Below are 111,798 nucleotides of genomic sequence, written 5' to 3'. Positions count from 1 at the left end.
GCCACTATGGGTCAATCGCAAAATGCCAACGTCGACCGTCTTTCCCCCGGCTTATATGAGCTCCTGGAAGACTCCGTGTTGGCGATGGAACTTACGGAGTTGCCGGAAGGCACTGCCGCTCTCGATACTGTGGACCCAGCTGACACCCCTCACGTTCTCGCGCGGTATCTCAACGACCACATCCTGTTCCACTTAGAGGCCGTACCCGCTGCTAACCGTGTGGACGAAGCCAATCGCATCTTGGCAGCCGTTAACGATGGAATGCGGAATCCGGCGTGCATCAGCGAAGGTCCGCGACAGCTCGTGGCGATTGCGCCGAGGGTTGGCGCCGCAGCACGAAAGCCAGCAACGCCACTATCTGACGCTGCTCTGCTCACCAATACACCGCATGAGCCGCAGGTCGGACGCGAGATCGCCAAGGAGCTCGAAAGCGCCGATCGTGTGGATCTTCTCATTGCTTTCGTCAAGTGGTCCGGTCTGCATGTCATGGACAAAGAGCTCCAGTCGTTGAAGGACCGCGGCATTCCGTTCCGCGTCCTGACCACCGTCTACATGGGTGCCAGCGATGCCAAGGCAATCAACGCGCTGGCGCGTAAGTACGGCGCGGAAGTTCGAGTCAGCTACGAAACCCGCAATACGCGCCTGCACGCCAAGGCGTGGATGTTCCACCGCAAGACCGGCTTTAGCACGGCCTATGTCGGCAGTTCGAATCTGTCGCACGCCGCCATGCTGGACGGGCTCGAGTGGAACGTGCGCCTGTCCTCCGTCGCGACGCCGGCACTCCTCCATAAGTTCGAGGCGACCTTCGAGAGCTACTGGGCGTCGGAGAGCTTTGAGTCCTACAACCCGGATGATGACGGCGAGCGCCTGGCGAGGGCGCTCGCCGAAGGAGGCGGACGGGTGTCTTCGGAGGTCTCCATTGCGCACCTAGATGTCCAGCCCTATCCCTACCAAGCTCAAATGCTCCAGGAGCTGGAGGCGGAGCGTGTTATTCACGACCGCCACCGGAATCTCGTGGTCGCCGCGACGGGCACTGGAAAAACCATCCTCGCGGCTTTGGACTATCGCAGGCTGCAGGCCGGTACCCCTGGTGAGCTATCACTGCTTTTTGTGGCCCACCGCCGAGAAATTCTCGAGCAAGCACGCCAGACCTATGCCACAGTTCTGCGTGACGGCGCCTTCGGTGAGCTCATGGTCGACGGCTATCAGCCAGTCAGAGGCAAACACGTTTTTGCGTCGATTCAATCTCTTAACGCCAAGAGCCTGGACCGCTTCGCCCCTGAGTCGTTTGACGTGGTAGTCATCGACGAGTTCCACCATGCCGATGCTCCGACCTACCGCAAGATCATTGAGCACTTCCAGCCTCAGGAACTCCTCGGACTCACCGCCACTCCGGAGCGCGGCGACGGCGTCAACGTCGCAGAGAAGTTCTTTGGAGGCCGCATTGCGAGCGAACTGCGCCTGTGGGATGCCCTCGATCAGCAGTTGCTGACGCCGTTCCATTATTTCGGCGTCTCAGATGGCGTCGACCTGTCTTCACTTCAGTTCCGGCGGGGTCGGTACGAGGACAAAGAACTGGATGCCGTCTACACGGGCAATGACGCACGCACGGCCAAGGTGTTGCAGGCTCTCAACGACAAGGTGCTCGATCCGCATCGCATGAAAGCCATTGGCTTCTGCGTCTCCGTCAAACATGCGGAATATATGGCACGGAAGTTCACGGCGGCCGGGCTGCCGTCCGCGGCACTGTCCGGGGAGAGTTCCAGCGACGAGCGGCGGACTGCCCTCAAGTCGCTGCAGCTCGGAGAACTGCGTGCCGTCTTTGCCGTCGATCTGTTCAACGAAGGCCTTGATATTCCGCAGGTCGACACCATTCTCATGCTCCGGCCGACGCAGTCCTCCACGCTGTTTCTGCAACAACTGGGACGCGGCCTGCGGCTAGCTCCCGATAAACCCGTACTAACCGTTCTGGATTTCATCGGATTCCAGCACCGAGAGTTCCGGTTCGACCTGAAATACCGTGCCGTGACGGGATCGAGCCGGACGCGCCTGGCCAAGGACCTGGAGGAGGGTTTTTCCTTCCTCCCCTCCGGAACGCAGGTCGTCTTCGATACTGTCGCCCAATCCGTGGTGCTCGACAACGTGAAGCGTCAACTGCGCCTGACGACCCGGCAAGTGGTCGACGAGATTAGGGATTTGGCGGCGCAGCAGCCGTCGCCCGAGTCGTACACCCTGCGTCAGTACCTGACAGATTCCCTCTCAGAGGCATCAGACATCTACCGACGGAACAAGTTTGACGGTCGGCCGACGACCTGGAACACCTTGCGTCGTGCCGGTGGACTGGTCCCCGATGTTCTGTGGCCCGCCGAGGATCAGGAGACGGAGGTCCTCGTTTTGCTACAGCGCGCCAAGGCGTTTTTGAACGTGGATGACCCCGCCCGGCTACGGTGCTACGAGGATTTGCTTCGCCCTGATGCCCCGCCGGTGTTGTCTCTGCCGCTCAGAGAGCAGCGAATAGCGCGCATGCTCTACTACTCCTTCTGGCCACAGGGTCGGAAGAGCGGCGGTCCGGGCGAATTAGAGAGCGGCCTCCAGCTGCTCCGGTCGCACGCCATCCTGCGGAACGAGCTGACGCAGCTCATCGACGTCACCGCCGACGGCGCACGCAACCTGCCGCGTTCACTGGGACAGGACTACGCCGACATTCCCCTGCAGACACATGCGCACTACACCCGGGAGGAACTTCTGGCCGGTCTGGGCATGGGAGAAGAAGGGCAGCGCACTCCCGGCACAGTGCGCGAAGGCGTGTCCTGGATTCCGTCATCACGCTGCGAGGCGCTTCTCGTCACGCTCCATAAGTCGGAGAAGGACTTTTCGCCCAACACCATGTACAAGGACTACGCCGTCTCCGAGACGCTCTTCCACTGGGAGTCGCAGAACCAGACGACTCCGGAATCCGCAGCGGGACAGCGTTATCAACACCACACCGTACAGAACAGCCACATCATGCTGTTTGTCCGTGAGTCCCCGACTCAGGAGGCCGGCACCTCGCCGTACGTCTTTTTGGGACCTGTCGATTATGTGTCGCACGAAGGGTCCAAACCCATGTCGATTATTTGGAAATTGCGCCGTCCGATGCCGTCCCCCGTGTTCTCGGCCGCGAGCACGGTAGCGCCTCTCAGTTAGAGCCGCGGACGGCGGGGCTTAGAACTCGATCACCTGTCGCACCGCCCGGCCCGCATCCAGCTCGTCCATCGCCTCGTTGATCTGGTCCAGCGTGATGTGGGAGGTGATCAGCTTCTCCAGCGGCAGCGCGCCGTCGCGCCACATCTGCTCGTACTTGGGGATGTCCACCGCCGGCACGGCGGAGCCGAGGTAGCTGCCGATGATCTGGCGGGCCTCGGCGGTGATCTTCAGCGGCTCGATCTGGGACATGGCACCGGGCGCCGGCAGGCCCACGGTGACGGTCACCCCGCCCACGGCGGTGGCGTTGAACGCGGTCTCGAACGCGCGCGGGTGCCCGGCGGCCTCGATGACCACGCGCGGCTTGTCCTCGAGCGCCACGAGCTCGTCCGGGGTGAGCGCCTCGTCCGCGCCGAACTCCTTGGCGAGCTCCAGCTTCTCCGGCAGCGCATCCACGGCGATCACCCGGCGGCAGCCCACGGCCTTGGCGACCAGCACCGCGGCGAGTCCCACGCCGCCGAGGCCGACCACGGCCACGGCGTCGTCGGGGGTGGCCTGCGCCGCGTTGATGATGGCCCCGCCCCCGGTGAGCACCGCGCAGCCCATCACGGCCGCGATTGCGGCCGGAACGTCCTCGCCCACGGGCACCACGGAGCGCCGGTCCACCACCGCGTGGGTGGCGAACCCGGAGACCCCCAGGTGGTGGTAGACGTTCCCGCGGGTCTCGGAGCGCAGGTGCATCGAGCCCTCGATGAGGGTGCCCGAGGCGTTGGCCTTCGAGCCGACCGTGCACGGCAGCAGCCCCTCGGTCTTGCACGCGGCGCACTCGCCGCAGCGCGGCAGGAACGCCATCACCACGTGCTGGCCCACGGCCAGGTCGGTGACCTCGGCGCCCACGTGCTCGACGACGCCGGCGGCCTCGTGTCCCAGCAGCATCGGCAGGGGCCGCGGCCGGTTGCCGTTGACCACGGAGAGGTCGGAGTGGCACACCCCGGCGGCGGTGATCCGCACCCGCAGCTCGGTGGGCCCGGGCTCGCCGAGTTCGAGCTCCTCGACGCGCAGCGGCTGCGACTCGGCGTACGGGGCGGAGGCCTCCATGGTCTCCAGGACGGCTCCACGAATCTTCACGACGACCTCCGGAATCGGTGCACGGGTGTGACGCCGTTCACCGTACCGCCCGACTCTCCGATGATCGAGGACGTGCGCCCGTTCGCCCCGCCGCGGACGCGGCTCTCGAGGGCCAGTTCGACAGTCGGCTGAGCATGCGTAGGATCGATGGGCGACATTGCCCCGAGAACCCTCCCCCCGTCCCGTCCTCATCGGGAACCACGACAGAGAAGAGACATCACCCATGATCGGATTCATCGTTGCCGGCCTCGTCATCGGCGCCCTCGCCCGCCTGATCAAGCCCGGCAAGCAGCACCTCAGCCTGATCGCCACGCTGCTGCTCGGCCTGGCCGGCTCGGTGATCGGCGGCGTCATCGCCAGTGCGCTGGGCACCGGGGACATCTTCGAGCTGAACATCCTGGGCTTCATCGTGGCCGTCGTCGCCGCGGTGCTGCTCATCGGTGTGGCCGAGGGCGTGGCCGGGCGCAACAAGGCCGTGCGCTGACCGCTCACCGGACAGCCCGGTAGCGTCCACGGACTTCTCCGAGACGGCCCGCGAGCCGGCCGTGCCCCTGCTGGGCACCGGTCGGATCGCGGGCCGTCTCGGAGAAGTCCGCGAAGCCTGCCTCCCCTGAACGGACGGCCGTGCGGCGCACGCTGAGGTGAACGACTCCTCGCTCCCAGGTGAATCACTGTTGAACAGGTTACGAATCGGTACTAGGGTTCTATGCACCCGAGAACCGTTTGATGTCAAGGGCGTTCGGCGACCACGCGCGCACCTGGAACGCGAGGTGGTGCCATGTCCGATCGAAATCTTCACGTGATCCGCCGGGTCGGCGCTGTCCTGGGACACGTCCTGGTCTACGTCCTCATCTGGGCGGGGCTCGCGCTGCTCATCGCCGCCGCCGGCATCCGGTACTACTGGGGCGAGATCTCCGTGGGCCAGATGCTCCTGAACCTCGTCTCCGTGGAGATGGACGGCGGGGGCGGAGCCATCGTCTGGATGGGCATTCTGGGGATCGGCGTGGTCCCCCTGCTCCTCACCGCCGGGATCGCCCTGTGGCAGCACGTCCGGCGCCGCAGGCGCCACCACCACGGCCACGACCCGCGCCCTCGCCGCACCCGGTGGATCATGCGCACCCTCACCACCGCTGTGGTGGGCACGCTGGTCATCGGCGGCACCACGGCCTTCGCCACCACGGTGGGCGTGCGGGACTACATCAGGGCGGGGAACTCCGAGTACGACCTCGGCGACTACTACACGGCGCCGGCCGTCACCGGGGATCAGGACCGGCGCAACCTGGTGCTGATCTACCTCGAGTCCGGCGAGCAGACCCTCGCCAACGACGAGCACTTCGAGAAGGACGCCTTCGCCCCGCTCAAGGAGGTCACCGAGGCCTCGGACGGCTGGCAGAGCGTGGCGGACCTCCAGCAGTACCGGGGCGGGGGCTGGACCATGGCCGGTCTCACCGCCACGCAGTGCGGCATCCCGCTGAAGGGCATGGGCTCCGCCGCGGACAGCGGCGCCCTCAACGAGCTCGGCGGGGACGTGGAGACCTACCTGGGCGGCACCACCTGCCTGGGCGACGTCCTGGACGAGCACGGATACCGCAGCGTCTTCCTGGGCGGCGCCAACGCCTCCTTCGCCGCGAAGGACACCTTCCTGAGCAGCCACGGCTACGACGAGGTCAAGGACCTCTCCGACTGGCGCGCCGCCGGTGACCCGGAGGAGAGCTTCCGCGGCGACTGGGGCCTGAGCGACGGACGCCTCATGGCCCACGCCGCGGACAAGATCGACGAGCTGCACGCCGAGGCGGAGCAGACCGGCCGGCCGTTCAACCTCTCCGTGCTGACGCTGGACACCCACGAGCCGGTGCACATCTACGACTACTGCACCGTGGACACGGAGAACGAGGTCACCTCCGCGTTCTTCTGCTCCATGACCCAGGTGGCCGGATTCGTCGAGCACATGGAGGAGCAGGGCTACCTCGAGGACACCGCCGTGGTGATCATGGGCGACCACCTCAAGCACATGAGCGCCGGCGACGCCTTCCACGAGCAGCTCGACCACCACGACAACCGCACCATCTTCAACCGGATCTGGGTCCCGGGTGTGGACGGGGGCAGCACGCCGCGCCCCGGAGTGGACCAGCTGAGCATGTACCCCACGCTCCTGGAGGCCGCCGGCCTGACCCTGCAGGACCGTGCGGCCGGGCTGGGCGTGTCCGCGTTCGCCCCGACGGTCCCGGAGGACTCGGCGCAGGCCATGGAGCCGGAGCTCTACGCCGAGCTGCTGGACTCCCGCTCCGCGCCGTTCTACGCGGAGGCCTGGGCCGGCGAGCCCGGCGCCGAGTAGCGCTGTCCCGCCCTCTGCCCGGCGGCGGAGTCCCGCTCCGTCATCTGTCCGCCGCCCTGGGTGGCCCGCCCGCCCCGGCCTAGACTGGTGGCCCCGGGGGGGGTCGCATTCCAAGGAGCGTGCATGATGGCCTTCATCCAGCTGATCGAATACACCACCTCGAAGCCGGAGGAGGTGGCCGGGGTCGTCGCGGAGTGGGAGCAGGCCTCGCAGGGGACGCGCACGGCCCGCCGCGTCCTGCTGACGCGAGACCGCAAGGACCCGAGCCGCTACTACGAGATCGTCTCCTTCGACTCCTACGAGTCCGCCATGGAGAACTCCGAGCTCCCGCAGACCCAGGAGTACGCCGGGAGGATGCGCGAGCTCATGGACGGGGAGCCCGTGTTCCACGACCTCGACGTCGTGGAGGACCGCGAGCTCTAGGGCATGTCTATTTAATCAGGTCAGCGGTTCTGAGACGCTGGAGGCATGTCGCGTACTGCTGTGCTGACCGATGACCAGTGGGAACTGATCGAGCCGCTGCTGCCGTCCTCGGCGGGAAAGCGCGGCCGGCCGTTCCGGGAGGGGCGCACGGTGATCGAGGGGATCATCTACCGCTACCGGTGCGGGATCCCCTGGCGTGATCTGCCCGAGCAGTTCGGGCCCTGGCAGACGGTGTGGAAACGCCACCGCCGCTACAGCGCGGACGGGACCTGGGACAAGGTCCTGGCCGCGCTGCTGGGCGAAGCCGAGAAGATGGCGCTGATCGACTGGGCGGTGTCGGCGGACTCCACCATCAACCGCGCCCACCAGCACGCCACCAACCTCTCCCGCCACACAGGGGGACCGGCCGAACTACACGAATCCGCTGCTCGAGCCCGCTGACCACGCCGTGGGCCGCTCCCGCGGAGGGCTCTCCACCAAGGTCCACGCCCTGGTCGACGGGGCCGGGCGGCCGATGGTGGTGCTGGTGGGACCGGGCCAGGGCGGGGACGCCCCGATGTTCGCCCCCCTCATGGCCCACCTGAAGGTGCACCGGGGTGGGCCCGGCCGGCCCCGGACCCGCCCGCAGAAGCTGCGCGGGGACAAGGCATACTCCTCCCGGGCCATCCGCGAGCACCTGCGGTCCCGGGGCATCACCGCGGTGATCCCGGAGAAGGACGACCAGGCCGCCCACCGCCGACGACGCGGGTGCGCCGGCGGACGACCCCCGAACTTCGACGCCGAGGACTACAAGGGCCGCAACGTCGTCGAACGCTCCTTCAACATCACCAAGCACTGGCGCGCACTGGCCACCCGCTACGACAAGCTGGCGATCACCTACCGGGGCGCAGTCGTGCTGCGCGCGGTCACCCTCTGGCTCCACGACCTATAAGGAGACATGTCCTAGTCCCCTCACCGGGACCGGTGGGCCTCACCCACCGGTCCTGCTCTGCCACGGCCGGTGGGAGGGTCTCAGGCGGTCGCGGGCGGCACTGCCCGGCGCTGCAGTCCCCGCCGCCGGCCGAGCAGGATCAGGACGGCCGCGACGGCGGCGATGACGAGCATCGGCGCCAGTATGAACGGCCCGCCCACGCCGGCGGAGCGGTCGACCGCCTCGCTCATCTGCCCCGTGAGCGTGGAGACGAGGAAAAGCACCACGTTGTTCGCGGCGTGCACGAGCGCGGCCGCCTCGAGCCCGCCCGTGAAGTGGGTCAGCAGCGACATCGCGACCCCGAAGACGAAGTAGTACGCGATGAGCCACCCGTCCGAGGCGAAGTGCGCGAGCGAGAAGGTGGCCGCGCTCACGAGGGTGCCGAGCACGAGGGACGGGACCGCCCCGGAGACCCACGAGCCCGCCGCGCGCTGGATCACCCCGCGGAACATGTACTCCTCGGCCGCCGCCTGCAGGGGCGTGGTGAGCAGGACGATCGCGAGGAAGGCCCACGCGGTCGCGTCCAGGGCCAGCGGCCCCGGGGCCTCGAGGAGCGCCACCACCGCCGCGTAGGCCACGAACAGGGGGAGGACGACGACGGCGGCCCGCCCCAGCCAGCCCCACCGGAAGCGACCCTCCACCGCGTGCAGGGTGCCGACCGGCTGCCGGTGCAGGTACCGGTGCAGGACCACCGCGACGGCGGCCGAGGCGATCAGCGCCAGGTTGGTGGCCAGCAGCAGCACCGGGGTCATCCCGATCTGTCCGCTCGCGAGCTCGTCCGTGCTCATGGTGCCCCGCAGGAGCTCGATCGCCACGGCCCCGAAGGACACCACGACCGAGATCAGCAGGATCGCCGCACTCACGGTCAGGATGCTGACGAGGCCCTTCCACCAGCGGTTGCGGGGCGTCCGGTAGAACTCCGAGTGGGTGAGCGGCGCCGTCGTCGTCGGACCGCCGGGGCGCGGGGGTCCGCCGTGCCGGTGGGCGTCCGCGGACGGGGCACCGGTCTGCCAGGGCGCCGGCCGGGGCGGAGGGTACGAGGTCATGTCCACAGGGTAGTTCTCGGGCCGTCCCAGGGAATCCACCCCGAGGTGGAGGCCGGTGGGTCCATCGCCGTGGACGGGGGGCGCCCCGGGATCAGGCCTGCTCCTCCCCGAAGACGTGGCCCCGCTGCTCGGCGTAGAACTCCGCCTCCGCGGGCTCGGGCCGGTCCTGGCCGTTGAGCAGCCGGTGCCAGAGCGGGTAGTAGGCGGGCAGCTGCGACGCCGTGGTGATGCGGTCCCGGGCCTCCTGCGGCAGCGTCAGCTCGGCGGCGTCGAGGTCCTCCGTGAGGTGCTCGAACCTCCGCGCGGCGATCACGGTGCCGTCGATGCCCGGGCGGCCCAGGATCCAGGAGATCACCACCTGGGGGATCGTCCAGCCGAGCTCCCCGGCGATCTCGCCGAAGAGCTCGATCAGGTCGTAGGCGCGGTCCCGGTCCACCACGTGGGGCTCCGGCCAGCCGGTGCCCTGGCGGGTGTCGGCCGGGGTCTCGGCGCCGCGGCGGACCCTGCCGTTGAGCAGCCCCTCGCCCAGCGGGCTCCAGCCGAAGGTCGCGATCCCGAGGTCCCGGGCGGCCGGGACGATCTCGTACTCGATCTCCCGGGCCTCCGGCGTGTAGTACGCCTGGTGCGCGATCGGGCCCTGCAGCCCCGCCGCCCGGGCCTCGTAGACCGTCTTGGCCAGCTGCCACCCGTTGTAGTTGGACACGCCCCAGTACCGGATCTTCCCGGCCCGGATCAGCTCGTCGGCGGTGGCAATGGTCTCGGTGATCGGGGTCTGCCCGTCCCACTGGTGGATGTAGAGCAGGTCCAGGTGGTCGGTCCGCAGCCGCTCGAGGCTGTCCTCGACCGCGCGGGTGAGGTGGAGGCGGCTCGCGCCGCCGTCGTTCGGGCCGTCCCCGGTGGGGGTCCGCGCCTTGGAGGTGAGGACGACGTCGTCCCGCCGGCTCCCCAGGATCTCGCCCAGGACGCGCTCCGAGTCCCCGGCGGAGTACAGGTTGGCGGTGTCGATGAAGTTCACGCCGCGGTCCAGGGCCTCGTCGACCTGGCGGCGGGCCTCGTCCGGGCCGAGGCCCGCGATCTTCTCGAACCCTCCGCCGGAGCCGAAGGGGATGGTGCCCAGGGCCAGCCGGGAGACGTAGAGGCCGGAACTGCCGAGTCGGGTGTACTCCATGGGGGGGAACTCCTCTGGTCGTGATCGGTGCTGGTGGTGCCTGCCGGTGCTCCGGAGACGGTCGGCGGGCCGGGCCCCGGGGCACGGTGTGGCACAACGACGGACTGGTGCTCAGGAATTCCTGGACCGGGCCTCGGCGGTGGTCAGCCCGTGGGCCAGCGCCGTGAACTCGCGCACCGTCCCGGTCCAGTCGCCCAGGAGCGCCCAGAGGTCCAGGCCCTGGTGCCGGCGCTCCTCGAGCCGGTCCGCCAGGGCGGCGAGGACCGCCGCGCGCAGCTCGGTGTTGATGTTGATCTTGCCGATGCCCGCCAGGGGCGCGCGGACCAGCATGGTCTCGGGGATCCCGGAGGCGCCGTGCAGCACGAGGGGGGTCCGGTCGGCGGCCTCGCAGATCTGCTCGAGGAGGCTCCAGTGCAGGCGCGGGGTGCCCTGGTAGTGCCCGTGCACGTTGCCCACGTTCACGGCCAGCAGGTCCGCCCCGGACGCGGCCAGGAAGCCGGGGACCGCACCGGGGTCGGTCATGGCGCCGGCCGCGGAGGTCCGGGCCGTGTCCTCGTCGCCGGGGAGGCTGCCGAGCTCCGCCTCGACCACCACGTCGGGGCCCGCCAGCTCGCGGGCGCGGGCGACGAACGCGGCGTTCTCGGCGTGGGGCAGGGCGGAGCCGTCGGCCAGGACGGCGTCGGCACCGGCCGCCACGGCCTGCTCGACGAGCCCCAGGTCGACGGCGTGGTCCAGCTGCACGCACACGGGGGTGGCGGCGTCGTCGGCCAGGTGGCGCAGGGCGGTGACGAGGCGCCGGCCCCCGCTCCCGGCGGCCGCCTTCGGCGGGACCAGGAGGATCACGGGGCGGTCCGCGCGCTCGCTGGCGGCCACCACGGCCTGGGCCGTGGTGAAGTCGTAGGTGCTCAGCGCCGGCACGGCGGTGCGGGCGTCGAGGGCGGAGGTGACGACGTCGAGCAGGTTGGCGCGCACGGGCACAGTCCTTCGTCAGGTGTCGTTCAGCGGTCGGCCGGGGAGAGGTCCCCGAGCACGTAGGTCTTCAGGTCGGCGAGCGTCTGCTGCATGTGCTCGTCCATGGCCTGGCGGGCCCGCACCGGGTCGGCGGAGCCCAGGGCGGCGACGATCCTGCGGTGCTCGGCGATGGCGTGGGCCTGGATCTCGGGCACCCGGGAGGTCTGGGCCCGCCGCTCCTCCAGCACCCGGTGCAGCGGTGCGAACAGGACGGCGATGAACACGTTGCCGGAGGCCTGCAGGATGCGCTCGTGGAAGCGCAGGTCGGCGCGCACGAAGGCCGCCACGTCCTGGGCGCGGTGGGCGTCCTCCATGGCGTCGGCGTCCCGGGCCAGCCCGGCCAGCTCGGCGGCGGACAGCCGTCCGGCCGCCAGCTCGCAGGCGCCGGCCTCCAGGAAGCGGCGCAGCTCGATCAGCTGCACGGCGGCCGCCGCGTCGTCCTGCCCCTCGGAGACCGCCCGGATGACCGCGTCCAGGGACGCCCACTGGGACACGGGGTTCACGAAGGTCCCGCGTCCGCGCTCCACGCGGAGGATGCGCTGGGCGCCCAGGGTCTTGACCGCCTCCCGCACCGTCATGCGGCTGACCTGGTGCTCCGCGCTGAGGTCGATCTCACCCGGCACCACCGAGCCCGGGGGGAGGTCCCCGGCGACGATCCGGTCGAGGAGGGCGTCGGCGACCTGGTCGACCAGGGACGGGCGGGCCATGGTGCTCCTCTGCGGTGAGGTGGACGGCGAAGGGCAGCTCCTGCGCGCTCCGCCCGTGACAGGGGATCCTATCAACCAGCGAATGTCAGATGTCCGAGCTGCCGAGGGACGACTCCCCCGCCGCGCGCGGCATCCCTGCCGTTGACCACGTGTCACACGACACATAGCATGTCTGACATCTTACAGGTGGAGTGTCGGTTTGGAACCGACCGGGACCTGAGGACCGTCCTGACCGCTCCCCGAGAGGAAGTCCCCGCATGACCGTTCCCCGGACCCTGCTCGTGCTCGACGACGACCCGACCGGCTCCCAGTGCGTCCACGACGTCGACGTCGTCCTCGAGCTCGACCCCGCCCCCGTGCTGGACGTCGTCCGGCACCCCGGGCGCACCTGCTTCGTGCTCACCAACAGCCGGGCCCGGCCCGAGGCCGAGGCCGTGGCGATCAACACCGAGCTCGTCTCCGCGGTGCTGGAGGCCCTCGCCGCCGAGCACCTGCCCCTGCCCCACCTCGTCTCCCGCAGCGACTCCACGCTGCGCGGGCACGTCATCGCCGAGCCGACGGCCCTCGCCGACGTCCTCGCCCGGCACGGGGTGGCCGTCGACGGGTTCCTCCTCGCCCCGGCCATGCTCGAGGCCGGCCGCTACACCGAGGACGACGTCCACTACGCGGTCCTGCAGGGCCGCCCCATGCCCGTGGGGGAGACCGACTTCGCCGCGGACGCCACCTTCGGCTACTCCTCCTCCGACCTCAAGGACTTCCTCGTGGAGCGCTCCGGCGGGACGCTGGACCGGGACGCGATCCTCTCCATCGGCCTGACGGACATCCGCTCCGGGGGCGTGGACGCGGTCGCCGGCATCCTGCGCCGGGCCCGGGACCGGGCCTGGGTGGTCGTCAACGCCACGGAGTACGCGGACCTCGACACCGTGGCGCAGGCCCTGGCCGTCCTCGAGGCCGAGGGCCGCACGTTCGTCACCCGGTGCGGCCCGTCCTTCGTGCGCCCCCTGGCCGGGCTGACCGGCTCGCGCGAGCTCGGCCCGGAGGACATCGTGGTGGGCCCCGGGCGGCTGCCGCACGGACTCGTGGCGGTCGGCTCCCACGTGGGGCTCACCAACCGCCAGCTCGCCGAGCTGCGGACCCGCCGCGACCTCTTCGAGGTGGAGCTCCACGTGCCCACCCTGCTCGACGACGACGCCCGCCCCGGCTACGTGGCCGACGCCGTCGAGCGGATCACCGAGGCGCTGCGGACCAGCGACGCGGTCGTGTGGACCAGCCGCGAGCTCGTGCGCACGGACGACCCCGACGAGTCGCTGGCCATCGCCCGCTCGGTCTCCGACGCGCTCGTGGAGGTCGTGCACGGGGTGGCGCAGGCCCGCCCGGCGTGGGTCGTGGCCAAGGGCGGGATCACCTCCCACGAGGTGGCCCACCGCGGTCTCGGCATCCGCCGGGCCACCGTGGCCGGCCAGTTCTTCCCCGGCCAGATCTCCATGTTCCAGCCCACCGACGCCCCGGACACCACCCGGGGCGGGCCCTACGTGGTCTTCCCCGGCAACGTGGGCACCGAGAGCGCCCTCGCCGACGTCGTGGAGGTCCTCGACCGGGCCGCCGCACACACCCGCACCTCTGACTCCCAGGAGAACCCGTCATGAGCACACCCCTGTCCGTCGGCTTCCTGGGACTGGGCGCCATGGGCGCCCCCATGGCCCTCACCCTGGCCCGCGCCGGCTTCCCCGTCCGCGGCTTCGACGTCTCCCCCCGCGCCGGGGAGGTGGTGGGCGACGCCCTGGAGCTGCTGGCCGACCCCCGGGAGGCGGCGGCCGGCGCGGACGTCGTCGTCGTCATGGTCGCGACCGGGGCGCAGCTGCACGACGTCCTGTTCGGCGAGCGCGGCATCGCCGACGCCCTGGACCCGGACACGGTCCTGCTCGTGATGGCGACCGTCGGCCCCCAGGCCGTGGAGTCCGCCGTGCAGGGCCTCGAGGGCCGCGGTGTCCGGCGGGTCGTCGACGCCCCGGTGTCCGGCGGCACGGCGCGCGCCGCCACCGGGGACCTGCTCGTGATGGTCGGCGGCGCGGACGAGGACGTCGCCGCGGTCCGGCCGCTGCTGGACGCGATGGCCGCCAACGCCCCGCTCGTCGGCCCCCGGGTGGGCGACGGGCAGCGGTTCAAGGTGGTCAACCAGCTGCTGTGCGGGGTGCACATCGCCGTGGCGGGCGAGGCGCTGGCCCTGGCGGACTCCATGGGCCTGGACCCGGCGCAGTGCCTGGAGGTCCTCTCGACCGGGGCCGCCACGTCCTTCATGTTCGAGGACCGCGGGCCGCGGATGCTGCAGGGCGAGCAGGCCGAGGTCCGCTCCGCCCTGGACATCTTCGTCAAGGACATGGGCCTGGTCACGGACGCCGCCCGGGCGGTCGCCCAGCCGGTGCCGCTGGCCTCGGCGGCCGAGCAGCTCTACGTGCGCGGCCGCCGCGAGGGCCACGGCCGGCACGACGACTCCTCGGTCTTCGACATCCTCCGCTCCCGGTAGGGCGCGCTCCGCGGGGACGGCGGGCGGCGCGGTTCAGTCCGCGCCCGCCGCCGGGGCGGCGATGAGCTCGTCCTTCATGTCGGTCACGGCCGCGCGGATCGCGGTCATGACCGCCCGCACGGCGGGCCGGCGCAGCAGGTCGGCGCGGGAGACCACCCAGTACTCCACGGGGAACCACAGCTCCTGGGGGAAGAGCCGGACCAGGTCCCCGGCCCGCTCGGCGAGATAGCAGGGCAGCAGCCCGACCCCGGCGCCCGCCCGGGTGAGCTCCACGTGCACCACGGAGGACGTCGCGCCCACGCCCTGGCGCATCCGCGGGAACCGCCGGCGCGGGATGTCCAGCTCCGCGACGTCCTGCATGGAGTCCACGAAGTAGATGAGCGGGTGCTCCTGCACCTGGTCGGGCGTACGGATGGCCGGGTGGGCGGCCAGGTAGTTCCGGGAGGCGTAGACGCCCAGCGAGTAGTCGGCCAGGTGGAAGGCCTCCTTGCGGGAGACCTCCGGACGCCCGACGACCACCTCCAGGTCGATGCCCACCGGATTCGTCTGCGCCCGCCGTGCCGCGTTGATCATCTCCAGCCGCACCCCGGGGTGCTCCTCGATGAGCCGCCGCATGGCCGCGCCCATCACCACGCCGCCGAAGCCGTCCGGGGCCAGCGCCCGCACCACGCCGTTGACGGTGCTGCCGCGCCCGCCCGCGCCGAGCGGGAGGGAGCCCAGCGCCGCCTCGATCTCCTCGCCGGCGGCCACGAACTTCCGGCCCAGCTCGCTGGGCTCCCACATCTCCCCGGTGCGCACGAGCAGCCGGGCGCCCACGGTCTTCTCGAGCGCCGCCATCCGCCGCGACACGGTCGTGTGACTGAGCCCGAGGTCCGCGGCGGCGCCGGCGTAGGAGCCGTGGCGGACCACCGCGAGCAGCAGCAGGAGGTCGTCGGCACCGTGCGACAAGGGGCTTCTCCTCCCGGGGGCTGGACCGGCCCGGGGGAACGCACACGTCCGGGCGGCATGTGCATTTTTGCACAGGCGCCGCGAGCGCATGGTCATTGTGAAGCGCACCACATATCCGCACACTGTAGGCAAACATTGTGACCACCGTCACCGTTTCCCCAGCAGGAGGAGAACCACATGAGCACCGAGGACAGGGTCGCCGCGTCGGCGGACCCGAACGACTCCCCCGAGAACCGGGGCGGGCTGAAGAAGGTCGTGGCGGCCTCGATGGCCGGCACGGTCGTGGAGTGGTACGAGTTCTTCCTCTTCGCCACCGCGTCCACCCTGGTCTTCGGCCAGCTCTTCTTCGTGGACACCGGCAACCCGCTGGACGGCATCCTCAAGGCGTTCCTGATCTACGCGGTCGGCTTCATCGCCCGCCCGCTGGGCGGCATCGTCTTCGGCCACTTCGGCGACAAGTACGGGCGCAAGCACCTGTTGCAGATCTCGATCGTGATGGTCGGCGCCGCCACCTTCCTGATGGGCTGCCTGCCCGGCTACGACCAGATCGGGTACTGGGCCGCGGCCATGCTCGTGGTCCTGCGCTTCGTGCAGGGCTTCGCCGTGGGCGGTGAGTGGGGCGGGGCCGTCCTGCTCGTCGCCGAGCACTCCCCGAACAAGGAGCGCGGCTTCTGGTCCAGCTGGCCGCAGGCCGCCGTGCCGCTGGGCAACCTGCTGGCCACCATCGTGCTGCTCTCCCTGTCCTTCACCCTCTCCGAGGAGGCCTTCCTCGCCTGGGGCTGGCGCGTGGGCTTCTGGCTCTCGGTCGTCATCGTGGCCATCGGCTACTACATCCGCACCCACGTGACGGACGCCGCGATCTTCAAGGAGGCCCAGCAGGAGGTCGTCGAGAAGAAGTCGGCCGCCTACGGCGTGGGCGAGGTCTTCCGCCGCTACCCCCGCGGCGTCTTCGGCGCCATGGGCCTGCGCTTCGCGGAGAACATCCTCTACTACGTGGTGGTCACCTTCTCGATCACCTACCTGTCGACCCAGCGGGACGTGGACACCAGCCGGATCCTGCTCCTGCTGCTGATCGCCCACGTGATCCACGCGATCTGCGTGCCGCTCGTCGGCCGGGCCACCGACAAGGTGGGCCGCCGCCCGATGTACGCGGCCGGCGCCGTCCTGGGGGCGTTCTGGGCGTTCATCGCGTTCCCGATGTTCAACACGGACAACAGCTTCATCATCCTGGCGGCCATCACCATCGGCCTGATGATCCACGCGCTCATGTACGCCGGGCAGCCGGCCATCATGGCCGAGATGTTCCCCACCCGGATGCGCTACTCGGGCGTCTCCCTGGGCTACCAGGTGACCTCGATCGTGGCCGGCTCGCTGGCCCCGATCATCGCCACCGCCCTGCTGCGCGAGTTCAACTCCTGGGTGCCGATCGCGATCTACATCGCCATCGCCTGCCTCATCACCCTCTTCGCGGTGTGGACGCTGCGCGAGACCAAGGGCATCTCCCTGCAGGACATCGACGCCGAGGACCGGCGCCGGCTCGCCGAGGAGAAGTCCGCCGAGGACCGGACCTCCTGATCCCCGACCTCCGCACCCACCCGCGCCCAGCGGCGGACCGGTCCCCCGGTCCGCCGCTGGGCGCGCTGTGCACGACCCCCAGCTCCCGACACCCTCGACACCTTGCAGAAGGGACTCCCCGATGACCACCATCACCTGGATCGGCCTCGGCCACATGGGCAACCCGATGTCCGCCAACCTCGCCAGGGCGGGCCACGACGTCCGCGGCCACGACGTCAGCGCCGACGCCATGGCGGCCGCCCGCGACCGCGGCGTGCAGACCTTCGACACGCTGGAGGAGGCCCTCCAGGGCGCCGACGTCGTGTTCACGATGCTGCCCAAGGGCGAGCACGCCCGCGCCGTCTACCTCGGCGACAGCGGCGTGATCGCGCTCGCCCCGAAGGACGCGCTGCTCATCGACAGCTCCACCATCGACGTGGAGACCGCGGAGGAGCTCCACCGGGCCGCCGAGGACGCCGGCTTCCGCTTCGTGGACGCGCCGGTCTCCGGCGGGATCAGCGGCGCGGCCGCGGCCACCCTGACCTTCATGGTCGGCGGGAAGCCCGACGTCGTGGAGCAGGCCCGGACGTTCATCGAGCCCATGGCCCGCAAGATCGTGGCCACGGGCCACGCCGGCACGGGCCAGGCCGCCAAGATCGTCAACAACATGATGCTGTTCATCTGCCTCGAGGCCTGCGCCGAGGGCTCCGTGCTCGCCGACCGGCTGGGCCTGGACCCGCAGGTGTTCTGGGACATCGCCTCGGTGTCCTCGGGCAACTCCTGGGCGCTGCAGACCTGGTACCCCGTGCCCGGCATCGTGGACTCCGCCGCGGCGAACAAGAACTTCGAGGCCACCTTCAGCGCCGCCCTCGCCGCCAAGGACGCCGGCCTGGCGCTCATGGCGGGCGAGCAGACCGGCGTGGAGCTGCCCGCCGCGGAGCTCGTGGCGGAGAGGCTGCAGCAGCTCATCGACGAGGGGCTCGGGGACAAGGACTGCTCCCTCATCACCAAGTACGCCGCGCCGGACGGGAAGATCCCGGGCTGGGACCCGGACAAGGCCTGAACGGCGCAGAGACCACCACGACCGAGGAGGACACCATGCAGAACACCAAGCAGGACGCCGAGGCCCGCGCGCAGCAGGACGCCGAGCGGGGCGCCCAGGACCCCGGGACCACCGGCGCGGTCATCGAGCACTTCATCGACGGGAAGCGCCACGGCGGGCCCGGGCGCACCGCGGACGTCTACAACCCCGCGACCGGGCAGGTGGCCAAGCAGGTGCTGCTGGCCTCCGCCGAGGACGTCGCCACCGCGGTGGAGGCCGCCGAGCTCGCCCTGCCCGGATGGCGGGCCACCGGACTGTCGAAGCGCTCGGCGATCATGTTCAAGGTCGAGAACATCATCCGGGAGCGCACCCCGGAGCTGGCCGCCATCATCACCGCCGAGCACGGCAAGGTCCTCTCGGACGCGGCCGGCGAGGTCGCCCGCGGGCTGGAGAACGTGCAGTTCTGCGCGGGACTGATGCACCACATGAAGGGGGAGTTCCTCGAGCAGGCCGCCACCGGGGTGGACGTGCACCAGACCCGCCAGCCGGTGGGCGTGGTCGCCTGCATCACCCCGTTCAACTTCCCCGCCATGGTCCCGCTGTGGATGATCACCACCGCGATCGCCGCCGGGAACACCGTGATCCTCAAGCCCTCCGAGCGGGACCCCTCGGCGGCGGTGTGGATCGCCGAGGCCTTCGCCGAGGCCGGGCTGCCCCCGGGGGTGCTCAACGTGGTGCACGGGGACAAGGAGGCCGTGGACGAGCTGCTGACGAACCCGCTGGTCAAGGCCGTGTCCTTCGTGGGCTCCACCCCCATCGCCCGGTACATCTACGAGACCTCGGCGCAGCACGGCAAGCGCGTCCAGGCCCTGGGCGGGGCGAAGAACCACATGGTGGTCATGCCGGACGCCGACCTGGACGGGGCAGCCGACGCCGCGATCTCGGCCGCCTACGGCTCCGCCGGGGAGCGCTGCATGGCGGTCTCGGTGCTCGTCACCGTGGGGGACGTGGCCGACCCGCTGATCGAGCGGCTGAAGGAGCGGATCGCGAAGCTGACCATCGGGGACGGCACCGACCCGGCCTCCGAGATGGGCCCGCTCATCACGAGGGCGGCCCTGGACCGGGTCAACGGCTACGTGACCGGGGCGGAGGCCGAGGGGGCGACCGTCGTCGTCGACGGCACGCAGCAGGAGTTCGACGGCGAGGGGTTCTTCACCGGCGTCTCGCTGCTGGACCACGTGAAGCCGGGGATGAAGGCCTACGACGAGGAGATCTTCGGACCCGTCCTGTCCGTGGTGCGGGTGGACACCTACGAGGAGGCCGTGCGGCTGATCAACACCAACCAGTTCGCCAACGGGGTGGCAGTATTCACCCGCGACGGCAAGACGGCCCGGCAGTTCGAGTTCGAGATCGAGGTCGGCATGGTCGGGGTCAACGTCCCCATCCCGGTGCCGATCGGCGCGTTCTCGTTCGGCGGCTGGAAGAACTCCCTGTTCGGCGACACCCACATGTACGGGCCGGAGGCGTTCAACTTCTACACCCGCCGCAAGCTCGTGACCACGCGCTGGCCCGAGCCCTCGGAGTCCCAGATCAACATGGGCTTCCCGACCCACTGACGGGCCCGCCGGGGGTCCCGGCCACGACGACGCCGGTCCCCGCCCTCGGTTCGGAGGGCGGGGACCGGCGTCGTCGTGGCCCGGTCAGTTCTTGAGGCCGTCGCCGATGTTGCGGGCGCCGGCTCAGGCGCCCCCGGGTCCGGGGTGCCGGCAGTCCTCGACGTGCTCGTGGAGCTGCCGCTCGTCGACGGCCTCGACCGCCTCGGCCATCGCGTGCAGGAAGGCGGTCACGGTGGCGGCCTCCTCGGCGGACAGATCCCGGGCGGCACGGAGCATCCGCTCGTGCATGGCACCGAGGGTGGAGCGGACCTCGCAGTCGGCCTCCTGGGTGGCCACGATCACCAGCGCCCGCCGGTCCGTGGGGTGGGGGCGGCGGGCCACGTGGCCGCTGCGGGAGAGCCGGTCCAGCAGCGTGGTGGTGGAGGCCGAGGAGATGCCCAGCTTGCTCGCCAGGTCCCGGGGGCTCATGGGGGTCCCGGCGCGGTCCGCCTCCAGCAGGTAGCGCAGGGCCAGCACGTCCTTCTCCCCCATGCCCATGGAGTCGCGGGTGCGCAGCCGCATGGCGGACTCGGCCGCCCGGTAGGCCCGCAGGGCCTCGAGCACCTGCACGGCCGGAGGACGGTCGCCCTCGGCGGCGTACCAGTAGCCGGACGAGGTGCGGGGATGTGCGGTCATGCGTCCAGTGTAGGTGATCTACAAATCAGATGAACTGATAACTAGACAATCTAGTAATACTGCTGTTCGATGGGATCGTGTGGTCCTGTGAGGGAGCGCACGCCGTCGCAGAGGAACACCGCAGGGTACGTGAGGAAGAGGTCGGAAGATGAGCCAGCAGCTGCACCCCGGATCCACCGTCGAGACGACAGAGCACTCCCCCCTCCGGGCGGTCCGGAACGACCCCGGGGCGGTTCCCGCCGCCCCCGTGCACTGCGGCGAGCCCATGCCGGTGCGCACCCTGGACTTCGCCGAGGTGCAGGACCACGTCAACCACGCCGTGGCGCAGGCGGCGATCGACGGCCGCCGGGTGCACGCCTGCGCCTGCGGCTTCCTGCAGGAGACGTCGGCCCCCGGAGGCACGGTGCCCTCGATCGTCCCCGACGGCGAAACGATGCTGTTCCGCCCGTTCTTCACCCGGAGGGTCCTCGCCGCGGCCGGACGGGTCGAGAACGCCGAGTGGTCCTTCGACCAGGCCCTGGCGGACGCCGGGCCCCTCGCCGCCCCGGACGCCCAGGAGCAGGCCCGGCGCCTGTGCGCCTTCGAGGCCGGTCTCGAGGCCGAGCGCTGGCGGCTGGACCAGGCCCTCGAGTCCCTGCGCGACGAGCTCCGCCTGGCCGTGCGCCACGGCGTGCCGATCACCCTCCTGGCCCGCGAGGCGGCCCTCGACGAGGCGGACGTGGTGGACCTGCTGCACCTGGGCGACATCCCCGCCGACGCCCGCGCGAACTCCTCCGCGAACTCTCCGGCGACCTCTCCCGCGGACGGGACCGGCCGCGCGCTCGCCGAGGCCTGCTGAGCCTCCTGGCCGCGCGTGCCGGGCCGCTACGCTGGAAGGGCCCCGCAACGCCGCCGCGCCCCGGAAGGACGCCCGTGAAGTCGATCGTCGCGACCCTGCTCGTCCTGGCCCTGGTGCTGACCTCGGCCGGGGCGCTGCTGACCACCGTGGACGCCCAGGAGTGGCTGCCCGTCGTGGTGCTCGCGGCCCTCGCCTACCTCGGGACGTTCACCCTGTACCGGCGCGTGCGGGACCGCTGGGCCGAGCGCTACGCCGACCGCCGGGACTGATCCCGGCGCGAGCGGCGCCACGACCGCCACGCCCCGGTGGACCACAGGGCCCACAGCACGAGGAGCGGCTGGAACAGCAGCCGCAAGGCCCGGGCGCGGTCGGTGTCCAGGCCGAAGGCGTCCGTGCGCGTGAGGTACTGCGAGACGTTGCCCGGGAACACGGCCACGAAGAACGCCGCGGCGAGCCACCCGAGCAGCACCCGCCGCCGGGGCAGGACCACCAGCGCGGCGCCGAGGACGATCTCCGCCACCCCGGAGCCGAGCACCACGGCGTCGTCGGGCACGGGCAGCCACTCGGGCACCTGGGCCGTGAACTCCTGGCGGGCCACCGTGAGGTGGCTGATCCCGGCGCCGAGCAGGACGAGCCCGAGGAGCACCCGGGCGATCGTGCGCGGCAGGGAGGCGGCCGGTGCTGCCGGCCGGGCGGAGGAGGTCATGCCCGCAGATTAACGCAGATCGGCAGGGCGGGCTCAGGCGCGGTCGAAGTCCGCCTTGCGGATCAGCCCGTGCACCCCCACGGTGCGGTCCACCACCTGGGAGATGGCGAAGTCCGCGGCGGCCGAGAGGTAGGCGTAGGCCACGGCGCGCTCCATGCCCTTGTCCTGCTCGAGGAAGTCGAGGGCGTTGAGCACGGCCCGGCGCATCGCCACGTCGAGATCGGAGTTCTGCTCCCCGCCGGCCGCGCCGTCCGGGTCGGAGAGCCCGATCGGGATCCAGTGCTCGTCCGTCTCCGCGAACGGGTAGGAGTGGGCCACGGAGGGCGCGTCCCCCTCCCCGGCCTTGCAGACCGTGAGCCGGAACGTGCCGCGCAGCGAGCCCTCCATCGCGGTGAGCGCCACCTCGCCGTCGCCCATGGCCATGTGCGGGTCCCCCACGTAGAACAGGGCGCCGTCCGTCTGCACGGGCAGGTAGAAGGTGGAGCCCACGCCGAGGTGGCGGATGTCGATGTTGCCGCCGCCCAGCGTCGGCGGGATCGAGTTGAGCAGGTCGTCGGTGGGCCCGGAGCCCTGCTGGTATGCGACGCCCATCATGCCCATGAACGGGCGCAGCGGGAACCGCACGGCCCCGCCGGCCATGACGCCCTGACCGTGCTCCACCGGGGTGAACGTGGAGACGTTGCCGTACTCCTGCGGGTTGCCCGTGGACCGGCCGTCCGTGCCCACCGCCGGCAGCACGTCCTCGACGAGGATGTCGGCCACCGGCCCGCCGCGGGCGGGGCCCGGCAGCGCGCCCTTGCCGTGGCGGCTCGAGACCACACCGTACGGCACGCGCAGGTCGGCGTGCAGGGTCTCGATCTTCAGGACGTCCCCGGGCCGCGCCTCCTCGACGAACACCGGGCCGGTCACCACGTGCGGGCCGTCCCGGTCGAAGTCCCGCTCGGTGCGGTCGTAGTCGCGGGCGATCTCCACCGCGTCGTCCAGGACCCGGGCGCGGGAGACCCCCTGCGCGCCGAAGAACTCCACCGGGTCCCGACCCTGGTCCTCGAGGATCCCCTCGTGGGAGACGGCGTCGATGGTGACCGTGCGCCCCGAGCGCATGCGCAGCGAGGGCTCGGCGTCCACGGACGGGACGTAGCCCCACAGCACGCTGTCCACGTCCGAGGGCAGGTAGTGGTCCCCGGGGATCCTGCCCTTCCCGGGCTGCAGGACGGAGCCCCGGAAGCCGGGGCGGCCGCCCTTCGGGTGCTGGGCGCCCATCGGGACGGCCGCGGAGACCGCGCCGACCCCGGTGCCGGTGACCGCACCGGCGGCGGCCACGGCGGTGGCCGCCCGGAAGAAGGTGCGCCGCCCCAGACCCCGCTGGAGTTCGTCGGCGGCGCGGCGGGCGAAGTGCTCACTCATGGGTGTCTCCTGCGGTCAGGGGCGGCTTTCTCGAACGCCTACGACCATAGGGAGAGCGTGTTTCCGGTTCGGGGTCCCCGTGTTTCCGGGCCGTGACGGCGAGCGCCGAGGGCGGGAGCGGGGGTTGGACAGGTCACCGGGCGCCCCGGCCGTGGTGCTACCGGCGGCGACAGCCCGACCTCGTTGTCGGGACCGCGCACGGACGCCCGCGTGACCTGCGTCACCCACAGTAGGGGTTACCGGGGGGTCCGGCATGTCCCATGCGAAATATGACGGTTACGAATGCACATCGATCGGGGCGGGTCGGCGGAACCCGTGGCGAGGTGCTGATTCAGCGGAAGTCGGCCTTGCGGATCCGGCCGTGGGCGCCCGCGGAGCTGTCCTCCAGCCGGGTGACGGCGAACTCCGCGGCGCTGGAGAGATAGGCGTGGGCGATGGGCCGGTCCATGCCGCGGTCCCGGGCCAGGAAGTCCACCCCGGCCCGCACGGCCTGCTGCATGGCCGCGGTCAGGCAGAACGTCTGCTCGTCGGCGTCCTCCGTCCCGGAGCGCCCGACGACGATCCAGTGCTCGTCGGTCTCGGCGAACGGCTGCCGGTGCGCCACGGCGGGCACGTCCTGGGCGCCGGTCCGGCACACGGTCACCCGGAAGGTGCCGCGCAGGGGCTGCCCGGCCGCGCCGAGGGCCCGGTGGAGCTCCCGGGGGCAGAAGGCGGCCCCGTCCGCACGGACCGGCAGGTAGGCGGTGCACCCGGTTCCGAGCGGAGCGCCGGACGCGCCGGGGTCCGCGACCCGGAGCACCTCGACCTTGAGCGCGTCTCCGGAGCGGGCCGCCGGCAGGAGCACCGGGCCCGTGACCACGTGCGGGCCGAGCCCGTCGAGGGCGGGGACGTCGTGGGCGGGGACGTCGTGCCCCTCCTCCGCCGGGGGTGCCGCGGGGGTCTCGGCCGCCGGGCGTCCGTCCTGCGCGGGACCCCCCGGCTGCGGGCGCTGGAGGCCTGGGACGCCCAGGCCGGACGAGGGGTGGGCGGCCCGCGCGGCCGCGGCGCGGGCCCGGGCGGCGTCCTCGGGGTCCGGCTCGGCGCGGAGGGGCTCGGGGCGGGCGGGGGCGGCAGCGGTGCCGCCGACCACCCGGAGGACCGGCCGCCGGGCGTGCGGCACCACGGGCGCGGGTCCTGGTCCGGCGTGCTCGGTCATGGGCTGCTCCTTGGGGGCGGGGCGAGCGGTTCAGCTCCGACGGTAGGAAGTGCGTGTTACTGCATCGGGCACGTCGTGTTTCCGGAGCATGACGATCCTCATAACGAGACGAAGCATGCCACGGACGGGCGGGCAAGCCCCACAAATGACAATTGCGACGCCGGCACTCCCGTGCTGCCCCTCGCGCACGACCTAGTCTGGCCGGATGGAAGTCCACAAGGCCCAGGCGTTCCTCGCCGTCGCGGAGGAGCTGCACTTCGGCCGCGCGGCAAAGCGCCTGCACATGGCGCAGCCGCCCCTCAGCCGCCTGATCCGGCAGCTGGAGTCCGAGCTGGGCGCCACCCTGTTCGAGCGCAACACCCGCCACGTGACCCTGACGCCGCAGGGCGAGGCCCTGCTCGAGCCGGCCCGGGAGCTGGTGATGCTCGCGCAGCGCATGAAGGACGTGGTCCGGAAGTCCCAGGCGGGCGAGACCGGGCGGGTGCGGCTCGGCTTCGCCGGGGCCTCGGTGAACCAGGCGGTGGGCGAGCTGGCGCGCCAGGTCCGGCGCCGTCGCCCCGGGATCAGCCTGGAGCTCTACAGCTCGCAGTTCTCCTACCTGGGCCTGGAGAAGGTCCTGGACGACTCCCTCGACATCGTGATCGGCCGGTGGGACTTCCTGCCCGCGGAGATCAGCTCCCGGCTGGTCGCGCTCGAGGAGCTGCTCATCGCCCTCCCGGAGAGCCACCCGCTGGCCGTCCGCGAGACGGTCGACGTCGAGGACCTCGCCGGGGAGGCGTGGATCGTGCTGCCCGGCGGGGCGGGGGCCACGCTGCCCAACCGGCTCAACACCCTGGCGATGAACGCGGGGTTCGTCCCGCGCATCGTCCAGGTGGCCCCGGACTCCTGGACGCTCGTGGTCCTCGTGGGCGCCGGGATGGGCATCTCCCTCATCCTCTCCAGCGTCCGGGACAACGTGCCGTCCCGGGGCGTGGTCTACAAGCCGCTGACGCAGGAGCAGAAGCCGGTCGAGGTCCGCCTCCTGTGGCGCCGCGGGGACGCCAACCCGGCGCTGCAGTCCGTCATCGAGATCTCCGAGACGGTGTTCCCCGCGCCCGGGGGCCCGCTGCCCGCCCCGGCGACCGGCACTCCGTGACCCCCGCCCCCTCGCCGAGGGGGGGTGCTCAGCTGAAGGCCGAGACGCCGGTGATGTCCCGGCCCACGAGCAGCGCCTGGATGGAGTCGGTGCCCTCGTAGGTGGAGACGACCTCCATGTCCGTCATGTGCCGGACGACGTGGTTCTCGAGCAGCAGCCCGTTGCCGGCCAGGAGGTCCCGGGCCTCGTTGCAGATCCACTTGCCCTTCTGCGCCGTGGCCATCTTCACCATCGAGGCCTGCGCATTGGACAGCTGACCGCGGTCGGCGAGCTCGGCCATGCGGTCGCAGAGCAGCTGCATGGTGGTGAGCTCGCTGAGCATGTTGGCCAGCCGCGACTGGACCAGCTGGTAGCCGCCGATGGCCCGGCCGAACTGCTGCCGTGTCGCGGCGTAGTCGGCGGCGATCTCGAAGGCCGCCATGCCGTGGCCGACCGCCTCCCACGCGGCGCCGCCGCGGGTGGCCTGCAGCACCCGGGAGACGTCCTTGAAGGACCGGCAGTTCTCGAGGCGATTGCCCGCCGGGACCCGCAGGCCCTCGAGCACGATGTCGGCCTGCTGGATCGCGCGCTTGCCGACCTTGCCCGTGATCACCTCGGGCCGGTACCCGGCCGGGTGGTTGCCCTCGGCGTCCTTCTCCACCACGAACGCGTTGACCTTCCCGTCCTCGGTGTTGCGCGCGAACAGGACGACGACGTCGGCCGCGTCCCCGTTGCCGATCCACCGCTTGTGCCCGTCGATCACCCACTCCTCGCCCTCGCGGCGGGCGGAGGTCTCCAGGGCCACGGAGTCCGAGCCGTGCTCCGGCTCGGTGAGCGCGAACGCCCCGGTCTTCTCCAGCCGCGCCATCGCCGGCAGCCAGCGCCGCTTCTGTTCCTCGGACCCCAGCATGTTCAGCGCCCCCATGCACAGGTTGCCGTGCACGCCCAGGAACGTGTTGATGCTGCCGTCGGCCCTCGCCATCTCCCGGGCCACCATGCCCGCGGCCTTGCGGGACATCCCAGGGCAGCCGTAGCCCTGGATCGTGGTGCCGATGATGCCCAGCTCCGCCAGCCCGGGCACCAGCTCCCAGGGGAACTCGGCGCGCTCCCAGTAGTCGTTGATCACGGGCAGCACGCGCTGCTGGGCGAACTCGCGGACCCGGTCCCGGATCGCGATCTCCTCGGGCGTCAGGTCGTCGTCGAGCCGGAAGTAGTCGGAGGTCGCGGCGCCCGCGCGGACGGCGGCCGGGGCCTCGGTCGAGGGGGCGCTGGAGATGGTGGTCATGGTCGGTCCTTTCGTCGGCGGGTCCCAGGACCCGCGGTGGTCGGAGTGGTCGGTGGTGCCGGGCGTTCCCGGCGGGTGGCCCGCAGGATCGCGAGCAGTCCCAGCGCGGTCAGGGCGACCGCGGGGAAGACGAGGAGCGAGGCGCCGGTGGCCCACGCCAGGGAGACCCCGGAGTAGCCCACGGCCATCGCGAGGAAGCGGACCATGTTGTGGATGCCGATCGCGGTCCCGGAGCCCCCGGCGGGCGAGAGCAGGAGCTCCGTGGCCGCCGCGCTCTGGGCGAAGGCGATGCCGGTCCCTGCGAGCACGAGCCCCAGGACCACCAGGGACACGATCACCCAGTGGGCCACTCCCAGACCGGACGAGACCATGGCCAGCGTGACCACCGGGGCGGCGACCACGAGGATCAGGACCCCACGGCCGAGCTGGACGCCGCTGCCGTGCCGGCGGCCCACCCGCGCCGCGACGGGTCCCGCCGCCGTCATGGCGAGCGCCAGGGTGAAGACCACGGCGCCGATCCGGGCCGGGCCCAGGTCCAGGTCCGAGGCGAGGAACAGGGGCACGGCCACGATGGCCACCGCCATGGACCCCATCGCCAGCCCCGCTCCGGCCGCTGCCGTGAGGTAGGCCGGGTCCCGCAGCAGGGCCGGGTCCAGCAGGGGCCGCGGGGACGTCGCCCCGGACGCGGCCCGCCGGGCCCGGCGCCGGCAGAGGTGGGCGAACAGCCACCAGCCGAGCACCGCGCAGACCGCGCTCGCCGCCGCCCAGGACCAGGGGCCGGACTGCCCGGCCAGCACCACGGCCGCGGCCGTCGAGCCGCCGCCGAGGACGAGCCAGACCATCGCGGCCACGTGCATCGGCGGGCGCCGCCGCCCGATCCGGGGCATGAACGCCACCAGGAGGACCATCAGCACGAGCACCAGCCCGGCGTGCACCACGAAGACCCAGCGCCAGCTCAGCGCCTCGGTGAGGACACCGCCGAAGGGCGGGCCCACAGCCTGGCCCACGCCGATGGCGGAGGCCCACGCGCCCATGGTCTGCGCGGTCCGCTCCGGCCAGGTGGTGACCAGGGCCGCCTGCACGCAGGGCGGGATCGCGCTGCACGCCGCGCCCTGCACCATCCGGGCGAGCACGAGCGACTCCATGCCCGCCGCCGCGGCCGCCGTGAGCTCCGCGAGGACCATGACGCCCAGCGCCGAGATCAGGAAGGTCTTGACCCCGAGCCGGTCGCCGAGCCAGCCGGCGAGCGGGACGGCGGTGGCCATGGCCACCGTGAAGGCGCTCACGGCCAGCACCGACTGCTGGGCCGTCATGCCGAGGTCCGTCTGGATGACGTACAGCGGCGCGTTGATCACGTTCGAGGACATCGTGCCCATCGCCGTGGTGGCCAGCAGCGCCGGATAGGCGATCCGCCGCGCCCGCAGGGCGGGCCGGCCCCTCCGGAACGCGGTCATGCACGCACGGTCACGGAGTCCGGCTCCGGCTCCGGGACGACGACGCCCTCCAGGGCGGCCCGCACCGACGCCGGCAGCGGGGTGGAGCGGCCCGTGGCCGGGTCCTTCTGCACGAGCACCGTCCGGGCGCGGACCGCGACCTGCCCGTGCTGGACCAGCTCGTAGGCCACCGTGTAGGACGACCGGCCGAGGCGGCAGACCCAGACGCGGGCCGTGAGCTCGGGGCCGTGGTCGATGGAGCGCAGGTAGTCGAGCGTCAGGGAGACCACCACGCGCGGCCGGGCGGGGTCCGGGACGCCGTCCTCCCCCAGCCAGGAGGCGACCGCCGAGAGCCGCGCCTCCTCGATCAGGGTGACCACGCGGGCGTTGTTGACGTGCCGGTTCAGGTCCTGGTCGGACCAGCGCACGGGCAGCACGGTGGTGTGCACGGCGCTCACGACGCCTGCCGGACCGCGGGCTCGCCGCGCTCGAGCCACGCCAGGACTCGGTCCCGGTCCGCGTCGAGCAGCGGCGGGGCCTGCGTGTAGTCGACCGGGGTGCGGCTGAAGTCGACCGGGTGGCGGACCGTGGGGACCTCCCGGCCCCCCGTCCCGGCCAGCACCACCGGGTCCAGGCCGAGGCCCTCCGCGAACCGGACGCCCTCGTCCACCCCCAGGATCGGGGCGCAGGGCACCTTGACCGCCTTGAGCAGCTCGAACCAGTCCTCGGCGTCCCGGGCGGCGAGCCGCTCGATCATCAGCCGGCGCAGCTCCACCCGGTTGGCGTTGCGGGCGGACACCGTGGCGAACCGCTCGTCCTCGGCGAGCTCGGGCGCGCTGAGGCACCGGCACAGCCGCGCGAACTGCCCGTTGTTGCCCACCGCGATGACCATGTCCTTGTCCCGGGTGGGGAAGGGCTCGTAGGGGTAGAGGCTCGGGTGCTCGTTGCCCATCCGGGTGGGGATGCTGCCGCCGGCCACGTAGGCGGCGGACTGGTTGACCAGCCCGGACAGCGCCGAGGTCAGCAGGTTCAGCTCCACGTGCTGGCCCGTCCCGGAGGACTGCCGCTCGTGGAACGCGCCCAGGATGCCGGTGGAGGCGTGCAGGCCCGTGATGACGTCGAAGAGGGCCACGCCGGCCCGGTACGGCTCGCCGTGCTGGCTGCCGGTGAGGCTCATCATCCCGGAGAGGGCCTGGGCCAGGAGGTCGTAGCCGGGCAGGTCGGCGCCGCCGGCGGTGCCGAAGCCGGTGATCGAGGCGTAGACGAGGTCCGGGCGCCAGGCGCTGACGCTCTCGTAGTCGAGGCCGTAGCGCACCAGGCCGCCGGGCTTGAAGTTCTCCACCAGGATGTCCGCCCGGGCGATGATCCGCTCCACGACCGCGAGCTGCTCGGGGTCCGCGAAGTCCAGGGCGATGGAGTGCTTGTTGCGGTTGACCGAGAGGAAGAACGTGCTCTCGCCGTCCCGGTGGGGCGGGACCCACGCGCGGGCGTCGTCCCCGGCGGTGCTCTCGATCTTGATGACGGTCGCGCCCATGTCCGCCAGCAGCATGGTGCAGTAGGGGCCGGCGAGCACGCGGCTGAGATCAGCCACCACCACCCCGGCGAGCGGGCCCGTGCCGGGGCGGCCGAAGATCTCCTGCAGGTCGTGGGCGTCCTCGAACTGGCTCATGTTCTCTCTTTTCGTCGTCGCGTCTCGTCCGGGCTCAGCCGGCGTACTCGTACCAGCCGCGGCCGGTCTTGCGGCCGTACCGGCCCTGCTCGTAGAGCTTCTCCACGGAGGGGTGCGGGAGGTCGTCGGGGTCCCCGCTCTGCTCGTGCTGGGCCAGCCGGATCAGGTAGGCCACGTCGATGCCGACCAGGTCCATGAGCTCGAACGGCCCCATGGGATGGCCCAGGGCCGTCCGCGCGGCCACGTCGATGTCCTCGAAGCTCGCCACGCCGTCGGCCTCGAGGCGCAGCGCCTCGTCCCGCAGGGCTCCGAGGAGGCGGTTGGCCACGAAGCCGGGGACCTCGTGGTGGAGCCGGACGGGCTGCTTGCCGAGCCGGCGGGCGAGCTCCGTGGTGGTCTCCGCGGTGGCGTCGGAGGTCTGCGGGTTGCGCACCACCTCGACGCAGGCCATGACCAGCGCCGGGTTGAAGAAGTGCATGTTGCACACCCGGTCCGGGCGGCCGGTCGCGTCCGTGAGCAGGGACGAGGGGATGGTCGAGGAGTTGGTCGCGAGGATCGCGTGCTCGGGGGCGGCCTCGTCCAGGTCCGCGAACAGCTGCCGCTTGATGTCGAGGCGCTCCACGGCGGCCTCGAGCACGAAGTCGGTGGTGCGGGCCGCCTCGAGGGAGTCGGTCGTGTACGCCATCCGGGCGAGGGCGGCGTCGACCTCCGCCCGGCTCCGGCTGCCCTTCTCGGCGAGCCGGCCGAGGCGGCGGCGCACCTCGTCCCGGGACCGCTCGAGGGCGGCGGGGTCGAGGTCGCTGGTGGTGACGGTGTAGCCGGCGAGGGCGAAGACCGCCCCGATCTGGGTGCCCATGGCACCGGATCCCACGACCAGGACGTCTCGGACGGCGTCGATGCTCGGCTGGGGGTTCATGTCTGCTCCTCGGAGGTTGTGGTGGGGCCCGTCGGCGGGGCCGCGGAGTTCGGGGCTGGGGCCGGTGGTCAGTCGTCGTCGCGGAAGCGGGCTGGGCGCTTCTCCAGGAAGGCGCTCGCGCCCTCGGCCTTCTCGTCGGAGGCGTAGAGCAGGGACTGGGCCAGCCGCTCGAGCAGCAGCCCGGTGCGCTGGTCCGTCTCGGCGCCGTTGCGCACCACGAGCTTGGCCAGCCGCACCGCCAGGGGGCCCTTGGCGAGGATCGAGTCCGCGGTGGCGAGCGCCGCGTCCATCAGCTCGTCCGCCGGGACCACGCTGGTCACCAGGCCGATGCGCAGGGCCTCCTCCGCGTCGATGATCCGGCCGGTGAGGATCATCTCCTGGGCCCGGCCGAGCCCGACGAGCCGGGACAGCCGCTGGGTGCCGCCGGCGCCGGGCAGGATGCCGAGGTTGGTCTCGGGCAGTCCGAACCGGGCGCCGGCGGCCGCCACGCGGATGTCGCAGGACATCGCCAGCTCGTTGCCCCCGCCCAGCGCGAAGCCGTTGACCGCGGCGATCGTGGGCAGCTCGAGGTCCTGGATCCGGTCCCAGAGGCGCTGCATCCGGGCCCGCAGGCCGTCCCGCAGCGTGTAGCCGACCAGCTGGGAGATGTCCGCCCCGGCCACGAAGGCCTTCTCCCCCGCGCCGGTGAAGACGACGGCGCCGGCGTCCTCGTGCCGCTCCAGCGCGTCGAGCGCCGCCTCGATCCCGTCCAGCACCCCGACGTTCAGGGCGTTGCGCACCTCGGGGCGGTTCACGGTGACGACGGCGACCCTGCCCCTGAGCTCGGCCGTGACGGTGCCGGTCCCGGTGTCGAGGGCGGTGCTCGTGCTGTTGCCGGGCGTGGTGGTGGTGTCCGTGGTGGTGTCGGTCATGGCGGGTCCTTCCGGTCAGACGGTGGCGGTGGCGGGCGCAGGGGCCGGGGCGGGAGCGGCGTCGTCGTCGTCCGTGGGTCCGGTCCGCACGGTGAGGAAGGTCAGCAGCACGCTCCCGGCCACGAGGACCAGGCCGGCGACGGCGCTGAGCGGCGTGGGCAGGAACAGCAGGAACCCGCCGACCGCGGCCGCGACCCGGAACAGGACGGGCATCCGGCGGTCGAAGCCGACCGTCCAGCCCTCGATGGCGGAGGCCAGGGCGTAGACGCCCACGATGCTCAGGGCGAAGGCCAGCAGGATCCGGCCGGGCGAGTCCTGGGCGACCAGCGCGGGGTTGAGGGCGAAGCCGAACGGGACGATGTACTTCACCGCGCCGAGCTTCATGGCCGCCACGCTGGTGGCCATGGCGGGAGCCTTGGCCAGGCCCGCCGCGGCGAAGGCGGCGAGACCCACCGGCGGGGTGATGTAGGAGACGGACGCCCAGTAGATGACGAACAGGTGCGCCGCGAGCGGGTTGACGCCCAGGTCGATGACCGCCGGGACCATGACGATCGCCAGGAACACGTAGGCCGCGGAGATCGTCATGCCCATGCCGAGGATGAAGCAGGTGACGGCGCCGGCGATGAGGATGAGGACCACGTTGTCGCCGACCAGCGAGACCAGCTCGCGGGCCAGGGACAGGCTCACGCCCGTGGCGGTGAGGCCGCCGACGATCAGGCCCACGCCGGCGATGATGCCGATGATGTTGCCCAGCGTCCGGCCGGACTCCACGAGGAAGTCGGCGAACTCCCGCAGCCCGAACTTCTGGCCCGGGCGCAGCACGGCCACGACCAGCAGCACCAGGATCACCCAGTACGGCACCTGGGTCTCGGAGTTCGTGAGGAACAGCAGCCCGGTCAGCAGGGCCAGGGCCAGGACGTAGGGCCAGCCCCGGACGAGCGTGGCGAGGGCCCGGGGCAGCTGGGCCACGGGCACGCCCTTGAGCCCCTTGCGGGCGGCGTAGCCGTCCACCTGCAGGTAGATGCCGAGGAAGTAGAGGACCGCGGGGATGGTCGCGGCCACCAGGATCTCCGTGTAGGGCACGCCCACGAAGGAGACCATGAGGAACGCCGCGGTGCCCATGATCGGCGGGGTGATGGACCCGCCGGAGGACGCCGTGGCCTCGATGCCGCCCGCGTAGGTGGGGCTGAACCCGGAGCGCTTCATGGCCGGGATGGTCATGGGCCCGGTGGTCAGGACGTTGGAGACGGCGCTGCCGCTCATCATGCCCATCGCGGCGCTGCTGGCCACGGACACCTTCGCCGCGCCGCCGCGGTACCGGCCGAAGATCGACATGGAGAGGTTGTGGAAGAAGTCCGCGCCGCCGGTGTGCTGCAGGGCCACCCCGAAGACCAGGAAGCCGATCAGGATGGTCGCCGCGGTCTGGATGGGCAGGCCCAGCACGCCCTCGGCGCCCATGATGTGCACCTGCGCCAGGGTCGGCAGGTCGTAGGTGACGCCCTGCAGGACGCCGATCGGCAGGTTCTCGGCGACCAGCGGGTACAGGGAGAAGAGCAGCGCGATGACCGTCACCGTCAGCCCGCCGGTGCGGCGCAGGGCCTCGAGCACCACGAGCCACAGCACGAACGCGGCGACCGTGGCGGTGGTGGGCGCCATGTACTCCCAGCCGAAGTCCTTGATCCGCGTTCCGTTGACCGCGAAGTAGCCGCACACGGCCGCCGCGACGACCATGAGCAGGACGTCGAACCACTGGACCCGGCGCTCGCGGACCGGGGCGGTGCTGCCGCCGGATCCGTGCTCCTGCTGGGCCTCCACCTGCTGGGCGAGCGGGATCTTGCGCAGGGGGTTGACGATGAACACGACCGGCAGGAACACCGCCAGGATGAGGTACAGGTAGGAGTTGGTCAGCAGGGACAGCCCGCCCACGTTCCAGAAGAAGACCTGGTTCATGGCCAGCAGCACGCCCAGGACGGTCAGCACGATCACCACCGTCCGCCAGAACGGTGTCACCCGGGTCTCAGTTCGCATCGTCGGTCTCCTCGCCGTCCAGCTCGTCGGTCTTCCAGTCCGTCCAGTTCTGCTCGAGCTCCTCCGCGGAGGAGGAGGACTCGACGACGCCGGGCCAGGCCTCGCGCATCCGCTCGCCGCGCTCGATCAGCTCGTCGTTCTTCCGCTCCAGCTCCTCGGTCCACACGCCGCGCTCCTCGAAGTAGCGGACGGTGCCCTCGTGGAAGGGGACCACCAGCGGCTCCTTGAGCACGGCGTCGAAGGCGAACTGCTTCGTGTCCGGGGTGGTGCCCTCGTAGTGCTCGTAGTTCTCGACCATCGACTTCACGAGGTGGTAGACCTCGTCCGCGTCGCGGGAGCCCATCGTGGTCAGCGGGATCGTGTACTCGAGGACGCGGGCGCTCTCGCCCTCGTCCATCCCGGCGGCGTTCGTGACCTCGCCGACCGACACCATGGGCATGAGCTCCTCCCAGGTCTCGTAGCGGGCCGGGTCCGGGTCGTCGAAGCCCAGCCACTTGACGTCCGTGGAGGACGCGAGCTCGTCGATGTTGGAGCCGACCACGTTCTGGTACAGGGCGTCGATCTGGCCCGCCTCGAGACCGGCGATCTGCTCGCCGTAGGAGATGGGGACCTTCTGGACGTCGTCCCCGGTCAGGCCGCCGTAGTTGAGGAAGCCCTCCATCTTGTTGTTGATGGACGTGTTGGCGGTCAGCTCGGGGAACCGCTTGCCCTCGAGGTCCGCGAAGGAGTCGATGCCGCTGTCCTCGCGCACCAGCAGGCCGTAATTGCCCAGCGGCGCCCACACCATGCGGATGTCCTGGGGGCCCCACTCCTCGCTGGCGTACTCGTAGTCGCCCTCGAAGGCGTAGTAGTACTCGTCCCCGGCCCGCGAGTAGTCCACGGTGCCGTTCACGAGGGGCGCCAGCCGGCCGATGCCGGTGTCGGCCGTCATCAGCCGCACCTGCACGCCCTCCTCGTTGGTGAGGGTGTTCGCGATGGCGGCGAGGTCGTTGTAGGTGCCGGTGCCCACGTTGTAGGTGGACCACACCAGTTGCTGCGGCAGGCCGTTGGGGCCCACCGGCTCGTCCCCCTCGGCGCTCGCGCAGCCGGTCAGACCCAGCACCGCGACGGCGCCCAGAGCGGCGAGCCGTGACTTCGTTGTCCTCATGATGACCTTTCGACGTGCGGTGGGGGCGCTCAGCGCCCGGAGAAGGAGGGGACCCGCTTCTCGAAGAACGACTGCTTGCCCTCCAGGAAGTCGGCGGTGCCGAAGAGCGCGGGCTGGTGGTCCCGCTCGAAGTCCAGGGCCTCGCCGAGAGAGCCGGAGGCCTCGCGGATCCCCCGCTTCACGGCGGCGACGGCGAGCGGGGCCCGGCCGGCGAGCTCCGCGGCGCGGGCGACCGCGGCGCCGAGCACGTCCGGGTCCGGCAGCACGTGGTCGGCCAGCCCCGCGTCCAGGGCGGTGGCGGCGTCCACCGGGGCGGCCTCCAGCAGGATCCGCCGGGCGCGGGCCGCACCCGTGCGCTGGACCAGGGAGTGCACCAGCCCGCCGTCCGGGGCCAGGCCCAGGCGGGTGAACGGGAACAGGAACCGGGCGCTCTCGCCGGCCACCACCACGTCGCAGCAGCACACCAGGCCGACGGCCACGCCGGCGGCGGGCCCGGTCACCGCGGCCACGACCGGCTTCTCCAGCTGCGCGAGCTCCTGCACGAGCCCGGCCACCTCGGCCATCCGGGCGGCGGACTCGACCGGACCGGCGGGCGGCATGGAGGCGAGGTCGCCGCCGCCGCTGAAGCAGCCTCCCGCGCCGGTGAGCACCAGGGCGCCGATCCCGGGGTCCGCGGCGAGCTCCGCCAGAGCGGCCCGCAGCCGGGTGCGCAGCTCGGGGCCGAGCACGTTGCGGCGTCGTTCGTCGTCGAGCGTCAGCACGGCCACGGCACCGGTGCGCTCGATGCGCACCCGGGGCGGGACGTCGACGGCACGGGGGGACGATCGGGTCACAGGAGTCCTCCGAGGGGTGGATGGATGTCGTGCAGATCACATTCCCACGACCCACTGTGAAACTTCAAATACCTAATGTGCAGTTCAGTGATACCTAAAGCTCAAATATGTGGCGAACGGTGTTGCCCAGGTCACGCATGCGTCATCCTCGTCAGAGGCATCCGCGCACCCCGATCCCCAGGAGGACCCATGAACGCCGCCGCGACCGACCTGCTCGACGTCGAAGCAGACCTCAGCGCCGAGGAGCTCGAGACCCGGGACACCGTCCGCGAGTTCGTGGACCGGCGGATCCGGCCGAACATCGCCGGGTGGTTCGCCGACGCCGTCTTCCCGCAGGAGATCGTCCCGGAGATGGCGCAGCTCGGACTGCTCGGCATGCACATCCAGGGCTACGGGTGCGCCGGGAAGTCCGCGGTGCAGTACGGCATCGCGATGCAGGAGCTCGAGGCCGGGGACTCCGGCCTGCGCACGTTCGTCTCCGTGCAGGGCTCGCTGGCGATGTCCGCGATCGCCAAGCACGGCTCCGAGGAGCAGAAGCAGCGCTGGCTGCCCGGCATGGCCGCCGGCGAGATCATCGGGTGCTTCGGCCTCACCGAGCCCACCGCCGGCTCGGACCCCTCGACCATGGCGACCACCGCGGTGCGCGAGGGCGGCGAGTGGGTCCTCAACGGCGCCAAGCGCTGGATCGGGCTCGCCTCGATCGCCCACGTGGCCGTGATCTGGGCCAAGGCCGTCGACGAGAGCGGGCAGGAGCGCGTCCGCGGCTTCCTCGTGCCCACGGACACCCCCGGGTTCACCGCCACGCCGATCGAGCCGAAGCTGTCCATGCGCGCCTCCATCCAGTGCGACATCGCCCTCGAGGACGTCCGGCTGCCCGCCGACGCGATCCTGCCCGACAACCCCGGTCTGCGAGGACCGTTCTCGTGCCTCAACGAGGCCCGCTACGGGATCGTCTGGGGCGCCCTGGGCGCGGCCCGCGACAGCTTCGACGCCGCACTGGCCTACTCGCAGCAGCGCATCCAGTTCGACAAGCCGCTCGCCGCCTACCAGCTCTCGCAGGCGAAGCTGGTGAACATGGCCCTGGAGATCCAGAAGGGGCAGCTGCTGGCGCTGCGCATCGGGCGGCTCAAGGACGAGGGCCGCCTGGAGAACCACATGATCTCGGTGGGCAAGCTCAACAACTGCCGGATCGCGATCGAGGTGTGCCGGGAGGCGCGCACGATGCTCGGCGGCAACGGGGTCACCCTCGAGCACTCGCCGCTGCGCCACGCCAACAATCTGGAGTCCGTGCGCACCTACGAGGGCACCGACGAGGTGCACACCCTCATCCTGGGCCAGCAGCTGACCGGGCACTCCGCCTTCCGCTGAGCACGCGCCTGCCGGGCGGGCTGATGAAGATCACACCGGGAGGCATGGGAGACCGGGGCGAACGCGCGTAGCATCGAAAGCTGTCCCTCCCCTTTCCTTCGGGCTCGACGACGTGCTCGTTCCCCGTCCCTGCGCCCTCCCCGGAAGGACCCGCCGTGTCCGCACCCCGCACCGCCCTGCTCCAGGTGGTCAACGCCCCCGGTCCCGCCGGCACCCGCCTCGCCATCTTCGCCCTGGCGATGGGCGGCTTCGGGGTCGGCACCACCGAGTTCGCCTCGATGGGCCTGCTGCCGTTCATCGCCGAGGACTTCGGCGCCTCGATCCCCGCCGTCGGCCAGTCCATCTCCCTCTACGCCCTGGGCGTGGTGGTCGGGGCGCCGCTCATCACGTCCCTCGCCGCCCGGGTGGAGCGCAAGACCCTGCTGCTGGCGCTGATGCTCACGTTCGTGGTGGGCAATGGGCTCTCCGCCGCCGCGCCCTCCCTCGAGTGGCTCTACGTGGCCCGGTTCCTCGCCGGCCTGCCCCACGGCGCCTACTTCGGGGTCGCCGCGGTGGTGGCCTCCTCCCTGGTGGCCCGCGAACGGCGCGGCACGGCCGTGGCCCGGGTGATGCTGGGGCTCACCATCGCGAACATCGTGGGCGTGCCCTTCGCCGCGGCCCTGGGCGGGGCCCTCGGCTGGCGCTCCGCCTATCTCCTGGTGGTGCTCCTGGGCGCCCTGACCATCGTCGCCCTGGCCCTGTGGGTGCCGCGCACCCGCAACGAGGGCATGGCCTCGGCCGCCCAGGAGATCCGCGCCCTGGCCCGGCCCCAGGTGGCCCTGACGCTGCTCGCCGGGGCGATCGGCTTCGGCGGCATGTTCGCGGTCTACACCTACATCTCCCCGACCCTGACCGAGCTCACCGGCCTCGACATCGGCACCGTGCCGTGGGTGCTGGCCGTGTTCGGCGTGGGCATGACCGTGGGCTCGCTGCTGGCCGGTCCGCTCATCGACCGCTCGATCGAGCGCACCGCCCTCGGCGCCGGCGCCGTGTCCGGCGTGGCCCTGGCGTTCTTCGCGCTGTTCGTCCACGTCCCCGTGGCTGCCGTCCTGGGCGCGCTGTGGATCGGCATCATGGGCTCGATCTTCACGACCTCGCTCCAGGTGCGCCTGCTGCGCGAGGCCAAGGACGCCCCGTCCCTGACCGCCGCGATGAACCACGCGGCGTTCAACCTGGCCAACGCCGTGGGCGCGTTCCTCGGCGGCGTGGTCATCTCCGCCGGCTGGGGCTACCGCTCCCCCGCCTGGGTGGGCGTCGGACTGGCCGCGGCCGGACTGCTCATCCTGGGCTACGCCGCACTGCGGCGCCGCCACGCCCCGGCCGAGACCCGGTAGCACCCGCCCTCCGGGCGGAGCGCTGGGCGCGGTCCGCACGGGCGCTGCTCGAGCCGCGTCGCCCAGCCCGGCGCTGCCCGGGCCGCACTGCCCTACCCGCGCGCTCCGCCCGGGTGCTGCTCGGGCCGCACTGCCCAGCCCGGCGCCGCCCGGCCGTGCGCCGCCCGGCCCGCGCGCTCAGCCCGGGCGCTGCTCGCGGGCGAGCACGCGCCGGCGGGTGGCGCGCACCAGGGCGGCCACCAGCCGCTCGAGGGGGCCCTGCCCCATGGCCTGGCGCCAGAGGAGGGCGAAGGCCATCGCCACGGCCACGTGGATCCAGAACCACAGCGGCTGGTCGTAGTGCACCTCGGCGGCCAGCGCGAGCAGGTGCGCCGAGTACACGGTGAGGGTCATCGCGCCCATCGCGCTCAGCGGCAGCAGCCAGGAGGCCCAGCGGCGGGCCAGCAGGAGGAACACGCCCAGGGCGGCCACCGCGGAGCCCAGGCCCAGCAGCAGGGCCGGCGGGGTGTTCGTGTACGGGCCGCCGACCGCCAGCCACCACCACGTGGTCGTCGGCAGCGTCGGGTCGGGGCCGAACACGATGACCTCGGTGACGAGCTCCTCGTCGACGCCGGGGGTGCGGGTCACGAGCTGGTCGAGGCCGCCGGCCCGGTCGACGAGCACCCAGGAGGCCAGCGAGGCCCCGGCGGCCAGCAGTGCCCCGCCCAGCACCAGTCCGGTCTGGACCCGGATCCCGGCGAGGTCGAGCCGGCCGATGGCCAGGCCGGTCAGCAGGTAGGCCAGGTACGGCAGGGCGGGGAAGGTCCCGGTCAGCAGCAGCCGGGCCGCGGTGGCCCCGGGGTCCCCGACGAGATCGAGGTAGTCCGGGTTGTAGCGCTCCACGACCGGCAGGACGTCCCGCAGCAGGTGCACCAGCGCGGGACCGGCCAGGGCGAAGACCCCCGCCCAGACGAACAGGGCGCGGGCGGGCAGGCGCAGGAACGGGATCGCCAGCAGGAAGAAGGCCCCGTAGTAGACGAGGATGTTGACGGCCGGGACCTCGTCGATCGTGCTCCCCGGCAGCACGTGGTTGATCGCCAGCCCCAGGCCCGCGATCAGCAGCGCGCGGACGGCCACCCCCTCCCGGTCGGCGGTCATCGCCCGGCCGGTGTGCGGTGTCCGGCCACCGGTGCTGAAGGCCAGGCCCACGCCCGCCAGGAGGGCGAACAGCGCCGCGGAGCGGCCGGCGAAGACGGTCCACTGCGCGGTGGGCTCGAAGGTCTCCGGGTCCCACGAGGGCAGGATGTGGATCGCGATCATCCCGATCAGGGCCAGGCCGCGGGCGGCGTCCACCCCGACGAGGCGGCGCTTGGCGGGTGCGGCGGCCGAGCTCGCGGTGGACCTCGCGGTGGAGCTCGTGGCCGAGCCCGTGGCCGGGTCGGCCGTCGCGCGGCCGGTGGAGGGCTCGTCCGCGGGCGGAGTGCTCGCCGGCCGCGCGGGGACCGGCGCCCACGGCACGGTCCTCGGCGGGCGGCCCCGGGAATCGGTCATGGCAGCGGCCCCCTCAGCGCGGCAGGACGGCGGACCCCCTGCCCGCCGGACCGGTCGGAGGACCGGTGCACACCCCACCTTTGCTGGCGCACATGTGGTGGGCTTTTCGGAATGCTGTGCTTCTGCTGTGACGCGGGCCACGCGACCGGTCCGGCGGGCGACGGGCCGCAGGACCTCCCGAGGTCTACACGGCCTCGGGGCGCCTCGACGACCGGAGTGCGCCGAGGACGGCGCGCACCCGGCGCGGCGCCGCAGCGGGAGCGGTGACCGGGGCCGCGACCGGGGCCGACGACGACGGCACCCCGACGGGGCGCTGGGCCGCCGTGTGCCGGTAGGCCATGGCCCGCAGCTCCACCACCGGGTACTCGAGGCTGCGCCGGGCGGACTCGCTGGGGCGGGTGGTGGCGAAGGCGGTGGCCGCGTCCTGCAGAGACCGCGCGGCGATGAACGGGGCGGCCGCTTCGACGTGGGGCCGCACCGCGTGGCGGTAGACGGCGCGGTCGGACTCGGCGCAGTCCTCCCACCGGGGTGCTCCGGGGTGGGCGGCCCGCTCGTACTGGGCGCGGGCGGCGGCCTCGACGGCGTCGGTGATGGTGATGGTGCGCATGTCCGCTCCTGGGTGTCCGGTGGGTGGCTGGCTCGAGTGGTTCCACTGTCCATCCGGAGTCTGTGCCGGAGCTGTGCCGACCGCCCCGGCCTGTCTGAGAATCCCGGCGGCACGGCACAGGCTGCGCACAGCTTCCACAGGACGTGCGCCTAATCTGGTGCGCAACAGTGGCAGTGTCACGTCCGCCCGGCACCGGGAGCTCCCATGTCCTACTCCTCCAGCTTCTCCGTCCTCACCGAGGTCCTGCCTCGCCTGACCCACCCTGACGGCTCGCCGATCCGGGTGCTGGTGGTGGACGACGAGCCGGCGCTGGCCGATCTCGTGGCCATGGGCACGGGCATGTGCGGGTGGGACGCCCGGATCTCCCACGAGGGGTTCGACGCCGTCCAGCAGGCGCGGGACTTCGCCCCCGACGTGCTGGTCCTGGACCGGATGCTGCCCGGCCTGGACGGGCTGGAGGTCCTGGCCCGGATCCGCCAGTCCTATCCCGAGGTGCCGGTGCTGTTCCTCACGGCCAAGGACACGGTCCAGGACCGGATCGAGGGGCTCGCCTCCGGCGGGGACGACTACGTGACCAAGCCGTTCTCGATCGAGGAGGTGCTCATCCGGCTGCACCGGCTCGTGCAGCGCTCCGGGGTCGCCGCGCAGGACAGCGCCACCCTGGTGGTCGGGGACCTGGTGCTCAACATCGACAGCCGCGAGGTCACCCGCGCCGGGGAGCCGGTCGAGCTGACCACCACGCAGTTCGAGCTGCTGCGCTACCTGATGGAGAACCCGCGCCGGGTCCTGTCCAAGGCCCAGATCCTGGACAACGTGTGGCACTACGACTTCTCGGGCCAGGCCAACATCGTGGAGCTCTACATCTCCTACCTCCGCAAGCGGATCGACGCCGGCCGCGCCCCCATGATCCACACCGTGCGCGGCGCCGGGTACGTCATCAAGCCCGCGTCCTGATGCCGCACGGCCCGCTCCCCGCGCGCCGCCTGCGCCTGGCCACCCGGCTCATCGCCGGCGTGCTCGTCCTCCTGGCGGTGGTCCTCCTCGTGCTGGGCGCCACGATCGTGGAGCTCACCCGCCAGGACCTCGTCGAGCGGCTCGACGGATCGCTGCGCCAGGCCACCGGGCGGGCGCTGACCTTCACCCGGGGGGACCCCGCCCCGGAGCGGGACCCCCTCGACGCCCCCGGCCAGCCGGTGGGCGTCCTGGTGGCCGTGCTGCGGGAGGACGAGGTGGTCACGGCGTCCTACCGCACCGAGTCCGGGGAGCCCGCGCCGCTGCCCGAGGAGGACGTCGCGGCCCTGCGGGAGGCGGGCGCCTTCGCGGCCGAGAGCCCGGACGAGCGCGGCTTCGGGGACCCCCGGCGCTCCACGGGCACGGAGCAGGGGCGGCTCTCCGACGTGGACCTGTCCGTGGGCGAGTACCGGGTCGAGTCGGTCGCCCGGGACGGGCGCAGCGGCAGCCAGGTGCTGGTGACCGGGCTGCCCACCGCGTCGGTCGACGACACCGTGGCGGAGCTCGTCACCACCATGACCGCGGGCAGCATGCTCGCGCTGGTGACCACGGCGGTGGCCGGGACCGTCGTCGTGCGCCGTGCCCTGCGGCCGCTGGAACAGGTCTCGGCGGCGGCGTCCCGCGTCGCCCGCCTGCCGCTGGCCTCGGGCGAGGTCTCCCTGGCCGACCAGCACGTCCCCGCCGGGCTGGCTCGCCCCGGCACGGAGGTCGGGGAGGTGGGCCGCGCCCTGAACTCCCTGCTCGAGAACGTGGACTCGGCCCTGGCCGCGCGCCAGCACTCCGAGACCCGGCTGCGCGATTTCGTGGCGGACGCCTCCCACGAGCTGCGCACCCCCCTGGCGGCCGTGCGCGGCTACACCGACATGCTGCAGCTCACCGAGCCGCTGACCGGCACCGGCCGCGCCTCGCTGGCCCGGGTGGAGCAGCAGACGCTGCGGATGACCGCCCTGGTCGAGGACCTGCTGCTGCTCGCCCGCCTGGACGAGGGCCGCCCCCCGGAGCTGCGGGACGCCGACCTCGGCGAGCTCGTGCTCGAGGCCCTCACCGACGCCTCGGCCGCGGGCCCCGACCACGACTGGGCCCTGGACGTGCCGGCGGAGCCGGTGCCCGTGCGGGCGGACGTCGCCCAGCTCCACCAGGTGCTGGCCAACCTGCTCTCCAACGCCCGCAAGCACACCCCGCCCGGCACCGCGGTGACCGCCGCCGTGCGGGCCACCCGGGACGGCTGGGCGGAGGCCTCCGTGCTCGACGCCGGCCCGGGCATCCCGCGGGAGTTCCAGGCCAGGCTCTTCGAGCGCTTCAGCCGCCTGGACACCTCCCGGCAGACCCGGGAGGGCAGCACCGGCCTGGGCCTGTCCATCGTCCGCTCGGTGGTGCAGGCGCACGGCGGCACGGTGGACGTGGAGTCCCGCCCGGGCCGCACGCTCTTCACCGTCCGGCTCCCGCTGGGCACCGGCGCAGCGGTGCCCGCCGCGCCCCGGTGACCGACGGCCGCGGGCGCCTCAGCTCCGACGACGACGGCGTCGTCGGCGGCCGAGCCAGCCCGCCGGGCCGCCGTGGACGAGCAGGTGCCGGGTGTGGGGGTCCAGGAGCATCAGGTAGGCGGTGAACAGCAGGGCGGTGACGAACGCGATCGTCGAGGCGTCGACCGTCAGCTCGATGAAGGGCCACACGGAGAGCTGGTCCTGGGCGCCGAAGATCACGAAGAAGGTGATCACGATGTACAGGGAGCGGATCTGCCAGTTGTCCCTGATGCCGGTCGCGGCGAGGAAGGGGAGGAACCACAGGATGTACCAGGGCTGGATGATCGGGGAGAGCAGCACCACGGCGGCGAACGCCAGGCCGAGCCGGCGGACCACCTGGTGGTCGTCGCCGCGGAACATCAGGAGCAGGACCAGGCCGATGGCGGCGTACTGCAGGACATCGCGCAGCACGGAGGCCATGGCCGTGCCCGGCAGGCCCACCGCGTTCGCGAGGTCGCGGACCTGCTGGCCCAGGAAGCCGGAGGGCGAGTACCCGGTGTACCCCGGCGTGGGGTCGACCAGCGCCCAGACCCACCCGGTGCCCAGCTGGTAGGGGAGCCCGCTCAGCAGCAGCACCCCGAAGCTGATCGCCGCCGTGGCCGCCCACAGGGCGAACTTCCGCCGCCAGGACGCTCTCGGCCCCGCCCACAGGAGGCCGATGAACGGCAACAGGAGGATGGTGATCGGCTTGATCCCGATCGAGGCGGTCACCAGGAGGACCCCGGTCACCGGGCGGCCCGTGGCCGCGAAGTACGTTCCCGCCACGGCCAGTCCGAGCATCAGCGCGTCGTTGTGCGCGCTGGCCACGAAGCTGATGAGGAACAGCGGGTTGGCCACCGCGATCCACAGCGCACGGGCCGGGTCGACCCCGTGCAGCCGCGCGAGCCTGGGCACGTACACGACGCAGAGGAGGACACCCGCGCAGGCCAGGATCCGGAAGAGCAGGACGGAGAGATCCGGCTGCGCGCCCGTGAGGGCCACGACCGCGCGCGCCAGCCACAGGAAGTACGGCCCGTAGGGCGTCCGGGCCTCGGCCCAGGTCGGGTCCGTGCCCAGCATGAACCAGTTCTCCAGGGCGGAGATGCCGGTCGTGTACGGGTTCTGCCCGGCCAGCATCAGACGGCCCTGGCCGACGTAGGCGTACACGTCCCGGGAGAAGATGGGCACGGCGAAGAACAGCGGCAGCGACCAGGCGCACACGGCCAGCACCACGGAGCGCTGGGCGCCCGCCGGCCCGCCCTGGAGCCGCTGCCCGAGCCGGAGCCAGGAGCGCACCAGCAGCATGGCGCCGACGGTCAGCAGCACGGTGCAGGCGTAGACGCCCCATCCCTCGACCCGCAGCGCGATGACGAGGGGGTGGCGGACCATGGGCGAGCCGTTGGCGATCCACCCGGTGCCGACCGAGCCGACGAGCATCATCAGGGAGCCGACGAACCCCTGCAGGACGGCGACGTGCGCGCGCGGGTCCGGGTGGGCGCCGGGCGTGTCCTGGCGGAAGGGGACGGTGCTGACGGCCCGGCCCCCGCGGCTCCGCGGCCCCTCCGGATGCGAACCCCCTGCCGTCATGACGTGCGCTGATCCCCTATGTGTGTCGCTGCCGGGCGGACAGGTGTGCTGAGCGCTCTCCAGGAGCGTGTTCCAGCCATGATGCCACCTCATCGCCCCGGCGTCCCGGGACGCCGCCGCGCCCTCCGGCCCGGGGTCGCTGCGCACGGATCATGACGCCCGGTTCCGGGCGGTCCGCGCCCGGCCACGTAGCATGGTGGGGCAGCGGCCCTGTGGTCCTGCGACCCCACCCCCTTGACGAGGATTGACCCATGTCCACGGACACGACCTTCAGCATGCTCACCCGGTTCCGGAACCGCCTCGCGACCCCGCGGTGGCACGCCTGGTCGAGATCCCCGCGCGGACTGCTCGCCGGCTTCGTCCTGGTGCACCTCGTGTTCCTGGGATTCGCCCTGTCCCTGTCCCTGTCCGGCGCCGCCTTCAGCGACACCTACATCTACCGCGCGTGGGCCGAGGCCGGCTTCGACGAGCAGAACCTGAACGGGGAGCCCACCCCCTGGGTCTATCCGGTGCTGGCGCTGGTGCCCGTCGCGCTGGCCGGCGCGGCCGGCCCGGGGCCGTTCTTCTTCCTGTGGGTCCTGATGATCACCGTGCTCAACGGCTGGGCCGTGGGGAAGCTGACGGACTGGGGACGCGCCCGGCACGCCGTCCCCGCCGCGTGGTGGTGGCTGGGCTTCGTCTTCCTCATGGGGTGGCTGGGCTTCGCCCGCGTCGACGGGCTCACGGCCCCCCTGGTGCTCGTCGCCCTGGTCTACGGCGTGGCGCACCCGGTGGCCGCCTCGGTCCTGCTCAGTGTCGCCACCTGGATGAAGGTCTGGCCGGCGGCGGTCGTGCTCGCCCTCGTCACCGTGGTGCGCCGGCGGGTGGCGGTCGTCGTCGCGGGCCTGCTGGTCAGCGCGGCCGCGGCCGGGGTCGCCGCCGCCATGGGTGCGCTGCCGAGGCTCTTCGACTTCCTCACCCAGCAGGGGGACCGGGGCATGCAGCTGGAGGCCACGTTCACCACCCCGTGGCTGTGGTCGTCCGTGCTGGGGGTGGGCGGGTCCCGGATGTACATGAACACGGAGATCAACTCCATGCAGGTCGACGGCCCCGGCACGGCCACGATGGCCGTGCTCATGCAGCCGCTGCTGCTGGTGGCCGCCGCCGCGGTGACCCTCCTGATCGCCCGGGGCCTGCGCAACGGCGAGCGGTCCGGCGAGACCGACCGGACCGAGCTGCTGCTGGCGGGGTCGCTGACCATGGTCACCGCCTTCATCGTGTTCAACAAGGTCGGCTCCCCGCAGTTCATGGTGTGGCTGGCGCCGGCCGTGGCCGTGGGGCTGACCCACCACTGGAAGGCGTGGCGGGTGCCGGCGGTCATGCTGATCGCCATCGCCGTGGCCACGTTCCTCGTCTACCCGATGTTCTACTACGAGCTGAGTCACAACGACCCGTGGATGGCCCTCGTGCTGACCCTGCGCAACGCCCTGCTGGTGGTGCTCCTGTGGTGGTCGGTGCGCCGCCTGTACCAGCTGGGCTCCCGGCGCCCCGCCAGCGCGCCCGCTACGGCACCCGCCCCCGCCGCGCCGGCGCCCGCCGCGAAGGAGGCCTGAGATCTCCGCCCCCTTCTTCGACCGGCTGACCCGCGTCCGCGACGCCGTCCTGCCCGCCCGCGCCGTGGCCTGGTTCGCCCGCCCGGCCGGCGTGTGGTGGGGCTTCGCCGTCGTCCACCTGTACTTCCTGGGCTGGATGATGTCCTTCGTCATCCACGGCGATGCCTTCAGCGACACCGAGCAGTACCGCCAGTGGGCCATGGCCGGGTACGACCCGGCCGATGCCGGGGACGGGATCAGCCCGTGGGTGTACCCGGTGCTGGCGCAGATCCCGATCCACCTGGCGGGGATCGCCGGCCACGGCCCCTACCTGCTGGTCTGGACGCTGATCGTCACCGTGCTCAACGCCGTCGCCCTGGTCTGCCTCACGCGGGGCCGGCGGGCCCGGCAGGGCATCGCCCCGGCCTGGTGGTGGCTGTTCTTCACCGTGTTCCTGGGCTACCTGAGCTTCGCCCGGGTGGAGGGCATCGCGGCCCCGATCGTGCTGATCGGACTCCTGTACGCGTCCGAGCGGCCCGTGCTCGGCTCCGTGCTCCTGAGCGTCGCCACGTGGATCAAGGTGTGGCCGGCCGCCGTCCTGCTCGCCCTGTTCATCGCCTGCCGGCAGCGCGTCCAGGTGGTGGCCACCGGGGTGGGGGTCACCGCCGTGGTGGTGCTGGGCACGTACCTGACGGGCGGCCTGCCGCACATCGCGGACTTCCTGGTCAACCAGGGGAAGCGCGGCATGCAGCTGGAGGCCACCTTCTCCACCCCGTGGGTGTGGGCGAGCGTCTTCGACGTGGCCGGATCGCGGATGGCCGACAACGTGGCCATCAACTCCACCGAGGTCTACGGGCCCGGCACCGAGATCGTCGCGTTCCTGATGCAGCCGCTGCTCGTGCTCGCCGTCCTCGCAGGAGCCGTCCTGCTGGTCCGTGCACTGAAGCGCGGGGCCGAGCGGGAGGAGCTCTTCTACGAGGGGGCGCTGATGATGACCGCGGTCTTCATCGTGTTCAACAAGGTGGGGTCCCCGCAGTTCATGATCTGGCTCGCCCCCGTCGTCGTGGCCGGGCTGGTGCACGACTGGCAGCGGTGGCGGACGCCGGCGGCGCTGCTGATGGGCATCGCGGTCACCACGTTCGTGATCTATCCGCTGTTCTACACCCCGCTCATCCACGCGCACCCGGCGATGGCGGCCGTGCTGACCACCCGCAACGTGCTGCTCGTCGTCCTGCTGTGCTGGTCCGTGCAGCGCGTGGCCCGGCTGCAGCAGGTCCCCGCCCGGCCCGCGGAGCTGGCCACCACCTGAGCCCGCGGCCCGTCTCCGCGGCCGGACGACGACGTCACCGGCCCGCCGCCGCGCGGGGACCGGCGCCCAGGGCCAGACCGCGGGCGGCGCCGGCGGCCCGGGCCAGGAGCCGCTCCAGCGGGCCCCGGCCGAAGGCGCGCTGCCAGGCCGCCGCGAACAGCGCCGCGACCGCCACGTGGATGAGGAACCACAGGAGCGGAACCTCGTAGTGGAGCATGGCGGCCAGGGCCAGCAGGTGCGCCGAGTAGAGCGTCAGGGTCATCGACCCCATCGCGCTCAGCGGCAGCAGCCAGCCACCGGCCCGCCGGGCCACGAGGAGGAGAAGACCCAGCACGGCGGCGCCGGAGCCGAGGTCCTGGAGGATCGCCACCGGGGTGTTGGTGTGCGGGCCGGGGATCAGCAGCCACCACCAGGAGGTGTCGGGCAGGACCGGGTCCGGCCCCCAGACGATGATCTCGTCGATCAGGTCCTCGCTCAGCCACGGGGTGGAGCTCATGAGCTGGTCGTAGCCCCCGGCCTGGAGGACCAGCACCCAGTACACCAGCCACGCCCCCACGGCCAGGGCGAGCCCCGCCACCAGCAGCCGGCCCTGGACGCGCACGGCCCGCAGGTTCAGCCGGCCGATGGCCATCCCGGCGAGCAGGTAGGCCAGGTACGGGACCGCGGGATAGGTGCCGGTGAACAGCACCTGGGCCAGGACGGTCCCCGGCTCGGCGAGCACGTCGGCGAAGGTCGGGTTGTACACCTCCAGCGCGGGCAGCGCTCCCCGGAGCGCCTGCATCAGCACCGGCCCCACCACGGCGGCCGCGGCGGCGAGACCGAACAGCGTCCGCGCCGGCAGGTGCAGGAAGGGGATCGCGAGCAGGAAGAACATGCCGTAGTAGACGAGGATGTCGTAGGCGGGCGGGTCCGCCGGCATGACCTGGTTGATCAGCAGCCCCAGCCCGGTGATCAGCACGGCCCGGACGAGCAGCCCCACGCGGTCCGCGGTCATCGTCCGGCCCCGGTGCGGGGTGCGCCCGCCGGAGGAGAAGGCCAGGCCCACCCCGGCCAGGAGCGCGAAGAGGGCCGCGGCGCGGCCCGCGAACAGCTCCCACTGCAGCGTGGGCCCGTAGGTCTCGGGGTTCCAGGCGGGCAGGATGTGGATCGACATCATCCCGACCAGGGCGAGGCCCCGGGCGGCGTCGACCCCCACGAGCCGGCGCCTGCGGACCAGCGGCAGGACCGGGTCCTCATCTGCTGACCGTGCACCGGGTGCAGGGTGGTGGACGTTGACCATGGCGGCGGGTTCCTTCTGTCGGACGTGCCGACGAGCTCCCGCCCGCCGGCCCGGACCTCTCGGTCCTTCTCGTCCTCCAGCTGACCAGCCGGGATTGTGCCGCCGTTGTGGCGTCCCTGTGCCGGGGCTGTCGAAGTGGTCCCGGCCCCGGCTACCGCCGCACGGTCTTCTCCAGCCCGCTGACCAGCAGCACCGCGCACGTGGACCAGATCGCCCCGGCCGGGCCGAGCGGCGCGGCCACCAGGCCGGCCAGCAGGGGCATGGCGACCTGCCCCGCCCGGTTGCCGACCAGCCGCACGGCGAGCGCCGAGCCCCGCCACGAGGTGGGCACGGCGGTGGAGACCAGGGTCATGGTGATCGGCTGGCCCAGGCCCAGGCAGAAGCCGCCCACGAACAGGAGCACCGCGGCGAGCCACGGCACCGTGATGACGGCCGGCGGGACGGCCAGGGTGATGCCGGCGCCGTAGAGGCTGACCAGCAGCAGCGCCCGGCGGGACATCCGGTGCGCGAGCCACGGCAGCAGGACGCGCGAGACGATCGAGGCGCCGCCGCGCACGGCCAGCAGGACGCCGATCCACGCCGGGGAGACCCCGGCCCGCTCCCCCACCAGCGGCAGGAAGGCCGTGAGGATGTCGAGCATCGCGAGCAGGGCCAGGGACGCCAGCATGTGGGACGGGATGCCGGGGACCTTGAGGATCCGCAGCATCGATGCCCGCGGCGCCGTTCCCGGGACCACCTCGAGCTCACCGGTGGCGGGAGCCGCCTGCTCCGCGGCAGCGGCGTCGTCGTTCCGGGCGGGCGCCCCGGCGGCCCCGGACGCCGGCCGGTGCAGGAGCATGACGGGCACCACGAGGACCGAGAGCCCTGCCCCGATCCACAGGGACAGGGTGATGTCGGCGACCCGCTCGGGCGAGGCGACGTCGCTGCCCGTGCCCAGGAGCACCCCGACCAGCAGCGGGCCCACCAGCTGCCCGGCGGAGAAGGCGGCGGTGAACCAGCCGAAGCCCTTGTCCAGCTGGTCCGGCGGGGAGAAGCGGGCGACCGCCGACTGCCCGGCGATGGTGAACACCAGGTGCCCCATGCCCAGCAGGGCGCTCGCCACGGCGACGAGCGCCACGCTGGGCGCCAGGGCCAGCGCCCCCGCGCCGAGGGCCAGGACCAGGGCGCCGACGACCACCATGGTCCGCAGGTCCCGCACCCGGTCGGTCATCCGGCCCAGCCACATGGCCGTGACGAGCGGGACCACGGCGTAGGCGGCCGTGACCAGGCCGACCGTCACGGAGTCGGCGTCCAGGGACAGCAGCTTGTAGGTGGTGACCGGGCGCACCAGGTTCAGGGCGGTCTGCGTGAGCAGGGCCCCGGCCACGAGGAACCACAGCCATGCTCCGGACCGGGCCCTCGGAGCGGTCGAGGCCATGCCTCAGGAGCGCCGGGGCTTGACCGCGATCACCGGGGCGTTGGCCTCGAGGAGCACCTGCTGGGCGGCGCTGCCGAGCAGCAGCTTGCCCACGGGGCTGCGGTGCTTCACGCCGATCACCACGGCGGAGGCGTTGACCTGCTCCGCGGCGTCGAGGAGCTCGCCCACGGCGTCGCGGTTGCGGGTGTCGGGGGTGCGGAAGGTGACGGGCACGCCGTTCAGCTCGCTCCCCTCGGGGTCGAGCTGGGCGCCCTCGAGGTTGAAGACCAGCAGGTCCTCCTGGCGGCGTCCGGCCTCCTCGACCGCGGCCGCGAGCGCGGCCTCGCCCTCGGGGGTGCTGGTTCGGGCAACGACGACGGTCATGGGAGCCTCCGCGGTGGGGTGGGGAAATCGGGTGGTGGGAAAGGGGCGTACAAAACGAGGTCCACCCTACGGCCGAACGTGTGAGGGACGTCTCTTCCGGCGTGAGCAGAATGCGCAGAACCAGCACAACGATCAGTACGCACGAAAGATGGATCAACGGCCGGCGCGTGACCCGGGTCACTTATCGTCGTCGGGAGAGGCTCGGACCGAGCCATGCACCCGCACCCTCCGACCCAGGAAAGTGGATCCCCGTGAGTTCACCACCAGATCAGGCCCAGCAGGGCACGCGACGCCGGCACCCGGTCGCCATGACGGTCTACGGCGTCGTCGCCGCCGCCGTGATCGGCCTGGCCTCGTTCACCTCGATCCAGGCCGCGAGCGGCGGGTCGGACCTGCGCGCGAACATGACCCTGATCGCCCCGGCCGGCGCCGGCGGCGGCTGGGACACGTTCGTGCGCGAGCAGCAGCAGGCAATGCGCACCAACAACATCGTCAACAACGCCCAGGTGGTCAACATCCCGGGCGCGGGCGGAACGATCGGCCTGGGCCAGCTCACCACCATGGAGGGCCAGGCGAGCACCATCATGTCCACCGGAACGGTCATGCTGGGCGGCGTCGCGCTCAACGACTCCCCGGTGGGTCTCGACGACGTCCGGCCGATCGCCCGCATGGCGGAGGAGTACGACGCGCTCGTGGTGCCGGCCGATTCGCCGTACGACACCCTCGACGAGCTGATCGCCGACTGGAAGAAGGACCCGAAGGCCTTCCCGTTCACGGGCGGCTCCGCAGGGTCGATCGACCACCTCATCATCGCGGACCTGGCCCTGCAGGCCGGGATCGACCCCGCGGACCTCACCTACATCCCCAAGACCTCCGGCGGCGAGGCGATCCAGACGATCTCCTCCGGCACCGCCAAGGCGGCCACCTCGGGCTTCACCGAGTTCGCCGACCAGGTCGAGGCCGGGCGCCTGAAGATCCTCGGGATCGCCGCGCCCGAGCGGCTCGAGGGCTTCGACGCCCCAACCTTCAAGGAGCAGGGCTACGACGTCGAGCTGACGAACTGGCGCGGCATGGTGGCGCCTCCCGGCATCACCGACGAGGAGTTCGCCGAGCTGGAGGCGATCATCGCGGAGACCGTGGAGACCCCGGAGTGGCGCGAGGCCCTCGAGCGCAACCAGTGGCAGGACGTCTACCTGACCGGGCCGGAGTTCGAGAATTTCATCGCGGAAGACCGGGCCGAGATCGAGGCCCTCATCGAGGAGTTGGACCTGTGAGCACATCGTTTCCCACGACCCCGTCCGCCGAGGTCGCGGACGACGGCCACGGCGGCGTCCCCGCCGGCCGTGACGTGCCGCCTCGCGGAGGACGGATGCACGGGCGCAGCGGGCTGGTCGTGCCGCTGCTCCTGGCAGCCTTCAGCACGTACCTGCTGATCGGCATCCTCACCATGGAGGTGCCCGAGGGCACCGACTTCCCGGGCCCCAAGTTCTTCCCCGGCATCCTCATGGTGGCGGGCTATCTCCTGGCCGCCCTGCTGGTGCTGCACTACCTGCGCTCCCCCGAGCACCCCGAGGAGCTCTCGGAGAGCACGTACCGGACGCACTCGGACTGGTCCGCGGTGATCTGGTCCGTGGCCGGGTTCCTGGTCTTCGCCCTGACCATCGAGTTCCTCGGCTGGATCCTGGCCGCCGCCGTGCTGTTCTGGGCCGTGGCCCACGGCATCGGCAGCCGCCGGCCCCTGTTCGACATCTCGCTCGCCCTGGTCCTGTCCAGTGCGATCTACCTGGCATTCTCCGTCGGCCTGGGCCTGAACCTCCCGTCCGGCATCCTGGGAGGCGGTTTCTGATCATGGAAGCACTCGAACTGCTCGCCGGCGGCTTCGCCGGGGCACTGACCCCCATGAACCTGCTGTGGGTGCTCATCGGCTGCCTCCTGGGCACCGCCGTGGGCGTGCTCCCGGGCCTGGGCTCCTCCATGGCGGTGGCACTGCTGCTGCCCATGACCTTCGCGCTGGACCCCACCGCGGCCTTCATCATGTTCGCCGGCGTCTACTTCGGCGGCATGTTCGGCGACTCCACCATGGCCATCCTGATGAACACCCCGGGGCAGGCGTCTGCGATCGCTTCCACCTTCGAGGGCCACAAGATGGCCAAGGACGGCCGGGCCCCGCAGGCGCTGGCCACCGCGGCGATCGGCGCCTTCATCGGCGGCATGGTCGCGGCCTGCCTGGTCGTCTTCCTCGCCCCGGCGCTGGCGGACTTCTCCGCGAACTTCGGACCGGCCGAATTCTTCGCCCTGGCGATCTTCGCCTTCATCGCCACCTCCTCGGTGGTCTCCGACTCCGCGGTCAAGGGCCTGGCTGCCCTGGTCCTGGGCCTGGGCTTCGCGACCGTGGGCATCGACTCCATCTCCGGCACCGAGCGCTTCAGCTTCGGGGTCCCGCAGATGTTCGACGGCATCTCCCTGGTCACCGTCACCGTGGCCATCCTGGCCCTCGGCGAGGTGTTCTTCGTGGCCTCCCGGATCCGCCGCGACCCCGCCTCGATGCAGATCTCCGCGGGAGGCCGCCCGTTCCTGTCCCGCGCCGAGCTCAAGGAGGCCGCCCCGGCCTGGGCCCGCGGCACCGCCATCGGCCTGCCCTTCGGTGTCATCCCCGCCGGCGGCGCGGAGATCCCCACCTTCATCTCCTACGACGTCGAGCGCCGCCTCGACCGCCGCCGCCCGAACCCCATGTTCGGCCGGGGCGCCATTCGCGGTCTGGCCGCACCCGAGGCCGCCGGCAACGCCACCACAGGCACCGCGATGGGCGCGCTGCTGGCCCTGGGCCTGCCGGTCTCGGCGACCGCGGCGATCATGCTCGCGGCCTTCCAGCAGTACGGTCTCCAGCCGGGCCCGCTGCTGTTCGACCGCGCGCCGGAGCTGGTGTGGGCGCTGCTGGCCAGCTTCTTCATCGCGATGATCGTGCTGCTGATCATCAACCTGCCGTTCGCCCAGTACTGGGCCAAGCTGCTGCTGATCCCCAAGCCCTACCTCTACGCCGGGATCACGGTGTTCTGCGGTCTCGGCGTCTACGCGACCTCCGGGTCGGTGTTCGACCTGCTGCTGCTGCTGGGCATCGCCCTGGTCGGCTTCACGATGCGCCGCCACGGCGTGCCCCTGGCTCCCCTGATGATCGGCATGGTGCTGGGCCCGCTGGCCGAGACCAGCATGCGCGACGCCCTGCTCTCCTCCAACGGCGACTACTCGGTCTTCGTGACCGGTCCCATCCCGCTGGTGATCTACAGCCTGCTCCTCATCGTGCTGGCGCTGACCGTCCGGTCCAAGATCGTCAACCGCGCCCGCCGGGACGTGTAGCCCCCGGCCCCACCGCGTGCCGCAGCGCCCCGCCCCAAGAGTCCCGGGGCGGGGCGCTGCGGCACATCCACCCGGACGACGTGCTGCCGGGGCAGTGAACGGCTCTCTCGGCACCCGGTCCGGCAGGATGGGAGGAAGGTCCCGGCGCCGACCTCACATTCCGGCCGGTCCGTCCGTCTACGGGGTGATGGAGACGAAAGAGCCTTTCGAGACACTGGTGACTCGGCACGGCCCCGTGGTGTGGCGGGTCTGCCGGGCCGTGCTGAGCACGTCCGCGGACGCCGAGGACGCGTGGTCGGAGACGTTCCTGGCCGCGCTGCGGGCGTACCCGGACCTGCCGGCCACGGCGAACGTGCAGGCGTGGCTGGTGACGATCGCCCACCGCAAGGCGGTCGACGTCGTCCGGGCCCGGTGCCGGGCGGCGGTGCCCGTGGCCACCCTCCCGGAGCCACCGGCCCACCGGGACGCCCCGCACGAGCACGACTCCCCGCTGTGGGCGGCGGTGGCCGCCCTGCCGCCCAAGCAGCGGCACGCCGTGGCCTACCGCTATCTGGGCGGACTGCCCTACCGGCAGATCGCCGAGCTGCTCGGCGGCACCCCGGAGGCCGCCCGCCGGGCCGCCTCGGACGGCGTGGCCGCCCTCCGCAAGGCCCTCATCACGACCGCCCCCGCGAACGGCACGGGAACCCGCGCCGGGAACCACGCCAAGGCTCTCCCGGGGAACCGCGCCGGGAACCGCACGGGGCACCACACCCAGCTCGACCGGACAGGAGAGGACCAATGACCACGAACACCCTCGGCTCGACCCCGCGCTCCCCCCTGCGGAGCCTCCGCGCCGACCCCGTGCCGGAGACCGTGCTGCGCGGTCTGCACCGGCGCCTGGAGGAGGGGGCCGCCCGGGCGGGGTTGCTCGACGTCGCGTTCACGACCGTCAGCACCCCGGTGGGCGTGCTGCTGCTGGCCGCCACGGAGGAGGGGCTGGTGCGGGTGGCCTACGCGCGGGAGGACCACGAGGCGGTCTTGCAGGACCTGGCCCGCCGGATCAGCCCGCGGGTGCTGCGGGCCCCGGCCCGCCTGGCACCGGCCGTCCGGCAGCTCGAGGAGTACTTCGCCGGGACGCGCACCCGCTTCGACCTCCCGCTGGACCGGTCGCTCTCGCACGGGTTCCGGCGCCTGGTCCAGGAGCACCTGCCCGAGATCGGCTACGGCCGCACGGAGAGCTACGGCGCGGTGGCCCGGTCGGTCGGGCGCCCGCAGGCCGTGCGGGCGGTGGGCACGGCCTGCGCCACGAACCCGCTGCCCGTGGTGGTCCCGTGCCACCGCGTGCTGCGCGGGGACGGCGGCCTGGGCGGGTACGTCGGCGGCCTGGAGGCCAAGGCGGCGCTGCTCGAGCTGGAGGCGGCGGCCTGAGCAGGATCGGCCGCCCCGGTACGACGTGCCGGCGTCGCGCCGCACCTCAGAGGCGCGGCGCGGCGTCCGCGTGCCGGGTGGCGTGGTCGTAGGCGCGGGCGGTCCGGAGCAGCTCGACGTCGCGCCCGTGCGCGGCGACGAGCTGCAGCCCCACGGGCAGCCCGCCGGGGCTGAAGCCGCCCGGCACCGAGACGGCCGGGCAGCCGGTGGCGGAGATCAGGCTCGCCGAGCGCATCCACTCGACATATGTCTGCATCGGCATACCCGCGACCGTGCGGGGCCAGCGCTCCGCCGACGGGAACGGCAGCACCTGGGAGGTGGGGGTCAGCAGCACGTCCCAGCGGCCGAAGAACGCGCGCACTGCCTCGTGCAGGCGCGTGCGCGCCAGGGCGGCGTCCATGAGCTGCTCGGCGGTCAGCGCCAGGCCCTTCTCGACGTTCCACACGATCTCCGGCTTCACGAGCTCGCGGTGCTCCGCGACCACCTCGCGCAGATTCACGGCCATGTCGAAGGCCCGGGTCACGTCGAACACCTCGTCGGCGTCGCGCAGGTCCGGGACGGCCTCCTCGACCACGGCACCGAGCTCCTCGAACACCCGCGCTTGGGCGACCAGCACTTCGACGATCTCCGGCTCCACCGGGACGCCGAGGCCGAAGTCCGCGCTCAGCCCGATCCGCACGCCGGCCAGGGGGCGGGCCCCCGGGTCGGGTGGGTCCTCCGCCGCGAGCGCCCGGAACCCGGTCCGCGGTGCCGGGCAGTCCAGGGGGATCCGCGGGTCGGGGCCGGCCAGCACGGACATGGCCAGGGCGAGGTCGTCCACGCTGCGGGCCAGCGGACCGGAGCGGCCCAGCCACTCCCAGGCGTTGCCGGCCGGGGCCGAGGGCACGACCCCGGCGGAGGGTCGGAAGCCGGCGATGCCGCAGAACGCAGCCGGGTTGCGCAGGGACCCGCCCATGTCGGAGCCGTCGCCCAGGGGCTGGATCCGGGACGCGATCGCCGCGGCCGCCCCGCCGCTGGACCCGCCCGCGCTGCGGTCGAGCGCCCAGGGGTTGTGCGTGGTCCCGAAGACCTCGTTGAAGCTGTGGGAGCCCGCGGCGAACTCGGGCACGTTGTTCTTCCCGGTGCTGATCACCCCGGCCGCCGTGAACCGGGCGACGATCAGGTCGTCGTGCCCCGGGACGTGCTCGGCGAACACCGGGGAGCCGGACGTGGTGCGGATCCCGGCGGTGGCGTGGGTGTCCTTGTGCGTCATCGGCACCCCGTGCAGGGGCGGCAGCTCGGCGGCGGGTGTGGCGGCGGTGAGCTCGTCGGCGCGGGCGGCGGCCGCGTACGCCTGCTCGCGGACCTGCGTGACCACGGCGTTCACGGCGGGGTTCACGGCGTCGATCCGGGCGAAGTGGGCGTCGAGCACCTCCCGCGCGGAGACCGTGCGGGCCCGGACGGCCGCGGCGAGCTCCCGCGCGGAGAGCCGGCAGGGGTCGGTGGGGTCGGTGGTCATACAGGCACCGTACGCCGGGCTCCGGTCCCCGGAAGGGCGCTCGGCGGCGTGCCCCCGTAGCATTGGAGGATGCTCTCCCTCCACGGACCTTCTCTTCCGATCCCGTCCCGGCCCCGGAGCGGAGGTGAGCGCTGATGTGCGGCATCGCCGGTGAGGTCCGGTTCGACGGCGCCGGCGCGGACCCGGGCACGATCCACCGCATGACGTGCGCCCAGGCCGGCCGCGGCCCGGACGGGCAGGGCGCCTGGGCCCAGGGGCCGGTGGCCATGGGCCACTGCCGGCTGAAGATCGTCGACCTGAGCCCCTCGGGCGGGCAGCCGATGGTCGACTCCCGGCTGGGGCTGTCGATCGTGTTCAACGGGATGATCTACAACTACCGGCAGCTGCGCGAGGAGCTGCGCGGGATGGGCTACGAGTTCTTCTCCACCTCGGACACCGAGGTCGCCCTGAAGGCCTACCACCGCTGGGGCCGGGAGTGCGTCTACCACTTCCACGGCATGTTCGCCTTCGCCATCACCGAGCACACGAGCGGGCGCACCGTCCTGGCCCGCGACCGGCTGGGCATCAAGCCGCTCTACGTCGACCACACGGGGGCGCGCCTGCGGTTCGCGTCCACGGTGCAGGCGCTGCTGGCGGCCGGGGACGTCGACACCTCGATCGACCGCACGGCCCTGTCCTACTACCTCACCTTCCACTCGGTGGTCCCGGCCCCGCGCACGATCCTCAAGGGCGTGCGGAAGATGCCGCCGGCGACCGTGCGCACGGTCGAGCCCGACGGCTCGGCCTCGGACCACGAGTACTGGAACCCCCAGTTCACCCGCGACGAGGACCGCTCGGGCTGGTCCGAGCAGGAGTGGCAGGACGGGCTCGTCGAGAAGCTGCGCACCGCGGTGAAGCGGCGCATGGTGGCGGACGTCCCCGTGGGCGTGCTGCTCTCCGGCGGCATCGACTCGAGCCTCGTCGTCGCCCTGCTCGCGGAGAGCGGGCAGGAGGACCTGCAGACGTTCAGCATCGGCTTCGAGTCCCGGGGCGAGGAGTCCGGGGACGAGTTCGAGTTCTCGTCCCTCGTGGCCCGCCGCTTCGGCACCGACCACCACCAGATCGCGATCGACGACGCCCGCCTGGTCCCGGCGATCGACCGGACCGTCGCCGCGATGAGCGAGCCCATGATCAGCCACGACTGCGTGGCCTTCTACCTGCTCAGCGAGGAGGTCTCGAAGCACGTCAAGGTGGTGCAGTCGGGGCAGGGCGCCGACGAGGTGCTCGGCGGCTACCACTGGTACCCGCCGCTGGCCGACGTCGCGCGCGACGACGCCCGGAAGACCTACTCCCAGTCGTTCTTCGACCGGCCGTGGTCCCGGCTCGCGAAGGTCCTCTCCCCCGAGTGGATGGCGACCCACGACGCGCCGACCGCGTTCATCGAGCGCCACTTCGGCCGCCCCGGCGCGGAGACGGCCGTGGACGCCGCCCTGCGCACCGACTCCACGGTGATGCTCGTGGACGACCCCGTGAAGCGCGTGGACAACATGACCATGTCGTGGGGCCTCGAGGCGCGGGTGCCGTTCCTCGACCACGAGCTCGTGGAGTTCGCCGGGCGCATCCCGCCGGAGCTCAAGCTCGCCGACGGCGGCAAGGGCGTGCTCAAGCGCGCGGCGCGCGGCATCGTCCCGGACGAGGTGATCGACCGGAAGAAGGGCTACTTCCCGGTCCCGGCGATCCGCACCCTCGAGGGCGGGACCCTGGACCGGGTCGAGGCCGCCCTGACCGACCCGGCGGCGGTGCGGCGCGGGCTCTACAACTCGGAGGTCGTGGAGACCCTGCTGGCCGACCCGAACCAGCACCACACGCCGCTGCGCTCGAACGTGCTGTGGCAGCTGGGCCTGCTGGAGATGTGGCTGCAGGAGAACGGCATCTCCTGACCGCAGCGGACCGGACCGACGACGGCGCGCCCCGTCACCCGCTGCGGGTGACGGGGCGCGCCGTCCTCGCCGGGGACCTCCGCGTCAGTCGCGCCGGCCGGCGCCGACCAGCTCGCGCTCGGCGTCCGGGCCCGGCGCCGCGTCGCCCCAGCCGCTCGGGTCGGCCGCGGCGGCCGGGTCCTCGGGGGCGGGGGTGCGGTCGCGGCGCAGGGAGTCGCCCTCCACGTCCACGTTCGGCAGGATCCGGTCGAGCCAGCGGGGCAGCCACCAGGCCCGGTCGCCGAGCAGGTGCATGACCGCGGGGATCAGCGTCATGCGCACCACGAAGGCGTCGACGAGCACGCCGAAGGCGAGCCCGAAGCCCAGGGGCCGGATCATCGCCATGTGGGAGAACATGAAGCCGGCGAACACCGAGATCATGATGATCGCGGCGGCGGTGACCACGGCCCGGCCGGCCTGGAGCCCCTCCTGCACGGCGGCCCGCGCCGAGCGGCCGTGCACGAACGCCTCCCGCATCCCGGAGACGAGGAACAGCTGGTAGTCCATGGCCAGGCCGAACAGCACGCCCACGAGGATGGTGGGCAGGAAGCTCAGGACCGGGCCCGGCGCGTGCACGCCGAGCAGACCGCCCAGCCAGCCCCACTGGTAGATCGCCACCACCGCGCCGAACGCGGCGAAGAGGGAGAGCATGAACCCGGCGGTCGCCACGACCGGCACGAGGATCGAGCGGAAGACGAGCACCAGCAGCACCAGGGACAGCCCGATCACCACGGTGAGGTACAGCGGCAGCGCGTCGGCCAGCAGCTGGGAGACGTCGATGTTGCCGCCGGTCTGGCCGGTGACGCCGATGCTCACTCCGAGCTCGTCCTCCAGGGCGGGGGACAGGGCGCGCAGGTCGTTGACGAGCCGCTCGGTGGACTCGGCGGCCGGGCCGTCCACGGGCACGACCTGGAACGCGGCGGTCCGGTGGTCCTCCGACAGCCCCGCCGGGACCACCGAGACGACGTCGTCCTCCGCCATGAGCTCCTCGCCCACGGCGAGCTGCAGATCGGCGGCCCCGGACTCGTCCGTGCCCTCCGGCAGGTCGGCGACCACGAGCAGCGGGCCGTTGGCGCCGGCGCCGAACTTCTCGTCGAGGACCTGGTAGGTGCGGTACTGGGTGGAGTCCTCGGGCTCGGAGGAGGCGTCCGGCAGGCCCAGGCGCATCGAGGCCGCGGGGAGCGCGACGACGACGAGCGCGAGCACACCGGCCACGAGGGTCAGCACCGGGTGGCGGGTGGCCACCCCGGGGCGGGGTTCCCCGAGGTGGGCGGGCCGGCGGGCCGCGCGGGTCCGGGCGCGGGCGGAGAGCAGCCGCTCCCCCACCAGGGACAGCAGCGCCGGGGTGAGGGTCACGGCGACCAGCACGGCCACGGCCACGCAGACCGCCGCCGCGGTGCCCATGACGCCCAGGAACGGGATGCCGGTGACGTTGAGCGCGGCCAGGGCGATGATCACGGTCAGCCCGGCGAAGACCACCGCGTTGCCGGAGGTCCCGGTGGCCAGGCCGATGGACTCGTGCAGCTCCGTGCCGGCCAGCAGCTGCTGGCGGTGCCGGTTGAGGATGAACAGCGAGTAGTCGATGCCCACGGCCAGTCCGAGCATGACGCCCAGCATCGGGGTCACCGACATCATGTCCAGCACCCCGGAGAAGGACAGCACGCCGAGGGCGCCGACGGACACGCCGGTGAGTGCCATCAGGATGGGCAGGCCGGCGGCCACGAGGGTGCCGAGCATGACGAGCAGCACGATCCCGGCGATGACCACGCCGATCACCTCGGCGGGGCCGACGAGCTGGGAGATGTCCTGGGCGATCTCCAGGGAGTAGTCGACCTGCACGCCCTCGATCTCCGTGCCGTCCACGGCGGCCTGGAGGGACTCCTTCTCCTCGGCGGTGACCGCCTGCTGCTCGGCGGTGAAGGTCACCACGGCCATCGCGGTGGTGCCGTCCGCGGAGACCGTGCGGGTCTCCTCGGCCAGGGCCATCATCCGCTCGCCGCGGTCGAGCTCGGGCAGGCCGTCCGCGAGCTGCTCCCGGTTGCGCTCGAGCTCCGCGCGGCCGTCGTCGAGGGCCTCCTGGCGCTCGTCGAGCTCGTCGAGGACCTGGTCGGGGGCGTCGGCCCGCTCGGCCTGCTCCCGGGCGGTGTCGAGCTTCTCCTGGTTCTCGTCGAGCGTGTCCTCGGCGGCGTCGAGCTGCGCGCGGCCGTCGGCGGCCTGTTCGCGCCCGTCCGCGAGCTGCTGCTCCTGCGCCTCGCGCTCGTCCTGGGCGGCGAACGGGTCCAGGACGCCGTCGACGCCCGGGGACTCCTCCGCCTCGGTGAGCGCCTTCCCGATCTGCTCGCGCTGGTCCGCGGTGAACGGGTCGCCGTCCTCGGTCTGGAACACGATCCGGCCGGTGCCGTGGCCGGCGTCGGGCAGCTCGCTCTGCAGGCGGTCGGCCAGCCGCTGGGTCTCGGTGCCGGGAACGGTGATCGCGTTGGTCAGCTGCCCGCCGAAGGCGGCGAAGGCGCCGCCGGCGAGGAGCAGGACCACCGCCCAGGCCGCGACCACGGCCCAGGCGCGACGGGCGGCGAAGCGCCCGAGTCGGTACAGCAGATGTGCCATGTCTCTTCTCTGTCGGTCGTGTTCCGTGGGTCGTGCTCTGGGGGTCGTGCTCTGTCGGTCGGGTCAGTCGGCGAAGCCGTGGCGCAGGCGCTCCACGGCGGTGCGCAGCAGCCGGCGCCAGGTCTCGCGGCTGTCCGGGGTGTCCACCGCGCCGGTCTCCTCGGCCCACCGCTCGAAGGACACGGCCAGGGCGTGGAGCAGCAGGCTTGCGAGCAGGTCCACGGTGAAGGAGGGTGCGCCGGGGACCCGGTCGGTGATCTCGGCGGCCAGCCGGGCGGTGAGGGTCTGGAACACCTCGTGCGCCCACATCGCGGTGATGGGGCTGTCCCCGCTCGCGCCCATCAGGTGGGCGATGTGGCACATGGCGGGGACGAGCTCGGTCCGCTCGATGACGTCGGCCAGCTGCTCGAGGACGGCGCCGGGGCTGGGGTTCGCGGGCGGCGGGGTGGCCTCCACGACGCGCGCGAAGTTGTCGACGAACACGCCGAGCAGCTCGCTGAAGCGCGCGTAGACCGCGTCGTCCGCGGAGGCGAAGTGGTTGAAGATGGTGCGCCGCGAGACCCCGGCCCGATCGGCGAGGTCGTTGACGGTGAAGCGCCCCAGTCCGCGCTCCGCGGCCAGGGCCGCGGCGGCGTCGATGATGGCGCGGCGGTTGTGGTACTTCACGGCCTCCCGCCGGTCCTCCGGGGGGTGGTGCCGGGCGGGCTCGGCGGGCAGGTTCGTCACGAGTGCTGACACTAGGTGCAACCATGCACTCCGTGCAACATTGCACTGTGTGCAACGTGCCACACCGGACGCGGCCCGCCCGGAACGCCGACCGCGGGAAATGGAGGGGGCGAAGGATCACGACCGGGTCACGATCCGCGGCGAGAACCCTGCGGGAGGGCCCTCGGGGGTGGCCGCACGGTGATCCTCCCGCGTACGGTCGTCCCCGTCCTGCCGGAACGGCACCGAGCACAGCACGACGACGAGGAGACCACCATGCACCGCTTCCCCCGGACCGCAGCCTCCGCGGCGGCCGCGCTCCTCCTGGCCGGCACCGCCGCCGGCTGCGCCGAGGAGACCGAGCTGACCCGCGCCGACCAGTCGGGCGTGCCCACCGAGGAGCTCGTGGGCGAGGCCATGACGCTCACCGGCGAGGTGCAGGAGGTCCTGGCCCATCAGGTGATCGCCATCGGCGCGGAGGACACGCTCGTGCTCGCAGACCAGCTGCCGGAGGGGCTGTCCGTGGGCGACGAGGTCGAGGCCACCGGCACGGTGGAGGAGCGGGACGTCTTCACGGTCGACGACTACGAGGCGCTGCAGGCGGTCGCCGACGAGGAGACGGCGCAGCTCTACGTCGACCGCGGCGAGGAGCTCATCCTCGTCGACGCGACCGTGACGCGAACGGACTGACCCTCCGCACTCCCCCGCGGACGGACGGACGGACGGGCCTGCGCCCGCGCCCCGGGCAGGGTCCGCGCGCCCGTGCCCTACCGTGGGCCAGGAGCAGACCGGCGCGACCGAGAGGACAGCAGTGGCGAGGAACGACGGCACCCGGCACGAGCACCGGCGGCCGGTCGACGAGGCCGAGCAGCTAGGCCTCGCGGAGGGGCTCGCGCGCCGGCTCGACCGGCCGATGGGCGTGCTGGGCGTGCTGTTCCTGTTCGTGGTGCTCGGGCAGCTGCTCGCCGAGGACCCCGGGCTCGTGGCCCTCCTCAACGTGGTCGGCTGGCTCTTCTGGGCCGTGTTCGTCGGCGAGTTCCTGCTCCGGGCCTACGTCGCCGGGTTCTCCGCCCGGTTCTGGAAGCGCAACTGGTGGCAGGTGCTGTTCCTGCTGCTGCCCTTCCTGCGCTTCGTCCGTGCGCTGCAGGCCGCCCGGCTGCTCCGGCTCACCCGCCTGACGCGGGCGGGGAGCGTGCTCTCGGCCGGGGTGCGCGGCTCCCGCTCGGCGGGGAAGCTGCTGTCCAGCAGGATCGGCTGGCTCGCGGCGGTCACCGGCGTCGTCGTGCTGGTCTCGAGCCAGCTGCTGTACGTCCTCGGCCACTACGCGGGATACGGCCCGGCGCTGTCCGACGCGGCGATGTCCACCGTCACGGGCCGGGAGCTCGGGGCGCAGGGAGGCTTCCCCCGCGTGCTGGAGGTGGTGCTGGCGCTCTACTCGGTGGCCGTCTTCGCCACCCTCGCCGGCTCCGTCGGGGCGTACTTCCTCCGGGGCGAGGCCGCGGCCGGATCAGAGGCTGCCTCGCAGCCCGGACCGGGGTCCGCACCGGGGTCCGGGACCGGCCACTATGCGGGCCGGGAGAGCGCCGAGTAGGCTGGGGCCGACCGAACAGATCAGCAGGCTGTCCATCCGGCCCGGAGGGGACGGCCCTGAGAAGGAGGATCGATGAAGGCTCTGACATGGCAGGGAAAGCGCTCCGTGAGCGTCGAGGAGGTCCCGGATCCGCAGATCCAGGAGCCCACGGACGCGATCGTCCGGATCACCTCGTCCGGGATCTGCGGGTCGGACCTGCACCTGTACGAGGTGCTGGGCCCGTTCATGGACAAGGGCGACATCATCGGCCACGAGCCGATGGGCATCGTCGAGGAGGTCGGCTCGGCCGTCACCCACATCAAGGCCGGGGACCGTGTGGTCATCCCGTTCAACGTCTCCTGCGGGCACTGCTTCATGTGCAACCAGGGGCTGCAGTCGCAGTGCGAGACCACGCAGGTCCGCGAGTACAACAGCGGCGCGGCGTTCCTCGGCTACTCGCGGCTCTACGGCTCGGTGCCGGGCGGCCAGGCCGAGTACCTCCGGGTGCCGCACGCCGACTACGGGCCCATCAAGGTCCCCGAGACCGGTGAGGACGAGCGGTACCTGTACCTCTCCGACGTGGTGCCCACCGCGTGGCAGGCCGTGAAGTACGCCGCTCCCCCGGAGGGCGGCTCCCTGGCCGTGCTGGGCCTGGGGCCGATCGGCCAGATGTCCGCCCGGATCGGCCGGCACCTGGGCTACCGCGTGCTCGCGGTGGACCCGGTCGCCGAGCGCCGGGCGATGGCCGAGCGCCACGGCATCGAGACGCTGGACTCCTCGGGCGACGTGGCCGAGCGACTGAAGGACCTCACCGACGGCCGCGGTCCGGACTCCGTGGTGGACGCGGTCGGGATGGAGGCGCACGGCTCCCACGTGGCCGGCGTGGCGCACAAGGCGGTGGGACTGCTGCCGTCCCCGCTGGGCCGCAAGGCGATGGAGACGGCCGGGGTGGACAAGCTCGACGCGCTGTACACCGCCATCGACGCCGTCCGGCGCGGCGGGACGATCTCGCTCAGCGGCGTGTACGGCGGCATGAAGGACCCCATGCCGATGCTCACGCTGTTCGACAAGCAGGTCCAGATGCGCATGGGCCAGTGCAACGTGAAGTTCTGGATCGACGAGCTCCTGCCGCTCGTGGACGACCCCTCGGACCCGCTGGGCGTGCTCGACCTGGCGACCCACCAGGTGCCGCTGGCGCAGGCGCCCGAGATGTACGAGAAGTTCCAGAAGAAGGAGGACGGCTGCATCAAGGTGGTGCTCAAGCCGTAGCCCCGCCCACAGCGGTCGTGCCGCCGGCCCCCGTCCCTCGTGAGGGACGGGGGCCGGCGCGCGCCGTCCACGGTGTCCGGTCCACGGCGCTCAGCCGACCGTGATGCACACCCGGGCCGGGAGCAGGGCGTCGAGGTCGCCGTCCAGGGCCAGGGCGGGCGTGCTCGAGCCGAGGGCGGCGGCCGGGACGCCGCGCACCGCCATGCGCAGGGCGAGCTCCGTGGTCAGCCACGGGGTGGTGCCGTAGCCGGGGTTGCCCTGCGCCTCCAGCACGGCGGGGAAGCTGCTGCCCTCGTGGGTGGTGAACACCCCGCGGGTGGTCCAGGACCAGCCGGTGAGCACGTCGCCCACCGGGCCCGTGCCGACCTGGGGCAGGACTCCCGACAGGACGCCGGCGAGCCGCGCGCGCACCGGGTGCGGCAGGCCGGTGGCGAGCCCGGCGAGCGCCTGGAAGGCGGCTACCGCCTGCGCCGCGGCGAGGCGTCCGGCGCCCCGGAGCCCGCCCGAGCGGCCGACGGCCATGGCCTCGCGGAAGGCCACGGGGTGGGCGGCGGCCCCCGGAACGGGGCTGAGGGCCTGGGTGCGGTGCACCACCGGGGGGTTGATCGCCGCGAGCGGGCTCATGGCCGCGAGCACCCGGCCGTCGGCGGTCCGGGCGCGCAGGCGCAGGGGACTGAACGCACGGACGGCGTCGGGGTCCGCGGCGGTCCCGCTGCCGGGCGCGGGGTCCGGCAGGCGGGCGGCGACGTCCCCGGTGCGGGCCGGGTCGGGGTCACGCAGCACCTCGACGAGGCTCTGCACGGTCCCGCCCGAGACCGACTCCGAGAACCCGGTCCCCGGCGGGGTGCGCACGGAGGTCACGAGGTCCGCGGTGCGCAGGGTTTCGCCGCGGGCGGCGGCGTGCCGGCGGGCGGCGTCGACGAGGACGTCGGCGGGCAGAGCCTCGAAGCCGGCCGTGTGCACCAGGGCCACCCCGGCGGCCCGCGCGGCCCCGTGCAGCTCCCGGTCCGTCCGGTGCACGAGCTGGGACTCGCCCGTCACGTCGACGTAGTGGGTGCCCTCCGCGACGCACGCGGCGAGCACCGGGGGCGCCAGCCGCGTGTAGGGCCCGGCGAGATCGACCAGCACGTCGGCCCGGCGGACGAACGCGCGCAGGGAGCCGGGGTCCGCGATGTCGGCGTGCAGGACCTCGGGCACGGGGAGGTCGCGCTCGGCGCACAGGGCGCGCACGCGCTCGGGGTCCCGGGCGCCGACGACGACGTCCACCCCCGCCTCGGGCGCCCGCGCCAGGAGATGGGCCAGCGCCGTGCGACCGGTGATGCCGGTGGCGCCGAGCAGGCCCACGACGGGCCGGGAGTTCTGCTGGGGTTCCATCCGGCCACTCTAGGGGAACGGTCCGGCCGGACGCCGGAGCACCGACCAGCATGCGTCCACGCTCGGCGTCCGGGCGCCGCACCGTCCCTGGTGGCGGTCAGGTCCGGGGCCTACCGTGGTGCTCAGGGGCCCCGCCTCTGCGTCCCTGAGCCTCCGGCCCGGAACTCCTCGACCCGCACACCTCGCACTTCCTGCCACCCGACCCGCTGCATGCGAGAAAGGCCTCGCCGTGACCACCTCCCCCGCACCCTCCGCCGGCACCCGCCGCGCCGACCCTCGGCCCACCACCGCCGACCGCGTCCGCCAGGTCGTGGTCACCGTCAGCGAGATCCTCGGCCTCGCAGGACCGCTCATCGGAGCCGGCATCATCGGCACCCAGGTGGAGGAGTCCTCGGGCGGGAGCCTGTCCGCGGACTCCACCCTGCTCGCGCCGGCCGGCACGGCGTTCTCGATCTGGTCGGTGATCTACCTGGGGCTGCTCGCCTACACCGTCTGGCAGTGGCTGCCCTCCCGGACCACGGACCCCCGCGCGCGGGCCACGGGCTGGCTCGCGGCGGCCTCCATGCTCCTCAACGCCGGCTGGCTGCTGGTCACCCAGCAGGGCTGGATCTGGGCCAGCGTCGGGGTCATCGTCGCCCTGGTCCTGATCCTGGGCCTGCTGGTGGACCGCCTGACGCGCGTCCCCGGCCGGCGCGGCCCGCTCGACCTGGTGGTGGTCGACGGCACCTTCGGGCTGTACCTGGGCTGGGTGTCCGTCGCGACGGCGGCCAACGTGGCGGCCGCCCTCGTGGCCTCGGGCGTGTCGCAGGAGGGCCGGGGCGCCGAGTGGATCGGCGTCGTCGTCGTGCTCGTGCTCGCCGTGGTCGTCGCCGCGATCCAGCGGCGGGTCGGCGGCCGCTGGGCCGTGGCCGCCGCGGCCGCGTGGGGGCTGTCCTGGATCGCGATCGGCCGGGCCACGGACGAGCCGCGGTCCATGATCGTGGCCTGGGGCGCGGCCGCGGCCGCGATCCTGGTGGTGCTGGCCACGGCGTACCTCCGCCGCCGTGCCGGTGCCGGCACCGGCACACAGGATGCCGACCAGCACGAGGCAGAGCGGCGCCGGGCCGAGCGGCGCCGGGCCGGCCGGGCCGTGGACGACCGGGCGGTGGGCGAGCAGCGCTGAGGACCTTGCTCCCGCCGCCGCTTCCCGGCGCGGCCGGTCAGCCGCGCAGCTGCCGGAGCGCCCGCACGGCCGCGTCCCCGTAGCCGCCGCCGAACCGGACGGCGTGCACCAGCAGCGGCGGCAGCTGGTACCACGGCACCCGCTCCTGCCAGCCGGGCGCGAGCGGGTGCTCGGCGTCGTAGGCGGCCAGGCACTCCTCGCCGAAGCCGCCGAACAGCAGCATCATCGCGATGTCGACCTCGCGGTGGCCCCAGTGCGCCGACGGGTCGATCAGCCAGTTCCGGCCCCGGACGTCCACGAGCCGGTTCCCGGCCCACAGGTCGCCGTGCACCAGGGTGGGCGGCTCCGGCGGCCCCGCGAGCTCCTCGGCCCGCGGGGCGAGCTCCTCGAGCAGGTCCGCGGCGTGCGGGGCGATCCGGCCGGCCCCGAGGGCGTCCCGCAGCAGCGGGCGGATCCGCCGGTCGAGCAGGAACGCCGCCCAGTCCTGGGTCGGGGACAGGTCCACCGCGAAGGACCCGATCCGCCCGGGCAGCGCCGGGTCGAGCCCGCCGAAGGCCTTCCCCCGCACCCGGTGCAGCGCCGCGAGCCCGCGCCCGCACTCCACCTCGGTCCCGGACGGGCGCCGGCCCGGGGCCTCGTCGATCCACTCGAGGACGATGCCGTCGTCCGTCCACCGCACGACCTCCGGCACCCCGAGGAACTCCGGCACGTGCTCCCGCAGGGCGTGCAGGCCGGCGACCTCCGCCGCCATCATCCCGGCGGGCGGGTCCGCCATGGTCTTCGCGAACAGGGGTCCCCGCGCCGTCTCCAGGCGGAAGGCCGCCGCGGTGTCGCCGCCGCCGAGCGGGGTGGCCCGTTCCGCCCCGAGGCCGTCGAGGAGGTCGTCGGTGAGGTCGTGCGGCAGATCGGCCGCCCGGTCGAAGGTGCTCATGCTGTCCGTCCTGGTCGATGGGTCCTGCTCCGTGCCCGTGGTCCGCGGCGAGGCCGCGCCGACGCCCGGCCGACGTCCGGCCGGTGCCTCGCCGCGTCCCGCCTAGGGCCGGAGCCGGTCCGTGAGGTCCACGCCGGCCCGTGCCCGCACCACGGCGTCGACGGCGCGGATGAACCCGAGGTGGCTGAACGCCTGGGGGAAGTTCCCGGCGAGCCGCCCGCTGACGGGGTCGAACTCCTCCGCGTACAGGCCGAGGTCGTTGGCGTAGCCCGCGAGCTGCTCCAGGAGCTCGCCGGCGTCCTCCACCCGGCCGCTGCGCGCGTACTGCTCCACGAGCCAGAACGTGCAGATGAGGAACGGGTACTCGTCGCCCTCCAGACCGTCCAGGCCGGAGGCGGTCCGGTAGCGGTGCACCAGCCCGTGCTCGCCCCGCAGGTCCCGCTCGATCCGGGCCACGGTGCCGAGCATCCGCGGGTCGTCGTAGGCCACGAAGCCCGTGTGCGGCAGCTGCAGCAGCGAGGCGTCCACCTCGGTGTTCTCGTAGGTCTGCGTGAACGTGTTCAGCTCCGCGTCGAAGCCGTGCTCCATGATCTCGGCGCACAGCCGCTCCCGCAGCTCCCGCCAGCGCTCCACCGGCCCGGAGAGCCCGTGCTCCTCGACGGCGCGCACCCCCTGGTCGAAGGCCGCCCACATCATGGCGCGCCCGTGCACGAAGAACGCGGAGGGCCCGCGCATCTCCCAAATCCCGTGGCCGGCCCGGTCGAAGTTGCGCTCGCAGAAGCGCAGCAGGTTCTTCTGCAGCCCCCACGACCACCGGTCCTCCTCCACGCCCGCGTCCCGGAGGGCGGCGAGCGCCAGCATGACCTCCCCGACGACGTCCGCCTGGTACTGGCCCACGGCGCCGTTGCCGATCCGCACGGGAGTCGACTCCTCGTACCCGCCGAGGTGGCCCAGCTCGCTCTCGGGCAGCTGCCGCTCCCCCGCCAGGCCGTACATGATCTGGATCTGGTCGGGGTCCCCGGCCACGGCCCGCAGCAGCCAGTTGCGCCAGTGCAGGGCGCCGTCGGTGAAGTCGTGGGCGACGAGCACCTCGATGGTCAGGGCGGCGTCCCGGAGCCAGGTGTAGCGGTAGTCCCAGTTGCGGCTGCCCCCGAACTCCTCGGGCAGCGAGGTGGTGGGGGCCGCCACGATCCCTCCGGTGCCCCGGTGGGTGAGGGCCCGGAGCACGAGCAGCGAGCGCAGGACCGCCTGCTCGTGGCGCTTGTGCGTGCTCACGTGGGAGGACCACTCGGTCCAGAAGGACACCGCCCGGTCGAGGGCGGCGGCGGGGTCCACGGGGACGGGCAGCCCGTGGTGGGACTCGTGCCAGGTCAGCACCCAGTCGAGGGACTCCCCCGCCGAGAGCGGGAAGCGCCCGCCGAGCCGGTCGGCGACAGCGCCCTCCTCGTCGTCGGCGTGTCCCGGCTCCTCCGGATCGGTCCTCTCGAGCGGGTCGGCGCGGGGGAAGTCCTCGGGGTGCAGCATGGGCCCCGTCAGGAGCAGGGCGTCCGGACCGGCGATCGACAGGTGTCCGCACGTGCCCTCGCCGTCGATGTCGACCCGCCGGGTCCAGGGCAGGGCGCGACCGTAGTCGAAGCGGATCCGCAGGTCGTGCTCCACCTCGACCGTTCCCGAGACGCACTCGACCCGCCGGACGAGGTCGGCGTGGTCCGGGTGGTCGTCCCGGGCCGCCACCGGGGGCAGGAAGTCGGTCACCACCACGGTCCCGGTGGGGGTGCGCCACGTCGTCTCCAGCACGAAGGTGCGGGGCAGGTAGCGGCGCGACGTGACCACGCCGTCGACGGCGGAGAGCTTCCAGCGTCCGTCCTCGGGCGTGCCCAGCAGGGCCGCGAAGACCGACGGGGAGTCGAAGCGGGGGAAGCACAGCCAGTCGACGCTGCCGTCCCGGGACACGAGCGGCCCGGTGTGCAGGTCGGACAGCAGCGCGTAGTCCTCCAGGGGAGTGGACGGGGGCCGGTTCGCGTCGTCGTTCATCCGCCCATTCAACCAGCCGCGGTCGGGCGTCCGGTCGGCGCGGGCCAGGGGGGCGCGCGGGTGTGCGCCCCCCTGGCCCGGGGTACCGTGCTGGCATGACAAGCATCAGGACCCTGATCATCTTCGGCGCCACCGGCGACCTCACGTCCCGCCTGCTCCTGCCGGGCCTGGGCACGCTCCTGAGCTCGGCCCCGGAGCTGCGCATCGACGTGGTCGGCTCCTCGCGGGAACCGGCGGAGGACTGGGCACAGGTCGTGGCCGAGGCCTTCGACTCCGTCGGCGCGAGCGGGCCCGCCGCCGCGCACACCCGGGAGACCGCCCGCTACGTGGCGGGCGACGTCACCGACGCCGGGGACCTCGAGCGGCTGCTCGACGACGTCGAGGGCCCCGTCTGCCTGTACTTCGCCCTGCCTCCCGCGGTCACCGCGCAGGCGTGCGAGGTCATGGCCGGGCTGGACCTGCCGGAGGACCTGGTGCTGGCCCTCGAGAAGCCGATCGGCTCCGACACGCGGACCGCACGGGAGCTGAACCGGCTCGTGGGCCGGCTCGTCCCCGAGGAGCGGACCTTCCGGGTGGACCACTTCCTGGGCATGCCGGCGGTGCTCAACTTCGTGGGGCTGCGCTTCGCCAACCGGCTGCTGGAGCCGCTCATGAGCCGGGAGCACGTGGAGTCCGTGGAGATCGTCTTCGACGAGACCCTGGGCCTGGAGGGCCGCGCGGGCTTCTACGAGGCCACGGGGGCGCTGCGGGACATGATCCAGTCCCACCTGCTGCAGGTCATGGCCCTCGTCATGATGGAACCGCCCTCCTCCTTCGACCAGGTGGAGATCCCCACGCTGACCAGCCACGTGCTGCGGGCCACGAAGCTCTGGCAGGGCGACGCGGCGGGCGCCGCGACCCGGGGCCGCTACACCGCCGGCAGCGTGGACGGCCGTGAGCTGCCCGACTATGCGGCCGAGGACGGAGTGGACCCGGAGCGCGGGACGGAGACGTTCGCGCAGGTGGTCCTCGAGGTCGACACGTGGCGCTGGAACGGCGTGCCCGTCACCCTGCGCTCGGGCAAGGCGATCGGCAACCCCCGCCAGGAGATCGCCATCACGTTCCGCCGCCCGCCGCACGACTACGAGCAGCTGCCCCGCTCGGGGGACGTCGCGCCGAACGTCCTGCGCATGGGCCTCGAGGAGGAGCAGCTGACCCTGGAGCTGAACGTGGGCGGGCCCTTCGACTCCCGGGGCATGACCCGGGTGACGCTCTCGTCCGGGATGGCCAGGCCGGGCCTGACCGCCTACGGCAGCGTGCTGCGGGGCGTCCTCGAGGGCGACCACACCTTCGGCGTCCGCGGGGACGCGGCGGAGCAGGGGTGGCGCATCGTCGACGAGGTGCTGGCCGCCTTCGAGGACGGCCGGGTCCCGCTGCTCGAGTACCCGGCCGGCAGCTCCGGGCCCGTCTGAGCGGCGGCACCGGCCGGACCGCGGCCGGGCGCCGGGCGTCCGCGGGAACGCCCCGGCCGCCCGGCCGCCCGGCGCCCCGGGGGCTAGAGGTCGCCGATCGCGGAGCCGAGCAGGCGGACCGGCTCGAAGGCCTCCGCGTTGGTGTTCTTGGCCTGCGCCCCGCGGAAGGCGGCCATCCCGCGCACCCGCCCGGGGGTCATGTAGGGCTTGCCGGCCTGGTCCCGGTGGGAGAGCACGGCCTCGACCTTGACGTCGACGTAGCCGTCGATGTCCACGAACACGGACGGGTCGAAGTCGCGGGTCACCGACGGGGACTCGAAGCACAGGATCGAGTGGTGGGCCCGGGCCGCGCGCAGGGTGGCCTGGTGCACCGCGTAGTGGTCCTGGTGCTGGTCGTGGGCGGAGTGGGTGAAGATCACGTCCGGCTCGAACTCCCGGATCGCGGCCTCGATGGCCCGGACCATGTCGTTGCTGACGGTCTCGAGCTTCGTGTCCGGGAAGTCGTGCACCCGCAGGCCCGTGAGCCCCAGGAACGAGGCGCCGCGCTGGGCCTCGGCCGGGCGCAGCCCCACGTTGCCGCCGACCTCCCCGGAGCTCATCACCAGGCCGCGGACCTCGTGGCCGGTGTCGACCAGCTTGGCCAGGGTCGCCCCGCAGGCGAGCTCGAGGTCGTCCGGGTGCGCCCCCACGGCCAGCACCTTCCGGCGCTCGACCACGGTGGTGGCCGGGATCCGCCGCTCGGCGATGACGAAGCCGAAGACCCCGGTGGCGACCAGGGTGGCCACCGCGATCGCGTCGCAGACCAGGGTCACGGGCATGATCGTGGCGCACCACAGGTTGAGCACCAGCAGCACCGCGTACACGGCGACGATGGCCTGGCGCAGCGACCTGGCCCCGGCGATGAACCGCTTGTGCCGCGTGTAGGCGGCGTTCGACAGGACGTAGACGAGGACGACGGTGCTCAGCAGAGCACCCACGACGGATGGCAGCATTTTTTCCCCCCAGGAATGATCGGCCCGGCCCGGAAGCTCCTTCGCTCCGGGTCGATGACGCCACCGGCCCCCCGACCGGTTCGACGTCCACCCCGCCGCGGTGGTCACCACCGGGTCGGGTATGGATCAGTTTGCATGAGGAAACAGTTTTTTGCATCCGTTAATGGCCGTTCGGACGACCCCACATCCGCCCACATCGGCCGGCGACGCACCCGGCCAACTTTATAGTCAGCCTGCTTTCGTATTGCTCCGTTTCGTGTGAGACTGGGCGGACACCGCTCGAGGAGTTCACCGTTCACGGTGACCACCACAGGAAAGAGGTACGTCCATGATCAGCACGATCCAGAACCTTGGTGTCCGCAGCGAGCACGCCTACGCGGCGGGCTTCGCCTCCATCGGCCTGTCCGTCCTCTCCTGGGCGGCCAGCCTCGGCAAGAGCAAGTCCAAGCCCCAGGCCGACCGCTGGGGCCTGTTCGTGGGCGAGTGGACGCCGACCTTCTTCGCGATCGGCGTCGCGCTGAAGCTCGAGGAGACCTCCTCCAAGAAGTAGGTCCCCGGGACAGCGCGTCCCCGGACGCCGCGGCGGCCCCCACCCTTCTGCGGGTGGGGGCCGCCGCCGTGTCCGGGACCGGGCTCAGCGCCTGGCCCGAGGCAGGTCCTTCACGGCAGGGCCCTCGAGCAGGGAGCCGTCGGCGGCGAAGCGGGAGCCGTGCAGGGGGCAGTCCCACGAGCGCTCGGCGTCGTTCCAGCGCAGCACGCCGCCGAGGTGCGTGCAGACGCCGGAGACCTTGCAGGTGGTGCCGTCGACGGTGGACACGCCCACGGGGCGGCCGTGCTCGCGTCCGACGACACCCTGCCCCTCCGCGGGCGTCCCGGCCGGCAGCTCCTTGAGCTCGGCCCTGAGCCAGTCCTTGGGCGCGTTGAGGCCCACCCCCGCGTTGACGCGCAGGGCGGTGAGGATGTCCGACGGCGAGGTCATGCGCCGGCCCAGCGTCTCGGCCCACGGCACGCTGCCGCCGAGGATCTCGGCGTTCAGCGCGATCGCGGCGGCGACGGCGTTGCTCATCCCCCACTTGTTGTAGCCGGTGGCGAGATAGATGCTGCCGCCGCCGCGGGGCAGGGTGCCGATGAAGGGGATGAGGTTGACCGACTCGTAGTCCTGGGCCGCCCACACGTGCGTGCGCTCGGCCCCCGGGAACCAGCGCTGCGTCCAGGACTCGAGGTCGTCCACGGCCGCCTGCGGGGAGGCGGACCGTCCCACCACGTGGTCGTTGCCGCCCACCAGGAGCAGCTCCTCCCCGCCGACCGGCACGGTGCGCAGCGTGCGGGTGGGGCTGTCCGCGGTGATGTACATGCCCTCCGGGACGGACCCCGGCGCCCCGGGGACCCGGTAGGTCAGGGCGTAGGAGCGGTTCGGGGAGAGCTTCGCGAAGTACCCGCCGCGGTCCAGGACCGGGGTGCCCGTGGCGAGCACGAGCCGGTCGGCCCGCACCGGGCCGTGCGAGGTCTGCACCGAGAGGGGTGAGCGGACACCGGCCCCGGTGATCCGGACCCCCTCCACGAGCGTGCCGCCGTGCTCCTTCAGCTCGGCGACGAGGGCGCCGAGCACCTCCATCGGGTGGAACTGGACCTGGTCCGGCATCGTGATGGCCCCGGAGACCTTGTAGGGGAGGCCGGTGTCCCGGGTCCAGTTCATGTGCAGCCCGGCGATGCGGGCGGCCTCGAGCTCCTTGCGCAGCGCGGAGGCGCCCTTCGAGGTCGTGGCGTAGGTGTAGGCGTCGCGGCGTTGGAACGGGACCCCGCGCTCCTCGAGGAACCGGACCAGCCAGTCCATCCCCTCGCGGTTCCCGTCCGCGTAGGCACGCAGCACCTCGTCCGACTGGTGCCGGTGGATCTGGGAGAGCGTGGTGCCCTGCAGCAGGGACAGCTTCGCCGTGGTGTTGCCCGTGGTGACGGCCCCGACGGAACGCGCCTCGAGCACGGCGACCCGCTGGCCCGCACGCGCCAGCAGCACCGCGGTGGTCAGCCCGGTCAGCCCGGCACCTGCGACCACCGTGTCGTAGTGCGCGCCGGGGACGAACCGGTCCGTCGCGGTGGACGGCACCTCGTACGTGTCGAGCCATACGGATCTCATGGAGGAACTCCCTCGTGGTCGCTGCTGCCGGAGTGGTCGTTGCGGTCGCACTTTGGTGCCATCCTGTCGGCCATCAGGTGTGAAGTCCACTGTCCATTCCCGGGGAGGACTCCGCGAGCCCGCTGTCGGTGGCGGTTCCTAGACTCGTCCGCATGCCCCCGGAACCGTCCATGGTCGACATCACCCGCATCTACTACGAACCGGCCGCCGCCGAGCTGCCCCGGGGGCGGCAGGTCCTCGAACGGTGGCCGGACGCCACCCTGGTGGAGGTCCCGAGCCACTGGCAGATCCCGGAGCTGCACGGGGACGAGACCAACGCGCGGCGGTGGGTGCGGATCAAGCGCGAGGCCCTGGTGCTGGGGGTCAAGAAGTCGCTGGCGGCGCGGCCCAACGGCCGGTCGGCGGACTTCATCGCGCCGTCCACGGCCAACGGGTGCGCCATGGCGTGCGCCTACTGCTACGTCCCGCGCCGGAAGGGCTACAGCAACCCGGTGACGGTCTTCGCCAACATCGAGCAGATCACCGGCTACCTGGACCGGCACATCGGCCGGCAGGGCACCAAGCCGGAGCCCAACCAGTGCGACCCGGAGGCGTGGGTCTACGACCTCGGGGAGAACAGCGACTGCTCGGTGGACGCCCTGCTCAGCGACAACGTGCAGGACCTCGTGGACCTGTTCCGCCGCCACCCCACCGCCAAGGCGTCCTTCGCCACGAAGTACGTCAACCGGGAGCTGCTGGACTGGGACCCGCAGGGACGGACCCGGGTCCGGTTCTCGCTGATGCCGGCGCACCTGGCCAAGCTCACGGACATCCGGACCACGCCGGTGCCGGAGCGGATCGCCGCCATCGACGACTTCGTGGCGGCCGGCTACGAGGTGCACGTGAACTTCTCGCCGGTGATCGTCACGGACACGTGGCTGGAGGACTGGGCCGAGCTCTTCGAGCAGCTCGACGACGGCCTGAGCGCGGCGGCCAAGGACCAGCTGGCCTCGGAGGTCATCTTCCTGACCCACAACGCCCAGCTCCACGAGGTCAACACGCAGTGGCACCCCAAGGCCGAGGAGGTGCTGTGGCGCCCGGATCTCCAGGAGACCAAGCGCTCCCAGAACGGGGCCCTCAACGTGCGGTACCGGTTCCGGGACAAGCAGCGGTACCTGGAGCAGTTCCTGGACCTGCTCCACGAGAAGCTGCCGTACTGCGACGTCCGCTACGCGTTCTGAGCCGGAGCCCGCGGGTCACGCCACCCGGGGGTCGTAGCCGTCCGACGGCCGGGAGACGGTGGTCAGCAGGAACACCGAGTCCTCCAGCGCCTCCACCGAGTGGCGGGAGTCGGTGAGGGACAGCAGCTCCCCGGCAGTGAGCTCCTCGGCGAGCTGACCGCGCTTGAGCACCCGGACCCGGCCGCGCAGCAGCTGGAGGGTGGCGGCGGGCGGGGAGACGTGCTCGGCGAGCTCCTTGCCGGCGCACAGCGCCATCATCGTCTGCCGCAGCACGCCGTCGTGGACCACGAGCTCCGCGCTGCGCCCGGCGCCGGAGGCACGCGCCTTGGTGAGATTGGCGGTGGCGAGGTCGTCGAGGCGGGTCATGGGTCCTCCTGGTGGCGCGTCAGCGGTGCGGGTTCAGAGCAGCGCGCCCTCGAGGCGCAGCAGGTACTCCTTGCGTTCCATGCCGCCGGCGTAGCCGGTGAGCCGCCCGTTGGCGCCGATGATCCGGTGGCACGGGACCAGCAGGCTGACGGGGTTGCGGCCGTTGGCCGCCCCGACCGCCTGGGCGGCCCGGGGTGCCCCGACGGCGCGGGCCACCTGCCCGTAGGTGCCGGTCGTGCCGTACGGGATCTGCGCGAGGGCGTTCCACACGCGCACCTGGAACGGTGTCCCGTGGAGGACGACGTCGGCGTCGAACTCCTGCAGCCGTCCCGCGAAGTACTCGCCGAGCTGCTCGCGGACGTGCGGGAGGAGGCTGTCGTCGCGCGCCCCGAAGGAGGTGGGGACCGGTCCCTGGCGTGCACCCTCGACGGAGAGGGCCACGAGCGCCCCCGCCTCCTCCACGAGAGCCAGCGGGCCGATGGGCGACTCCACCACGGCGTGACGCCGGACGGTCGCGGTGGTGGGCGCCGGGCTCAGTCTCAGTGCCATGGGCCGATTCTACGCCCGGCCCAGCGGCCTCCGCGGGGCGCGGGCCAGGGTGTAGGACGGTTCCCGCAGCCGGTAGGTCCACCCGTAGTTCTCGGCGCCCGTGGGGACGTTGAGCAGGGGGTCGAACCGTTCGTCGTCCCCGAACGGCGCGCCGGGACCGAGCTCGACCGTCCCGAAGCGCTGCCACGGCCCGAGCGGTGTGGCCCAGTGCAGACCGAGAACCCAGGGCTCGGCGGCGACCGACGCCCGGAAGAGGTCGGGGCGGGCCGGCAGGCGCTCCGTGCGCGGCTCGGGGTGGGCGGCGACCAGCACCGGGCCGCCGAGAGCCCGGTAGGGCATGAAGGAGGCGAATGCGCTGTCCGGCACGTGCCGGTGGAAGGTCGGGACGAAGCGGGAGAACCGCCCCTCGCCGGCGGTCGCGAGGAGGATGTCGGCCCGGCCGTCGCTGCGGCCCTCCATCTGCCCGGAGGGCGGAACGGGGCAGCGCAGGGCGAGGCCCAGGATGTCCGGCCACCCCTGCGGGAAGCCGATCGAGCGGGAGAAACGGGCCCGCACGGGATCCTCCCCGGCTTCGTCGATCCAGTGGATGCCACTGGTGCCGCCGCCCGTGCGGATCAGGACGCCCTCGAGCCCGACGCCCTCCGAGTGGATGGGCCGCTGGGGCCGGAACTGCTTGAGCAGGACGAACGGCGCCCGGGCGGCGGACCCGAGGAGGGCGCTGATGGGTGGGAACGTCATGACCCCCACGCTACCCGGGCGCGCGCCCTGCTCAGCGGAGTCGGACGCGGATCGGCCCGCGGGCTGTCCGGCCGTCGACCACGCGGCCCTGCTGGGTGATGTCCACGAGCCCGGCGTCGGCCATCCGGTACGCCTCCTGACGCACGTCCTCCATCAGGTCCCGCCAGCCCTCGGCGGCCAGAGCGCGGGCGGCCTCGGAAGGACACACGGTCTTCCCGGACCCGCGGCGGCGGACCAGGTCGAGCAGCACCGAGCGCACCTCGCTGGGCGACGGGGTGGTCACGGGCAGCTCCTCCGTCTCACCGAGGTCTAGGGTCCAGGGGCCGGGCCCCGCCTCCAGGATGTCAGAACGGCGGCGGGTCGTCGGCCGGACCAGGCCGAGGAGCGGCGCGCGGGGCACAGGGCGGAGCGGGGACCGCGAGGAAGTACGGTGCGCGCTCCGGGACCGGATGGTGGTGCTCCTGCGGATAGGTCCGGTGGACCTGCCCTGCAGGCGAGGTCCACTCCAGCACCCCGTGGTCGTGCAGTTCAGGGGCCGGGCGCTCGGGGGCCACGTGCTCCACCCGCCACCGGCCCAGCGGACCGTCCCGGTGCTTGAGCAGGTGGTGGTGCCGGCACAGGTGTGCGAGGTTGTCCGCCGAGGTCCGGCCGCCGTCCGCCCAGGCGACGGTGTGGTCGAGGTCGCACCGCGACGCCCGGCGTCGACAGCCCGGGAAGCGGCACGTGCCGTCCCTGGCTCGCAGCCGGTGCTTGAGATCGGCGGGCACGGCATAGGTGCTGCGGTCCCGGTCCAGGACGGTCCCCGTGACGGGATGGGTGAGGATCCGTGACCAGGAGGGCGCGCGTGCCGCGATCCGCTCCGCGAGACCGACCGGGATGGGCCCGTAGCCCTCCAGCTCCGCACAGCGGGGAGTGCGCGGCAGGCCCTCGATGGAACCGGGGGGCAGCGTCCCGGCGTTCTCGAGGAGCGCGAGAGCGGGCACGGTGACCGTCACGTGCCCGCGGATGCCGCGAAGACGGTCGGGCAGGTCGGCGGGCTCGCCGTCGAGCAGGAGGTCCGCTAGCACGTCGGCGCGCAGCTGGGGCACCGTGCGGCGCTCCGGAGCCCCGGCGGCGGGATCCGACGGTCCGCTGTCCGGGGCGCCCGCGGCGGACGACGCGGGCGACGCCGTGGCCAGGACCTGCGAGGGGAGGACCTCGGGCGGGACCGCGGGGACCGCCCGGTCGACCAGCGTGTCGAGGCGGTCCTGGATGGCGTGCGCGGTGGCCGCGTCCAGGAGGGCGCACAGCTGCGCCATGCCGTCCTCCCGGGGTTCGACCCACACGCGCCGGTCCCGCAGCGCCAGCCGGTGGCGCTGCTCCTCGGTCTCCCGCAGCAGACCTGCGCGGCGTCGGCGGGCGAGGGCGCGCAGCTGGGCCACGGTGCTGCCGGGGGCCCGGAGGAGCAGCTCGTCGACGATCCGCTGGACGGCCTGGACCGGCGCCCGCTGCTCCGGCGGGAGACCGGCGGCGTCCCACACCAGCTCGCGCCACAGCTCGACGAGCACCCCCGCCTGCCGGAAGCCCACCTGGCCCTGCTCGAGCGCCTCGAGGACCTCGGGCAGGGACTCCGCGAGCAGCACGGCGTCCTCGACACGGCGCAGCGCGGTGCCCGCGGGGAGCCGGAGGGCCGGACCGATCTCATCGGCCACGTCCCGCACCGTCTGCTCAGCAGGCTCGAGGGAGTGCGGGCCCAGCCGGTCCGCCTCGGGGCGCATCCAGAGCGCCTCCACCATCCAGCGCTGCTCCCGGGCCTCCTCCTGCAGCTGCCAGAGCCGGTGGAGCAGCCGGTACTGGCGCCCCGCGGCCCGGGCCTCCGCGCGGGACTCCTCGACCAGCGCCCGCACGCCGGCGGAGAACTCCTCGCCGATCTCGGCCAGGTCCGTCTCCTCCCGGAGGGCGTCCTCCAGGCTTCGCGGCGGAACGGCGGTGGCGGCCATGGTTCATGGTCCCCGCCGGATCCGACACGCTAAGACGTGACCCGGACCACCTCCGAGGGTCCCCGCGTCCCGCCCGGCAGAGCCGGGCGGGACGCGAGGAGTGGCTCAGGCCTGCGCGAACGGGTAGTCCGTGTAGCCCTCGGCGCTCTGCGTGTAGAAGGTCCGCGGGTCCGGCACGTTCTCCGGCAGACCCTCCGCCCAGCGCCGCGCCAGGTCCGGGTTCGCGATCGCCGGGCGCCCGACGACGACGCCGTCCGCCACGCCCTCCTCGATCAGCTGCACGCTCTCCTCCCGGGTGGTCGGGACGTCGCTGAAGCCGCTGTTGGCCAGGAAGGCGCCGCCGAAGCGGGTGCGCAGCCCCTGGACGAACTCCCCCGCCGGCTCCTTGTGCAGCACGGAGAGGTAGGCCAGGCCGAGGCCCCCGATGCCGTCGACGAGGGCGGCGTACGTGGCCCGGACGTCCTCGTGGTCCGTCTCCCAGGCGTCCTGGATGTTGTGCTCCGGCGAGATCCGCAGACCGACCCGCTCCGCGCCGACGGCCTCGGCCACGGCCCGGACCAGCTCGACCACGAAGCGGGCGCGGTTCTCGGGGGAGCCGCCGTACTCGTCGGTGCGCTGGTTGGCGCCCGGCGCGAGGAACTCGTGCAGCAGGTAGCCGTTCGCGCCGTGGATCTCCACACCGTCCAGGCCCGCCTCGATCGCGTTGCGAGAGGCCCGGACGAAGGACTCCACCACGCCCGGCAGCTCCTCGGCGGTCAGCGCGTGCGGCACGGGGTAGTCGGCCTTGCCCTGGTAGGTGTGCGTCTTCCCCTCGATCGCGAGAGCACTCGGGGCCACCGGCTGGGAGCCGCCGTTGATGTCCGGGTGCGTCACGCGCCCGGCGTGCATGACCTGCATGAACAGGCGGCCGTCGGCGGCGTGGACGCTCTCGGCCACCCGGCGCCAGCCCTCGACCTGCTCGGGCGTCTCGATGCCGGGCTGGTAGGCGAAGCCCTGCCCCACCACGTCGGGGTACGTGCCCTCGGTGACGATGAGGCCCATCGAGGCGCGCTGGGTGTAGTGGTCCACGTTGAGCTCGCCGGGGACGCCGTCCCGACCGGAGCGCATCCGGGTGAGCGGCGCCATGACCAGGCGGTTCGGCAGCTCGAGGGAGCCGAGGGTGACGGGGGTGGACAGGGTGGAGTGCGGCACGGGGAGACCTTTCATCAGGGAACTGGTTCTTTCCGTGTCAACAGGAGATTCCCCGGAGTTATTTGCGCTCCGGCTGTCTCGTTCCTCACAGCTGGCGACAGTGATACCCCTTGGACGCCAACGGCACGCGGTGAACCACCAGCACCGCGCAGGTGTATCGCACGGGCCACGCCCCGGGTCCCGGGATTCCTCATCCGCCCTCCCGGCCGGACCGGGCGCGGCCGTAGCCGCGCGGAGTGGCGCCCAGCACCGACCGGAACTCCCGGGTGAGGTGGGACTGGTCCGCGAAGCCCAGCTCCGCGGCGAGCGCCCCGAGGTCCGCGGCCGGGTCCGCGCGCATCCGCTCGGCCGCCTCCTGGAGCCGACGACGACGGAGCAGCAGCTGGGGCGGCATCCCCACGAACCGGGCCGCGAGCCGCTGCAGCGAGCGTTCGGACACGTGCAGTTGCCGGGCCAGGTCGGCCGGGCTCCGCGCGACGGTCCCCGCCTCGAGGAGGTCGACCATGCGATTGGCCAGGGCGCCGTCCCGCGCCGCGGACGGGGGCACCGGCGCCGCCAGCGTCCGGACGTGGTCCGCGAGCAGGGCCGCCGCCCGCAGGTGCCGGCCGGCCGGGTCGGCACCCGCGACAGCCCCCGCGGCGGCAGAGCGCAGCCCGGGCGCGCTGACGGACTCCGTTCCGCCGAGCGGATCCGCCGGACGCGCCCGCCGCCCGGCCGGGCCGACCCCCGCCATGGCCTCCGCGACGGCGGAGCGCAACCCGGGCGCACTGACGGGCGCGGACCCGTCGAGCAGGTCCGCCGGGTGCTCCGTGAACAGCAGGACCCCCGCCGGGCGCAGCAGCGCGCCGACCGCCCAGCCCCGGCCGGTGAGCCCCCGGGTGGACGCACGGCTCGTGGGCCCGTGCAGCGCCACCCCGTCCGGTTCGACCACCACGTTGCTCGCCGGATAGCCCAGCACCAGCTGCTCGGCCCGCTCCCCCGCCGGCAGGTCCCACTCGGGGATCCACAGCTGCCGGACGAGGTGGGCGACGTCGTCGGGCGCGGGCAGGCGCACGACCGTGGCGTGCGGTCCCGGGGTGAGGTGGCCCCGCGTGGTGGGCGGCTCGCTCATGGCACGAGCGTAACCACCCGAGGGTGGCGGGAATCTTCAAGACCGGCCGGCACCGGCTGCCTAGGCTCGGAGCATGAGCACAGAGCAGAACCTCCGTGGGGTCACCGGAGCACACACCACCGACGGGACGCCCCGGGGGTTCACGTCCCTGACCCCGTTCATCGCGGTGGTCGACGCGGCCGCGGCGCTCGACTTCTACACCCGCACCTTCGGGGCCGCCCTCGTCGACCGCACCGACATGCCCGGGCCGGACGGGACCCCCGTCGTCGTGCACGCGACCATCGATCTCGGCGACGGACGGCTCCAGCTGGGCGAGGTGAACCCCGACTTCCACCTCGTGGCCCCGCCCGCGGGCGACGACGACTGCTATTCGCTGGGCCTCTACGTCCCGGACGTCGATGACGTGGTGGCGCGTGCCGTCGCCGCCGGCGCCACCGTGCGCGAACCCGTCAGCACGTTCGTCTCCGGCGACCGCTACGGCAGCATCCGTGACCCGTTCGGCGTCCGCTGGTCGGTCATGACCCGGGTCGAGGACCTCTCCGAGGAGCAGAGCAGTGCCCGGGTCGCCGAGTGGGCGGAGTCCATGGGGCAGGAATGAGGCGTCGCGGAGGGTCCGGGCCCCGCGCGCGAACTCCTCGGACGCGCACGGGGTCCGGCCTCCGGGACGGGTCCCGGTCGCGGCTCTCCAACCCTCGACCGGGACCGTCAGCTTCTCCCTGTGTCCCGGGGATGCCCCCTCGCGCTGCTCAGCCAACCACCTCCTGCTGAACACGAGCTGAAGCAGGCTTCCTGGGCGGTGGCTCGGTGGTGCCGGTGGTGCCGTCCGTGCCCGCCGGCGCGAGCGCGCCGGCTCAGGGCGCGGCGAACCAGAAGTCGTCGAACCCGTACTTCAGCACCCGGTAGGCGAAGTCGTCCTCGGTCGTCCCCGCGAGGGCGTAGTCGAAGCGGGCGATGACCTGGCGCTGAGCGTCGTACTCGGCGAACGTCAGGGCCTGGCCGCTGTTGACCACCAGCGGACCGCCGAGGTCCTGCACGTTGCTGACGATCGCGGAGTAGGGCACGGGGACGGTCTCGACCTCGCTGTAGGTCCCGGCGTTCTCGTCGACGAGGTACTTCCGGTACTCCGAGCGGAGGGAGGGGTCCGCCGTGGGCACCGGGGAAGTCCCGACGGGCACAGGGGCCGTGTAGTCCGGACGGCTTCTCATGCTCCAGAACGAGTTGTCGAACATCGTGAGGTAGTACTGGCCGTCCGCCAGCGCCGCGTCGTCGTGGCGCACCACCGAGTGCTGCCCACCGGTGTCGGGGAAGTCCCCCGTCTTCTCGAGGAGCAGGTCCTCGGCCCCGGTGCCGGCCCAGACCTCGCGCTGGCCGATGATGTAGTCGGCCGTGGGGTTCCCGTGGACGTCGTCGACCTTCAGGATCGCGGAGTTCTCGCGCGCGCTGACGATCACGGAGTCGCCGTCCGGGGACCAGTCGACCGAGTTCAGGTGCAGCCAGTCGTCCACCTCACCCGGACCGTAGAACCCCGGGCCGTAGGGCTGGGTGCGGGACTTGTAATCGGCGAGGAGCTCCGTGAAGTCGACCGTCTTCTCGTAGGTCCCGGTCTCGAGGTCCAGGGACACCAGGACGTCCTCCACACTGCCCTTGGCGGTCTCCGTCGCCAGGATCACGAGCTTGCCGTCGTCGGTGACGTCGAAGTCGTGGTGCATCTCGAAGCCCGCCAGGACGTGCGTGGCCACGACCCGGCCCAGGCCGTCGATCCGGGCGACCTTGTCCGTCCCGACGGTGGTCACCATGGTGTCGCCGTAGAACTCCAGCCGGTCCGTGCGGTAGCCGTCGAGGTCGAACTCGGCGCGCAGCACCCCCGCGTTGTCGTAGAGCAGGGTGTAGTCGATGTGGCGCCTCAGCCCCATGACCGCGAACAGCCCGTCGGTGAGCTCCTCGGCGTTCCCCACCACGGTCCGGTCGAGGGTCGTGCGGTCGCCCGACGCGCTCGGCGGAGCGGTCATGGTGAACGAGAACTCCGTGGGCCCGCCGTCGTCGGGCTGCCAGGTGGTGGTCACGGTGTTCTCGGCGCCCGGGACCACCCCGATGAGCTGCCCCTCGAACGACGCGGCGCTCGGGTCGTGGTCCTTGGCGACGCGCGTGAAGTCCTCGGTGCCGGGAGAGCTGACGGTGTACGTCAGGGTGCCGCTGCCCTCGGTCTCGAACTGGGCGTGCACGCCGGTGGTGTTGGTGCCGAAGGGGTTGAGGACGAGCAGAGGAGCCTCGGGAGAGGAGCCCAGGGACTTCAGGTCGTCCAGCGCGGCGTCGACCACCTCCTGCACGTCCGGGGCGAAGCTGTCGCGCTCCTCGGGAACTCCGTTGCGGGTGACCGAGACGGTGTAGACGTTCGTGTCCGCCTCCGGGTAGGTCTCGGCCGTGGCCGCCACCTGCTCGGCGGCAGGCACCACGGGAGGAGCACCGGGCTGCTGCAGCACCCGCGGAGGCCCGACCGCGAGGGCCGGGCCCCCCGACACGACCAGAGCGGCCGCCGTGAGCAGGGTGACGGAACGAGCACGCGATCGGTGGGACATCTGGGACTCCTGGCGGTGGGCGCGGCGGTGAAGTCCGGCCGATTGTAGCCACGCAAGACCCCTCTGATAAGGGGCGATGTCTTTGCGGGGGCTAACGCCGCACCCCAGGCGCATGTCGGCGACGGGAATGTCCCCGGATGACCTCCGGGCGGTCCGGCGATCCGTGCCGTGCCGTCCTGCGGGTGCCGCTCCGGGTCCGCCTCACTGACCCCCGCCGGGCTCGCACCGGTCGGCGCAGTCGCGCAGCCGCGCCACGAGTTCCTGCGCCGCCGGGTCCTGGTCGAACTCGCTCACCACGAGGCGCCGGACGCCGGAGCTCTCCTGGACCTCGATCACGTAGGACTGCTGGTCGGCCGCTCCCTGGCGGGTCGTCGGGGCGGTCGATCCCAGCCGGTGCGCCAGGACGGTCTCGAAGAGGTCGAGGAGCGCGTCCTGCTGCGCCCGGGGCAGGGACTCGGTCTCGAAGCTCCGCTCCGCGGCCAGCCCGGGGAAGTACGCGAGGCCTCCCTCGAGGCGGTAGCTGACTCTCGCCATGGACGGCACCGTCCCTCCGTCGGACGCGGATGGCCAAGACCGGGCCCGCGCGGGGACCGGCGGGGCCGGTGAGGAATCAGTTCCCGACTATACCCGCGGCGCCCTTCCGGGTCAGGCGCCAGCACCCGTCCGCTCCGTCGAACGTGGTCATGGCGCCCGTGGCGACGTCGCCCACCAGGGTGCCGGCGTACCGGGCCGCACCGGCGTCGAAGGACAGGAGCAGGGTGCCGTCCTGCTGGTGCCACTGGCCGGACAGCTCTCCGGTGAACGAGCCGTTGTCGTGGAAGGTCAGATGCACCCGCGCGGAGGAGTCCGTGCAGCCCCAGCTGTACTGGAGCACCCACTCGTCCGCGAGGGCGCCCACGGACCGGGCCGCCTCGGGAGCGACCCCCACCTGCTGCCAGGCGTCCGCCACCACGGCCTGCTCCGCGGGTCCGAACAGGGCGGCGGCGTGCTCGATCGTGAGGCCCGCGAAGTCCTTGAACTGCGCGACCCACCGCAGGCGCCGCAGCTCGGGATCACGCATCGCGGCGTACCAGATCCGGCCGGCCCTGTCCCAGCTGTGGCCGCCCAGTCCGGTCGCCGCGATGCAGAACGCCCGGTTCGGGATGCCGGAGTTGATGTGCACCCCGCCGTTGTCGTCCAGGGTGTGCACGAAGCGGGACATGTGGTCCGGCTGCGGGTCCTTGCCGAGCACGTCGTCGTCGAACGCGGTGCCGGGTGCCTTCATCGAGCGGAGGCCCACCCCGTTGACGGCGCTCGTGAACAGGCCTGCACCGATGATCCAGTCGGCGTCCGCCGCCGTCTGGCGGGGAACGGCCACGTACTGCTTGACCATGGCCCCGATGACGTCGGAGAAGTGCTCGTTGAGCGCCCCGGACTGGTACATGTACAGCAGGTCGGACTCGTGCGTGGTGATGCCGTGCGCGAGCTCGTGCCCGATGACGTCCACGGCGGCGGTGAAGCGGTTGAAGTACTGGCCGTCGCCGTCCCCGAAGATCATCTGCCGGCCGTCCCAGGCCGCATTGTTGTACTTCTCCTGGTAGTGCACCGTGCCGAGCAGGGGCATGCCGGCGTCGTCGAGGGAGTTGCGCCCGAAGACCTCCTGCAGGAGGTCGAACGTGGAGCCCAGCCCGTCGTACGCCTCGTCCACGGCGGGGTCCCCGCTGGCGGGGGCTCCCTCCGAGCGCACGAGCGTCCCCGGGAGCTCCGCGGTGTTGCCGGCCGAGTGGACCTTCCGCTCCCTGTGGGCGGTCGGCTGCGCCGCGACGGCCCGAGCGGTGAGGTCCGCGATCAGCCGTTCCGCCCGGACCGTGGTGTCCACGGCCAGCGCGGCCAGGGCGTTCCGGCGGGTCTGCTCGTCCCCGTGCACCGCCATCTGCTCGTGCACGTACGGCGGGATCACCCCGCAGAACGCTCCGTGCCGGTGTCCGTGGTCCGTGGTCATCGCTTCCCCACCCCTCCGCATCAGATCCGGTTGCCCGCGGCGTCCAGCTCACCGGGCGCCGTCCCCGGGCCGTCCGGCGCACCGGGCGCCGTCCCCGCGGAGTCCAGCCTCCGCCCGGCGACGTCCGCCGGCTGCCCGGCGCTGCTGTCCGCGGATCCCGGCCCGCCGGCGCTTCCCTGCCTGGCCAGGTACCAGCAGCCGCCCGGCGAGCCGTCGAAGGAGGACATCGCTCCTGCTCCCGCGGTGCCGGTGACCGTGCCGCCGTACTGCGCGGGGCCGTCGGCGAAGCGGAGCAGCAGGGTGCCGTCCTGCTGCCGCCAGGCGCCGGAGAACCCCCCGCCCGAGAAGGTGCCGTCCGGGTCGAACACGAGGCCCACCCTGCCGTAGTCGTCGGTGCAGCCCCAGCTGAAGTGGAGCACCCACGGACCGGAGATCGTCACTGTTCCGCCCCTTTCCTCGCCCGGCGCACGAGCACCGGCGGGACCGCTGACCGGGTGCTCCGGGAGCCGGAGAACCATGTGCAGCGATCATCCCACCAGGATCCGACGGCGTACCGGCCGGCGCGGAAATCAGCAGCCGGTGCCCTGCGGGTTCTCGAGGCAGTCGTCCGCGTAGTTGCGCACCGTGGAGCGCCAGACGCTGATCGGCACGGACGCGCTCGCGACGTCGTTGAGCCCCGCCACGGGCAGCCATGGTCCACCCGCCACGGAGTACTCGCCGGAGAACCAGGTGGTGAGCGAGACGGCGTAGTCACCCGTCTCCGTGTAGACGTGACTGGTGTCGGTCTCCACGTCCCACGCCCCCTCCGCGAGCGGGGCGCCGCTGAGCTCGGTCGGCCCGAGCGCGGTCCCGTCGCCGTAGTCCCATGCGTACTGGACCGGCACGGCGCGCACCTCGACCGGGAAGCCACCCAGCTCGGTGCTGAACTGCTGGGGCCGGGCCTCCGCCCAGACGTTGGTGTGCATGCCCCGCAGCGTGTCGGGCGCGGGCTGGACGGCACTGGCCGCGGGCGCGACGGCGAGCGTCCTGAAGTCCTGCAGGGTGAAGGTCGGTAGCTCCACGACCTCCTCGCCGCCCTCCGCCTCGGCGACCGCCACGCACATCGGCTCGCCCCACGGCGTGCTGGGCCCCTCCCCCTGCCGGACGACGACGTTCATGTAGACGCCCTCCCCACCGTCGGCCGTGGTGCAGTCCCGCTCGGCCAGGCAGTCCTCGAGGATGTCACCCGTCCGGTTGGTGCACGGGTTCTGCAGGCCGAACGTCTGCTGCTTCGACTGCGCGATGGTGTCCGGGTTGAACGGCCGGTCGACGCCCTGGTCGCTCAGGTACTGGCGGAGCGCCTTCTGAAAAGCGGGGTCCTCGTCCGGGTCGTAGTCGACCGGGGCTGCACCCACGGCAACTGAACCTTGTTGGTGGTCATTGCCGACCACAATTGGCGGCCCCTCATCGAGCCGGACCTCCAGTTTCATCTTGTCCCCGTCTGCGACAGCAGTCGTCGACTTCGAGATATCGGCATTGCGCTGATTGGGAACGGAATGTCCACTTCCCACGCCAGCTACTCGATCGGCAAGCCGCGATGAATCGTCAGACGTGCCGTAAGCCGGAAGTGTCTGAATGCAAATTAGTGCGCATAAAAGTGCGACCACGCGTGCCCTGCTAGCCATTTTTCATACCAGTACCTGGCATATTGGCTGCTGTTATGTAGACCCATTTGCCATTCTCGTAATCCAAGTATACCGGGAATGGATCTCCCTCACCTGTGCGCGGATGGGCCTCATACGTGACTTCCCCGTCTTCGATGAGCTTAATTCCTTCTGAATTTGACAGCGCAATTGGCTTGTAAATGCCGTCGGCCGTCAATGAGAGAGTCGATTCCTGCAGAATAATATTCTCCCTGCCCCCCACAAACCAGGCACCTTCGGCATAAACATCTTCAACTACAGCAAATTGGTCGCCGCACAGTTCACATGCCTCACTAACAACTTCTCGAATGTAAGAAGTGTCGCCCGTTTGATTCGCGTACCACATGGCGTCGGACCAGTAGTCGAGGAAGGCCTGCGCCCCGTCCCGGGACTCCTTCTTCGCCAGGTCCGGTATGACGGGCTTCGGCACGTTCTGCGCGGGCCCGTCGAGCGAGGCCGGCACGTAGTCGGCGGGAGTGGCGTCCGGACCAGGCTCCGATGAGCTCGCCGCAGCCGATGAGGCGGTGCTGGAGGGGGACGCCGCGGCGCCGTCGTCGTCGGGACCGCATCCCGTGAGGAGCAGTGCCGCCAGGGCGACGCCCCCGACCACCGTGCCGACTGGGCTGGATCGCACCATGAAGTTCCCCGCTTCGCTCTGCCACGGCCGGACGGGCCGGCTGGATGGGTCAGATGGTAAGCGCCCCCCACTGTGCGGGAGCAACCCCTGTGGACACGCCGAAACCCGCGTTTTCATGGGGCCTGGTCAGCGGCACCATGGTCACGACTTCGTTAATGTCACTCCGACTCGAACAGTGTTATAGTCGCTGCAACCAGAAGGCACTGGACGTGAGGGAGGTGACGATGACCGCGCAGAACGTGGAACTGGCGGTGTCGACCGTCATCTTCGCCGCCCGCGACACCGGCCCCGACGGCGGCAAGGAACTCTGGCTGCCCCTCGTCCGCCGCATCCGCGACCCCTTCCGGGGGATGTGGGCCCTGCCCGGCGGACCGCTCCAGCCGCACGAGGACCTCGAGGCCTCCGCCGCCCGGTCCCTGCAGCTCACCACCGGTCTGCAGCCCGGCTACCTCGAGCAGCTCTACGCCTTCGGCGGCCTGACCCGCTCGGCGAACGCCGAGGAGCGCGTCGTCTCGATCGTCTACTGGGCCTCGATCCGCACCGACCAGACCTCCGACCTGCACGCCGACCTCAACGTCACGTGGATGCGCACCTCCGAGCTGCCGCCGCTGGCGTTCGACCACAGCGACATCGTGGACTACGCCCTCTACCGGCTGCGCAACAAGATCACCTACAGCCGCGTGGCCCACTCCTTCCTCGGCGAGACCTTTACCCTCGCCGCCCTGCGTGAGGTGCACGAGGCGATCCTCGGCACCCCCCTGGACCCGGCCAACTTCCGGCGCCAGGTGCTCGCGTCCGGCGCCGTCCTCGACACCGGCACCCGCCTGGAGGGCACGCGTCATCGCCCGCCCCGGCTCTACCGCTACAACCACGACCTCGACCTCGCCGACCGCACCCCGGCCGGCCGCAGCACCCAGGAGCAGACATGACCTCCGTCGCCACCCGCATCGACCTGCTGACCGAGAAGCCGGCCGGCCTGCCGGGAACCGCCCCGGCCCCGAGCACCTGCAGCACCGACCTCTCCGCGAACCCCTGGGACTTCGCACCCGCCGTCTCCGCCGGCTACGGCCCCGGGGCCTCCGAGGACGACGTGGTGCCCGCCGGCGCCCCCGCCCAGCCCGTGATCCCCGAGGAGTACCAGCACGCCTCCGCCGAGGAGCTCGACCGGCGGATCACCGCCGCCAAGCAGACCCTCGGCGAGCGCGTGGTGGTGCTCGGGCACTTCTACCAGCGGGACGAGATCGTCAAGCACGCCGACTTCCTCGGCGACTCGTTCCAGCTGGCCCGCGCCGCCAGGAGCAGGCCGGAGGCCGAGGCGATCGTGTTCTGCGGCGTGCACTTCATGGCCGAGACCGCCGACATCCTCTCCGGCGAGCACCAGTCCGTGATCCTGCCCAACCTCGCCGCCGGCTGCTCCATGGCGGACATGGCCGACGAGGACTCCGTCGAGGAGGCCTGGGAGCAGCTCATGGACGTCCTCGGGGAGACCGACGACGACGGCCGGCAGACCGTGGTCCCCGTGACGTACATGAACTCCTCCGCGGCGCTCAAGGCGTTCTGCGGCCGGCACGGCGGCATCGTGTGCACCTCCTCCAACGCCGCGACCGTCCTGGAGTGGGCCTTCGAGCGCGGTCGGCGGGTGCTGTTCTTCCCGGACCAGCACCTGGGCCGCAACACCGCCAAGGCCATGGGGATCCCGCTCGAGCGGATGCCGATGTGGAACCCCCACAAGGACCTCGGCGGGAACACCGCGCAGGACCTGCAGGATGCCGAGGTGATCCTCTGGCACGGCTTCTGCTCCGTGCACCGCCGCTTCACCGTGGCCCAGATCGACAAGGCCCGCGCCGAGCACCCCGGCGTGCGGGTGATCGTGCACCCCGAGTGCCCCATGCCCGTGGTCGACGCCGCCGACGAGAACGGCTCCACCGACTACATCCGCAAGGCAATCGACGCCGCCGGGCCCGGCAGCACCTTCGCGATCGGCACCGAGATCAACATGGTCAACCGGCTCGCCGACCAGCACCCCGAGCACACGATCTTCTGCCTGGACCCGGTGATCTGCCCGTGCTCCACGATGTACCGGATCCACCCCGGCTACCTCGCGTGGGTGCTCGAGGAGCTCGTGGCCGGGCGCGTGATCAACCGGATCTCCGTGGACGCCGCGACCGCCCGGGACGCCGAGGTGGCGCTCGAGCGGATGCTGGCGGCGCTGCCGCGGTGAGCACGCACCCGGCACCGCGCGTGCTCGTGGTGGGCAGCGGCATCGCCGGCCTCACCGCGGCCCTGCGCGCCGCGGGCCACGGTCTGGACGTGACGCTGCTGAGCAAGGACGCCCTGGACGAGACCGGCACGGCCCGCGCGCAGGGCGGGATCGCGGCCATGACGGCCGCGCTCCCGGCCGGCCAGCCCCGCGACTCCGAGGAGCTGCACGTCCAGGACACCCTCGCCGCGGGGGCGGGGACGTGCGACGACGACGCCGTGCGCGTCCTCGTGCGCGACTCGGCGGCCGCGATCGACGAGCTCGTGGCGCGCGGTGTGGCCCTCGACCGCGCGGCCGGACCGGACTCCCCCTGGCTCGAGGGTCTCGAGGGCGCCCACTCCGTGCCCCGGATCCTGCACGCCGGCGGCGACGCGACCGGCCGCGAGATCCAGCGCGCCCTCCTCGCCGCCGCGCTGGCGGCCGAGACCGCGGGGCGCCTGACGGTCCTGCGGCGCACCATGCTGGTCGACGTCGTGCTCGCCCCCGACGGCCGCGCGGCCGGGGCCCTCGTCCTGGCGGGTCCCGGGGACCGGCTCCACGAACTGGTCGCGGACGCCGTGGTGCTCGCGACCGGCGGGGCCGGACAGCTCTACCCCCACACCACCAATCCGGCCGTGGCCACCGGTGACGGCATCGCCGCGGCCCTGCGGGCGGGCGCCGCCGTGGCGGACCTGGAGTTCGTGCAGTTCCACCCGACCGCCCTCGCCGCCCCGGGCTGCTTCCTGGTCTCCGAGGCCGTCCGCGGGGAGGGCGCGGTGCTGCGGGACAGCACGGGCCGGCGCTACCTCGAGGACGTGCACCCGCGCGCGGAGCTAGCCCCCCGCGACGTGGTGGCCCGCGAGAACGTCCGCCGGTCCCTGGCCCAGGGCGGCCGGCCGGTCCTGCTCGACTGCACCGCGCTGAGGCCGTCCGGCCCGCACGGAGGCGGCACGACCGCCGAGTTCCTCGCCCGGCGCTTCCCCACGATCGACGCCGCCCTGCGGGCCCACGGCCTCGACTGGTCCCGCGAACCGGTCCCGGTCACCCCGGCGGCCCACTACCTGATGGGCGGCGTCGCCACCGACGGCCTCGGCCGCACCACCGTCCCGGGGCTCTACGCCGTGGGCGAGTGCGCAGCCACGGGCGTGCACGGCGCCAACCGGCTGGCCTCCAACTCGCTGCTGGAGGGCGCCGTCTTCGGGGCCCGCGTGGCCGACGCACTGCAGGCGGACTCGCTGCGCACGGACGCGCCGGGAACCGGCCGAGCGGCCGACGACGCCCCGGCGCGCCTCGTCCTGCCCGACCGCGCCGAGATCCTGCCAGCGGCCGGTCGTTCCAGGATCGCGGCCGCCCGGTCCCGGAGCACTGTGTCCTTCGACAGGGACGCCGTGCCGTTCGACCGCGGGCAGTTCCAGGACGCCATGTGGGCGGGCGCCGGTGTCCTGCGCGACCGTTCGCGGCTCGAGGCACTGGCCCGGCGGCTGGCCGGCTTCCGCCCGTCCGCCGGTCTCTCCCGCCGTGCAGTGGAGGACCAGAACCTGCTGACCGTGGGACGCGCCGTGACCGCCGCTGCCCTGCACCGCACCGAGTCCCGGGGCGCCCACTTCCGGGAGGACTTCCCGGCGCTCGATCCCGCCCACGCGCGGCGCACGTTCTGGCGGCTGGAGCCGGCCCCGGATGGGGTCGTCGAACCGGCGCCGACCAGGGCACATACTTCCATCGACATGTTCGACCTACCGGAGAGGATCCCCGCATGCTGACCCGAGCCGCCATCACCGAGGTCGTGGAGCGGGGGCTCGCCGAGGACGCGCCCTGGGGCGACATCACCTCCGAGCACCTCATCCCCGCCGGCACCACCGCCCGGGCCGAGCTCGTGGCGCGCGAGGCCGGCGTCTTCTCCGGCGGGCAGGTCTTCGCCGCGACGTTCGCCGCCGCGGACCCCGCGGTGGCCGTCGAGCTGGTCTCCGCCGAGGGCGACCGCTTCGAGGCCGGGGACACCCTGGCCGTGGTGACCGGTCCCGCCCGGGCCGTGCTGACCGGCGAGCGCGTGGCCCTGAACCTGACCCAGCGGATGTGCGGGATCGCCACCCTGACCGCCCGCTACGTCGCCGCCGTCGAAGAGACGGTCGCCCGCGTGGAGCAGGCCGCGAACCTCCCGTCCGGCACGATCACCCGCACCCGAGTGGCCGACACCCGCAAGACCACCCCCGGGCTGCGGGCGCTCGAGAAGCACGCCGTGCTCAGCGGGGGCGGGCACAACCACCGGCACTCCCTCTCGGACGCCGTGATGGCCAAGGACAACCACCTGGCCCTGCTCACGGCCGACGGCACCGACCTGACCGGCGCCCTGCGGCAGCTGCGCCGTCGTCTCCCCCACACGGTGCACCTCGAGGTGGAGGTGGACCGGCTCGACCAGATCGAGGCGGTCCTGGCCGGCGGCGCGGACACGATCCTGCTCGACAACTTCTCGCTGGACGACCTCGTGAGCGGCGTGGCGATCATCGACGGCCGGGCGACCGTCGAGGCCTCCGGCGGCGTGAGCCTGGAGACCGTCGGGGACATCGCGGCCACCGGGGTGGACGTCATCTCGGTGGGCGCACTCACCCACTCCGCCCGCAACCTGGACCTGGGCCTCGACATCGGGCTCGGCAGCGGCCACGGCACCGGGACGGGATGACGGTGCTGTACCTCGACTCGGCCGCCACCACCCCCGTCCGGCGGGAGGTCCTGGAGGCCATGTGGCCCTATCTCACGCAGGAGTTCGGCAACGCCTCGAGCCACCACGAGGCGGGCCGGCGGGCGCTGGCCGGGCTGGACCGGGCCCGCGGGACGGTCGCGCAGGTGCTGAACTGCCGGCCCGCCGAGGTCGTGTTCACGTCCGGCGGGACCGAGGCCGACAACCTGGCCGTCAAGGGCATCGCCCTGGGCCGCCGGGACCGGGACCCCGCGCGCACGCACGTGGTGACGAGCGCCGTCGAGCACCACGCCGTGCTCGACTCCGCCCGGGACCTGGCCCGCTGGGACGGCTTCGACGTCACCGAGCTGGGCGTGTCCGCCGAGGGGTTCGTGGACCCCGCCGCCCTGGAGAGGGCTGTTCGTCCGGGCACCGCAGTGGTATCCGTGATGCATGCGAACAACGAGACGGGTACGGTCCAGGCGATCGCCGACCTGGCTGCGGTGGCTCGGGCGCGGGACGTCCCGTTCCATACGGATGCGGTCCAGACGGCCGGGTCGCTGGAACTGGACGTACAAGCGCTCGACGTGGCGGCGCTGAGCCTCGCCGGGCACAAGCTCGGGGGGCCCAAGGGCGTGGGGGTGCTGTTCCTGCGCCGCGGGACCCCCCTGCGCCCGCTGCTGAGCGGCGGCGGGCACGAGCGCGGCCGGCGCTCCGGGACCTCGAACGTGGCCGGCGCCGTCGGCCTCGCCACGGCCCTGCGGCTGTCCGCCGAGGAGCGGGCGGCGAAGTCGGTGCGCCTGGCCGAGCTGCGGAACCGGCTGATCACCGGGATCCTGTCCGCGGTCCCGTCGGCCGTGCTGACCGGTCCGGACCCCCGGGAGCGGCCGGCGGCGCGGCTGCCCGGCAACGCCTCGTTCTGCTTCCCCGGCGTCAACGGCGAGACGGTCCTGGTGGATCTGGAGGCCCGCGGGCTGCTCGTCTCCTCGGGCTCGGCCTGCGCGGCCGGGGACACCGAGCCCTCCCACGTGCTGACCGCCATGGGCTTCCCCGCCGAGGTCGCCACCACCGCGGTCCGGTTCACGCTGTCCGCCGAGGTCACCCCGGAACAGGTGGACGGGATCGTGGCGGCGGCCCGGGACGTCGTCGAGCGGCTGGTCGCGGCGCGCGGCTGAACGCGCTCAGCCGACCGGGACCGGGAGCGCGACCGGCACCGGGTGCTGCACCCCGGCGTGCACGACAGCCAGGACCGGCTCGCCCTTCTGCTCTGCGCTCCGCGAGCTCTCCGACACCAGGACCCAGGAGGGGTCCGGGCAGGAGTGGGGCGCGGGGCCCTCGGGAACCGCGCTCGAGGCGCCCCGGCCGTCGAAGCCCTCCAGCCGGAAGCCGACGACCGTCCGCCACCACAGGGTGCTCGGCGTGCTCGCGATCCCCCGGGTCTCGGTGATCACCAGGTCCGTCCGCCGCGTCAGGACCTCGGCGGTCCCCGGCTTCACGCACTCCCACGAGATCTCGGTCACCGACTCGGTCTCCGCCACGAACTCGAGCGAGGCCGCGTTGGCCTGCAGCGTCTCGTCGTCCCAGCCGAGCGCGGCCCGGGCGTCGGCGGCGGTCACGAAGCCGGTGCCGTCCTCGTGGAGCTGCGTGGCCGCCCAGGCCGGCGCCGCCAGCCCGATCGACACCCCCGCCGCCGCGAGAGCCGCCAGTACCACGATGACCTTGTGCATGTGCTTCCCCAATCCCCTGTCCCCCGACACCGGGGACGCGCTCCCGGATCGTTTTTCCGAACGCTAATGCAGGCACGGGGGGCCGATCCAGCGGCGTGACCCATCTGTGACCCCCTGTCCGACCTGCGGCGACACATGCGGTGCCGCGCAGCGCGCCCCTCAGGCCGCTTCCTCCCGCTCGGTGGGCACCGGGTGCGCCACCCCGTCGTGGACGACCTCCAGGGCAGGCCCCTCGTGCGCCTGCGCCCGTTCGGTGGACCGGGGCACCCGGGACCACGCCCCGTCCTGGTCCCCGCCCCCGTTCCCCGGGCAGGCGTCGAGGTCGGGGCCCTCGACCACGGAGACGGACACGGCGTCCTCGGCGAAGCCCTGCAGCTCGAAGCCCGTGACGGCACCCGTCACCGAGCTCCGCTGCACGGTGGCGACCAGGTCCGCCCGGGCGGTCGTCGTCGTCCGCCGCTCCTGCACGGCCACGGCGCCGGTGAGCTCCTGGACGCACTCCCACGACGCGGTGGCCACGGTGACCGTCTCCGCGACGAGGTCCAGCTCCGCGGCGGAGGTCTGCAGCCGGTCGTTGGTCCAGCCCGGACGGCGCGCGACCGGTCCCGCGCCTCAGCCGGCGGCCTGCTCGCGCAGGACGTTCTTGCGGATCTTGCCGGACGCGGTGCGGGGCATCTCGTCCACGAGGCTCAGCGTCTTGGGCACCTTGTAGCGGGCCAGCCGGCCGGCCAGGTGCTCCTGGATCGTCCCCGCGGTGAGCTCCCGCCCCTCCCGGGGGACGACGACGGCGTGCGGCACCTCGCCCCACTTCTCGTCGGGCACGCCGATGACCGCCACAGCGGCCACCTCCGGCAGCTCGAGGATGGCCGCCTCGACCTCCGCCGGGTAGATGTTCTCCCCGCCGGAGATGATCATGTCCTTGATCCGGTCCGCGACGAACAGGTAGCCGTCCTCGTCCAGGTAGCCCAGGTCCCCGGAGTGGAACCACTCCCCCTCGAAGGACCCCGCCGCGTCGGGGCGGTTCCAGTACTCCCGGATGACGTTGGGCCCCGAGAGCAGGATCTCCCCCGCCTCGCCGGGAGCCGCGGGCTCCCCCGCCGCGTCCACGATCCGCACGTCGGAGAAGAAGTGCGGCAGCCCGGAGGAGCCCGCCTTCTCGCGGGACTTCGCGGCGGGGAGGTTGGTGGCGCCCGGGGAGGTCTCCGTCATGCCGTAGCTGGCGGTGAAGGCCAGTCCCCGGTTCTCGTAGGCGTCCAGGACCCGCATGGGCACCGCGGAGCCGCCGCAGGTGAGCTTGCGCAGGGAGGAGAGGTCCGTGGTGTCCCAGTCCGGGTGCTCGCACAGCATCTGGTAGGTGGTCGGCACCCCGGAGAGCCAGGTGACGCGGTGGCGCACGATGAGCTCCAGCACCCGGCCGGGCACGAACTTGGACTCGAGCACCAGCGTGGCGCCCTTCAGCAGCGTCGGCAGCACCCCCATCCCGAGCGAGGCCACGTGGAACATCGGGGAGATCATGAGCGCGACGTCGTCGGCCGCCACGTCGTAGTCGACCAGGACGTTGAAGCAGTTCCAGGTGAAGTTCCCGTGGGTCAGACAGGCGCCCTTGGGCCGGCCGGTGGTCCCGGAGGTGTAGAGGATCACGGCGAGGTCGTCCAGGCCCACCGGGACGTCCTCCGTCCAGGGCTCGGCCGCCGCGATCACCGTCCCGAGGGCGGGGACCCCGTCCGCGTCCTCCCCGTCCGCGTCCTCCTCGGCCGCGTCCTCCCCCGCCACGACCCAGCGGACCACGTCCGGGAGGTCCCGGGCGGCCGGTGCGGCCAGGCCCGTCAGGGCGGCGTCGTGGATCAGCACCGAGACGTCCGCGTCCTCGAGCTGGTAGCGGATCTCGGGGACGGCCAGGCGCGTGTTGAGGGGAACGAGCACCGCGCCGAGCGCTCCTGCGGCGAACATCGCCTCCAGGAAGGCCGGGCTGTTCTCCCCGAGGAACGCCACCCGGTCCCCGGGGCCCACGCCCCGGCCGGACAGGGCCGTCGCGAGGCGCCGGGACCGGTCGTGCAGCTCCCGGTACGTCAGCGTGCGCTCGCCGTGGATCACGGCCGTCCTGGGCCCGGACTTCTCGAGCCTCCGGACGAGCCAGGATCCCAGTCCCTGATTGCGCATGCGATCGTCTCCTCAAACAGTCGTCAAAGCCAATAGTTGAAAAGTTCCACTATTAGCCCCCAGCGTAGAGAGAGCTGGATCACATTGTCCAGGCCCCCGGGCGAACCCGACCCCGCGCGACTTTCCCACTTATGTCATCTTCTCAATGGTTGACATCTTCAATTGATTGCTGTTCCAATGGTCACATTGTGAGTCGGCCCACACCACCGCCCGGACGCACCCGAGGACCGGGGCCGGCCCGCCCGCCGCACCGGAGCCCCGTCCCGGCGGCACACCCACTCTCTCCGCCCCAGAGCAAGGAACCGCCATGTCAGCAGCACCCGGCACCCTGGCGTCCCTGGACGCCCGCGCCAGGAACACAGAGGCGCGCAAGGTCATCTTCTCCAGCTACCTCGGCTCCACCATCGAGTTCTACGACTTCCTGCTCTACGCCTCGGCCTCCGCCCTGGTCTTCCCCTACGTGTTCTTCACCGACCTCGACCCGCTGGCCGGCACCATCGCCGCGTACGGCACCTTCGCCGCCGGCTACCTGGCCCGCCCGCTGGGCGGGGCGGTCTTCGGCCACTTCGGCGACCGCCTGGGCCGCAAGAAGATGCTCATCATCTCGATGCTGATCATGGGCATCGCCTCGACGCTCATCGGCCTCATCCCCAGCGCCGCCATCATCGGCTCCTGGGGAGCGGTCATCCTGATCCTCCTGCGGGTGTGCCAGGGCATCGCCGTGGGCGGCGAGTGGGGCGGGGCCGCACTGATGGCCCTGGAGCACTCCGCGAAGGGCAGGCGGGGGTTCGCCGCGTCCTTCACCAACGCCGGCGCGCCGACCGGCGCCGCACTGGGCACCTTCGTCCTGGGCCTGTTCGCCGCCATGCCGGAGGAGCAGTTCCTCTCGTGGGGCTGGCGCGTCCCGTTCCTGCTGTCCGTCCTGCTGCTGGCCGTGGGCGTCTTCGTGCGCTCGCAGGTGTCCGAGAGCCCGATCTTCCAGGCCGCGCTGGCCAAGGAGGCCGCGGAGGGCCCCACCGCCAAGCGCAAGGTGCCCATCGTCGAGGTGCTGCGCCGTCCCCGCGCCCTGGTCTACACGATGCTGGCGGGGGCCTCCGGGTTCGCCCTCCAGGTCTTCCTGGCCACCTTCGCGGTCGCCTACGCGGTCGAGCGCGGCGCCGACCGGCAGCCGGTCCTCTACGCCTTCGCCCTCGCGTCCGTGCTCAGCGTGTTCTTCGTGGTCGGCATGGGCCGCCTGTCCGACCAGCTGGGCCGGCGCCCCGTCATGGTCGTGGGGCTGGTGCTGTTCATCGCCCTCATCCTCCCCATGTTCTCCTGGCTGGCCACCGGCAACGTGCTGCTGATCTTCGTGACCTTCACCATCGGGCTGGCCTGCCACGCCGCGATCTACGGACCGTTGGCGGCCTTCATCTCGGAGCAGTTCGGCACGTCGTCCCGCTACACCGGCGCGTCACTGGGCTACCAGTTCGCCACCCTGATCGGGGCGGGCTTCACCCCCACGATCCTCGCCTCGATCTACGCCTCCTCCGGGCAGGCCATCGCCCCCGTGGTCTGGTACCTGGCCGGGATGGCGGTGGTCAGCGCGGTGTTCATCCTGCTCACCCGTGAGTCCAAGGACTTCGACCTGGAGACCCACGAGCACTGACGCCGCCCGCTGCGGAGCACCTGCGGCACCGAGCCCCCGCCTCGTCACCGCCCTCCCCGTTCGACCGGGGAGAGGGGGCGGGGCGGGGGCTCGGCGTCGTCGAGGGCCGGGGGAGCGGTCCGTCAGAAGGCCACCTTCTTCAGCAGCCGGGACAGCTCCTCCCGCTCCGCCGGGGAGAGCGGGGAGAGCGACTCCGCGGTGGAGTTCTCCACCAGGACCCTGGCCCGGGCGTACAGCTCCCGGCCGGCGGCGGTGGGGGCGATGATCTTCGAGCGGCGGTCCCGCGGGTCGGTCCGGCGCTCCACCGCGCCGCGCCGCTCGAGGTCGTCGAGGATGGCCACGATCTGACTGGGGTCCAGCACCAGGAACTGGCTGAGCTCGCGCTGCGTCAGCTGCTCCTCGCCGCAGGCCAGCGCCAGGACCGAGTAGTGGCGCACCTTCAGCTCCAGCTCCGCCAGCCTCCGATTGGCCGCCGAGGAGCCCGTCGAGGCGGCGCGGGCCATCAGGAAGACCGGCTCCGCCGTCAGCTCCGCCTCGAGGAGGCGCTCGAGACCGGCGGACGGGTCGGTGGGCGTGGTCATAGCGTCTCTCCTGGGGCCGGGGACCCCAGTCTACGGAATCCGTGCCCCCAGCATAGATGGAGGTTCTTAACCATTGACATTCTCAACGAATAGCGGTGGAATAGGGACGAACCCGCAGCAGTGACGGGCGTCACCCCGTCCGCCCATCCACGAGCGCCGATCCGTCAGCGCCGATCCGTCAGCGCCGATCCGTCAGCGAAGGAGCCACCCCATGGCACAGGACAGCACCGCATCCCCGAGCACCACCCCTCTCGCCGGCAAGGTCGCCGTCGTCACCGGCTCCGGCCAGGGTCTGGGCCTGGCCTACGCCCAGGAGCTCGCCCGCCAGGGCGCGGCCGTGGTCATCAACGACGTCGACCAGGCCATCGCCGAGAACGCCGTCGCCTCCATCACCGAGACCGGCGGGCGGGCCGTCGCCGTCGTCGCCCCCGTGGGCTCCACCGAAACCGCCACCGCCCTGGTGCAGGGTGCGGTGGAGGCCTTCGGCCGCCTCGACGTCCTCGTCACCAACGCCGGGGTGCTGCGCGACAAGTCCCTGCTGAAGATGACCGACGAGGACTTCGACCTCGTCATCCAGGTGCACCTGCGCGGCACCTTCACCTGCGCCCGCGAGGCCTACCGGTACTTCAAGGAGAACGGGGTGCCCGGGCGGATCATCACCATCGGCTCCCCCACCGGCCAGTACGGCAACTTCGGCCAGACCAACTACGCGGCGGCGAAGGCCGGGATCGTGGGCATGGTCCGCACCTGGGCCCTGGAGATGAAGAAGGCCGGCGTCACCGCCAACGCCGTCATCCCCGTGGCCGCCACCGCCATGACCGAGACCATCCCCTTCTTCCGCTCCGCCGTCGAGGCCGACCGCCGCGGCGAGCCGATGCCGGACTTCTTCCGCAAGGACCTCGGCTTCGGCAACGCCGCCGACGTCGCCGGCCTGATCGCCTGGCTCGCCTCCGACGACGCCGCGGGCGTCACCGGCCAGGCCATCGGCGCCGGCGGGGACCGCCTGCAGGTCTTCAGCCACCCCCGCCCCGTGGCCACCGAGTACCGCAACGGCGGCTGGACCTTCGAGGCGCTGCGCGAGCAGCTCCCCGCCATCCTCGAGGGCAGCCTGCAGCCGGTCGGCGAGACCCTGCCCCCGCTGCCGGAGGAACTGAAGCCCGAGTCCGCGACCCAGCAGTCCTAGGGGGACCACCATGCGCTACGAGTACGGTCTCGACCTCGCGTCGCTGAACGCGATCGACATGCACGTGCACATCGAGTGCTCCGACCACGGACACCCGTCCCTGCCCGCGGCCCTGACCGAGGCCTCGGCCAAGTACTTCAAGGCCGAGGACCGGTCCCCGTCCCTGGACACCATCGCCGAGCGCTACCGCGAGTGGCGGATGGCCGCCGTCGTCTTCACCGTCGACGCGACCACCGCCCTGGGCCACGAGCCGAACTCCATCGAGGAGATCGCCGCCGGCGCGGCCCGCAACAACGACGTGCTGATCCCCTTCGGCTCCGTGGACCCGCTCCAGGGCTCCGCCGCGGTGGAGCGGGCGAAGATGCTCGTCGAGGAGCACGGCGTCAAGGGCTTCAAGTTCCACCCCTCCCTGCAGGGCTTCGACCCCTCGGACGAGCGGTTCTACCCGCTCTACGCGGCGATCCAGGACCTGCGCGTCCCCGCCCTGTTCCACACCGGGCAGAACGGCATGGGCGCCGGGCTGCCCGGCGGGGGCGGGATCAAGCTGGGCTACTCCAACCCGCTGCTGCTGGACGCGGTGGCCGCGGACTTCCCCGAGCTCCAGGTCATCATGGCCCACCCCTCGGTGCCCTGGCAGGAGGAGGCCAACTCCATCGCCACCCACAAGGCCAACGTGTGGATCGACCTCTCCGGCTGGTCGCCCAAGTACTTCCCCGAGTCGCTGGTGAAGGCCTCCAACCGGATGCTCCAGGACAGGGTCCTGTTCGGCACCGACTACCCGCTGATCACCCCGCAGAAGTGGCTCGGGGCCTTCGAGCAGCAGTCCTTCACGGACGAGGTCCGCCCCAAGATCCTCAAGGACAACGCCGTGCGCCTGCTCGGCCTCGACGGGGCACGGGCATGAGCACGGACGCCGGGCGCCTCTACCCCGACTGCGACCCGTACGGGATCGCGGAGAGACTGACCGAGGCCGAGAAGGCCCCCCTGCGCCGGCTGCGCCGGGTGCTCGAGGACGAGGTGCGGCCGCTGCTGGCCGAGTACTGGGAGGCCGGGGAGTTCCCCTACCAGATCGCCCCCTCCCTGCACGCCCTCGACCTCATGACCCCGTCCGAGCTCACGGCCGACGGCGGGCAGCCCCGGTCCCTGTACCACGGGTTCCGGATCTTCGAGCTGGCCCGCACCGACGCCTCGGTCGCCACGTTCTACACCGCCCAGGCCGGGCTGTTCCGCACGGCCTGCCGCGTGGGCGGCACGCCGGAGCAGTTCGCCGCGTGGGACCCGAAGATCACGTCCTTCGAGATGACGGGGGTGTTCTGCCTGACCGAGCCCGAGCACGGCTCCGACATCGCCGGCGGGCTGGCCACCACGGCCCGGCGCGAGGGCGACGAGTGGGTGCTGACCGGCACCAAGCGCTGGATCGGCGGCGCCTTCACCGCCGACCTCCTCGCCGTCTTCGCCCGCGACGAGGCCGACGGGCAGGTCAAGGGCTTCCTCGTGGACCGGCAGGCCCCGGGCGTGCGGCTGGAGAAGATCCACGGCAAGGCGTCCCTGCGGATGATGCAGAACGCCGACATCCACCTCGACGGGGCCCGGGTGCCGGAGGCACAACGGCTGGGGAACGTGAACTCGTTCAAGGACGTCGCCGCGATGCTGCGCGCCATGCGCTCCGACGTCGCCTGGATCGCCACCGGCATCCAGGCCGGCGCCTACGAGGCCGCGCTGCGCTACGTGCGGGAGCGCGAGCAGTTCGGCCGCCCGATCGGCGGCTTCCAGCTCGTCCAGGAGAAGCTGGCGCGGATGCTCGGCAACGTCACCGCGTCCTTGACCATGGTCGCCGGCCTCGCCGAGCGGCAGGAGGGCGGCGTCTACCGGGACGAGGACTCCGCCCTGGCGAAGATGTGGATCAGCCTGCACATGCGCGAGACCGTGGCGCTGGCCCGCGAGCTGGTCGGCGGCAACGGCATCACCCTGGCCCACGACGTCGCCCGCTTCCACGCCGACGCCGAGGCCGTCTACTCCTACGAGGGCACCCACGAGATCAACGCGCTCGTGGTCGGCCGGTCGATCACCGGCCGGAGCGCGTTCGTCTGAGCCGCCCGCCCGACACCACCCGATCCACCACCGACGCCACCACGTAAGGACACGCCATGACCGAAGCACAGACCCAGCCCCAGACCGTCGTCGCCTTCGACGAGGTGAAGAACCTCGTCGGCAAGAGCCTCGGGCACTCCGCCTGGCGGGAGATCACCCAGGAGCAGGTGAACACGTTCGCCGACGCCACCGACGACCACCAGTGGATCCACGTGGACCCCGAGCGTGCCGCCGAGGGCCCGTTCGGCGCCCCGATCGCCCACGGCTTCCTGACCCTGTCCCTGCTCATCCCGATGTGGTCCGAGCTCTTCGACGTCACCGGCGTGAAGACCAAGGTCAACTACGGCCTCGACAAGGTCCGCTTCACCTCTCCCGTCAAGGTCGGCTCGCGGATCCGCATGACCGTGACCATCACCGACGTCCAGGAGGTCAAGGGCAACGGCCTGCACCTGGTGGCCGACGGCACGATCGAGATCGAGGGCGAGGAGCGGCCCGCCGTGGTCGCCACCTTCCTCAACCGCTTCTACGCCTGAACGCGCTGCCCCCTGACCCGCGACGGCCCGGGTGACCACGGCATTCCGTGGTCGCCCGGGCCGTCGCGGGTCAGCGGGTGCGGAGCGGGTCAGACGGCCGCCTCGGCCCGCGCGCAGGCCGCCACGGCCTCGGCCACGGCCGGGGCGACCCGGGGATCCAGGGCGGAGGGCACGATGTGCTCCGCGGTCAGACCGTCCGCGGCGGCGATCGCCGCGATCGCCCGGGCGGCCTCGAGCTTCATGACCGGGGTGATCCGCCGCGCACCGGCGTCCAGGGCCCCGCGGAAGATGCCGGGGAAGGCCAGCACGTTGTTAATCTGGTTCGGGAAGTCCGACCGGCCCGTGGCCACCACGGAGGCGTACTTCGCGGCGACCTCGGGCATGATCTCCGGGTCCGGGTTGGCCAGGGCGAACACGATCGCGTCCTCGGCGAGTTCGGTGAGGTACTCCTCGGGGACCGTCCCGCCCGACACACCCACGAACACGTCGGCGCCCTCGAGGGCGTCCTTGGGCCCGCCGATCAGCCCGCGCGGATTGGTGCGCGCCGCGTAGCCGGCCTTGATCGCGTTGAGGTCGTCGCGCTCCCTCGAGACGATGCCCCGGGAGTCCATCAGCACCACGTCATCGATGCCCTGGGCCAGCAGGATCTCGGTGATCGCGATGCCGGCCGCCCCGGCGCCGGCGATCACGACCTTCAAGCCCGCCAGGTCCTTGCCCACCAGGGTCGCGGCGTTGAGCAGGGCGGCCAGGACGACGACGGCGGTGCCGTGCTGGTCGTCGTGCATCACCGGGATGTCCAGCTCCTCGATCAGACGCTTCTCGATCTCGAAGCAGCGCGGGGCGGAGATGTCCTCGAGGTTCACCGCGCCGAAGGACGGGCGCAGCAGCTTGACGGTGGCCACGATCTCGTCGACGTCCTGGGTGTCGAGCACGATCGGGATCGAGTCCAGGTCCGCGAAGGTCTTGAACAGGGCGGCCTTGCCCTCCATCACCGGCAGGGACGCGGCCGGGCCGATGTCACCCAGGCCCAGCACGGCGGAGCCGTCGGAGATCACCGCCACGAGCCGGCCCGCCCAGGTGTGCGTGGCCGCCATGTCGGGATCCGCGGCCACCGCCCGGCTCACCTCGGCGACCCCGGGGGTGTAGGCGATGGACAGGTCCCGGCGGGTGGCCAGGGGGGACTTCGAGACCACGGAGAGCTTGCCGCCCTCGTGGGAGCGGAAGATCTCCTCGTGCGTGATGGGGCCGGGCTGCTGGTTCTCGTCGCTCATGCGGGGTCCTCGTGCTCTCGTCGTTGAGTGCGAACAGGGTCCCCGCCATTGTGCCCCACCGCCAGGCCCCCTCCCCCGCCCGTGTGACGCTCCGGGACCTCCGCGGTGCCCCTTGCCCGGGCGGCACAGAGCCCCCGGACCGCGTGGTCCGGGGGCTCTGCTCGCGGGGTCGGGCGCGCGCGGCGCCCGACGGTGCGGATCGGGGATCAGATGATGGACCGGCCCCCGGTGCGCGCCTTCTCGAAGCGCTCCTGGACGTCCGCCCAGTTCACGATGTTCCAGAAGGCCTTGACGTAGTCCGCCTTGACGTTCTGGTAGTCGAGGTAGAACGCGTGCTCCCACATGTCCAGCTGGAGCAGCGGGATCGTGGCGACGGGCACGCCGTTCTGCTGGTCGTACATCTGCTCGATGACCAGGTTGCCGCCGACGGGCTCGAGGGCGAGGATCGCCCAGCCGGAGCCCTGGATCGTGGTGGCCGCGGCGGTGAAGTGGTCGCGGAAGGCGTCGAAGGACCCGAAGTGGTCCTCGATCGCCGCGGCGAGCTCACCGGTCGGCTTGTCGCCGCCCTCGGGGGAGAGGTTCTGCCAGAACACCGAGTGGTTCACGTGGCCACCGAGGTTGAACTGCAGGTCCTTGGACAGCTTGGCCGCGGCGGCGCCGTCACCGTTCGCGCGGGCCTCCGCCATCTTCTCCAGGGCGGTGTTGGCACCGGCCACGTAGGTGGCGTGGTGCTTGTCGTGGTGCAGCTCCATGATCTTCGCGGAGATGTGGGGCTCGAGCGCCGCGTAGTCGTAGGGAAGATCGGGAAGGGTGTACTTCTCGGCCATAGGAGAGTCCTTTCGAGTGCTGTCGTGTGGTTCCACCCTCGTCCCGCGCGCGAGCAGGGGTCAAGGAGGTTCCGCCACCAGCGTACGGCGAGCCCCGGGCAGGCTCCGCGGGGACTCAGAAGAAGTCGGGCGGGCTCTCGAGCGGGCAACGGGGCGGGTGGGGGGTCAGCTGGGACGGGACCGTGAACTCGTAGTCCCCCGTCTCGATCATCCGCCCCAGCGTCTCGAGGGCGTTCCGGGCGCTCCGGCGTGCGGCCGGTTCGAGCAGGCGCCACAGCCAGGCCTTGGACTCCGTGAACCGCCCGTCCACGGCCTTCTCGATCCGGGTGCCCCCCTCCACCGGTTCCCAGGTGATGGTCACCAGCAGGTCCACCACGCCCTTGGTGGTGCGCATCCCCAGGCGCCGGCCCGGGACGTGGTCGGAGACGATGTTCACGAAGGAGAAGCGGAGGGGGCCCACGCGGACCGTGGACTCGATCGACGTGCCGAGCTGCAGCACGGCCGTGCTGACCTGGTAGTTCCGCTCCGGGATGGGGTTCCAGCGGCGCAGGCAGCCGGGGTCGAGCAGGAAGCGCTCCACCAGGGCCGGGTCGGCCCCGACCACGGCCGTGTCCACCAGCCGGAACGTCGTGGCGCCCTTCAGCATCGTGTCCTCCGGTCCCCGGTCGGATCCGCGCCCCGGGCAGGCACGCGCAGCGCACGGACGGGAGCAATTCGCATGTGCACACAACTACTCTAGTGATCGGCCCTCGCGGGGCCCGCCCGTCCGGGTGCACAGGGGGTGGAGAAAGTTGTCCACAGGTGTGGAGGAACGCGTGCACAGAGCGAGCACCGGTGCACCCAATCCCCGGCCGGCGGCGCCGTTGCAGGTCAGCGCGGGGTGGGCGGGACAGGGAGTCCCGTAATTCCACCGGTGGAAGTTATCCACGCTGTGGACAACGCCTGTGGAGAAGCTGTTGAGAAGACCGTGCCAAGACGTCACGGAGCGTCGCACAGAGGCCGGCCGGTCCCCCTGAACGGGGGACAGCACCGGTCGGCGGGCAGCCGGGGGGGCCCGCCGACCGGGGCAGCAGCGGCCGGGAGCACTCCGGACGGCGGCGTCCTAGCGGTGTGCACGGGAGCGCACGAGGACGGCGAGCGCCGCGCAGGCCAGGTAGCAGACGAGCACCACGCCCCAGCCCACCGCGAAGGACCCCGTGAGCTGGAGCAGTCCGCCGAGGGCGAGCGGACCGGCGCAGAACCCCGCGTACAGGCCCATGGTCACCACGCCGGTGGACGCCCCCACCCGGTCGGCGGGCACGGCGCGCATCGCCGCGGACATCACCACCACGCTCACCGCGAGTGCCGCGCCCCCGTGCAGGACGGCCGCCGGCCACACCGCCCACGCGAGGCCGGGGTGCAGCGGCGCCAGGATCAGCAGCACGGCGCTCGCGGCCGCCCCCAGGGCCATGCCGGCCAGCAGCACGAAGCCGTCCGTGCCCGGCCGGTCCATCACGCGCGCCCACAGCACCCGGGAGGCGATGCCCACGAGCGCGGAGACGGACACGGTGGCCCCGGCGGCGACGACGTCGAGGCCCAGCTCCCGGTGGGCGTAGAGCGGCAGGTAGACGTTGGCGGCCTGCGCCCCCAGCCCGGTCAGTGCCGCGGCCGCGGCGTACGCCTTGACGGCACCGGGCATCGGCGGCCGTGCGGCGGCGCCCGCCGTCCGGGGCCGGCTCGTCGGTTCCGGCCGCCGGGTCCGGCGACCGGTCCACGACCGGAGGGCCGCCCAGGACCGGGACGGCAGCGTCGCCGGCGACGGAGACCCCGTCCCGGACCGGGAGGCCGTCCGCGGCCCGGACGCTGTCCGCGGCCGTGATGCCGCCCCGGACGGAAACGTCGTCCGGGACGGGCGTGCCGCCGGGGTGCCGGGGTGGTTGTCCGGGACCGTCCACCAGCCGTGCACGAGCAGGAGCAGCACCGCGCCCACAGCCACCAGGACCGCGGTGCGCCAGCCGAGCAGCAGGCCCAGCGCGGGGAAGGTCAGGCCCGCCACGAGCTGCGAGGCCTGCACGCCGGCCTGCTTGATCCCGAGCCAGCTCGCGCGCCGCCCAGCGGGCACGTGCAGGCGGATGAGCCGGTTGGTCGCGGGGTTGGCCATGACCTGCCCGAGCCCCGAGAGCACCATGGCCGCGAGCAGGACCGCGTAGCCCGGCGCGGCGGCGGTCAGGAGCATCGCGAGCGCGGCGCCGCCGAACATCACGACCAGCAGGGTGCGGGCGGCCAGCCGGTCCGCCCAGCGGCCCGTGCGCACCGCGGTGACGGCCGCCACGAAGAAGGTGGTGGTGGCGAGCAGCCCGAACTGCGCCTCCGTGAGCTCCAGGTCCGCGATCACCAGGGGGCTCATCGCCGAGAGGCTGTGGGTCAGCAGCGGGCCCACGGCCATCGTGGCGGTGAGCACCAGCATGAGGTGCGCGCCCGGCCTGCGGTCCCGGGTCACCGGTCCTTCCCCGGGGTCGGCCGGTCGGCGGCGTGCAGGCCCACGACGCACGCCACGATCCCCGCCAGGAAGAGGGCCTTCGCCCACGAGATCTGCTCCTGCCCCGTGCCGGCCGCCCACGCGACCGTGAGCACGGCGCCGATGCCCGTCCACACGGCGTAGGCGGTGCCCATCGGCACCACCCGGGCGGCGCGTGCCAGGGTGAGCATGCTCAGCACCAGGGTCACGGCGAAGAGCAGACCGGGGCCCGGCCGCGAGAAGCCCTCGGACGCGCCCAGGGCGGTGGCCCAGACCGCCTCCAGGATCCCGCTGAGCACCAGCAGCGCCCAGGCACGGGCGCGCCGGTCCCGCTCGGCCCGCGCCGCGCCGGCCTCAGCCGACAACCTTGAGCCCGATCACACAGCCGACGAGTCCGAGCACCAGCAGGATCCTGAGGGGCGTGGCGGACTCGCGGCCCGTCAGCATGGACCAGGCCACGGTCAGGGCCGCGCCGATGCCCACCCAGACGGCGTACGCCGTGCCCGTGGGGAGGGTGGCCATGGCGTAGGACAGTCCGGCCAGGCTCACGGCGGCCGTCACCGCGAACACCACGGCCGGCACGGGACGGCGGAGACCGTCCGAGGCCGCGAGCGCGGACGCCCACACCGCCTCGAGGACGCCCGAGAGCACCAGCACCGTCCACGCACCCACGGGTCAGCGCTTCGGGAGCACGCGGATCCAGAGGAACCCGTGGGCGTCGAGCAGCAGACCGTGGCGCAGGTCGAGCTCGGTGTTGCCGTGCAGCTCGACGGCCTGGGGCAGGAACCCCGAGAGGGTCTCCCCTGTGACGAACTGGGACCAGTCGGAGAAGTTCGCCAGGCACAGCACCACCGTGTTGCCGCCCGGGCGCTGGTAGCCCAGCACGTGGGGGTTGTGCGCGTCGAACGGGAGGAGCGTGTTGCCGTCGAACTCCGGGGAGTTCCGGCGCAGCTCGACCATCCTCCGGATGCCCCCGAAGATCCGGCCCTGCACGGAGAACAGCTCGTGACGGCGCTCGTAGTCCTGGACGGGCCGCGGCGGCCGGTGCACCCACCGGGCGTCGCCGGCGTGCGCGGGGTCCTCGTTCCAGGCGGGGTCGTTGAGCTGGCCGACCTCGTCACCCAGGTACAGCAGGGGGATGCCGCCGGTGCTCATCGCCACGGAGTGCGCGAGCAGGACCCGGTCCACCGCGGACGCCGGGTCCTCGGCGAGGCCCAGCAGGGACGCCGTGGTCCCGCACACGCGGCAGTCCCCCGTGCGGGGATTCTCCTGGAACGGGACGCCGTCCGCGAAGCTGCCGGGGTGGCGCCCGGTGTAGAAGGCGTTGAGGAAGCGGCGGTGGTCGTGGCCGTGCACGCCCAGCCGGGCGGCGTCCTCGTCCGAGAACGTCCAGCCGATGTCGTCGTGGCCGCGCACGTAGTCCACCCACGCCGTGCCGGGCGGGAGGGCGTGGCGCTCCTCGAGGGCCTGCGCGAGCAGCTTCGGCTCCCGGGTGGCCATCGCCTCCCAGGTCAGGGCCATCTGGAGCGGGTTGTAGGACAGCTGGCACTGGCCGGGCTCGATGTACCGGGCGACCTCGTCCGGGTGGACGATCGCCTCGGACTTGAACAGCACGGCCGGCGCGGCGATCCGGCACAGCGCGTTGTACGCGCGCAGCAGCACGTGGGCCTGGGGCAGCGACTCGCAGGCGGTGCCCAGCTGCTTCCAGATGAACGCGACGGCGTCCATGCGCAGCACCTCGACGCCCTGGGCGGCCAGGAACAGCAGCTCCGCGGCCATCGCCCGGAAGACGGCGGGATTGGTGTAGTTGAGGTCCCACTGGAAGGAGTAGAAGGTGCTCCACACCCACCGGGGGTCCTCCTCGCCGGCGCCGATCCGCGTGAAGGAGCCGGGGTGGTCGTCCGGGAAGATCTCCCGCGTGGTGCGCTCGAACTGCTCCGGGACCGTGCGGTCCGGGAAGATCCAGTAGTAGTCCTCGTACTCCCGCTCCCCCGCGGCGGCCCGGCGCGCCCACTCGTGCTCGTTGGAGGTGTGGTTGAAGACGAAGTCGAGGACCAGGCTGATCCCGTTCCGGCGCAGCTCGCGGCTCAGCTCGGCGAGCTCCTCCATGGTCCCCAGCCTCGGCTCCACGCGGCGGTACGAGGACACCGCGTAGCCGCCGTCCGAGTTGCCCTCCGGCGCCTCGAACAGGGGCATGAGGTGGAGGTAGGTCAGGCCCAGTTCCCGGAAGTAGGGGATCTGCTCCCGGATGCCCCGCAGGTTCCCCGCGTACCGGTCCACGTAGCAGACCCCGCCGAGCATCTGCCGCGCGCCGAACCACGCGGGGTCCTGCTCGCGCCGGGCGTCCAGGTCCTTGAGGTCGTCGGGGCGCTCGGCCCAGGAGCGCGCCAGCTGCAGCCCGAGCTCGCTGAGCTGTTCGAGGAAGTCCTCGCGGTGGCCGTAGATCTCGGCGAAGAGCAGCGTCAGCCGGGGGAAGTGCTCGTCGAACCTGCGGTCGAAGTCCGTCCACCCCGTGCCTGGCAGGTCCGCCGGGCGGCCCTCCTGCACCCGCTGGCGGACGCACGCGGTGATCACGCGCGCCTGGTTCTCCGGCGACAGGCCCGGGATACCGGGCGTACTGGTGTTCGGCACACTGCTCCTTCGGTCGTCCGCCCCGGGGCGGGCAGTCTCCGAACTCGAGATCCTCCTTGACGACGAGCCCTCGGATGGTCGAGGACCAGCTGCCACCGGTGGGTGGGAGCGGTCCGCCCCTCAGCATACTGATGCGCTCCCAGCTTTTCAGCGGATGACCCGGGGCTTCCTCCACATGCCTGTGCACAGAGTTGTCCACAGGTGTGGACGAGTCCTGGGGACACTGTGGGGAAAGGCCCGCCGGCTCCCTCCAGGAGCGCCCCGGCGGGCGCGGAGGACCCCTGGAGACGACGCCGTGCGTGTGGAGAACCCTGTGCAGGGCGGACGCCGCGCCCCGGGATCGCGGACCCCGGGACGCGGCGCCCGTGCCGGTGCCGTGCGCGGGCTCAGTACCCGTTGGCGGACAGCCACTCCTGCGCGGCGTCGGCCGGGCTGACCTGGTCCTCGCCGCTGACCTGGCGGTTCAGGTCGATGAGGGCCTCCGTGGTGAGCTTGCCGGAGAGCTCGTTCAGCGCGTCCACCGCCTCCTGGGGCAGC

The 111,798-nt window shown here is 72.5% G+C and carries 102 protein-coding genes and 1 tRNA gene (1 of these 103 only partly in view); 44 read left to right on the top strand and 59 right to left on the bottom strand.

Annotated features, from left to right (window positions below):
* Nucleotides 1-354: 354 nt before the first annotated feature.
* Nucleotides 355-669 (bottom strand): hypothetical protein, encoded by a 315-nt coding sequence (locus E7Z53_RS03370; protein ID WP_150110237.1) that lies wholly within the window; start codon nt 667-669, stop codon nt 355-357.
* Between E7Z53_RS03370 and E7Z53_RS03365 the strand changes: the two genes are divergently transcribed.
* Nucleotides 654-727 (top strand) — tRNA-Ala (locus E7Z53_RS03365). The genes E7Z53_RS03370 and E7Z53_RS03365 overlap by 16 nt on opposite strands.
* Complete coding sequence (locus tag E7Z53_RS03360) at nt 727-3,186, top strand: DUF3427 domain-containing protein (RefSeq protein WP_150110236.1); 2,460 nt, start codon at nt 727-729, stop codon at nt 3,184-3,186. The genes E7Z53_RS03365 and E7Z53_RS03360 overlap by 1 nt, the downstream gene beginning before the upstream one ends.
* Nucleotides 3,187-3,204: 18 nt before the next feature.
* Here the strand turns inward: E7Z53_RS03360 and E7Z53_RS03355 are convergent, their stop codons facing one another.
* The gene (locus E7Z53_RS03355; RefSeq protein ID WP_369597944.1) at nt 3,205-4,311 is read right to left on the bottom strand and encodes a zinc-binding dehydrogenase; all 1,107 of its coding nucleotides are present in this window, start codon (nt 4,309-4,311) and stop codon (nt 3,205-3,207) included.
* A 223-nt stretch (nt 4,312-4,534) separates the two neighbouring features.
* On the opposite strand from E7Z53_RS03355, the gene E7Z53_RS03350 reads away from it, so the two are divergent.
* The 4 genes from E7Z53_RS03350 (at nt 4,535) to E7Z53_RS03335 (ending at nt 8,000) form a co-directional block, all read left to right on the top strand.
* On the top strand, nt 4,535-4,795 hold the full coding sequence (locus tag E7Z53_RS03350) for a GlsB/YeaQ/YmgE family stress response membrane protein (protein WP_136340880.1): 261 nt from the start codon (nt 4,535-4,537) through the stop codon (nt 4,793-4,795).
* 294 nt (nt 4,796-5,089) lie between these two features.
* A complete protein-coding gene (locus E7Z53_RS03345; RefSeq protein ID WP_176337158.1) occupies nt 5,090-6,646 on the top strand; it encodes a sulfatase-like hydrolase/transferase in 1,557 nt (518 codons plus the stop codon).
* A 123-nt stretch (nt 6,647-6,769) separates the two neighbouring features.
* The gene (locus E7Z53_RS03340; RefSeq protein ID WP_176337157.1) at nt 6,770-7,069 is read left to right on the top strand and encodes a hypothetical protein; all 300 of its coding nucleotides are present in this window, start codon (nt 6,770-6,772) and stop codon (nt 7,067-7,069) included.
* A gap of 45 nt (nt 7,070-7,114) precedes the next feature.
* Nucleotides 7,115-8,000 (top strand): IS5 family transposase gene (locus E7Z53_RS03335; RefSeq protein ID WP_217905343.1). Its coding sequence is split into 2 segments (ribosomal slippage): nt 7,115-7,477 and nt 7,479-8,000, totalling 885 coding nucleotides; the frame shifts between segments, so codons are not numbered across the junction.
* 80 nt (nt 8,001-8,080) lie between these two features.
* Here the strand turns inward: E7Z53_RS03335 and E7Z53_RS03330 are convergent.
* From E7Z53_RS03330 to E7Z53_RS03315, 4 genes are all read right to left on the bottom strand, one after another.
* Nucleotides 8,081-9,085, bottom strand: a complete 1,005-nt coding sequence (locus tag E7Z53_RS03330) for a CPBP family intramembrane glutamic endopeptidase (RefSeq protein ID WP_176337155.1) — start codon at nt 9,083-9,085, stop codon at nt 8,081-8,083.
* 91 nt (nt 9,086-9,176) lie between these two features.
* Nucleotides 9,177-10,253: an aldo/keto reductase gene (locus E7Z53_RS03325; RefSeq protein WP_176337154.1), complete on the bottom strand. Its 1,077-nt coding sequence runs from the start codon at nt 10,251-10,253 to the stop codon at nt 9,177-9,179.
* Nucleotides 10,254-10,364: 111 nt separating this feature from the next.
* Nucleotides 10,365-11,225 carry a class II fructose-bisphosphate aldolase gene (locus E7Z53_RS03320; RefSeq protein ID WP_176337153.1) on the bottom strand — a complete coding sequence of 287 codons (861 nt, stop codon included), beginning with the start codon at nt 11,223-11,225 and terminating at the stop codon, nt 10,365-10,367.
* A gap of 26 nt (nt 11,226-11,251) precedes the next feature.
* Nucleotides 11,252-11,971, bottom strand: coding sequence for a FadR/GntR family transcriptional regulator (locus E7Z53_RS03315; RefSeq protein ID WP_176337152.1), 720 nt, complete (start codon nt 11,969-11,971; stop codon nt 11,252-11,254).
* Nucleotides 11,972-12,228: 257 nt separating this feature from the next.
* Here E7Z53_RS03315 and E7Z53_RS03310 point away from each other — a divergent pair, with 257 nt between their 5' ends.
* Entirely contained in the window at nt 12,229-13,617 is a 1,389-nt protein-coding gene (locus E7Z53_RS03310) for a four-carbon acid sugar kinase family protein (RefSeq protein ID WP_176337151.1), read from the top strand.
* Nucleotides 13,614-14,495: an NAD(P)-dependent oxidoreductase gene (locus tag E7Z53_RS03305; protein ID WP_176337150.1), complete on the top strand. Its 882-nt coding sequence runs from the start codon at nt 13,614-13,616 to the stop codon at nt 14,493-14,495. The genes E7Z53_RS03310 and E7Z53_RS03305 overlap by 4 nt, the downstream gene beginning before the upstream one ends.
* A 33-nt stretch (nt 14,496-14,528) precedes the next feature.
* Here E7Z53_RS03305 and E7Z53_RS03300 read toward each other — a convergent pair whose 3' ends face one another.
* On the bottom strand, nt 14,529-15,443 hold the full coding sequence (locus E7Z53_RS03300) for a LysR family transcriptional regulator (protein WP_176337149.1): 915 nt from the start codon (nt 15,441-15,443) through the stop codon (nt 14,529-14,531).
* Nucleotides 15,444-15,620: 177 nt separating this feature from the next.
* On the opposite strand from E7Z53_RS03300, the gene E7Z53_RS03295 reads away from it, so the two are divergent.
* From E7Z53_RS03295 to E7Z53_RS03285, 3 genes are all read left to right on the top strand, one after another.
* Entirely contained in the window at nt 15,621-17,018 is a 1,398-nt protein-coding gene (locus E7Z53_RS03295) for an MFS transporter (protein WP_176337148.1), read from the top strand.
* 121 nt (nt 17,019-17,139) lie between these two features.
* Nucleotides 17,140-18,060 carry a 3-hydroxyisobutyrate dehydrogenase gene (gene mmsB / locus E7Z53_RS03290; protein ID WP_176337147.1) on the top strand — a complete coding sequence of 307 codons (921 nt, stop codon included), beginning with the start codon at nt 17,140-17,142 and terminating at the stop codon, nt 18,058-18,060.
* A gap of 35 nt (nt 18,061-18,095) precedes the next feature.
* Nucleotides 18,096-19,655: a CoA-acylating methylmalonate-semialdehyde dehydrogenase gene (locus tag E7Z53_RS03285; RefSeq protein WP_217905342.1), complete on the top strand. Its 1,560-nt coding sequence runs from the start codon at nt 18,096-18,098 to the stop codon at nt 19,653-19,655.
* A 123-nt stretch (nt 19,656-19,778) separates the two neighbouring features.
* Here the strand turns inward: E7Z53_RS03285 and E7Z53_RS03280 are convergent, their stop codons facing one another.
* Nucleotides 19,779-20,330: a MarR family winged helix-turn-helix transcriptional regulator gene (locus E7Z53_RS03280; RefSeq protein WP_109269026.1), complete on the bottom strand. Its 552-nt coding sequence runs from the start codon at nt 20,328-20,330 to the stop codon at nt 19,779-19,781.
* Nucleotides 20,331-20,478: 148 nt separating this feature from the next.
* Here E7Z53_RS03280 and E7Z53_RS03275 point away from each other — a divergent pair, with 148 nt between their 5' ends.
* Nucleotides 20,479-21,168, top strand: a complete 690-nt coding sequence (locus E7Z53_RS03275; protein WP_176337146.1) for a hypothetical protein — start codon at nt 20,479-20,481, stop codon at nt 21,166-21,168.
* Between the two features lie 74 nt (nt 21,169-21,242).
* Nucleotides 21,243-21,437, top strand: coding sequence for a hypothetical protein (locus E7Z53_RS03270; RefSeq protein ID WP_017831825.1), 195 nt, complete (start codon nt 21,243-21,245; stop codon nt 21,435-21,437).
* Here the strand turns inward: E7Z53_RS03270 and E7Z53_RS03265 are convergent.
* The 3 genes from E7Z53_RS03265 to E7Z53_RS03255 form a co-directional block, all read right to left on the bottom strand.
* On the bottom strand, nt 21,416-21,874 hold the full coding sequence (locus E7Z53_RS03265) for a DoxX family protein (protein WP_176337145.1): 459 nt from the start codon (nt 21,872-21,874) through the stop codon (nt 21,416-21,418). The two genes, E7Z53_RS03270 and E7Z53_RS03265, sit on opposite strands and share 22 nt — an antisense overlap.
* A 33-nt stretch (nt 21,875-21,907) precedes the next feature.
* Nucleotides 21,908-23,278, bottom strand: coding sequence for an acetamidase/formamidase family protein (locus E7Z53_RS03260; RefSeq protein WP_176337144.1), 1,371 nt, complete (start codon nt 23,276-23,278; stop codon nt 21,908-21,910).
* A gap of 331 nt (nt 23,279-23,609) precedes the next feature.
* Nucleotides 23,610-24,473 carry a hypothetical protein gene (locus E7Z53_RS03255; RefSeq protein ID WP_176337143.1) on the bottom strand — a complete coding sequence of 288 codons (864 nt, stop codon included), beginning with the start codon at nt 24,471-24,473 and terminating at the stop codon, nt 23,610-23,612.
* 205 nt (nt 24,474-24,678) lie between these two features.
* Between E7Z53_RS03255 and E7Z53_RS03250 the strand changes: the two genes are divergently transcribed.
* A complete protein-coding gene (locus tag E7Z53_RS03250; protein ID WP_176337142.1) occupies nt 24,679-25,608 on the top strand; it encodes a LysR family transcriptional regulator in 930 nt (309 codons plus the stop codon).
* A gap of 28 nt (nt 25,609-25,636) precedes the next feature.
* Here E7Z53_RS03250 and E7Z53_RS03245 read toward each other — a convergent pair whose 3' ends face one another.
* From E7Z53_RS03245 to E7Z53_RS03205, 9 genes are all read right to left on the bottom strand, one after another.
* On the bottom strand, nt 25,637-26,872 hold the full coding sequence (locus tag E7Z53_RS03245) for an acyl-CoA dehydrogenase family protein (protein ID WP_217905341.1): 1,236 nt from the start codon (nt 26,870-26,872) through the stop codon (nt 25,637-25,639).
* Nucleotides 26,869-28,326: an MFS transporter gene (locus E7Z53_RS03240; protein ID WP_035924193.1), complete on the bottom strand. Its 1,458-nt coding sequence runs from the start codon at nt 28,324-28,326 to the stop codon at nt 26,869-26,871. The genes E7Z53_RS03245 and E7Z53_RS03240 overlap by 4 nt, the downstream gene beginning before the upstream one ends.
* Nucleotides 28,323-28,763, bottom strand: coding sequence for an acyl-CoA thioesterase (locus E7Z53_RS03235; protein ID WP_035924194.1), 441 nt, complete (start codon nt 28,761-28,763; stop codon nt 28,323-28,325). The genes E7Z53_RS03240 and E7Z53_RS03235 overlap by 4 nt, the downstream gene beginning before the upstream one ends.
* The gene (locus E7Z53_RS03230) at nt 28,760-29,974 is read right to left on the bottom strand and encodes a CaiB/BaiF CoA transferase family protein (protein WP_176337141.1); all 1,215 of its coding nucleotides are present in this window, start codon (nt 29,972-29,974) and stop codon (nt 28,760-28,762) included. The genes E7Z53_RS03235 and E7Z53_RS03230 overlap by 4 nt, the downstream gene beginning before the upstream one ends.
* 34 nt (nt 29,975-30,008) lie before the next feature.
* Nucleotides 30,009-30,890, bottom strand: a complete 882-nt coding sequence (locus tag E7Z53_RS03225) for a 3-hydroxyacyl-CoA dehydrogenase family protein (RefSeq protein WP_052132755.1) — start codon at nt 30,888-30,890, stop codon at nt 30,009-30,011.
* Between the two features lie 68 nt (nt 30,891-30,958).
* On the bottom strand, nt 30,959-31,801 hold the full coding sequence (locus E7Z53_RS03220; protein ID WP_176337140.1) for an enoyl-CoA hydratase/isomerase family protein: 843 nt from the start codon (nt 31,799-31,801) through the stop codon (nt 30,959-30,961).
* Nucleotides 31,802-31,816: 15 nt separating this feature from the next.
* A complete protein-coding gene (locus tag E7Z53_RS03215) occupies nt 31,817-33,829 on the bottom strand; it encodes a TRAP transporter permease (RefSeq protein WP_217905340.1) in 2,013 nt (670 codons plus the stop codon).
* Nucleotides 33,819-34,976 (bottom strand): TAXI family TRAP transporter solute-binding subunit, encoded by a 1,158-nt coding sequence (locus E7Z53_RS03210; protein ID WP_176337139.1) that lies wholly within the window; start codon nt 34,974-34,976, stop codon nt 33,819-33,821. The genes E7Z53_RS03215 and E7Z53_RS03210 overlap by 11 nt, the downstream gene beginning before the upstream one ends.
* Nucleotides 34,977-35,005: 29 nt before the next feature.
* Complete coding sequence (locus E7Z53_RS03205) at nt 35,006-35,809, bottom strand: enoyl-CoA hydratase/isomerase family protein (RefSeq protein ID WP_095650652.1); 804 nt, start codon at nt 35,807-35,809, stop codon at nt 35,006-35,008.
* Between the two features lie 189 nt (nt 35,810-35,998).
* On the opposite strand from E7Z53_RS03205, the gene E7Z53_RS03200 reads away from it, so the two are divergent.
* Together E7Z53_RS03200 and E7Z53_RS03195 are read left to right on the top strand one after the other, a co-directional pair.
* Nucleotides 35,999-37,177, top strand: coding sequence for an acyl-CoA dehydrogenase family protein (locus E7Z53_RS03200; protein WP_017831811.1), 1,179 nt, complete (start codon nt 35,999-36,001; stop codon nt 37,175-37,177).
* A 155-nt stretch (nt 37,178-37,332) separates the two neighbouring features.
* The gene (locus E7Z53_RS03195; RefSeq protein WP_017831810.1) at nt 37,333-38,550 is read left to right on the top strand and encodes an MFS transporter; all 1,218 of its coding nucleotides are present in this window, start codon (nt 37,333-37,335) and stop codon (nt 38,548-38,550) included.
* A gap of 177 nt (nt 38,551-38,727) precedes the next feature.
* Here the strand turns inward: E7Z53_RS03195 and E7Z53_RS03190 are convergent, their stop codons facing one another.
* Together E7Z53_RS03190 and E7Z53_RS03185 are read right to left on the bottom strand one after the other, a co-directional pair.
* The gene (locus tag E7Z53_RS03190) at nt 38,728-40,080 is read right to left on the bottom strand and encodes a heparan-alpha-glucosaminide N-acetyltransferase domain-containing protein (RefSeq protein ID WP_217905339.1); all 1,353 of its coding nucleotides are present in this window, start codon (nt 40,078-40,080) and stop codon (nt 38,728-38,730) included.
* A 184-nt stretch (nt 40,081-40,264) separates the two neighbouring features.
* A complete protein-coding gene (locus tag E7Z53_RS03185) occupies nt 40,265-40,687 on the bottom strand; it encodes a hypothetical protein (protein ID WP_095649963.1) in 423 nt (140 codons plus the stop codon).
* Nucleotides 40,688-40,891: 204 nt separating this feature from the next.
* On the opposite strand from E7Z53_RS03185, the gene E7Z53_RS03180 reads away from it, so the two are divergent.
* Nucleotides 40,892-41,641: a response regulator transcription factor gene (locus tag E7Z53_RS03180; RefSeq protein ID WP_095649964.1), complete on the top strand. Its 750-nt coding sequence runs from the start codon at nt 40,892-40,894 to the stop codon at nt 41,639-41,641.
* Nucleotides 41,641-43,182: a sensor histidine kinase gene (locus E7Z53_RS03175; protein WP_176337138.1), complete on the top strand. Its 1,542-nt coding sequence runs from the start codon at nt 41,641-41,643 to the stop codon at nt 43,180-43,182. The genes E7Z53_RS03180 and E7Z53_RS03175 overlap by 1 nt, the downstream gene beginning before the upstream one ends.
* Nucleotides 43,183-43,200: 18 nt before the next feature.
* On the opposite strand, the gene mptB is transcribed toward E7Z53_RS03175, so the two are convergent.
* Complete coding sequence (gene mptB, locus E7Z53_RS03170; protein WP_109222137.1) at nt 43,201-44,787, bottom strand: polyprenol phosphomannose-dependent alpha 1,6 mannosyltransferase MptB; 1,587 nt, start codon at nt 44,785-44,787, stop codon at nt 43,201-43,203.
* A 251-nt stretch (nt 44,788-45,038) separates the two neighbouring features.
* Here mptB and E7Z53_RS03165 point away from each other — a divergent pair, with 251 nt between their 5' ends.
* Entirely contained in the window at nt 45,039-46,379 is a 1,341-nt protein-coding gene (locus E7Z53_RS03165) for a glycosyltransferase 87 family protein (protein ID WP_095649967.1), read from the top strand.
* Nucleotides 46,380-46,443: 64 nt separating this feature from the next.
* Nucleotides 46,444-47,667 carry a glycosyltransferase 87 family protein gene (locus tag E7Z53_RS03160; protein WP_176337137.1) on the top strand — a complete coding sequence of 408 codons (1,224 nt, stop codon included), beginning with the start codon at nt 46,444-46,446 and terminating at the stop codon, nt 47,665-47,667.
* 34 nt (nt 47,668-47,701) lie between these two features.
* On the opposite strand, the gene E7Z53_RS03155 is transcribed toward E7Z53_RS03160, so the two are convergent.
* From E7Z53_RS03155 to E7Z53_RS03145, 3 genes are all read right to left on the bottom strand, one after another.
* Entirely contained in the window at nt 47,702-48,946 is a 1,245-nt protein-coding gene (locus E7Z53_RS03155; RefSeq protein WP_109269036.1) for a heparan-alpha-glucosaminide N-acetyltransferase domain-containing protein, read from the bottom strand.
* A gap of 151 nt (nt 48,947-49,097) precedes the next feature.
* Nucleotides 49,098-50,363, bottom strand: coding sequence for an MFS transporter (locus E7Z53_RS03150; protein ID WP_176337136.1), 1,266 nt, complete (start codon nt 50,361-50,363; stop codon nt 49,098-49,100).
* A gap of 3 nt (nt 50,364-50,366) precedes the next feature.
* Complete coding sequence (locus tag E7Z53_RS03145; RefSeq protein WP_017831800.1) at nt 50,367-50,726, bottom strand: universal stress protein; 360 nt, start codon at nt 50,724-50,726, stop codon at nt 50,367-50,369.
* Nucleotides 50,727-50,977: 251 nt separating this feature from the next.
* On the opposite strand from E7Z53_RS03145, the gene E7Z53_RS03140 reads away from it, so the two are divergent.
* The 5 genes from E7Z53_RS03140 to E7Z53_RS03120 all read left to right on the top strand — a co-directional run bounded on the left by E7Z53_RS03140 (nt 50,978) and on the right by E7Z53_RS03120 (nt 55,490).
* On the top strand, nt 50,978-52,000 hold the full coding sequence (locus E7Z53_RS03140) for a tripartite tricarboxylate transporter substrate binding protein (RefSeq protein WP_241482815.1): 1,023 nt from the start codon (nt 50,978-50,980) through the stop codon (nt 51,998-52,000).
* Nucleotides 51,997-52,572, top strand: coding sequence for a tripartite tricarboxylate transporter TctB family protein (locus E7Z53_RS03135; RefSeq protein WP_313960170.1), 576 nt, complete (start codon nt 51,997-51,999; stop codon nt 52,570-52,572). Before E7Z53_RS03140 ends, E7Z53_RS03135 begins: the two co-directional genes overlap by 4 nt.
* Nucleotides 52,573-52,574: 2 nt before the next feature.
* A complete protein-coding gene (locus tag E7Z53_RS03130; protein WP_176337135.1) occupies nt 52,575-54,080 on the top strand; it encodes a tripartite tricarboxylate transporter permease in 1,506 nt (501 codons plus the stop codon).
* A gap of 217 nt (nt 54,081-54,297) precedes the next feature.
* On the top strand, nt 54,298-54,864 hold the full coding sequence (locus E7Z53_RS03125) for an RNA polymerase sigma factor (RefSeq protein WP_369597943.1): 567 nt from the start codon (nt 54,298-54,300) through the stop codon (nt 54,862-54,864).
* Nucleotides 54,861-55,490, top strand: a complete 630-nt coding sequence (locus E7Z53_RS03120; protein ID WP_152609228.1) for a methylated-DNA--[protein]-cysteine S-methyltransferase — start codon at nt 54,861-54,863, stop codon at nt 55,488-55,490. Before E7Z53_RS03125 ends, E7Z53_RS03120 begins: the two co-directional genes overlap by 4 nt.
* Nucleotides 55,491-55,536: 46 nt before the next feature.
* Here the strand turns inward: E7Z53_RS03120 and E7Z53_RS03115 are convergent, their stop codons facing one another.
* Nucleotides 55,537-56,988 (bottom strand): amidase family protein, encoded by a 1,452-nt coding sequence (locus tag E7Z53_RS03115; RefSeq protein ID WP_035924226.1) that lies wholly within the window; start codon nt 56,986-56,988, stop codon nt 55,537-55,539.
* Between the two features lie 134 nt (nt 56,989-57,122).
* Between E7Z53_RS03115 and E7Z53_RS03110 the strand changes: the two genes are divergently transcribed.
* On the top strand, nt 57,123-58,907 hold the full coding sequence (locus tag E7Z53_RS03110; RefSeq protein WP_176337133.1) for an N-acetylglutaminylglutamine amidotransferase: 1,785 nt from the start codon (nt 57,123-57,125) through the stop codon (nt 58,905-58,907).
* 84 nt (nt 58,908-58,991) lie between these two features.
* On the opposite strand, the gene E7Z53_RS03105 is transcribed toward E7Z53_RS03110, so the two are convergent.
* Nucleotides 58,992-61,550: an MMPL family transporter gene (locus tag E7Z53_RS03105; RefSeq protein WP_176337132.1), complete on the bottom strand. Its 2,559-nt coding sequence runs from the start codon at nt 61,548-61,550 to the stop codon at nt 58,992-58,994.
* Nucleotides 61,551-61,613: 63 nt separating this feature from the next.
* The gene (locus tag E7Z53_RS03100; RefSeq protein ID WP_017831787.1) at nt 61,614-62,276 is read right to left on the bottom strand and encodes a TetR/AcrR family transcriptional regulator; all 663 of its coding nucleotides are present in this window, start codon (nt 62,274-62,276) and stop codon (nt 61,614-61,616) included.
* A 255-nt stretch (nt 62,277-62,531) separates the two neighbouring features.
* On the opposite strand from E7Z53_RS03100, the gene E7Z53_RS03095 reads away from it, so the two are divergent.
* The 3 genes from E7Z53_RS03095 (at nt 62,532) to E7Z53_RS03085 (ending at nt 65,094) form a co-directional block, all read left to right on the top strand.
* Complete coding sequence (locus E7Z53_RS03095) at nt 62,532-62,945, top strand: hypothetical protein (RefSeq protein WP_176337131.1); 414 nt, start codon at nt 62,532-62,534, stop codon at nt 62,943-62,945.
* Nucleotides 62,946-63,066: 121 nt separating this feature from the next.
* Nucleotides 63,067-63,846, top strand: coding sequence for a hypothetical protein (locus E7Z53_RS03090; protein ID WP_217905338.1), 780 nt, complete (start codon nt 63,067-63,069; stop codon nt 63,844-63,846).
* Between the two features lie 72 nt (nt 63,847-63,918).
* On the top strand, nt 63,919-65,094 hold the full coding sequence (locus E7Z53_RS03085; RefSeq protein ID WP_058875064.1) for a zinc-dependent alcohol dehydrogenase: 1,176 nt from the start codon (nt 63,919-63,921) through the stop codon (nt 65,092-65,094).
* Between the two features lie 90 nt (nt 65,095-65,184).
* Here E7Z53_RS03085 and E7Z53_RS03080 read toward each other — a convergent pair whose 3' ends face one another.
* Nucleotides 65,185-66,468, bottom strand: coding sequence for a saccharopine dehydrogenase NADP-binding domain-containing protein (locus E7Z53_RS03080; RefSeq protein ID WP_176337130.1), 1,284 nt, complete (start codon nt 66,466-66,468; stop codon nt 65,185-65,187).
* 229 nt (nt 66,469-66,697) lie between these two features.
* Here E7Z53_RS03080 and E7Z53_RS03075 point away from each other — a divergent pair, with 229 nt between their 5' ends.
* Nucleotides 66,698-67,630, top strand: a complete 933-nt coding sequence (locus E7Z53_RS03075) for a TspO/MBR family protein (RefSeq protein ID WP_176337129.1) — start codon at nt 66,698-66,700, stop codon at nt 67,628-67,630.
* A 37-nt stretch (nt 67,631-67,667) separates the two neighbouring features.
* On the opposite strand, the gene E7Z53_RS03070 is transcribed toward E7Z53_RS03075, so the two are convergent.
* Both E7Z53_RS03070 and E7Z53_RS03065 read right to left on the bottom strand, forming a co-directional pair.
* Nucleotides 67,668-68,561, bottom strand: coding sequence for a fructosamine kinase family protein (locus tag E7Z53_RS03070; protein ID WP_176337128.1), 894 nt, complete (start codon nt 68,559-68,561; stop codon nt 67,668-67,670).
* A 102-nt stretch (nt 68,562-68,663) separates the two neighbouring features.
* Nucleotides 68,664-70,595 (bottom strand): glycoside hydrolase family 15 protein, encoded by a 1,932-nt coding sequence (locus E7Z53_RS03065; RefSeq protein WP_176337127.1) that lies wholly within the window; start codon nt 70,593-70,595, stop codon nt 68,664-68,666.
* 95 nt (nt 70,596-70,690) lie between these two features.
* Between E7Z53_RS03065 and E7Z53_RS03060 the strand changes: the two genes are divergently transcribed.
* Complete coding sequence (locus E7Z53_RS03060) at nt 70,691-72,046, top strand: glucose-6-phosphate dehydrogenase (protein ID WP_115163253.1); 1,356 nt, start codon at nt 70,691-70,693, stop codon at nt 72,044-72,046.
* Nucleotides 72,047-72,129: 83 nt separating this feature from the next.
* Here E7Z53_RS03060 and E7Z53_RS03055 read toward each other — a convergent pair whose 3' ends face one another.
* Nucleotides 72,130-73,023 (bottom strand): PIG-L deacetylase family protein, encoded by an 894-nt coding sequence (locus E7Z53_RS03055; protein ID WP_369597942.1) that lies wholly within the window; start codon nt 73,021-73,023, stop codon nt 72,130-72,132.
* Between the two features lie 343 nt (nt 73,024-73,366).
* On the opposite strand from E7Z53_RS03055, the gene E7Z53_RS03050 reads away from it, so the two are divergent.
* Nucleotides 73,367-73,588: a hypothetical protein gene (locus E7Z53_RS03050; protein WP_017831777.1), complete on the top strand. Its 222-nt coding sequence runs from the start codon at nt 73,367-73,369 to the stop codon at nt 73,586-73,588.
* A gap of 84 nt (nt 73,589-73,672) precedes the next feature.
* Here the strand turns inward: E7Z53_RS03050 and E7Z53_RS03045 are convergent, their stop codons facing one another.
* Nucleotides 73,673-75,172, bottom strand: a complete 1,500-nt coding sequence (locus E7Z53_RS03045; protein WP_176337125.1) for an FAD-dependent oxidoreductase — start codon at nt 75,170-75,172, stop codon at nt 73,673-73,675.
* Nucleotides 75,173-75,324: 152 nt separating this feature from the next.
* On the opposite strand from E7Z53_RS03045, the gene E7Z53_RS03040 reads away from it, so the two are divergent.
* Nucleotides 75,325-76,392, top strand: a complete 1,068-nt coding sequence (locus tag E7Z53_RS03040; RefSeq protein ID WP_242630416.1) for a spore photoproduct lyase family protein — start codon at nt 75,325-75,327, stop codon at nt 76,390-76,392.
* A 15-nt stretch (nt 76,393-76,407) separates the two neighbouring features.
* Here E7Z53_RS03040 and E7Z53_RS03035 read toward each other — a convergent pair whose 3' ends face one another.
* From E7Z53_RS03035 to E7Z53_RS03005, 7 genes are all read right to left on the bottom strand, one after another.
* The gene (locus E7Z53_RS03035) at nt 76,408-76,758 is read right to left on the bottom strand and encodes a hypothetical protein (RefSeq protein ID WP_017831774.1); all 351 of its coding nucleotides are present in this window, start codon (nt 76,756-76,758) and stop codon (nt 76,408-76,410) included.
* Between the two features lie 33 nt (nt 76,759-76,791).
* Nucleotides 76,792-77,307 (bottom strand): methylated-DNA--[protein]-cysteine S-methyltransferase, encoded by a 516-nt coding sequence (locus E7Z53_RS03030; RefSeq protein ID WP_109221616.1) that lies wholly within the window; start codon nt 77,305-77,307, stop codon nt 76,792-76,794.
* Nucleotides 77,308-77,316: 9 nt separating this feature from the next.
* A complete protein-coding gene (locus E7Z53_RS03025) occupies nt 77,317-78,045 on the bottom strand; it encodes a hypothetical protein (protein ID WP_035924247.1) in 729 nt (242 codons plus the stop codon).
* Between the two features lie 31 nt (nt 78,046-78,076).
* On the bottom strand, nt 78,077-78,328 hold the full coding sequence (locus E7Z53_RS03020; RefSeq protein WP_017831771.1) for a DUF3253 domain-containing protein: 252 nt from the start codon (nt 78,326-78,328) through the stop codon (nt 78,077-78,079).
* A gap of 61 nt (nt 78,329-78,389) precedes the next feature.
* Nucleotides 78,390-80,024 (bottom strand): HNH endonuclease signature motif containing protein, encoded by a 1,635-nt coding sequence (locus tag E7Z53_RS03015; RefSeq protein WP_176337124.1) that lies wholly within the window; start codon nt 80,022-80,024, stop codon nt 78,390-78,392.
* A 105-nt stretch (nt 80,025-80,129) separates the two neighbouring features.
* On the bottom strand, nt 80,130-81,230 hold the full coding sequence (locus tag E7Z53_RS03010) for an alkene reductase (protein ID WP_176337123.1): 1,101 nt from the start codon (nt 81,228-81,230) through the stop codon (nt 80,130-80,132).
* A 175-nt stretch (nt 81,231-81,405) separates the two neighbouring features.
* Nucleotides 81,406-82,326 carry a helix-turn-helix domain-containing protein gene (locus E7Z53_RS03005; protein WP_176337122.1) on the bottom strand — a complete coding sequence of 307 codons (921 nt, stop codon included), beginning with the start codon at nt 82,324-82,326 and terminating at the stop codon, nt 81,406-81,408.
* A gap of 73 nt (nt 82,327-82,399) precedes the next feature.
* Here E7Z53_RS03005 and E7Z53_RS03000 point away from each other — a divergent pair, with 73 nt between their 5' ends.
* Entirely contained in the window at nt 82,400-82,924 is a 525-nt protein-coding gene (locus E7Z53_RS03000) for a VOC family protein (RefSeq protein WP_017831766.1), read from the top strand.
* Between the two features lie 253 nt (nt 82,925-83,177).
* On the opposite strand, the gene E7Z53_RS02995 is transcribed toward E7Z53_RS03000, so the two are convergent.
* From E7Z53_RS02995 to E7Z53_RS02970, 6 genes are all read right to left on the bottom strand, one after another.
* Nucleotides 83,178-84,902, bottom strand: a complete 1,725-nt coding sequence (locus tag E7Z53_RS02995; RefSeq protein ID WP_176337121.1) for an aryl-sulfate sulfotransferase — start codon at nt 84,900-84,902, stop codon at nt 83,178-83,180.
* Between the two features lie 201 nt (nt 84,903-85,103).
* Nucleotides 85,104-85,436 carry a protealysin inhibitor emfourin gene (locus tag E7Z53_RS02990; protein ID WP_152609229.1) on the bottom strand — a complete coding sequence of 111 codons (333 nt, stop codon included), beginning with the start codon at nt 85,434-85,436 and terminating at the stop codon, nt 85,104-85,106.
* Nucleotides 85,437-85,512: 76 nt separating this feature from the next.
* Complete coding sequence (locus E7Z53_RS02985; protein ID WP_176337120.1) at nt 85,513-86,883, bottom strand: M4 family metallopeptidase; 1,371 nt, start codon at nt 86,881-86,883, stop codon at nt 85,513-85,515.
* A 20-nt stretch (nt 86,884-86,903) separates the two neighbouring features.
* Nucleotides 86,904-87,323 carry a hypothetical protein gene (locus tag E7Z53_RS02980; protein ID WP_017831762.1) on the bottom strand — a complete coding sequence of 140 codons (420 nt, stop codon included), beginning with the start codon at nt 87,321-87,323 and terminating at the stop codon, nt 86,904-86,906.
* A gap of 129 nt (nt 87,324-87,452) precedes the next feature.
* The gene (locus E7Z53_RS19945; RefSeq protein WP_176337119.1) at nt 87,453-88,277 is read right to left on the bottom strand and encodes a PKD domain-containing protein; all 825 of its coding nucleotides are present in this window, start codon (nt 88,275-88,277) and stop codon (nt 87,453-87,455) included.
* Between the two features lie 262 nt (nt 88,278-88,539).
* The gene (locus tag E7Z53_RS02970) at nt 88,540-89,202 is read right to left on the bottom strand and encodes a DUF6318 family protein (protein WP_176337118.1); all 663 of its coding nucleotides are present in this window, start codon (nt 89,200-89,202) and stop codon (nt 88,540-88,542) included.
* A gap of 224 nt (nt 89,203-89,426) precedes the next feature.
* Here E7Z53_RS02970 and E7Z53_RS02965 point away from each other — a divergent pair, with 224 nt between their 5' ends.
* From E7Z53_RS02965 to E7Z53_RS02945, 5 genes are read left to right on the top strand one after another with little or no spacing between them, the layout of a single operon-like run.
* Nucleotides 89,427-90,131, top strand: a complete 705-nt coding sequence (locus E7Z53_RS02965; protein ID WP_109221608.1) for an NUDIX hydrolase — start codon at nt 89,427-89,429, stop codon at nt 90,129-90,131.
* Nucleotides 90,128-91,423 carry a quinolinate synthase NadA gene (nadA, locus tag E7Z53_RS02960; RefSeq protein ID WP_176337117.1) on the top strand — a complete coding sequence of 432 codons (1,296 nt, stop codon included), beginning with the start codon at nt 90,128-90,130 and terminating at the stop codon, nt 91,421-91,423. Before E7Z53_RS02965 ends, nadA begins: the two co-directional genes overlap by 4 nt.
* Nucleotides 91,420-93,201, top strand: coding sequence for an L-aspartate oxidase (gene nadB, locus E7Z53_RS02955; RefSeq protein WP_176337116.1), 1,782 nt, complete (start codon nt 91,420-91,422; stop codon nt 93,199-93,201). The genes nadA and nadB overlap by 4 nt, the downstream gene beginning before the upstream one ends.
* The gene (nadC, locus tag E7Z53_RS02950; RefSeq protein ID WP_035924268.1) at nt 93,195-94,118 is read left to right on the top strand and encodes a carboxylating nicotinate-nucleotide diphosphorylase; all 924 of its coding nucleotides are present in this window, start codon (nt 93,195-93,197) and stop codon (nt 94,116-94,118) included. Before nadB ends, nadC begins: the two co-directional genes overlap by 7 nt.
* 2 nt (nt 94,119-94,120) lie before the next feature.
* A complete protein-coding gene (locus tag E7Z53_RS02945; protein ID WP_369597951.1) occupies nt 94,121-95,290 on the top strand; it encodes a cysteine desulfurase family protein in 1,170 nt (389 codons plus the stop codon).
* A 6-nt stretch (nt 95,291-95,296) separates the two neighbouring features.
* Here E7Z53_RS02945 and E7Z53_RS02940 read toward each other — a convergent pair whose 3' ends face one another.
* From E7Z53_RS02940 to E7Z53_RS02930, 3 genes are all read right to left on the bottom strand, one after another.
* Nucleotides 95,297-95,842 carry a hypothetical protein gene (locus E7Z53_RS02940; RefSeq protein ID WP_017831755.1) on the bottom strand — a complete coding sequence of 182 codons (546 nt, stop codon included), beginning with the start codon at nt 95,840-95,842 and terminating at the stop codon, nt 95,297-95,299.
* A 159-nt stretch (nt 95,843-96,001) separates the two neighbouring features.
* Nucleotides 96,002-96,361 carry a hypothetical protein gene (locus E7Z53_RS02935; RefSeq protein WP_017831754.1) on the bottom strand — a complete coding sequence of 120 codons (360 nt, stop codon included), beginning with the start codon at nt 96,359-96,361 and terminating at the stop codon, nt 96,002-96,004.
* Nucleotides 96,362-96,454: 93 nt separating this feature from the next.
* Nucleotides 96,455-98,002, bottom strand: a complete 1,548-nt coding sequence (locus tag E7Z53_RS02930; protein WP_176337114.1) for an acyl-CoA synthetase — start codon at nt 98,000-98,002, stop codon at nt 96,455-96,457.
* A gap of 307 nt (nt 98,003-98,309) precedes the next feature.
* On the opposite strand from E7Z53_RS02930, the gene E7Z53_RS02925 reads away from it, so the two are divergent.
* Nucleotides 98,310-99,647 carry an MFS transporter gene (locus E7Z53_RS02925; protein ID WP_176337113.1) on the top strand — a complete coding sequence of 446 codons (1,338 nt, stop codon included), beginning with the start codon at nt 98,310-98,312 and terminating at the stop codon, nt 99,645-99,647.
* A 122-nt stretch (nt 99,648-99,769) separates the two neighbouring features.
* Here E7Z53_RS02925 and E7Z53_RS02920 read toward each other — a convergent pair whose 3' ends face one another.
* The gene (locus E7Z53_RS02920) at nt 99,770-100,228 is read right to left on the bottom strand and encodes a MarR family winged helix-turn-helix transcriptional regulator (RefSeq protein WP_017831751.1); all 459 of its coding nucleotides are present in this window, start codon (nt 100,226-100,228) and stop codon (nt 99,770-99,772) included.
* Nucleotides 100,229-100,439: 211 nt separating this feature from the next.
* Here E7Z53_RS02920 and E7Z53_RS02915 point away from each other — a divergent pair, with 211 nt between their 5' ends.
* The 4 genes from E7Z53_RS02915 to E7Z53_RS02900 are packed head-to-tail and all read left to right on the top strand — an operon-like array spanning nt 100,440 to nt 104,035.
* A complete protein-coding gene (locus E7Z53_RS02915) occupies nt 100,440-101,411 on the top strand; it encodes an SDR family NAD(P)-dependent oxidoreductase (protein ID WP_017831750.1) in 972 nt (323 codons plus the stop codon).
* A gap of 10 nt (nt 101,412-101,421) precedes the next feature.
* The gene (locus E7Z53_RS02910) at nt 101,422-102,315 is read left to right on the top strand and encodes an amidohydrolase family protein (protein WP_035924274.1); all 894 of its coding nucleotides are present in this window, start codon (nt 101,422-101,424) and stop codon (nt 102,313-102,315) included.
* Nucleotides 102,312-103,502, top strand: a complete 1,191-nt coding sequence (locus E7Z53_RS02905) for an acyl-CoA dehydrogenase family protein (protein ID WP_035924277.1) — start codon at nt 102,312-102,314, stop codon at nt 103,500-103,502. The genes E7Z53_RS02910 and E7Z53_RS02905 overlap by 4 nt, the downstream gene beginning before the upstream one ends.
* A gap of 56 nt (nt 103,503-103,558) precedes the next feature.
* Nucleotides 103,559-104,035 carry a MaoC family dehydratase gene (locus E7Z53_RS02900; RefSeq protein WP_017831747.1) on the top strand — a complete coding sequence of 159 codons (477 nt, stop codon included), beginning with the start codon at nt 103,559-103,561 and terminating at the stop codon, nt 104,033-104,035.
* 89 nt (nt 104,036-104,124) lie between these two features.
* Here the strand turns inward: E7Z53_RS02900 and E7Z53_RS02895 are convergent, their stop codons facing one another.
* The 8 genes from E7Z53_RS02895 to E7Z53_RS02860 all read right to left on the bottom strand — a co-directional run.
* Nucleotides 104,125-105,306: an NAD(P)-dependent malic enzyme gene (locus E7Z53_RS02895; protein WP_176337112.1), complete on the bottom strand. Its 1,182-nt coding sequence runs from the start codon at nt 105,304-105,306 to the stop codon at nt 104,125-104,127.
* A 206-nt stretch (nt 105,307-105,512) separates the two neighbouring features.
* Nucleotides 105,513-106,133 (bottom strand): superoxide dismutase, encoded by a 621-nt coding sequence (locus E7Z53_RS02890; protein WP_017831745.1) that lies wholly within the window; start codon nt 106,131-106,133, stop codon nt 105,513-105,515.
* Nucleotides 106,134-106,248: 115 nt separating this feature from the next.
* Nucleotides 106,249-106,779, bottom strand: a complete 531-nt coding sequence (locus E7Z53_RS02885) for an SRPBCC family protein (protein WP_126349582.1) — start codon at nt 106,777-106,779, stop codon at nt 106,249-106,251.
* A gap of 456 nt (nt 106,780-107,235) precedes the next feature.
* A complete protein-coding gene (locus E7Z53_RS02880) occupies nt 107,236-108,612 on the bottom strand; it encodes an MFS transporter (RefSeq protein ID WP_126349583.1) in 1,377 nt (458 codons plus the stop codon).
* Complete coding sequence (locus E7Z53_RS02875; RefSeq protein ID WP_126349584.1) at nt 108,609-108,995, bottom strand: DMT family transporter; 387 nt, start codon at nt 108,993-108,995, stop codon at nt 108,609-108,611. Before E7Z53_RS02875 ends, E7Z53_RS02880 begins: the two co-directional genes overlap by 4 nt.
* A complete protein-coding gene (locus E7Z53_RS02870) occupies nt 108,985-109,302 on the bottom strand; it encodes a DMT family transporter (protein ID WP_095650008.1) in 318 nt (105 codons plus the stop codon). The genes E7Z53_RS02875 and E7Z53_RS02870 overlap by 11 nt, the downstream gene beginning before the upstream one ends.
* A gap of 3 nt (nt 109,303-109,305) precedes the next feature.
* Nucleotides 109,306-111,261, bottom strand: coding sequence for an amylosucrase (locus tag E7Z53_RS02865; protein ID WP_419720433.1), 1,956 nt, complete (start codon nt 111,259-111,261; stop codon nt 109,306-109,308).
* 386 nt (nt 111,262-111,647) lie between these two features.
* On the bottom strand, nt 111,648-111,798 hold the 3' portion of the coding sequence (locus tag E7Z53_RS02860; protein WP_035924285.1) for an ABC transporter substrate-binding protein. 785 nt of this gene lie beyond the right edge of the window; 151 of the gene's 936 nt are visible here — the last part of the coding sequence; its start codon lies beyond the right edge, outside the window; it ends in the stop codon at nt 111,648-111,650.

This window comes from Kocuria salina (genome assembly GCF_013368965.1).
In the GTDB taxonomy this organism is placed as follows: domain Bacteria; phylum Actinomycetota; class Actinomycetes; order Actinomycetales; family Micrococcaceae; genus Kocuria; species Kocuria rosea.
The sequence above is the reverse complement of the archived record's forward strand: the minus strand, read 5'-3'. Positions and strand labels throughout refer to the sequence as shown.

What these genes read in the sequence shown, in the direction of transcription:
- E7Z53_RS03030 (WP_109221616.1), bottom strand. Translation starts at nt 77,307, where the DNA reads ATGGCACTGAGACTGAGCCCGGCGCCCACCACCGCGACCGTCCGGCGT.
- E7Z53_RS03185 (WP_095649963.1), bottom strand. Translation starts at nt 40,687, where the DNA reads ATGCGCACCATCACCATCACCGACGCCGTCGAGGCCGCCGCCCGCGCC.
- E7Z53_RS03120 (WP_152609228.1), top strand. Translation starts at nt 54,861, where the DNA reads ATGACCACGAACACCCTCGGCTCGACCCCGCGCTCCCCCCTGCGGAGC.
- nadA (WP_176337117.1), top strand. Translation starts at nt 90,128, where the DNA reads ATGACCTCCGTCGCCACCCGCATCGACCTGCTGACCGAGAAGCCGGCC.
- E7Z53_RS03280 (WP_109269026.1), bottom strand. Translation starts at nt 20,330, where the DNA reads ATGACCGCACATCCCCGCACCTCGTCCGGCTACTGGTACGCCGCCGAG.
- E7Z53_RS03260 (WP_176337144.1), bottom strand. Translation starts at nt 23,278, where the DNA reads ATGAGTGAGCACTTCGCCCGCCGCGCCGCCGACGAACTCCAGCGGGGT.
- E7Z53_RS03005 (WP_176337122.1), bottom strand. Translation starts at nt 82,326, where the DNA reads ATGAGCGAGCCGCCCACCACGCGGGGCCACCTCACCCCGGGACCGCAC.
- E7Z53_RS03255 (WP_176337143.1), bottom strand. Translation starts at nt 24,473, where the DNA reads ATGACCGAGCACGCCGGACCAGGACCCGCGCCCGTGGTGCCGCACGCC.
- E7Z53_RS03245 (WP_217905341.1), bottom strand. Translation starts at nt 26,872, where the DNA reads ATGACCACCATCTCCAGCGCCCCCTCGACCGAGGCCCCGGCCGCCGTC.
- E7Z53_RS02930 (WP_176337114.1), bottom strand. Translation starts at nt 98,002, where the DNA reads ATGCGCAATCAGGGACTGGGATCCTGGCTCGTCCGGAGGCTCGAGAAG.
- E7Z53_RS03080 (WP_176337130.1), bottom strand. Translation starts at nt 66,468, where the DNA reads ATGGAACCCCAGCAGAACTCCCGGCCCGTCGTGGGCCTGCTCGGCGCC.
- E7Z53_RS03230 (WP_176337141.1), bottom strand. Translation starts at nt 29,974, where the DNA reads ATGAGCCAGTTCGAGGACGCCCACGACCTGCAGGAGATCTTCGGCCGC.
- E7Z53_RS03295 (WP_176337148.1), top strand. Translation starts at nt 15,621, where the DNA reads ATGAGCACCGAGGACAGGGTCGCCGCGTCGGCGGACCCGAACGACTCC.
- E7Z53_RS03105 (WP_176337132.1), bottom strand. Translation starts at nt 61,550, where the DNA reads ATGGCACATCTGCTGTACCGACTCGGGCGCTTCGCCGCCCGTCGCGCC.
- E7Z53_RS03350 (WP_136340880.1), top strand. Translation starts at nt 4,535, where the DNA reads ATGATCGGATTCATCGTTGCCGGCCTCGTCATCGGCGCCCTCGCCCGC.
- E7Z53_RS03240 (WP_035924193.1), bottom strand. Translation starts at nt 28,326, where the DNA reads ATGACCGCGTTCCGGAGGGGCCGGCCCGCCCTGCGGGCGCGGCGGATC.
- E7Z53_RS03060 (WP_115163253.1), top strand. Translation starts at nt 70,691, where the DNA reads ATGACAAGCATCAGGACCCTGATCATCTTCGGCGCCACCGGCGACCTC.
- E7Z53_RS03225 (WP_052132755.1), bottom strand. Translation starts at nt 30,890, where the DNA reads ATGAACCCCCAGCCGAGCATCGACGCCGTCCGAGACGTCCTGGTCGTG.
- E7Z53_RS02920 (WP_017831751.1), bottom strand. Translation starts at nt 100,228, where the DNA reads ATGACCACGCCCACCGACCCGTCCGCCGGTCTCGAGCGCCTCCTCGAG.
- E7Z53_RS03070 (WP_176337128.1), bottom strand. Translation starts at nt 68,561, where the DNA reads ATGAGCACCTTCGACCGGGCGGCCGATCTGCCGCACGACCTCACCGAC.
- E7Z53_RS03165 (WP_095649967.1), top strand. Translation starts at nt 45,039, where the DNA reads ATGTCCACGGACACGACCTTCAGCATGCTCACCCGGTTCCGGAACCGC.
- E7Z53_RS03065 (WP_176337127.1), bottom strand. Translation starts at nt 70,595, where the DNA reads ATGAACGACGACGCGAACCGGCCCCCGTCCACTCCCCTGGAGGACTAC.
- E7Z53_RS03360 (WP_150110236.1), top strand. Translation starts at nt 727, where the DNA reads ATGCTGGACGGGCTCGAGTGGAACGTGCGCCTGTCCTCCGTCGCGACG.
- E7Z53_RS03190 (WP_217905339.1), bottom strand. Translation starts at nt 40,080, where the DNA reads ATGACCGATTCCCGGGGCCGCCCGCCGAGGACCGTGCCGTGGGCGCCG.
- E7Z53_RS03045 (WP_176337125.1), bottom strand. Translation starts at nt 75,172, where the DNA reads ATGAGATCCGTATGGCTCGACACGTACGAGGTGCCGTCCACCGCGACG.
- E7Z53_RS02995 (WP_176337121.1), bottom strand. Translation starts at nt 84,902, where the DNA reads ATGTCCCACCGATCGCGTGCTCGTTCCGTCACCCTGCTCACGGCGGCC.
- E7Z53_RS03000 (WP_017831766.1), top strand. Translation starts at nt 82,400, where the DNA reads ATGAGCACAGAGCAGAACCTCCGTGGGGTCACCGGAGCACACACCACC.
- E7Z53_RS03200 (WP_017831811.1), top strand. Translation starts at nt 35,999, where the DNA reads ATGAACGCCGCCGCGACCGACCTGCTCGACGTCGAAGCAGACCTCAGC.
- E7Z53_RS03180 (WP_095649964.1), top strand. Translation starts at nt 40,892, where the DNA reads ATGTCCTACTCCTCCAGCTTCTCCGTCCTCACCGAGGTCCTGCCTCGC.
- E7Z53_RS03265 (WP_176337145.1), bottom strand. Translation starts at nt 21,874, where the DNA reads ATGACCTCCTCCGCCCGGCCGGCAGCACCGGCCGCCTCCCTGCCGCGC.
- nadC (WP_035924268.1), top strand. Translation starts at nt 93,195, where the DNA reads ATGCTGACCCGAGCCGCCATCACCGAGGTCGTGGAGCGGGGGCTCGCC.
- E7Z53_RS02915 (WP_017831750.1), top strand. Translation starts at nt 100,440, where the DNA reads ATGGCACAGGACAGCACCGCATCCCCGAGCACCACCCCTCTCGCCGGC.
- E7Z53_RS02940 (WP_017831755.1), bottom strand. Translation starts at nt 95,842, where the DNA reads ATGCACAAGGTCATCGTGGTACTGGCGGCTCTCGCGGCGGCGGGGGTG.
- E7Z53_RS02900 (WP_017831747.1), top strand. Translation starts at nt 103,559, where the DNA reads ATGACCGAAGCACAGACCCAGCCCCAGACCGTCGTCGCCTTCGACGAG.
- E7Z53_RS02885 (WP_126349582.1), bottom strand. Translation starts at nt 106,779, where the DNA reads ATGCTGAAGGGCGCCACGACGTTCCGGCTGGTGGACACGGCCGTGGTC.
- mmsB (WP_176337147.1), top strand. Translation starts at nt 17,140, where the DNA reads ATGACCACCATCACCTGGATCGGCCTCGGCCACATGGGCAACCCGATG.
- E7Z53_RS02985 (WP_176337120.1), bottom strand. Translation starts at nt 86,883, where the DNA reads ATGACCACGGACCACGGACACCGGCACGGAGCGTTCTGCGGGGTGATC.
- E7Z53_RS03315 (WP_176337152.1), bottom strand. Translation starts at nt 11,971, where the DNA reads ATGGCCCGCCCGTCCCTGGTCGACCAGGTCGCCGACGCCCTCCTCGAC.
- E7Z53_RS03340 (WP_176337157.1), top strand. Translation starts at nt 6,770, where the DNA reads ATGATGGCCTTCATCCAGCTGATCGAATACACCACCTCGAAGCCGGAG.
- E7Z53_RS03095 (WP_176337131.1), top strand. Translation starts at nt 62,532, where the DNA reads ATGCACCGCTTCCCCCGGACCGCAGCCTCCGCGGCGGCCGCGCTCCTC.
- E7Z53_RS02895 (WP_176337112.1), bottom strand. Translation starts at nt 105,306, where the DNA reads ATGAGCGACGAGAACCAGCAGCCCGGCCCCATCACGCACGAGGAGATC.
- E7Z53_RS03345 (WP_176337158.1), top strand. Translation starts at nt 5,090, where the DNA reads ATGTCCGATCGAAATCTTCACGTGATCCGCCGGGTCGGCGCTGTCCTG.
- E7Z53_RS02990 (WP_152609229.1), bottom strand. Translation starts at nt 85,436, where the DNA reads ATGGCGAGAGTCAGCTACCGCCTCGAGGGAGGCCTCGCGTACTTCCCC.
- E7Z53_RS03025 (WP_035924247.1), bottom strand. Translation starts at nt 78,045, where the DNA reads ATGACGTTCCCACCCATCAGCGCCCTCCTCGGGTCCGCCGCCCGGGCG.
- E7Z53_RS02890 (WP_017831745.1), bottom strand. Translation starts at nt 106,133, where the DNA reads ATGGCCGAGAAGTACACCCTTCCCGATCTTCCCTACGACTACGCGGCG.
- E7Z53_RS02905 (WP_035924277.1), top strand. Translation starts at nt 102,312, where the DNA reads ATGAGCACGGACGCCGGGCGCCTCTACCCCGACTGCGACCCGTACGGG.
- E7Z53_RS03330 (WP_176337155.1), bottom strand. Translation starts at nt 9,085, where the DNA reads ATGACCTCGTACCCTCCGCCCCGGCCGGCGCCCTGGCAGACCGGTGCC.
- E7Z53_RS03305 (WP_176337150.1), top strand. Translation starts at nt 13,614, where the DNA reads ATGAGCACACCCCTGTCCGTCGGCTTCCTGGGACTGGGCGCCATGGGC.
- E7Z53_RS03115 (WP_035924226.1), bottom strand. Translation starts at nt 56,988, where the DNA reads ATGACCACCGACCCCACCGACCCCTGCCGGCTCTCCGCGCGGGAGCTC.
- E7Z53_RS03010 (WP_176337123.1), bottom strand. Translation starts at nt 81,230, where the DNA reads ATGAAAGGTCTCCCCGTGCCGCACTCCACCCTGTCCACCCCCGTCACC.
- E7Z53_RS03085 (WP_058875064.1), top strand. Translation starts at nt 63,919, where the DNA reads ATGAAGGCTCTGACATGGCAGGGAAAGCGCTCCGTGAGCGTCGAGGAG.
- E7Z53_RS03325 (WP_176337154.1), bottom strand. Translation starts at nt 10,253, where the DNA reads ATGGAGTACACCCGACTCGGCAGTTCCGGCCTCTACGTCTCCCGGCTG.
- E7Z53_RS03220 (WP_176337140.1), bottom strand. Translation starts at nt 31,801, where the DNA reads ATGACCGACACCACCACGGACACCACCACCACGCCCGGCAACAGCACG.
- mptB (WP_109222137.1), bottom strand. Translation starts at nt 44,787, where the DNA reads ATGACGGCAGGGGGTTCGCATCCGGAGGGGCCGCGGAGCCGCGGGGGC.
- E7Z53_RS02925 (WP_176337113.1), top strand. Translation starts at nt 98,310, where the DNA reads ATGTCAGCAGCACCCGGCACCCTGGCGTCCCTGGACGCCCGCGCCAGG.
- E7Z53_RS03215 (WP_217905340.1), bottom strand. Translation starts at nt 33,829, where the DNA reads ATGCGAACTGAGACCCGGGTGACACCGTTCTGGCGGACGGTGGTGATC.
- E7Z53_RS02965 (WP_109221608.1), top strand. Translation starts at nt 89,427, where the DNA reads ATGACCGCGCAGAACGTGGAACTGGCGGTGTCGACCGTCATCTTCGCC.
- E7Z53_RS03150 (WP_176337136.1), bottom strand. Translation starts at nt 50,363, where the DNA reads ATGGCCTCGACCGCTCCGAGGGCCCGGTCCGGAGCATGGCTGTGGTTC.
- E7Z53_RS03210 (WP_176337139.1), bottom strand. Translation starts at nt 34,976, where the DNA reads ATGAGGACAACGAAGTCACGGCTCGCCGCTCTGGGCGCCGTCGCGGTG.
- E7Z53_RS03175 (WP_176337138.1), top strand. Translation starts at nt 41,641, where the DNA reads ATGCCGCACGGCCCGCTCCCCGCGCGCCGCCTGCGCCTGGCCACCCGG.
- E7Z53_RS03155 (WP_109269036.1), bottom strand. Translation starts at nt 48,946, where the DNA reads ATGGTCAACGTCCACCACCCTGCACCCGGTGCACGGTCAGCAGATGAG.
- E7Z53_RS03035 (WP_017831774.1), bottom strand. Translation starts at nt 76,758, where the DNA reads ATGACCCGCCTCGACGACCTCGCCACCGCCAATCTCACCAAGGCGCGT.
- E7Z53_RS03250 (WP_176337142.1), top strand. Translation starts at nt 24,679, where the DNA reads ATGGAAGTCCACAAGGCCCAGGCGTTCCTCGCCGTCGCGGAGGAGCTG.
- E7Z53_RS03285 (WP_217905342.1), top strand. Translation starts at nt 18,096, where the DNA reads ATGCAGAACACCAAGCAGGACGCCGAGGCCCGCGCGCAGCAGGACGCC.
- E7Z53_RS03015 (WP_176337124.1), bottom strand. Translation starts at nt 80,024, where the DNA reads ATGGCCGCCACCGCCGTTCCGCCGCGAAGCCTGGAGGACGCCCTCCGG.
- E7Z53_RS03130 (WP_176337135.1), top strand. Translation starts at nt 52,575, where the DNA reads ATGGAAGCACTCGAACTGCTCGCCGGCGGCTTCGCCGGGGCACTGACC.
- E7Z53_RS03275 (WP_176337146.1), top strand. Translation starts at nt 20,479, where the DNA reads ATGAGCCAGCAGCTGCACCCCGGATCCACCGTCGAGACGACAGAGCAC.
- E7Z53_RS02970 (WP_176337118.1), bottom strand. Translation starts at nt 89,202, where the DNA reads ATGGTGCGATCCAGCCCAGTCGGCACGGTGGTCGGGGGCGTCGCCCTG.
- E7Z53_RS03310 (WP_176337151.1), top strand. Translation starts at nt 12,229, where the DNA reads ATGACCGTTCCCCGGACCCTGCTCGTGCTCGACGACGACCCGACCGGC.
- E7Z53_RS02910 (WP_035924274.1), top strand. Translation starts at nt 101,422, where the DNA reads ATGCGCTACGAGTACGGTCTCGACCTCGCGTCGCTGAACGCGATCGAC.
- E7Z53_RS03145 (WP_017831800.1), bottom strand. Translation starts at nt 50,726, where the DNA reads ATGACCGTCGTCGTTGCCCGAACCAGCACCCCCGAGGGCGAGGCCGCG.
- E7Z53_RS03040 (WP_242630416.1), top strand. Translation starts at nt 75,325, where the DNA reads ATGCCCCCGGAACCGTCCATGGTCGACATCACCCGCATCTACTACGAA.
- E7Z53_RS03050 (WP_017831777.1), top strand. Translation starts at nt 73,367, where the DNA reads ATGATCAGCACGATCCAGAACCTTGGTGTCCGCAGCGAGCACGCCTAC.
- E7Z53_RS03110 (WP_176337133.1), top strand. Translation starts at nt 57,123, where the DNA reads ATGTGCGGCATCGCCGGTGAGGTCCGGTTCGACGGCGCCGGCGCGGAC.